The following is a 112,414-nucleotide window of genomic DNA, read 5'->3' on the forward strand; positions in this document are numbered from 1 at the left end:
TGGAGATACGGAAGGAGGCGGACTCGATGAGGATGCGGGCGCCGGCACGCAGCTCGATGCCGGAGGCGGTGATCACGGTAATACTCCAGGGCGGTTGGACGGCTTACGGGACGAGGGCGGAGATGTCTCGACGCCGCTAATGCACAAGGAGAATTGCCATGGGGCCATTCTACTGGCGGTGTGCAACTGCTTTTCCGCGTGCTTCCCGGCAGCCACCCGGGGTGGCCGCCGCACGGCCGGAAGGCGGCGCGGCGTGACCTGTCCGATACTCGGCGGAGGCGGGACCAGAGCGCGGAGCGGAAGGCGGGACCATGCAGTTCGACGACGATGCCGGTCTGGACACGTCCGAGGTCCAGGACGCGCGCGGCAGCCGGATCCCGGGCGGCAGGGCCACGGTGGGCGGCGGCGTCGTCGGGCTCGTCGCGCTGCTGCTGGGGCTGTTCTTCGGCGTCGGCCCCGAGGAGCTCGGGCTCTCGTCGGGCGGGCCGACCACGGCGCCGACCTCGTCCACCGCCGCCCAGGTGGAGCGGGACTGCCGGACCGGGCGGGACGCGAACACCCGGGAGGACTGCCGGACCGTGGCGGTGGTCAACAGCGTGCAGGACTACTGGAAGCAGGAGTTCCGGCAGCGCGGGGCCACGTACACGCCGTCCCGGACGGTCCTGTTCAGTGACCGGATCAACACCGCGTGCGGCGCCGCGAGCTCGGCGGTCGGGCCGTTCTACTGCCCCGGTGACCGGCAGGTCTATCTGGACCTGGGCTTCTTCGACGAGCTGCGGACGAAGTTCGGCTCCAGCGGCGGCCCCTTCGCCCAGGCCTATGTCGTCGCCCACGAGTACGGCCACCACGTGCAGGACCTGATGGGGACGCTCGGGCGGGCGCAGGACGGCCGGACCGGCGCGAACAGCAACGCGGTCCGGGTGGAGCTCCAGGCGGACTGCTACGCCGGGATCTGGGCCCACCACGCGACGACCACGCCCGACGGGGCGACCGGGCGACCGCTGCTCACCTCGCTGACCACGGCGGACGTCCGGGACGGGCTCGACGCGGCGGCCGCGGTCGGTGACGACCGGATCCAGGAGAAGTTCCAGGGCCGGGTCACCCCGGAGTCCTGGACGCACGGTTCGGCCGCCCAGCGCCGGCAGTGGTTCACCACCGGCTACCGCGACGGGGACCTCGCCTCCTGCGACACCTTCCGCTGAGCGCCGCCGGGCCACTGTCGGTGCCCGGTGGAAGACTGGGCGGCGGATCACTGTGAGGACGTGGCGCAGGAGAGGTGAGTGCGGTGGCGAACGCGGCGGCCGGAGTTCCGACCATCTACCCGACGATTCTGTACGAGGACGCGCAGGCGGCGATCAGGACGCTGACGGAGGCGTTCGGCTTCGTCCGGGAGGCGGTGTACGAGGGCGAGGACGGCGCGGTGCTCCACGCCGAGCTGTCCTGCGGCAACGGCAGGGTGATGCTGGGCTCCAAGGGGCGCGACGGCGTCTTCTCCCGGGCGATGCGGGACGCGGGCCCCGTCGGCGTCTACGTCGTGGTCGAGGAGATCGACGCGCACCACGCCAGAGCGGTGGAGCACGGGGTGGAGATCCTGATGCCGCCCACCGACCAGGACTACGGCTCACGGGACTACATGGCGCGGGACGCCGAGGGCAACGTCTGGAGCTTCGGTACGTACGCGCCGGGGTCGGCGGGCTGACGGCCGCCGGGCGGGCCCGAGCGCGCTCGGGCCCGCCGCGCGGTCAGGCGCCGCCGGTGTGCACCTGGAACGCGGCCCGGCGCACCGCCTTGGCCAGCGCCGGATCCGGGTGGGCGGCGGCCAGCGCCACCAGTACCTGCACGGTGCGCGGATGGCCGACGGCCCGTACCTCCTCCAGGAGGGCCGGGACCGTGCCCTGGACGGCGGAGTCGAGGTGGCGGACCAGCAGCCCGGTCTCGCCGTGGTCGGCGACGGCCGCAGCGGTGTCGACCCAGAGCCAGGTGGCCTCTTCGCGGCTGAGGACGTCGGGGGCGTCCTCGGGGTCGGTGCCGTCGTACTCGGCCAGCCAGAGCAGCGCGTAGGGGCGCAGCGAGGCGTCGGCGAGCACGGCGCGGACCTCGGGCTCGGCGGGGGCGCCCACGACCCGGAGCGCCTCGAAGGCGAGCCCGCGCAGGAGGGCGTCCTCGCCCCGGGCCACGTCGAGGAGTTCGGCGACGGCGCTGCCGACCGGGCGGGCGGCCAGCCAGGCCCGGTACTCGTCGCGGGCCGGGCCCGGGGTGAGCCTCGCGCAGCCGAGCAGCATGTCGGCGGCGGACTGCTCGATGTTCCCGGCCGGGCTCTGGGCGGCGACGCAGATCTGCTCCAGCTTGACCCAGACCGCCCAGTTGCCGAGCGGGGTGAGGGTGGCGTGTCCGGTGCCGAGGGTGAGCGCGCCGACGGCGGCCAGTCCGTCGAGGGCCCAGTCGAGCAGGGCGGCCGGGTCGGCGGGCGGGGCGGGCTCGGCCGGTCCGGGCAGCGGCTGCGGCCCGTACGGCACCTCGCAGCGCTCCTCGCGGAGTTCGGCGACGCGCTGGGCGAGCAGGTCCAGCAGGGCGGGGACGGTGACCGGGCCCGCCGAGAGCTGGAGGAGGGAGAGGACCTGGGGCACCGCCTCGACGGCCTCGGCGGCGGCCGTGGACTCCAGGCCCGCGGGCGCCGGGTGGACGAGCGACCAGGCGTCGAAGAGCGCCACCCAGCCGCGGAGCACGGCGGAGTCGTCGCGGTCCCAGGCACGCAGCCGCCAGCCGGGGCGTGCGGTGTCGCCGTGCAGTTCGACCAGGCCGGCGAGCCTGGCCCGGTCCCAGCCGGAGCGCACCTGTGCCGGGGACAGTTCGAGGGCGGCCGCGGCGCGTTGGAGCGCCTGGGCGGCCAGCGGTGGCGCGCCGGGGGTCGCGCCGTCGGCGGCCCACCGGGCGATCCGTACGGCGTCGGCGAGGGCGGCCCTGGCCTGGCGGGCCAGTTCCGACCGGGGTGGGGTGCCCTCGGGCGGGCGGGGGGCCGGCCTGGTGCGCCGGGTGGTCACGGCCTTGCGGGCGGTGGCAAGGGGTCGCGGGCGGACAAGTCGCAGCCTGGAGTCGCGCGGGTTACGGGACGTCACGGGTAGCAGTCTTGCCCCTGACGGCCCGAAAGCCCAAACGGAACCCGGATTCCCGGGACGGCGATCCCGGTCCGGGCCTGGGACAATGAGGCGTTTACCCTCTCCCATCCGGTCACATCGCGGGGATCCGGGGGCGCCTCACGGATCTTGCGCCGGGCGGACCGGAAGCCCCGGTCCGGGGCCGGTTCGCGGGGAGGACGGGCCGCCCTCCCCGGCCGGGTCACATCAGGGGGACCAGGAAGCGGCGCAGGGTCTCCTCGTAGCGGGCCGGGTCGGCGTTCCACATCGCCGCGTGCGGTGCCTGCGGGACGGTGTGCAGGGCGATCAGGTCGGGGCGGCGGGCGGCGAGGTCGCGGGTCGGCTGCCAGGGGGCGAGCTGGTCGTCCGGGCCGTGGAAGACCAGGGTGGGGGTGCGCAGGGAGCGGGCGACGGATTCGTCCAGCAGCCGGCCGCCGTGCACCCCGGTCTGGCCCTCGGCGGCGCGCTGCGCGAGCGGCAGCAGGAAGGCCGGGACGCCGCGGGCGACGGCCAGGGCGCGCAGGGTGGCGTTCCAGTCCAGGACCGGGGAGTCCAGGACGAGTCCGGAGATCCGGTCGCGCAGGGCGGAGCCGACGGCCGCGTGCAGCGCCATCGAGGCGCCGGTGGACCAGCCGTGCAGGACGACGTCGCGGGCGCCGTGGCGCACGGCGAAGCGGATCGCCGCGTCCAGGTCGCGCCATTCGGACTCGCCGAGGTGGACGAGGCCGTCGGGCGAGCGCGGGGCCCCGGCGTCGCCGCGGTGGGCGAGGTCGAGCACGGGCAGCCGCAGCCCGTTCAGGAAGCCCATGAGGTTCATGGGGTGTTCCCGGGTGGTGCCGAGGCCGTGCACGGTGATGACCCAGGTGTCGCGGGCGCCGGGCACGAACCAGGCGGGCAGGGCGCCGAGTTCGCCGGGGATCTCGACCTCCTCGTGGGCGAGGCCGAGGGCGCGGGAGGGGTCGCCGCTGAACAGCTGCGGGGTCACCCGGACCTTGTCGCCGGGCTCCAGGGTGCCCCGGTCCACGCGTTCCAGTCGGCGGACGACGGTGTCGGGGGCGGCGTGGGCGTTCTCGATCACCGGGCCGACCACGGCGTGGACGTCGTCGCCGACCAGTCCGTACGTGCCGGGACGCAGGGCGGTGAAGGAGCGGGTGAGGGTGACCTGGCCGGCCGCCGTGGCGTGGACGGTGAGTCGGCGGTCGGCGGGGAGCGGGCGCCCCGCGGGGGCCCGCAGGGCGACGTCGCTGGCGTACCGGCCGGCCGCGACCGCCGCCGCGCCGACGCCGAGGACCGTGGTGACGGCTGCTGCCGTGATCGTTGCCGGGCGCACGGCCCCAGTCTCGTGGCGGCGGGGGCGCGCTGCCAGCGGACGGGGCCGTGTGCTGGGCCGGTCGGGTCAGCCCGGCTGTCCGTATCCCTTGAGCGCCTCGCCCACCTCGTCCAGCTGGTCCGGGGTGAGCAGGCTCGGGGTGTGTCCGGGGACGGAGCTCGCGGCGAGCCAGAGGCGGCAGAGCCATTCGAGCTGGGCGGTCCGGTCGTACGCCTGGTCCAGGGTGGCCCCGTAGGTGACGGTGCCGTGGTTGCGGAGCAGGCAGCCGGTGCGGTCCCGGAGGGCGGTAAGCATGTACTCGGCCAGTTCGGGGGTGCCGTAGCGGGCGTAGGCGGCGACGCGGACGGGGCCGCCGAGCATGGCGGCTGCGTAGTGGACCGGGGGGATCTCGGCGACCAGGGTGGAGACGGCCGTGGCGTGCACCGCGTGGGTGTGGACGACGGCGGCGGCGTCCGTGTTCCGGTAGACGGCGAGGTGGAGCGGGAGTTCGCTGGTCGGGACCAGGTCGCCGAAGAGGCGGTTGCCGTCCGGATCGACGCCCACGGCGTCCTCGGGGCGCAGCCGGTCGTAGGGCACTCCGCTGGGGGTGACGAGGATGGTGGAGCCGACCCGGGCCGACACGTTTCCCGACGTCCCGACGACGAGCCCCTCGGCCGCCGTCCGCCGCGCGGTGGCGACGACCCCGTCCCACGCCCGTCCGATCGCGTCACATTGCTGATCGCTCATGCGCCGAAGCTGATCGCTCATGGACCGATCCTGTCAGCCCTGGGGAGCGATGGGTACAGGGCCGGGCGGACCACCGCGTTCCGCCTTCCGGGGAACACACCTCGAACAGAAACGGAACGCCGTGACTCCGGTTGGAGTCACCACAGTGCCCTCCCCAGTTCATCTTCCGTTTACCCAGGTTGCCTACGGTCCACATGCCAATGACGTCGAACGATTGCCTGGGTAAATGGAACACATCACGCTGCTCCTCGCGATTGTGATCGTGACAGCTCTAGTGTTCGATTTCACGAACGGTTTCCACGACACCGCGAACGCGATGGCGACCACCATCTCGACCGGTGCACTCAGACCGAAGACCGCGGTGGCCATGTCCGCCGTTCTCAATCTCGTCGGCGCGTTCCTGTCGGTGGAGGTCGCCAAGACGATCTCCGGCGGGATCGTCAACGAGGACGGGTTGCGCACAGAAGTGATCTTCGCGGCACTCGTCGGCGCCATCCTCTGGAATCTGCTGACCTGGCTGGTCGGGCTGCCCTCCAGCTCGTCGCACGCCCTGTTCGGCGGTCTGATCGGCGCGGCCGTGATGTCGGCGGGCTGGTCGTCCGTCAACGGCGGCACCGTCGTCACCAAGGTGCTGCTCCCCGCGGTCGCCGCCCCGATCGTCGCCGGTGTCGCCGCGCTGCTGGCCACCCGGCTGACGTACCGGATCGGCGGGAAGATCCGCGACGAGGCCCAGGAGAAGGCCACCGCCAAGGGCTACCGGGCCGGCCAGATCGCCTCGGCCGGGCTGGTCTCCCTCGCCCACGGCACCAATGACGCGCAGAAGACCATGGGCATCATCACGCTGGCCCTGGTCACCGGCGGGGTCCTGCACCCCGGGGCCAACCCGCCGGTCTGGGTGATCGTCTCCGCCGGTCTCGCCATCGCGCTCGGCACCTACCTGGGCGGCTGGCGCATCATCCGCACCATGGGCAGCGGCCTCACCGACCTCAAGCCGCCGCAGGGCTTCGCCGCCCAGACCAGCGCGGCCACGGTCATCCTGGCCTCCTCGCACCTCGGCTTCTCGCTCTCCACCACGCAGTCGTGCTCCGGCGCCGTGATGGGCGCGGGCCTCGGCCGCCAGGGCGGTGTGGTCCGCTGGTCCACCGCCACCCGGATGTTCGTCGCCTGGGGCCTGACCCTGCCGGCCGCCGGTCTGGTCGGCGCGGGCGCGGAGCTGCTCACCAAGCAGGGCACCTGGGGCGTCGTCGTGGTCGCGGCCCTGCTGGTCCTGGGCTCCGGCTCGATCTGGCTGCTCTCCCGCCGCAAGCCGGTCGGCCACGACGACGTCGCCCCGGGGTCCGGGGCCCCGGCGCCGGTCCCCGCCGAGCCCGCCGGTGTCGTCACCACGGCCATCGCCGCCGTCAGCCCGCCGCCCACCACCGCGGCCCAGGCCGCCACCACCCCCGCCGCCGCCCCGGCCGCGGCCGTCGTGACCGCCCTCCCGGTCACGCCCAAGGCCCCTCAGGACCCGGCGCAGCCCGCCGCCGTCTGACCGGTCCCGCACCGACCGTCTAAGGAATCAGCATGAAAATCGACTGGGCGGCCCTCGGCTCCGTCTTCGGTGTCTCCCTCGTGGTCACCGTCGCGCTGGTGGGTCTCTTCACCCTGGGCATCGTCGGCCTCTCCAAGCAGCCCGAACCGGCTGCGCAGGGCGGCTCCGGCGGCTCGCCGCTGCTGGCCCGCGCCGGCGCGTACGCCTGCTTCGCGCTCTGCGCGGCGGCCGTCGGGTACGGCATCTTCCTGATCGTCGCCTGACCCGCCCCGCGCACGCCCGCATCGGGCCGGACACCCCCGGGTGCCCGGCCCGATGTGCGTCTCGGCACACTGCCCCGCCGCAGGTCAACGGCAGGTTGACGGGCCTTCGCGGGGCATGGTGGACTGCCGGAGCCAATTACGGCGACAGCAGAGGAAGCCGGTGCGAATCCGGCGCGGTCCCGCCACTGTCACCGGGGAGCGGTCCCCCACACCGGACGTCACGGCGCGCGCGAGCGGGCTGGAAGGCCGGGGGCCCCGCGGATCCGGGAGCCAGGAGACTCTCGTCGCCGGTCACGTCGAACCAGGGCGCGGACCCTGAGTGAGGACATATCGCCATGCCCGGCCGCCATGCGCCCGCCGTCCCAGGCCCCGATGCCTTCCGTACGAGAGTCCGCCGCGGCGCGACGGCCGGCTGAGCCGTGCGAGCCGACCGCATCTTCGCGTACGGCGCCACCGCCGGTCTCCTCGGCGACCTGCTGCTCGGTGACCCCCGCAGGGGCCACCCGGTCGCCGCCTTCGGGCGGGCCGCGGCGGGCGTCGAGCGCCGCCTGTGGCACGACCACCGCGGCTGGGGCGCGCTGCACACCCTGATCTGCGCCGGAGCCGCCGTGGGCGGTGGTGCGGTGGCCGCCCGCGCGGTGCGCCGCAGCCCCGCCGCCTCCGTGGCGCTGACCGCCGCCGCCACCTGGTCCGTCGTCGGCGGCACCTCCCTGGGCCGGGAGGCGCGGGCCATCGGCGGCGCGCTGGAGGCCGGTGACATCGCCCTGGCCCGGGAGCGGCTGCCGCATCTGTGCGGGCGCGACCCGCAGTCCCTGGACGGCCCGCAGATCGCCCGTGCCGTGGTGGAGTCCGTGGCGGAGAACACCTCGGACGCCGTGGTCGGCGCCCTGGTGTGGGGCGCGGTGGCCGGGGTTCCCGGGCTGGCCGGGTTCCGGGCCGTCAACACCCTCGACGCCATGGTCGGCCACAGGTCGCCACGGCTGCGCCGGTACGGCTGGGCCTCGGCCCGCCTCGACGACCTCGCGGGCTGGCCCGGCGCCCGGCTCACCGCCCTGCTCGCGGTGGCGGCCGGGGGCCGCCCCCGGGACGCGCTGCACGCCTGGCGGGCCGATGCCGCCAGACATCCCAGCCCGAACGCGGGTCCGGTGGAGGCCGCGTTCGCCGGGGCGCTCGGCGTACGGCTGGGCGGGACCCTCGCGTACGGCGGCCGGGTCGAACACCGCCCGGTGCTCAACGGGGAGCGCGGCAGGGCCGTGGAGGGCGCGGACATCGAACGCGCGGTGCGGCTGTCGCGGCGGGTCGGCGCGCTGGCCCTCGGCGTGTGCGTGGCGGGGCGGCTCGGTGCCGGCCTCGCCGCACGACGGATCGCCGCGCGGCGGACCGGTACCGGACGGAGGAGCGCATGAGCGGCGGACTGCTGGTCGCCGGAACCACCTCGGACGCGGGCAAGAGCGTCGTCACCGCGGGCATCTGCCGCTGGCTGGTGCGCCGGGGCGTGAAGGTGGCGCCCTTCAAGGCGCAGAACATGTCGTTGAACTCGTTCGTCACCCGCGAGGGCGCCGAGATCGGGCGCGCCCAGGCCATGCAGGCGCAGGCCGCCCGCGTCGAGCCGGCCGCGCTGATGAACCCGGTCCTGCTGAAGCCCGGCGGCGACCGCTCCAGCCAGGTCGTCCTGATGGGGAGGCCGGTCGGCGAGATGAGCGCGCGCGGCTACCACGGCGGCCGGCAGGAGGCCCTGTTCGGCACGGTCACCGACTGCCTGGAGCAGCTGCGGGCCACGTACGACGCGGTGATCTGCGAGGGGGCGGGCAGCCCGGCCGAGATCAACCTGCGGCGCACCGACATCGTGAACATGGGCATCGCGCGGGCGGCGGACTTCCCGGTGGTGGTGGTCGGCGACATCGACCGGGGCGGCGTCTTCGCGTCGTTCTTCGGTACGACCGCGCTGCTGGCCCCCGAGGACCAGGCGCTGGTCGCGGGCTATCTGGTGAACAAGTTCCGCGGTGACGTGTCGTTGCTGGAGCCCGGTCTGGACATGCTGCGCGGGCTGACCGGGCGGCCGACGTACGGGGTGCTGCCCTTCGCCCACGGGCTCGGCATCGACGAGGAGGACGGGCTGCGGGTCTCGCTGCGCGGGGCGGTGCGCGAGTCGGCCGTCGCACCGCCGCACGGCGAGGACGTGCTGCGGGTCGCGGTGTGCGCGGTGCCGCTGATGTCGAACTTCACGGATGTGGACGCGCTGGCCGCCGAACCCGGGGTCGTCGTCCGGTTCGTGGACCGGGCCGAGGAGCTGTCCGACGCCGACCTGGTCGTGGTGCCGGGCACCCGGGGCACGGTCAAGGCGCTGGCCTGGCTCCGGGAGCGCGGACTCGCCGACGCGCTGGCGCGGCGCGCGGCCGCGGGCCGGCCGGTCCTCGGCATCTGCGGCGGCTTCCAGCTGCTGGGCGAGCACATCGAGGACGAGGTGGAGTCCCGGGCCGGCCGCGTCGAGGGCCTCGGTCTGCTGCCCGTGCGCGTCCGCTTCGACCGGGAGAAGACCCTGGCCCGGCCGGTCGGCGAGGCGCTCGGCGCCCCCGTGGAGGGGTACGAGATCCACCACGGGGTGGCGGACGTCCTCGGCGGCGAGCCGTTCCTGGACGGCTGCCGGGTGGGGGCGGTGTGGGGCACCCACTGGCACGGCTCGCTGGAGAGCGACGCGTTCCGCCGCCGCTTCCTGGCCGAGGTGGCGCGGGCCGCCGGCCGGCGTTTCGTCCCCGCCCCCGACACCTCCTTCGGCGCGCTGCGCGAGGAGCAGCTGGACCGGCTCGGCGACCTGATCGAGGAGCACGCCGACACCGACGCGCTGCTCCGGCTCATCGAGTCGGGCGCGCCGCCGGGGCTCCCGTTCGTCCCGCCCGGGGCGCCCGGCGGCGCCCTGCCTCATCCCCGTACATCCGCGAAAGACGCAGGAGGGACCGCCCAGTGAGTACGCATTTCCCGTTCACCGCCGTCGTCGGGCAGCAGGACCTGCAGCTCGCCCTGTTGCTCAACTCCGTCTCGCCGGCCATCGGCGGGGTGCTGGTGCGGGGCGAGAAGGGCACCGCGAAGAGCACCGCCGTACGCGCGCTGTCGGCGCTGCTGCCGCCGGTGGCCGTCATGCCGAGGTGCCGGTTCTCCTGCGATCCGGCGGCGGCCGACCCGGCGTGTCCGGACGGCCCGCACGAGCCGGGGGCCGGTGTGTCGCGGGACGCCCGGATGGTGGAGCTGCCGGTCGGCGCGTCGGAGGACCGGCTCGTGGGGGCGCTCGACATCGAGCGGGCGCTCGCCGAGGGCGTGAAAGCGTTCGAGCCGGGGCTGCTGGCCGACGCGCACCGGGGCATCCTCTACGTCGACGAGGTCAACCTGCTCCACGACCACCTGGTGGACCTGCTGCTGGACGCGGCCGCCATGGGCGCGTCGTACGTGGAGCGGGAGGGCGTCTCGGTCCGGCACGCGGCGCGTTTCCTGCTGGTCGGGACGATGAACCCGGAGGAGGGCGAGCTGCGGCCGCAGCTGCTGGACCGGTTCGGGCTGACCGTCGAGGTCGCCGCGTCCCGGGAGACCGACCAGCGGGTCGAGGTGGTGCGGCGGCGGCTGGCGTACGACGACGACCCGGCGGGGTTCGCGGCCGGCTGGGCCGGGGAGGAGGAGGCGCTGCGGGCGAGGATCGCCGCCGCGCGGGCGCTGCTGCCCGCGGTGGTCCTCGGCGACGCGCCGCTGCGGCAGATCGCCGCGACCTGCGCCGCCTTCGAGGTCGACGGGATGCGCGCGGACATCGTGATGGCGCGGACGGCCACGGCGCTGGCCGCCTGGGCGGGGCGTACGGAGGTGCTCGCCGAGGACGTGCGGCAGGCGGCGCTGCTCGCCCTCCCGCACCGGCGGCGGCGCAACCCCTTCGACGCGCCGGGGCTCGACGAGGAGAAGCTGGACGACACGCTGGAGCGGAACGGCGGGGACGACGATCCGGACCCGGACGGCCCGGACGGCGGCGGCCGGCCGCCGCGGGACGACGGCCCGGGCACGCCGCAGGACCCCGGGCAGGGCGCCGACGACACGCCCGGCCCCTCCGTACCGGAGCAGGGCCAGGGCCAGGAGCGGGGCCAGGAGCAGGGCCGGCCGTCCGGGGGCGGCGAGCAGCGCCCGGTGGGCGCCACCGAGCCGTTCCGTACGAAGACGCTGAGCGTCCCCGGCCTGGGCGAGGGCGCGGCGGGGCGGCGCTCCCGGGCCCGTACCGAGCACGGGCGCACCACCGGCGCGCGACGCCCGGAGGGCGCCCTGACCAAGTTGCACCTGGCCGCGACGGTCCGGGCCGCCGCCCCGCACCAGCGGGCGCGCGGCCGGTCGGGGCGCGGGCTGGTGGTCCGGCGGGACGATCTGCGGCAGGCGACGCGGGAGGGGCGCGAGGGGAACCTGGTGCTCTTCGTGGTGGACGCCTCCGGGTCGATGGCGGCCCGGCAGCGGATGGCGGCCGTGAAGGGCGCGGTGCTGTCGCTGCTGCTCGACGCGTACCAGCGGCGGGACAAGGTCGGGCTGGTCACCTTCCGGGGCCGGGACGCCGAGGTGGTGCTGCCGCCGACGTCGTCGGTGGACGCGGCGGCGGCCCGGCTGGAGCTGCTGCCGACCGGTGGGCGCACCCCGGTCGCGGCCGGGCTGCTGAAGGCCCATGAGGTGCTGCGGGTGGAGCGGCTGCGCGATCCCTCGCGCCGTCCGCTGCTGGTCGTGGTGACCGACGGGCGGGCGACCGGCGGCCCCGGGCCGGTGGCGCTGGCGTCCCGGGCGGCGCGGCTGCACGCCGCGGAGGGCGTCGCCTCGGTCGTCGTGGACTGCGAGTCGGGGCCGGTGCGGCTCGGGCTCGCGGCCGAGCTGGCCCGGGATCTCGGCGGCACCGCCGTGACCCTGGACGAGCTGCGGGCCGATGCGATCACCGGACTCGTCAAGGGCGTCCGGGAAGCGGGCAAGAGGGACATCACCAGGAGGGCCGCGTAATGCCGCAGGGACAGCCGACCACCGTGCCGGACGACGGGCTCACCACCCGTCAGCGCCGCAACCGGCCGCTGCTGATGGTGCACACCGGCATCGGCAAGGGGAAGTCGACGGCGGCCTTCGGGATGGCGCTGCGCGCCTGGAACCAGGGCTGGCCCGTCGGGGTCTTCCAGTTCGTCAAGTCGGCGAAGTGGAAGGTCGGCGAGGAGAACGCGCTGAAGGTCCTCGGCGCGAGCGGCGAGGGCGGCTCCGTCGCCTGGCACAAGATGGGCGAGGGCTGGTCGTGGGTCCAGCGCGACGGCCAGCAGGACAACGAGGAGGCGGCGCGCGAGGGCTGGGAGCAGATCAAGCGCGACCTGGCCGCCGAGACGTACCGGCTGTACGTCCTCGACGAGTTCGCCTACCCGCTGCACTGGGGGTGGGTCGACACCGCCGAGGTGGTCGAGGTGCTGCGCGCCCGTCCCGGCACCCAGCACGTGGTGATCACCGGCCGCAACGCGCCGCGGGAGCTGCTGGACGCGGCGGATCTGGTGACCGAGATGTCCAAGGTCAAGCACCCGATGGACGCCGGTCAGAAGGGTCAGCGGGGCATCGAATGGTGAGCTCCGCCCCGGGGGTCCCCCGGTGAACGTGCCACGTCTGGTGATCGCCGCGCCCTCCTCGGGCAGCGGCAAGACCACCGTCGCGACGGGGCTGATGGCGGCCTTCGCGGGGCGCGGCCTGGCCGTCTCCCCGCACAAGGTCGGGCCCGACTACATCGACCCCGGCTACCACACGCTGGCCACCGGGCGGCCGGGGCGCAATCTCGACGCCTACATGTGCGGCCCCGGCCTGGTCGCCCCGCTGTTCGCGCACGGGGCGGCCGGGTGCGACCTGGCGGTGGTCGAGGGCGTGATGGGGCTGTACGACGGGGCGTCGGGCCAGGGCGAACTGGCGTCGACGGCCCAGGTGTCGAAGCTGCTGCGGGCGCCCGTGGTGCTGGTCGTCGACGCGTCCTCGCAGTCCCGGTCGGTGGCGGCGCTGGTGCACGGCTTCGCGTCGTGGGACCCGCGGGTGCGGATCGGCGGGGTGATCCTCAACAAGGTCGGTTCGCAGCGCCACGAGGAGCTGCTGCGGGACGCGCTGGACGAGTCGGGGCTGCCGGTGCTGGGGGTGCTGCGGCGGGCCGAGCGGGTGGCGGTGCCCTCGCGCCATCTGGGGCTGGTGCCGGTGGCCGAGCGGCGCGGCGACGCGGTGGGCGCGGTCGGGGCGATGCGCGAACAGGTGGAGGCGGGGTGCGACCTGGAGGCGCTGATGACGCTGGCCCGGTCCGCGCCCCCGCTGCCGGACGGCGGATGGGACGCGGCGGAGGCGGTCGGCGGCCGCGGCGGTCCGGTCGTCGGGCGGGGCGGGGCGGCCCCGGTGGTCGCGGTGGCCTCCGGTGCCGCGTTCACCTTCTCGTACGCCGAGAACACCGAGCTGCTGGCGGCCGCCGGGGCCGAGGTCGTGCCGTTCGACCCGCTGCGCGACGAGAAGCTGCCCGAGGGGACCCGGGGGCTGGTCGTCGGCGGGGGCTTCCCCGAGGTGTACGCGGCCGAGCTGTCGGCCAACACGGCGCTGCGGGAGGCCGTCGCGGGGCTCGCCGGGTCCGGGGCGCCGGTGGCGGCCGAGTGCGCGGGGCTGCTGTACCTGGCGCGTTCGCTGGACGGGCTGCCGATGTGCGGGGTCCTGGACGCGGAGGCCCGGATGACGAAGCGGCTGACGCTGGGCTACCGGGAGGCGGTGGCGGTCTCGGACAGCGTGCTGGCGGCGCCCGGCACCCGGGTGCGCGGCCACGAGTTCCACCGCACGGTGCTGGAGCCGGGCGCCGGTCCCGAACCGGCCTGGGGCATGCACCTGCCGGAGCGGCGCGTCGAGGGCTTCGTACGGGGCGGGGTGCACGCCAGCTATCTGCACACGCACTGGGCCCCCGAGCCGGGGATGGCCCGCCGGTTCGTCGAGCGGTGCGCGCGGTGACGGGCGGACGCTCAGTCCGCGATCCCCACCACCAGCCAGATGAAGCCGACCCCGGCCACCGTGCACAGCAGGGTGGAGCGGGCCGGGTGCTCGTGGTGCGCCTCGGGAAGGATCTCGGCGGCGGCGAGATAGAGCAGGGCGCCGCCGAAGAAGCCGAGATAGCAGCCGAGGAGTTCCGCCGGGAGGGTGAACAGCAGGGTCGTCGCGGCGCCGGCCATCGGGGCCAGGGCGTCCGCGAACAGCATGAGCAGGGCCTTGCGGCGGGCGTTCCCGTACAGGCTGGTGATCGTGTACGTGTTGAAGCCGTCGGCGAAGTCGTGGGTGATGACGGCGAGCGCCACGGTGGCGCCCATGCCGGCGCCCACCTGGAAGGCGGCGCCGAGGGCGACGCCGTCCATCAGGCTGTGGCCGACCATCGCGGCCGCCGCCGTGAGCCCGACCTGCGGCACCCGTCCCTCGCCCGCGCCGTGCGCCGCCCGGCGCACCGCGAGCAGCCGCTCGACGAGATGGGCGACGAGGAAGCCTCCGACGAAGAGCAGCAGGGCGGCCGGCACCCCGAAGACGGGCCCGCCCGCCGCCTCGACCGCCTCCGGCAGCAGGTCCAGGCCGACCACGCCGAGCATCAGCCCCCCGGCGAAACCGAGCACCAGATGACGGCGGTCGGTGACGCGCTGGGCCACCCAGCCGCCCAGCAGGGTCATCAGGAACGCGCCGAACGCGACGAACACCGCCATGGGCCCTTGCTAGCCGATCACCCCCGGTACGCGCATCCCAGCGCCGCCCGATCCCCGCTTCCGGATCTCCCGCCCTTTCGAGAGGAACCGTTCCATGTCCGAAGCCGTCGGCGCCGCCGCGGTGTTGCCGTCCGCGCCGCTCACCGTCGGGGTCGGCGCCTCCCGGGGCGCGCCCGCCGAGGAGATCCTCGGACTGGTCCGGGACGCCCTGCGGGAGGCCGGGCTCTCCCCGCGGGGCGTCGCGGAGCTGGCGACCGTGGACAGCAAGGCCGAGGAGCCGGGCATCGTCGCCGCGGCGCTGGCGCTCGGGGTGCCGTTGCGCACGTATCCGGCCGAGGAGCTGGCCCGGGTCGCGGTGGGCGGCCGGTCCGGTGCGGCGCTGGCCGCCGTGGGGACGGCCTCGGTGGCGGAGGCCGCCGCGCTCGTGGCGGGGGGCGAGCTGGTGGTGCCGAAGCGGAAGTCGGCGCCCCGGGGGCGGGTGCCGATGGCGACCTGCGCGGTGGCCCGCCGCGCCCCGGACGCCGCCGCCCCGTCCGGCACCGCGCCGGACCCGCACGATCTGCGTCACCACGGCGACGCGGAGGTACGGGGCGGGGAGCTGACCGATCTCGCCGTCAACGTACGGGCCGGTACTCCCCCGGTCTGGCTGCGGGAGCGGATCGCCGCGTCGCTGGCCTCGCTGGCCGCGTACCCGGACGGCCGGGCGGCGCGGGCGGCGGTGGCGGCCCGGCACGGGCTGCCGGTGGAGCGGACGCTGCTGACCTCGGGGGCGGCGGAGGCGTTCGTGCTGCTGGCGCGGGCGCTGCCGGTGCGCCGCCCGGTGGTGGTCCACCCGCAGTTCACCGAGCCGGAGGCGGCGCTGCGCGCGGCCGGGCACCGGGTGGAGCGGGTGCTGCTGCGGGCCGGGGACGGCTTCCGGCTGGACCCCTCGGCGGTGCCCGAGGAGGCGGATCTGGTGGTGGTCGGCAATCCGACCAACCCCACCTCGGTGCTGCATCCGGCGGCGCTGCTGGAGCGGCTGGCCCGGCCAGGCCGGTTCCTGGTGGTCGACGAGGCGTTCATGGACGCGGTGCCGGGCGAGAGGGAAGCGCTCGCGGGGCGCACGGACATCCCGGGGCTGGTGGTGCTGCGGAGCCTCACCAAGACCTGGGGGCTCGCGGGGCTGCGGATCGGTTACGTACTGGCGGAGCCGGGGACCGTACGGGTACTGGCGCGGGCGCAGCCGCTGTGGCCGGTGTCGGCCCCGGCGCTGACGGCCGCCGAGGCGTGCGTGGAGCCGTGGGCCCTGGCGGAGGCGGCGGAGGCGGCGGAGCGGATCGCGGTGGACCGGGACCATCTGGTGGCGGGGCTGCGGGGGGTCGACGGGGTGCGGGTGGTGGAGCCGGCCGAGGGGCCGTTCGTCCTGCTGCGGCTGGAGGGGGCGGCCGAGGTACGGGAGCGGCTGCGGGAGCTGGGCTTCGCGGCGCGGCGCGGCGACACGTTCCCCGGGCTCGGCCCCGAGTGGCTGCGGCTGGCGGTGCGCGACCGGGCCACCACCGACCGTTTTCTCGCGGCGTTCGGCCGGGCGGTGCGGGGGCCGGGCGCGGCGGCGGGCTGAGGGGCCGCCGCGCCCGGTGTTCCGGTGCGGGTGCGGGGTGCGGGGTCAGCCGCGGGCGCGGGCCCGGCGCCTGGTGAGCATCACCGCCCCGCCGCCGGCGGCCAGCAGCACGGCGGCGCCGCCCGCGATGTAGGGGGTGGAGGAGGAGCTGCCGGTCTCCGCGAGGCTGGTGTCGCCGGCCGGGGCGTGGCCGGTGCCGGTCTGCGGCTTCACCCCGTCGCCGCCGGTGCCGCTGTCGCCGGAGCCGCCGGTGCCGTGGTGGCCGCCGGTCGACCCGGCCGTGGCGCCGCCGCTGGTGGGGCCGCCGCTGGAACTCCCGTTGCTGGAGCCGCTGTTGTCGCCGCCCCCGGTCGTCGTCCCGCCGTTGCCGCCGGAGCCTCCGGTGCCGCCCGAACCCCCGGTGCTGGAACCTCCGTTGCTCGTTCCCCCGTTGCTCGTGCCGCCGTTGCTCGTGCCACCGGTGTTGCCGCCGCCGCCCGGCTTCGGCGTCTCGCAGGTGGCCTCCACCAGTGAGACCTCGCCCTGGACCTCGGCGACGTTCAGGTTGAGCGGGTTGACGGAGACCTTGAGGCGCAGTGCGGTCGCGGCGGCGGTGCGTGAGGTGGTGTCCGTCTTCGAGAGGTCGAGGGTCACCTCGCCGACGCCCGGCACGGCGACCCGGGTGGTGCCGCCGGCGCCGAGCTCGATCCGCTTGCCGAGGACCGTGACGTGCCCCAGGACGTTCGACTCGGCGACCGGCTTGCGGCCCGCCTCGCAGACCGCCCTGGACGTGACCTTCTCCACCTCGATCAACGGGAGCGCCCGCAGCCCGGGGACGTGGACCCGGGCCTTGACCACATTGCTGTAGCCCTCGGCGCGGTGCCGGTCGGCGGTGGCCTTCGCGGTGGCCACGTCGGCGGCGAGGAGGCTGACCGGCCGGTTGCCGTCCACCCCGTCGACCCGGACGCGCAGCGCGGTGCTGTCCGCGTCGGCGGGCGCCTGCACCGCGTTGAGCGAGGTCCTGAGCGGTACGTCGACCGTCTTGTTCAGGAGCGAGACGTCGAGCGAGGCACGGAGCACGGCCGCGCTCGCCTTCCCGCCGCCGGTGGCCGTGGTGGTCGCGGGCTCGGCCTGGGCCGGAACGGCGGCCAGCAGGGCGACGGGAGCGACGGCGACGGCCAGGGCGGCGAGTCGGAAGGTGTTGCTGTTCAAGGTGGTGGAACCCCCACATGAGACATGGAGCCACCGGCGCCCTCCCATGGGGGACATGGAGGGTTCCGGCGGCCTCGACCCCGAAAGCTTTACGCACGGAGGGTGAACTCGCGGACACCTGACGTGAGTTCACTCCAAAGGGGGGTTTCCGCGCCTGTATTCGAATATCTCGGTACGTGCGTTCCTCCGGTTCACCCGAACCGCCGAGCGCGGACGGCGCGGCCGTCGAACACGCCGGTGCACATGCGGGGCACGCACGGACACGCACGGAAGTGCCTCAACGACGACAGCCGCATTCCGGACACGGCCCGTCAACCCGGCGATCCCGGCGGCGGACCGCCGGCCGGCCGCCCCTCAGCCGATCACCCGCCCGTTCAGCACCACCCGGCGCGGCCCGGCGAGGACCCGTACGTCCGCCCGCGGGTCCTCGTCGTACACCACCAGGTCCGCCGGAGCCCCCTCCTCCAGGCCCGGCCGCCCCAGCCACCGCCGGGCGCCCCAGGTCGTCGCGGAGAGCGCGTCCAGCGGCGGGATGCCCGCCTTCACCAGCTCGGCGACCTCGTCCGCCACCAGTCCGTGGGCAAGCACCCCGCCCGCGTCGGTGCCGGTGAAGACCGGGATCCCGGCGTCGTACGCGGCGCGGACCGTGTCGTAGCGCCGCTCGTGCAGCCGCCGCATATGGGCCGACCAGCGGGGGAACTTGGCCTCGCCGCCGTTCGCGAGCGCCGGGAAGGTGGCGATGTTGACCAGGGTGGGAACGATCGCGACGCCGCGCTCGGCGAAGAGCGGAATGGTGTCCTCGGTGAGGCCGGTGGCGTGCTCCACGCAGTCGATCCCGGCCTCCACCAGATCGCGCAGCGAGTCCTCGGCGAAGCAGTGCGCGGTGACCCGGGCACCGAGCCGGTGCGCCTCGGCGATGGCCGCCTCGACCGCCCCGCGCGGCCAGCAGGCGGTCAGGTCGCCCACGCCCCGGTCGATCCAGTCGCCGACCAGCTTCACCCAGCCGTCGCCGCGCCGCGCCTCCTGCCCGACGTACGCCACCAGCTCGTCCGGCTCGATCTCGTGGGCGTAGTTCCGGGTGTACCGCCGGGGCCGGGCGATGTGCCGGCCCGCCCGGATGATCTTCGGCAGGTCCTCGCGGTCGTCGATCCACCGGGTGTCGGCCGGGGAGCCCGCGTCCCGCAGCAGCAGCGCGCCCGCCTCCCGGTCGGCCAGCGCCTGCCGCTCGCTGGTGGCCGCGTCCACGGCGCCGTGGAGGTCGAGCCCGACATGGCAGTGCGCGTCCACCAGCCCCGGCAGCGCCCAGCCGGTGACGGTCACCGCCCCGTCGGCCCCGGCCGGCCTCTCGTACGTGATCCGGCCGCCCTCCACCCAGAGTTCGTCCCGGACGTCCTCGGGGCCGACGAGCACCCGCCCCTTCACGTGCAGCACCTGCGAAGCCTTGTGATCACTCATGGGCAGCACTGTACGAGGCGGCCTCAAAGGCCCTCGGTACGCTTCGACGAGAGAACCGTCCGCACGCGCCACCGCGCGCCGAACCGATCCGAGCCGAAGAGAGCACCGCCGTGACCCACCCCTTCCTCGACCTCGCCCCGCTCACCGCCGCGCGCTTCGCGGCCATCGAGCAGCGGGTCGCCGGCCTCCTCGCCACCGAGCAGGACGTCGTCATCATGCAGGGCGAGGCGCTGCTCCCGCTCGAAGGCTGCATCCGGGGCGGCGCCCGGCCCGGCACGACCGCGCTGAACGTGGTGACCGGCCCGTACGGGCAGACCTTCGGGAACTGGCTGCGGGACTGCGGTGCCGAGGTGATCGACCTGGCGGTGCCCTTCCACACGGCGGTCACCGCCGACCAGGTCGCGCGGGCGCTGGCCGAGCACCCGGAGATCGACTTCGTCTCGCTGGTCCACGCGGAGGCGGCGACCGGCAACACCAACCCGGTCGCCGAGATCGGTGAGGTGGTCCGCGCGCACGGGGCGCTGTTCATGCTGGACGCGGTCGCCTCGGTGGGCGCCGAGCCGCTGCTGCCGGACGCCTGGGGCGTCGACCTCTGCGTGATCGGCGCGCAGAAGGCGATGGGCGGCCCGGCCGGGGTGTCGGCGGTGTCGGTGAGCGCGCGCGCCTGGGAGCGGATCGCCGCCAACCCGCAGGCACCGCGCCACTCCTACCTCTCGCTGCTGGACTGGAAGGAGCGGTGGATCGACGACGGCCGCAAGGCCCTGCTGCACGCCCCCGCCCAACTGGAGATGCTGGCCCTGGAGGCGTGCGTGGAGCGGATCGAGGCCGAGGGGCTGGACGCGGTGATGGCCCGGCACGCCTCGGCGGCCGCGGCGACCCGGGCGGGCGCGGTGGCGCTCGGCGGCGGCCTCTCCCCGTACGTGCACCTGGCCGGGGAGGCGGCGCCGGTCGCCACGACGCTGCGCGCCCCCGAGGGCGTGGACGCCGCCGGACTGGTCGCCCGCGGGCTGGCCGCCGACCCGTCGCTGCCGCTGATCGCGGGCGGCGGCGCGCTGTCCAAGGAGATGATCCGGGTCAACCACTACGGCGTGGACGCGACGCGGGGCGCCGTGCTCTCCTCGCTCGCCGCCCTGGGCTCGGCGCTGGCCGACACGGGCCGCCGGGTCGACCTCGAGGCGGCCGGCAAGGCCGTCGCGGAGGCGTGGCCGAACGCGTGACCTCGCGGTCTCTCCCGTGAAGTGCCAGCTCCGGACGGGTCGTTGACCCCTCGCTCCCTGGCGGGCGCCGAGCACCGGTGCGTACTATGTGGGGCCTGATCATGAGCCCCGGCATCCCGGAACCGGGGGCCGGGGCGGTGATCGGCCAGGTACACACGGACCCACGGGAGATGCGCCTATGCGTTGTGGAGTAGAACTGACCGCCTATCTCGTCAACGAGTCGCGCGCCAGGATGCCCGAACTCGCCGAGGACCCACTGGCAGCCGCCTGGATCCCGGAGAGCGACCGGCCGGCGGTGCGCGAGCTGTGGGCCGAGTTCGCCGGCACCGTCTACCCCCACGACGACCTGGTCGTCTCCCTGCGCGGGAGATTCATCGCGGACACCCTGGCCCGCGCGCTGGAGAAGGACCCGGACACGGTGCTCGTGGTCTGCGGGGCCGGATTCTCCTCGTACCCCTGGCTGCTGCCGTTCCGGACGGCCATCGAGGTGGACCTGCCGGACATGATCGCCGCCAAGCAGGCCCGTACGGCGGAGCTGGTGGCGTCCGGGGCGCTGCCGGAGCGGGACGTCCACCACCACGCCGCCGACCTCGCCGGGGCCGCCTCCCGCGAGGAGCTGGCCGCCCTGGTCCGCAAGGCGGCCGACGGGCGCCCGGTCGCCTACGTGGCCGAGGGGCTGGTCTTCTACCTGCCGCCGGACGAGGCGCGCGCGGTCGTGGGCCTGGGGGCCGAGTTCGGCCCGTGCGCGGTCACGGCGGTCAGCTACTGGCCCGCCGCGGCCGCCGGGAGCCAGGTCCTCGCCGACCAGCGCACGTGGTTCCGCAGCCGCTCGGTGCCCGAGGACGCCTCGTACCTGACCCACCACGGCCTGACCGAACTGCTCGGCGACGGGATCGAGGACTGCGGCCCGGAGGACCTCCAGCGGCGCTACCTCGGCCGGATCGACGTGCCCGAGTCCGAACTGATCCCCGAGTACGTGGCGGTGTCCTGGCACAACTCCGCGCGCGGCGTCCCCGGACAGGGCGTTCCGGGACGAGCCACCGGAGCGACGCGTTGAGACAGGTGCTCCACCTGCAGAGCAGGGCGTACCCCGTGCACCACAACTCCCCGCCCCTGGAGATCGACTCCTTCCAGGTGCCGGGCCACGGCACGTTACGCCCGGTCGCCGGCGAGCTCGGGTCGCTCGGGTACAACCCGGACCACACCATCGAGCTGGACCTGAAGGAGATCATCACCCAGGTGATCACCCTGCCCGGCACGGAGATCGTCGGCTGCCACGCCCGGATCCTCAGCGCCGGCAGCATCCTGGTGACGTACGCGCTGCGCCACGAGACCGATCTGCGGCTGCTGCCGCTCGCCGAGCTCGACACGCTGGACGCCCACGTGAACACCCTGCTCCGCGACGCGGACGGTCCGATCCTCAGCGCGGTGCTGACGGCCGCGGCGGCCTGCGGGATGGTGCAGGGGCTGGCGCTGCGGCCGGACCTGGCGGGCACCGGCGTGGCCGCGCCGGTGGACCGCCAGTCCGCCCGGTACAACTGCCACTTCGTCACCGAGGACCCGCCGTGGTCGTCCGATCCGCGGCTGCCGGAGTTCAGCCCGGGGCCGCACTGCCGGATCCTGCTGCCGTACACGTACGCCTGGGACCGCGACCCGGAGACCCCGCTGCCCGAGCTGCGGACGATGACGGAGCCGACGGACATCGCGACGGCGCAGCAGTCCCTGCTGGTGGGCGCCCTGCTGGGCGGGAAGCGGATCCTGGTCGACCTCGCGAGGGCCGGGGCCCCCACGACCGATGTGCACGCGTTCCGGCGCTTCCTGGACGGGGTCTGGTCCGACTACCACCACCTCGACGGCTACCGCATAGAGTCCGCCCAGGGCCCGCGGGCCACCTATCTGGCGGCCCGTGAGTCCATCGGCCTGGACAACACCCAGGAGCGGACCGACAAGCTGCTCGGCTACGTCGGCAACTCGCTGCTGGCCGCGGCCTCGCAGCGGACCGAGGCGCTCGACACCCGGCTCAACCGGGTCGCCGCCACGCTCGCCATGGTCGCGGCGGCCTCGTTCAGCCTGGACGCCGCGGTGTTCCTGCTGCCCGAGTCGGCGTCGCTGGCTCCCCGGGTGGGGATCCTCAGCGGGCTGATCGGGCTGACCGGGATCGGCATCCTCGCCCTGTTCCTCCCCGGACGCCGTCACCGCCGGATCGCGGCACCGCAGGTGCTGCCGCGTCAGCGCAGGTCCACGCCCACGCCCACGCCCACACCCACGCCCGTACCCGTCCCCGTTCCCGTGCCCGAGGGGCGGCCCATCGATCCGTCCCCGCGGGCGTAATCCGCTGTACCCCCGAGGTCCGGGCGGAGAGAGTGGGCCCATGACCTCATTCGTGCGCCACATCACCATCGACTGCGCCGACGCCTACACCCTGGCCGGATTCTGGGCCGGGGTGCTCGGCGCCCCGGTCGGTGCCGACGACTCGCCCGGTGACCCGGAGGTGGCCGTCGAATCGCCCGACGGAGCACTGCTGTTCATCACGGTCCCGGAGGACAAGCGGGTCAAGAACCGGGTCCACCTGGACATCCAGCCGAAGGACCGGACCCGGGACGAGGAGGTCGAGCGGCTGCTCGCGCTGGGCGCCACGCTCGTGGCCGACCACCGCAGGCCGGACGGCCGGGGCTGGGCGACCCTCGCCGACCCGGAGGGCAACGAGTTCTGTGTCGAGCTCGGCCCGGCGGAGCGCGCCGCCCTGACCGGGGCCAGGTTGCCGGTCACGGCGGACGACGTGACCGAGGTGGTACGGCTGGCGGCCGAGGCGCTCCGGGGTGCCCCCGCGGACCGCTGGGACGAGCCGGCCGGGCCCCTGGAGTGGACCTGCTGGGAGACCGTGGAGCACCTGAGCGACGACCTCTTCTCGTACGCGGCCCAGCTGGGCCCGCAGCGGCCGCCGCTGGACGACTACGTCCCGTACCGCTGGGGCGCTGACCGCGAGGGCGGTCCGCAGAACGCGGTCTTCGCGGACCGGGCGGCCGGGCCGGACGGGCTGCTGTGGACGCTGGAGGCGAACGGCGCGATGCTCGCCGCGATGGTGCGTACGGCCCCGGCGGAGCGGCGCGCGTTCCACTCGTACGGGATCTCCGACCCGGAGGGCTTCGGCGCGATGGGGGTGGTGGAGACCCTGGTGCACATGGACGATCTCGCCGCCGGTCTGGACGTGGCGTGGAACCCGCCGGCCGCGCTGTGCGACCGGGTGCTGGCCCGGCTGTTCCCGGACGCCCCGGCGGACGCGGACCGGTGGGCCGTGCTGCGCTGGGCCACCGGCCGCGCCGAGCTGCCCGGCCACCCGCGCCTCACGGCGTGGAAGTGGCGGAGCGCACCGCTGGACGGAACCGCGTAGGGGTTTCAGCCCGCGAGCACGTCCAGGACCCGGTCCACGTCGGCCTCCGTGTTGTACACGTGGAACGAGGCGCGCAGGTTCCCGGCCCGGTTCGACACCACGATCCCGGCGCGTTCGAGGTCCGCGCCCCGGTCGCCGAGGCCGGGCACGGCCACGATGGGCGACCGGCCGGGCACCGGCTCGTGGCCGAGCCGGACCAGCCCGGCCCGCATCCGCGCCGCGAGCCCGGTGGCGTGGGTGTGAACGGCATCCACCCCGATCTCCGCCAGCAGCGCGAGGGACCGCTCGGCGCCGTGGTACGCGAGGAAGGCGGGCGGGGCGTCGAAGCGGCGCGCGGTCCGGGAGAGCCGTTCGACCGGGCCGTAGACGCTGTCCCAGGGGTCCTCCGCGGCGCTCATGGCGGCGTGGAGCGGCGGCAGTCCGGGCTGCGCCTCTTCGGTGACGGTGAGGTAGGAGGTGCCGCGCGCACCGAGCAGGAACTTGAAGCCGCCGGTGACGGTGTAGTCGTACTCGCCCGCCTCCAGCGGCAGCCAGCCGGCCGACTGGGTGGCGTCGATCAGGGTCCGGGCGCCGTGGTCGGCGGCGGCCGCGCGTATCGCCTTCAGGTCGGCGGTGCGGCCGTCGGCCGACTGTACGGAGGAGAGGGCGACCAGCGCGGTGTCCGGCCCCACCGACTCGGCCATCCGCTCCAGCGGCACGTAGCGTGTCCGGAGGTCGCCGCGGATCGCGAACGGGCCGACGACGGAGCTGAACTCTCCCTCCGGGGCGAGTACTTCGGCCCCCGGCGGCAGCGAGGCGGCGATCATTCCGACGTGCACGGATACGGAGCCGCCGACCGCGACCCGGTCGGCGTCGACCCCGGCGAGACGGGCGAAGCGCTCCCGGGCGGCCTCCACCACCGCGAAGTCGCCGGAGCCGTCGGTACGCCCCGAGGAGAGCGTCCCGGCCAGCTCCGTCACGGCGGCCAGGGACCGCCGGGGCAGCAGCCCGCAGGAGGCGGTGTTGAGGTAGGTCTTCGTCGGCGCGAACTCGTCGTCCACGAGGGTGCTCAGCGAGGCATCATCCATGCGCCCAGCCTGGGGTCCCCCCGGCCCCCGGTCAATCACGGACGGCCGGGGGCAGGGAGGGGGGACGCTCGTCACCGCTTCCGGGCGGGCCCTCAGGGGCGCGGGACCTCGCAGCTTCCGTCGGCGTCGCAGGCCGCCGCGTCCCCGCCGAGCGCGGTGAGCGGGCGGTCCTTCCACGCCTGCTCCAGCGCCTGGGCGAAGACCTCGGCGGGCTGACCGCCGGAGATGCCGTAGCGCCGGTCGAGCACGAAGAACGGCACCGCGTTGGCGCCCAGCTCGGACGCCTCGCGCTCGTCGGCCCGCACCTCGGCCGCGTACGCCTCCGGGTCGGCGAGCACGGCCCGCGCCTCGGCCCCGTCGAGCCCGGCCTCGACGGCCAGCTCGACCAGCACCTCGTCGTCGTAGACGGACCGCTCCTCGGCGAAGTTCGCCCGGTAGGCGAGGTCCAGCAGCGCGTCCTGTCGGCCGCGGGCCTTGGCGAGGTGGAGCAGCCGGTGGATGTCGAAGGTGTTGCCGTGGTCGCGGCCCTCGGTGAGGTAGCCGAGCCCCTCGGCCCGGGCGTTGGCCGCGACGTTCTCCTCCATGCCCCGCGCCTCCTCGGGGGTGCGGCCGTACTTCTGCGCCAGCATGTCGATCACCTGCGCGGTGTCGCCCTTGGCCCGCCCGGGGTCGAGCTCGAAGGACCGGTGCACGACCTCGACCTGGTCCCGGTGGGCGAACCCGGCCAGCCCCTTCTCGAAGCGGGCCTTCCCGATGTAGCACCAGGGGCAGGCGATGTCGCTCCAGATCTCGACGCGCATGTCTCTTCTTCTCTCGTTTTCCTCGTACCACTGCCCGAGCAGCGCGGAGCCACCCTCCGCCCCCGTCCACAACACGGGACCGGAGGTCCTCATTCCCGTGCCGGGGAACGTCCCTCAAGCCAGGGCGCCGCTACAGGGCTCTCCGCTTTCGCACTACCGGTGAATCGCGCGGCTCCACAGCTCTTCGGCATGCTCCGCGAACCGGTCGAACATGCCGCCTTCGCCGTGTCGGCGCAGATGCAGCAGCGGTGAGTCATGCCCCACCAGTCGCGCCAGGTGGGGGGTCACCAGGGCTTCGTCGTCGAAACGGAAAACCGACAGGCTCACATGGTTGATGGCGTCGAGCGGGGCGGAGAAGCGCGCTTCGACGTTCTCCAGGGCGCCGAGCCGGTCAAGGTGCTCCAACGTGATACGGACACGCGTCGAAACCGAGAGCGCCACGTCCTCGATCTCCTCACGCTGCCGGGTCACCTCCCCGTCCGGGTCGCCCACGAGGAATCGCACCCGGCATCCCGATTCGGCCTTGCGCCGGACGGTCTCGGCGAAATGGGGAACCTGCGTCCAGAAGAAGTAGTTCGTATAACCGGCCAGGAACAGTTCGTCACCGGCGGATTCGACCAACTCCGTCCAGGTGGTGGAAGGGCACGCCGATCGGTAGGGGTAGCTGTGGACCAACTCCCGGTCGTTCCCGGTCTTGAACCTTTCCTGCACCGCTTTCGGCCACACCATGTCTTCGTCAACTCCCAGCGCCCGGCAGGCGTCCGCTCGGTTCCTCGCGTGGGGTGTCAGCTCCTGATTGCTGAGCCATCGCTCCACCTGCTTGGACGATACCCCCACCCGGTATGCGAGTTGACGCGAGGTGAGTCCGGCATCGTCCATGGCGGACCTGAGCGCGGTATTCAATATGTCAACCCCCTTGCGCCGCCCTTTTGGGCCTTCTCCGAGACTAGCGGCCCACGTCCCAACTGTCGCCGTCGCGCTCAGGGAAACGTCCGCGAGGGTGAGTAACCATCAGCGCATGACTGAACCAAGGCGGTACCCCGACACTCCAGCCCTTCAACTCCCCCTGTTTCCTGAGCTGGCGGAGCCCGAACCGGTCGAGGGATGCGCGGGTTGCGCCGAGCTGGCCAGGGTCCGTGGCTGGGCCCGCGCGGGGCTCGACCGGACGACCGTGACGGACTGCAACGTCCTGATGCGACGGCATCCGGACGGTCACTGATGAGTATCCGCGCCACGTTCCGATACGTACCCAACACGTTCGTGCAGGCACCGGAGAGTGGTGTGACGGCAGAGTTGTTCTGCACCTTCATCGGGTGTGGCACGTCGTCCGGACCGCAGACCCGCCCCGAAGCCGCCCAGGAGTGGGCCCTGGGCCACACCGGCCTGCATCCCGGTCACGGCTTCTACCGGCGCGAGTACACCGACAATTGATGATGGCAGTTGACGCACTCGACCCCGGACCGGGTGGGGAATACCCGCACTTTCCCCGCGATGCGGACGGGCGGCCCGCTTGGGCCGACACAGCAAGGGGAGCCGATACCGTGATACCGAGAGGGATTCAGCGAGTTCGGCACGCCGACCGGCTCACGGATATCGATCGCCCCACCACCCGAACGGAACGCCGGTTACTCCCCCGACTATCGCTCCGAACGGCACGTACAGGGCATGAGCCTCGGTCCCTTGCCTGACGCCATATGGCGACAGGGCTCCAGGCAAGGGCCTCCGGGCACCGAACCCGCGCTTTGGCTTGCGCCTTTACCGTGAAGTGAGCCACGCTGCGAGTCCGCTTCCTATGGCCGTTGTGAGTACTGCCGCCAGCCATGCGGGGAAACGTCGGATTGTCACATGCAGTCCACCACATCGGAGTTCAAAGGAAGGGGAGCGGTTCTCATCGGTCGTCATGGACGCATCCCATCAAGATGTACAGGGTCGCGGCACGGGGATGGGGCGTGAACTTCCGTGAACTGCGGGGCCAGAACGTGAAATTGCGTGAAACCCATACTGCCGCGACTTCGACGGTTTATGCCCTAGCTAATTTGGGCCACAGCCAATAGTCGGATCGGGCGAAACCGGGCAAATTGCTTAGAAATTTGCTTGCTGCGAAAATTACGCCTCGGGTAGGAGGTGTCCCCATGCTGCGCAGACCCCGCCCCCGGGTGCCCCGAACTGACTGCTCCAGCAGTCGGCGGGGCCGCGGTCAGCGGGACGCGAACCACGCTGCAAGTGCGCTGCCAGCGACCGTGGTCGCCGTCGTGACGAGCCATCGGGGTATGCGCTGAACGGTCATGTGCAGTCCGCCGACGCGCAGTTCGAGGAATGGTCGAGGGGGGTGGGGCGGCATGACTGTGCCTTTGGGCATGATGGTGCCCCTCTCTGGATGGGTGGGGTGCAGGAACGGCACTTGCGAGACTCCGCAGATACGCGGTTCGTCGTTCCTGACGGTAAGCCACCCAGCCCTTCAACTGACTGCGAAACAGGAAAAGTTCAGCTATGTAGGCGAACAAATGATGGTGCCGTGAGCATTAAATAGCTACGATGTGGGTAAACTCGCCTTCACTTTCTGAGTCACTAACGGCACGTTGAATCTGGGGATGTGCCGAGGAGGCGATTCCCTCCATGCCCCGACTCCCCCGTGCTCTGTCCTCGGATGCCCCGAGCTGCCCCCGGCCACGTTCGCGGAGTACGGCGTGAAGCTGGCTACGTCGTACTACTCGGACACCGCCGAGGAACACGACCAGGTGACGCAACTGCGCGGATCGCACAGGAAAACTCGCGCCAATGTCCAGAAGGCGCTGGAACTCGGCATCCCGTTGCGTGGCGGAGTCGTCGCCGTGCAGGCCGGCCAGCGGGTACAGGAAGCCGCACGGGACCTTACGGCGCTCGGTGTCGGAACGGTTGGCGGTGACCGGACGCGTGCGTTCGGCCGTGCGAGCAACGGCGCAGCACCGACTATCGCTGATCTGTGCGGGCACTGCGCTCACGAGAAGTGTGCCATCGGCCCGACCGGCGACGTGTGGCCCTGCGTCCTTGGTCGATTCCTGACCCTCGGCAATGTGCTGGAAAAGCCGATCTCCGATATCTGGGGCGGCGCGCAGATGACCGAGGTCGCGGCCGAAATCGCAGCGGTTCACGGGGACGGTGTCCAGTCGTGCACTCCTCCGCAGTTCCTACCCATGTGCGGCCCCTGTGGTCCGTGCGTTCCTTCGGTCGGACACTGCGACCCCAAGGAAGCGGGCCCGCCGCTACGATCGCCGCACCGGCCTAGCCCGCTGAATGCAAGGGAGTGCACAGATGGACGATCACGGGGACGACTTCGGTCCATGGGGGTGGGAGGAGGACGGCAACGCCATTCAGCGGACTGAGGGTGAATGGCTCACCATCGCTCGATACGTCCGACACGCAGCCAACAAGCTCGGGCCGGAACTCCCGCTCTGCCTCCCTGGTGAACCGCAGGAATGCGGGCGGACGGCCCAACAGCACGTGATCGCTTGGGCCGCTCACCTCAAGGCCGTGTCCCATCACCTCATCGAGCAAGCCACCCCGAGCGAGGCCAGAGGCGCGCACGCCATCGGCCCGATGTATCAGCGCCGCCTGTCGGACCTGCGCGCGACCACCTTCGCGCCGCACTGACCGACCGGATAGCTCAACCAGCCCCGTCCATACGTCTCCCCCGGCGTATGGACGGGGCTTCCTGCTGCCCAACTTCCGTTGCATAGACGCTGGTCAGAGCCTCGCGGTAACCTATGGTTACGTTGGTTCACGCGCAGGCGATGTCGCTCCGGATCTCGACGCGCATGTCTCTTCTTCTCTCGTTTTCCTCGTACCACTGCCCGAGCTCTCGGGCCGAGGTGCGACACGGGGCTCTCCGAGGACGGACGCCGCCGCTCCGCGGCTCAGGCGCCGTCGGGCGGGACGGGGGTGGCCTGGTGGTAGTACATCCGCCACACCGTGGACGTACCCCGCCTGCGCCAGAGTGAGGTCCGCAGTGCGCGGTCCCCGCCGAGCGTGGTCTCGTAGGTGAGGTGCACCAGCCCGGGTGCCAGCAGGGCACCGGAGAAATTCGAGGGCTCGTAGTGCGGACCGCTCTGCGTCGAGCAGTCCATCTCGGGCAGCGCGGCGAGCATCTCGTCGTACGTCCACCGCCGCCCCGAGGCGCCGACCTCGAAGAACTCGGGGTCCAGCAGCTCCTGGGCGAGCGAGCGTGACATCCGTACGGCGGGGTCCATCAGACGCAGCTCGCCCGCGATCGCCTCGCGTATCTCATCCGTCTCCTGGTTCATCCCGGCATGCTCCCCGGGACAGCTCGGCGCCCACAACCGGGTTTCCCCGTACGGTCCGCGGCCGAGGGTGTCCCGCCGGCCCCGGTTCAGCCCTCGCCCTCGTCCTCGTCCTCGTCGAGTTCCGTGATCGGCCGGTCGGAGACCACGGCCACGAGGATCATCGGGGCGTCGCCGTCGCTCTGGTTGAGGGAGACCGCGATCCACCGTCCGCCGACCGGGCCCCACACCACCAGGTCGCCCAGGCAGTCCGTGTCGCAGAGCGCCTGGTAGAGCGGCGGGAGGGGTTCGCCCGCCGCGTTCCGGAAGATCGGGACCCGCATGCCCGCCGTGCGGTGCGGGCCCCATCGGCGGTCCAGCTCGGCGGCGAGCCCGGCGAGCCGGTCCGAGGCGGCGGCCTCGGCAGCCGCCCAGTCGGTCCCGTACACGCCCACCAGGTCGTCGCTCTGCCAGAGGGGCTCGATGCGGAAGCCCTCACCGGTCGTCGCGCTCCACTCGCCGGTCTCCGGCTCCCCCTCGTCGGACGTCGGCCCGGCGGCCGGGAGCGGCGCGGCGAGGAGGGCTTCGATGCGGGAGACCGGACCGGTGGGCCAGGCGGGTGTCACGACTCCCTGCGGCCGTCGACCCGGCGGGGCAGGCCCAGCGGGTTGTCCTCGTGGAGCTCGGGCGGGAGCAGGGCCTCGGGGGTGGTCTGGTACGTGATCGGGCGCAGCCAGCGTTCGATGGCGGTGGCGCCGACCGAGGTGGAGGTGGAGGTGGACGACGGGTAGGGGCCGCCGTGGTTCTGCGCGGGGGCGACGGCGACGCCGGTGGGCCAGCCGTTGACGAGGACCCGGCCGGCCAGCGGGGTGAGGGCCGCGAGGAGCGCGGGGGCGTCCGGGTCGGCACCGGTGGCGGTCTGGAGGGTGGCGGTGAGGTTGCCGGGGAGGCGGGAGAGCACGGCGGTGATCTCGTCCTCGGAGGCGTAGCGGGCGACGACGGTGACCGGGCCGAAGCACTCCTCCAGCAGCTCGTCGTGCGGGCCCTCGGCGACCAGGAGTCCGGCCGGTACGGTGAGGAAGCCGGCCGCGACGGTGTGCTCCCCGCCCGCGCCGGGGGTGACCGGGGCCTCGACGCCGGGGAGTTCGGCCCGGGTCCGGACGCCCGCGAGGAAGGCGTCGCGCATCCGGTGGTCGAGGAGGACCGCGGCCTCGGTGTCGCTGACCGCGTCGGTCAGGGACTTCAGGAACCGGTCGCCGCTCTCGTCCGCCGGGGCCAGGACGAAGCCGGGCTTGGTGCAGAACTGGCCCGCGCCCAGGGTCATCGAACCCGCAAGCCCGGCGCCGATCTCCTCGGCGCGCTCGGTCGCGGCCGCCCCGGTGACGACGACGGGGTTGAGGGAGCCCAGTTCGCCGTGGAAGGGGATGGGGCGGGGGCGGGCCGCCGCCGCGTCGAACAGGGCCCGGCCGCCGCGTACCGAGCCGGTGAACCCGGCGGCGGCGACGAGCGGGTGGCGGATGAGCTCGACGCCGGCCTCGAAGCCGTGCACCAGGATCAGCACGTCCTCGGGCAGGCCGACGCGGGCGGCCGCCCGGCGCAGCACGGAGGCGCACAGTTCGGAGGTGGCGGGGTGGTCCGGGTGGGCCTTGACGACGACCGGGCAGCCGGCCGCCAGCGCGCTCGCGGTGTCGCCGCCGGGGACGGAGAAGGCCAGCGGGAAGTTGCTGGCCGCGTAGACGGCGACGACGCCCAGCGGGATCTTGTAGCGGCGCAGGTCGGGCCAGGGCGGGGTGCGGTCGGCGTCCGCGTGGTCGATGTGGACGTCGAGGAAGGCGCCCTCCTCGACGACCTCCGCGAAGGACCTCAACTGGGCTGCGGTGCGGGCGAGTTCGCCGGTGAGCCGGGCCGGGCCGAGTGCGGTCTCCGCGTCGGCGGCCTCGATGACGTGCTCGCCGGCCTCGGTGAGCAGTTCGGCGGCGGTGCGCAGGAACGCGGCGCGCCGGGTGCGGTCGGCGAGGGACTCCCGTACCGCGTGGGCGGCCCGGACCGCGCGGTCGATCTCCTGCGCGGTAGCCTCCACCGCTACCTGCTCACGCGGGTTCCCCGTGCGGGGGTCGACGCTCCAGACTGGTGCTGCTGCCACCGTGGTTCCTTCCGCTCACTGCCGCACATCGGAGATTGTTCGGTATTCTGAACAGAGTTCTGAATCGTGAATATGACGTGACTCTATTTCCGGGCGCTCGATGTTGGCAAGGAGCCCCGGTCCAAGGGGTCCGGGGGTTCCGGCGACGGGTCGGGGCCAGTGGCTGGAAGGGTGCAGGGCGATGTCGGTCGGTGAATCCGGCGGGGCACAGGTCAAGTCCGCCGTACGGACGGTGGAGCTGCTCGAATACTTCGCGGGGCGGCCCGGCATGCATTCGCTCGCCGCCGTGCAGGAGGCCGTCGGCTACCCGAAGTCGAGCCTCTACATGCTGCTGCGCACCCTGGTGGAGCTGGGCTGGGTGGAGACGGACGCGACGGGCACGCGGTACGGGATCGGCGTGCGGGCCCTGCTGGTCGGCACCTCGTACATCGACGGCGACGAGGTCGTCGCGGCCGCCCGGCCGACGCTGGACCGGCTCTCCGACGACACGGCGGAGACCATCCACCTGGCCCGGCTCGACGGGACGAACGTGGTGTACCTCGCGACCCGGCAGTCCCAGCACTACCTGCGTCCGTTCACCCGCGTCGGCCGCCGGCTGCCCGCGCACTCGACCTCGCTCGGCAAGGCGCTGCTGGCCACCCACAGCGACGAGCAGGTGCGCAAGCTGCTCCCCGAGACGCTGCCCGCGCTGACCGAGCACACCATCACCGACCGCGAGAAGCTCATCGAGGAGCTGCGTCTGGTCCGCGAGCAGGGGTACGCGGTGGACCGCGAGGAGAACACCCTCGGTCTGCGCTGCTTCGGCGTCGCCGTCCCGTACCGGACCCCCGCGCGGGACGCGATCAGCTGCTCGGTGCCGGTCGCCCGGCTCACCCCCGCGCACGAGCAGCTGGTGAAGGACGCGCTGTTCGACGCCCGGGACCGGCTGGCCCTCGCCACCCGGCGGCTCTGAGCCGTACCGGCCGCCGTACCGGACGCATCCGTCGGGGAAGCCGCCGCGCCCGGACGTCCCATGAGAAAGCGGTGAGAACCGCCCCGGTCGGGAACGGTGCGTGAGGTCCGGCTCGTCCCTCCGATGGGATGAACAGAACCATCAGGCGAACCTCGGTCTTCTGCCTGCTCCTGGTCCTCGCCCTGCTGGTGCGGGCGACCTGGGTGCAGGCATATCAGGCGAAGGCGCTCGCGGACGACGACCGCAACCGGCGGAACACCATCGCGCAGTACGCGCAGCCGCTCGGTGACATCATCGTGGCCGGAAGCCCGGTCACCGGATCGAAGAGGACGGTGGGCAGCGACCTCGCGTACAAACGCACCTACAAGCAGGGCGAGCTCTACGCGGCCGTCACCGGCTACGGCTCGCAGGCGTACCGGTCCACCCAGCTGGAGGGGATCTACAGCGATGTGCTGGACGGCACCGACGACCGGCTGAAGAACCCGCTGGGCGCGCTGACCCGCAAGCAGGAGGAACCGGGCGACGTCCTGACGACGATCGACCCGGACGTGCAGAAGGCGGCGTACGAGGCGCTCGGCGACGACAAGGGCGCGGCGGTCGCGATCGACCCGGCGACCGGCCGGATCCTGGCCATGGTCTCCACGCCCTCCTACGACCCGTCGACGATCAGCGGGACGACGGACGGCACGGCCTGGAAGAAGCTCCAGGACGACCCGGACATGCCGTTGGTCAACCGGGCGATGCGGCAGCCGCTGGCCCCGGGCTCCACGTTCAAGCTGGTGGTGGCCGCGGCCGCGCTGGAGAACGGGCTGTACGGGTCGGTCGACACGCCCACCGACAGCCCCAACCCGTACACGTTGCCCGACTCCAGCACGGTGCTGCGCAACGAGAGCGCGACGGCCCCCTGCGAGAACGCGACACTGCGCGTCGCGCTCCAGTACTCCTGCAACAACGTCTTCGCGAAGGCGGCCGTCGATCTCGGCCAGGGCAAGGTGCGGGCGATGGCCGAGAAGTTCGGTTTCAACGCGGAGAAGCTGGACGTGCCGGTGCGGGCGTCGAAGAGCGTCTACCCGACCGGCATGGACCGGCCGCAGACCGCGCTCACCGGCATCGGCCAGTTCGAGGTGACCGCGACGCCGCTGCAGATGGCCATGGTCTCGGCCGCCCTCGCCAACGGGGGCGAGCTGGCCGCGCCGCACATGGTGTCCTCGGTGACCGACGGCGACGGCGACCCGCTCCAGGAGTACCCGGACGGCGACACCCGCAGGATCGTCTCGGCGTCCACCGCCGAGCAGTTGCGCGGCGCCATGGTGACCGTCGTCGAGGAGGGCACCGGCAGCAACGCGAGGATCGCGGGGGTCGAGGTCGGGGGCAAGACCGGCACCGCGCAGAACGGTGTGGGCAACAGCAGCACCCCGTACGCCTGGTTCACCTCCTACGCGAAGGACCGGTCCGGCGGCAAGGGGGTCGCGGTCGCCGTGGTCGTCGAGGACTCGGGCGCGGCGCGCTCGGAGGTCAGCGGCAACGGCCTGGCGGCGCCGATCGCGCAGAAGATGATGAAGGCGGCGCTGGCGGGCTGAGCGGGGACGGACGGTGGACCGGGCCGGCGGGGGTGGCTGACGGACGCCCCCGCCGGCCCGGCGTCCTCATCCGCGGGAGCGGAGACCGGCCAGGGCCGCGGCGACGGCCGCGAGGTCCGGGTCGGAGGCCAGCCCGGCGTGGTAGAGGCGGAGCTGGTTCGCCCCCAGCGAGGCGGCGTGCGCGGCGTCCCGCTCCAGGGCGGCGGGGCTGCCGCCCATCCCGGTGACCACGGAGAAGTTGGCCGCGAGCACCCCGCCGCGGCCGGTGAACGGGCCGAGCACCGCCTCGCGCGCCGCGTCGTCGCCGGTGCAGGGCAGCACCACGCCGTCCGCCACCGAGAGGATGTGCGCCGGGTCCACGCCGGTGTTCGCGCCGGTGCGGTGGGGTTCGGGATCGGCGTGCAGCAGCACCTGGAAGCCGGGTTCCGCCGCCGCCCGTACGGCCGCGACGACATCCTCCTGGAGCGTACGGGCCACCTCGCCGCGCCACCGGAGGGTGGTGGCGGCGAGATCGGCGCCGAGGAGGTGCCCGATGCCCGCGCGGCCGGCCGCCCCGGAGCCGGAACCGGCCCAGACCGGTTCCAGCGCGGTGCGCACGGCCGCGGCCAGGGCGTCGGCGTCCAGGCCCTGTCCGGCGTAACCGGCGCGGCAGGCGGAGCAGAAGCAGAGCGACATCAGGTACTGCGCCGCGTCGCCGAGCCCGACGCCCGCGATCTTGTCGTGGGCGTGCAGATGGGCGAGGCCGTACCAGCCGCAGGACTCCAGCTCGGTGCCGCGCGCGCCGGCGCGGGTCGCGGCCTCGGCGGCGAGGTCGGTCAGATAGGCGCGCACCTCGGGCCGGGCCACGCACGGCGCCCAGGGGTAGCGGTCGCCGTAGGCGTTGACCACGGAGGTGTCCGGGTGCTCGGCGCCCAGCCGGGAGTTGTGCGCCAGCACCACCCAGCTGTGCACCTCCAGGCCGACGCCGGTGAGGGCCTCGGCGGCCTCGGCGAACGCGTCGGCCGAGGCCGTCCAGGACTGCGTCCGGGGACGGAGCGCGCGCCCCGCCCAGCGGTCGGCGTCCGGCGGGTAGAGCACCGCGGCGTACTCGGCGGTGACGACGCGGTGGGACGGGTGGCGCGGGGTGAGCGCCCGGGTGGAGTGGTAGGCGGCGGCGAGCGTCACCTGCTGGACGCCGAGGTCGGCGAGGCGGCGGGCGGCGTCCGGGTCGCCGACGACGTCCCAGGGGTAGAGGAAGGCCGAGGTCCTCACCCGCGCGTCCCCGGTCCGGGCTCCGGCTGCTCGTCCCCGCCCTGTCCCAGGTGCTCCGATCCGTACCGCTCCAGCACGGCCCGGCCGCGCGCGATGATCGCGGTCAGCTCCTCCACATGGGCGGCGGTCGGCTCGGTGAGCGGGGTGCGGACCGGGCCGACGTCCAGCCCGCCGAGCCGCACCCCGGCCTTGACCAGCGCGACGGCGTAGCCACGGCCCTTGGCGCGCAGCTCAACCAGCGGCCGGTAGAAGTGGTCGAGGAGTTCGCCCGCCAGGGCGTCGTCGCCGGAGTCCAGGGCCCGGTAGAAGGCGAGGGCGATGTCGGGCGCGAAGGCGAAGACGGCGGAGGAGTAGAGCGTGACGCCGATGCCCCGGTAGGCGGGGCCGGTGAGTTCGGCCGTCGGCAGCCCGTTGAAGTACAGGAAGTCCGTGCCGGGCCGTCCGGTGCGGACGGCGCTCACCGTGCGCTGCATCAGGTCGAGGTCGCCGTAGCCGTCCTTGAGGCCGATGATGCCGGGCGTGCCGGCGAGGGCGACGACGGTCTCCGGGGTGAAGACGGCGTTGTCGCGCTGGTAGACGATCGTCTCCAGGGAGGTGGCGGCGGCCAGTGCGGTGTAGTGGCCGAGCAGCCCCGCCTGGTCGGCGACGACGAGGTACGGGGGCATGGCGAGGAGCCCGTCCGCGCCCGCTTCCTCGGCGATCCTCGCGTACTGGATCGCGAGGGCCGTGCCGTAACCGGCCCCGGCGACGACCGGCACCTCCCCGGCGGTCTCCTCGACGGCCGCGGCGACGACCCGGCGGAACTCCTCGGGCGTGAGCGCGTGGAACTCACCGGTGCCGCAGCAGGCGAAGACCGCCGCCGCGCCGGCGTCGACACCGGCGCGGACATGGGCGCGGAAGGCGTCGAGATCGACACCGCCGTCCGGGCCGTACGCGGTGACGGGGAAGAAGAGCGGCCCGGCGACACGGGTGAGGCGGGCGGCAAGAGGTGCTGAGGTCACTGGCGCTCCCTGAGCGTGCAGTCGTGCACAATTCTGACTGGTGTCCACATTCATGAACGACTGCACGCTAAGCCAGCCTCCGGGCGCGGGTCAAGGAGGAGAACGACGCACCATCGTCGAAGCGGGTGGCAAACCCACCCACCCGGGACGCCCTGCCGCCCGCACACTTGACCCGACACATCGACACTTCCTAGCGTGTCCACGGATATGAATGCTGTCCGTGCTGACGTCCACCCCGACGACGTCCAGGCCGAGGAGATCCGCGCATGCCCGCTCCCCGCACCGTCCTGCTGACCGGCGCCGCCGGCGGTCTCGGCACCCTGATGCGCGGGCTGCTGCCCGGGTACGGGTACACGCTCCGGCTCTTCGACGCCGTCCCCGTCGAGGGCGAACCGGACGCCGTCACCGCCGACCTCGGCGACCGGGAGGCGGTGCGCGAGGCGGTCCGGGGGGTCGACGCGATCATCCATCTCGCGGGCATCTCCCTGGAGTCCTCGTTCGACAGGATCCTCCGGGCCAACATCGAGGGCACGTACCACCTCTACGAGGCGGCGCGGGAGGAGGGCGTGCGGCGGGTGGTGTTCGCCTCCTCCAACCACGTCGTCGGCTACACGCCCCGGCCCCTGCCCGGCGATCCGTCGGTGCGCACCGACGCCCCGCGCCGCCCCGACACCTTCTACGGCCTGTCCAAGTCCTTCGGCGAGGACCTCGCCCAGCTGTACTGGGACCGGCACGGTCTGGAGACCGTCTCGGTACGGATCGGCTCCTGCTATCCCCAGCCGACCTCGGTGCGGATGCTGTCGCTCTGGCTGAGCCCGGCGGACGGCGCCCGACTCTTCCACGCCGCGCTCACCGCGAAGGACGTACGACACACCGTCGTGTACGGCTCCTCCGCGAACACCCGGCTGTGGTGGGACCTGGCATCGGCCCGCGCGCTGGGGTACGAGCCGCGGGACGACTCCGAGCCGTACGCGGCCCGGCTCGTCGCCGAACAGGGCGAACCGGACCCGGACGACCCCGACCACGCCCACCTCGGCGGCCACTTCTGCACCCGACCGCCCCTCTGGCCGCACTGACCACGAAGCGCCGCGCCCCGGGCCGAAGCACCCCCCTCACCCCGCAAGTGCAGCACCCTCGCCCGAAATCCGCGCGACAGGACATCCGCGCGGCGGGCAGGATACGGCCCCATGCCGAGACCTTCCGGATTCCTGTACGAGCAGCACGGCGACGCGAGCGTCACCCTCACCCATCACGGCCGCCACGCGGGCACCCTGCGCGGCGCCCGGGCGGCGAAGTTCCTGACGGAGGTGGAGTCGGGGGACGCGCAGTTGGTGATGGCCCGCTGGACGGGGGCGTACAAGCACGGCAACGAACGCACCGCCCGCAACCATCCCCGCAACCGCTGAGCGGCGGGGCAGCCGGGCAGTGGTGGGGGCGGCGGGGGCGATACCGGCGGAAAGTCCGGGAAGTTCAGGAAGTCCGGGTCGTCTCCGAAGGTAAGGGAACGGCAAAGGGACATCGTTCGTTACCCGGAGCATGACCGCTATGACCCCCGGCTCGAACATCCCTCTCTCCGCGGCCCGCGTGGCCGTGGACGTCGCCGCTCCGGTGCGGCTCGACGTCTCGGGCCTGCTCCTCACCGTCAACGGCAAGGTCCGCTCCGACGACGACTTCATCTTCTACAACCAGCCCAACGGCCCCGGTGTGGCCTACCGCTCCGGCGGCGGCACCGCACCGGACGCGATCGTGGTGGACACCGCCGCGGTCCCGGCCGGCATCGAGAAGATCGTCGTCACGGCCAGCCCGGACGCGGCGGGCCAGACCTTCCAGGGCATCGAGCCCACCGCGACGGTGCGCGACGCCGACGACGGCAGCGTGCTCGCCACCTTCACCCCGCCGCGGCTGGGCGCCGAGACCGCGCTCGTGGTCATCGAGGTCTACCGCCGCAACGGCGTCTGGAAGGCCCGCGCGGTCGGCCAGGGGTACGCGAACGGCCTGGCCGGGATCGCCACGGACTTCGGCGTGACGGTCGAGGAGGAGCCCGCCGCCGCGCCGCCGCCCCCGATGCCCTCCGCTCCCCCGGCCCCCGCCGCGGCTCCCGTGGATCCCCGCGTCGCCGCTCCGCCGGCCCCGGCCGCTCCCCCGCCGCCGCCCGCCGCCCCGCCCGCGCCCGGCAGCGGAAAGATCAACCTCGACAAGGGCCGCGTCAGCCTCCAGAAGAACCAGACGGTCTCCCTGGTCAAGGGCGGCCGCCCGCTGCTCTCCCAGGTCAAGATGGGCCTCGGCTGGGAGCCCGCGTTCCGGGGCAAGAACATCGACCTCGACGCCTCCGTGATCGCCTACGGCCCCAACCGCAACCATCTGGACAGCTGCTACTTCGGCAAGCTCTCCATCCTGAACGGCGCGGTCAAGCACTCCGGCGACAACCTCACCGGTGAGGGCGCGGGCGACGACGAGGTGATCGTCGTGGACCTGGGGCGGCTCCCCGCCGAGGCGACCGGCCTGGTCTTCACGGTCAACTCGTTCACCGGGCAGAAGTTCACCGAGGTCGCCAAGGCCTACTGCCGGCTGGTCGACGCGGCCACCGGCGAGGAACTGGTCCGCTTCGACCTGACGGGTGCCGAGCCGCAGACCGGCGTGATGATGGCCAAGCTGATCAGGCAGTTCTCCGGCGAATGGGAGATGACGGCCATGGGCGACTTCGTGAAGTCGCGCACCGTCCGGGGCATGGTGAAGCCCGCCGCCCAGGCGCTGTAGCCGAGGGCGCCGGGCCAGGTCCGGCACACCCCTGTACGGGGCTCGGCCCGCCACTGGGCGGCGGAGCCCCGTACGGAGCGGCGGACACTACTTCTGCGGCTGGCGCTTCCACGGGCCGGTGATGGCGACCATGATGCCCGGCGTCTGGATGTTGGCGTACAGCGTCCGCCCGTCGGGCGAGAAGGTGACGCCGGTGAACTCGCTGTACTCCGGCTCCTCCTCGCTGCCGATGTTCAGCTCGTTGCGGGCGATCGGGTAGGTGCGGCCGCTCCCGGTCGCGCCGAAGAGGTGCTGGAGGCCGTCGCCGTCCTCGGCGATGACCAGACCGCCGTACGGCGAGACGGTGATGTTGTCCGGGCCGTCGAAGGCACCGTCCTTCGACGGGTCGGGGTTGACCCCGAGCAGCACCTTCAGGGTCAGGGTGCGGCGCTTCGGGTCGTAGAACCAGACCTGGCCGTCGTGCTGGACGGGGCTCTCGGCGCGGGCGAACGAGGAGACGACGTAGGCGCCGCCGTCGCCCCACCACATGCCTTCGAGCTTGCGGGCGCGGGTGATCTCGCCGTCGGCGAACTGCTTGCGCACCGAGACGGTCCTGGCGTCGCGGTCGGGCACGTCGGCCCAGTCCACCCCGTAGACCGTGCCGATCTTCGTGGCGCGGGACAGGTCGTCGACGAACGCGCCGTTCTTGTCGAAGCACTTGGCGGCCTGGAGGACCCCGGCGTCGTCGGCCAGCGTGCGCAGCTTGCCCCGGCCGTGCTTGAAGCCCTGCGGCGGGACCCAGCGGTAGAGCAGCCCGTTGGGCTTGGAGGCGTCCTCGGTCAGGTAGGCGTGGCCGAGCTTGGGGTCGATGACGACGGCCTCGTGGGCGTACCGGCCGAAGGCCTTGATCGGGCGCGGGTCGCGGTTGGCCCGGCGGTCGTAGGGGTCGACCTCGAAGACGTAGCCGTGGTCCTTGAGCAGGCCGTTCTTGCCCGCCTTGTCCTCGGTCTCCTCGCAGGTCAGCCAGGTGCCCCACGGGGTGGCGCCGCCCGCGCAGTTGGTGGACGTGCCGGCGATGCCGACCCACTCGGCGGTGCGGCCGTCGCGACGGGTCTCCACGACGGTGCAGCCGCCGGCCGCGACCGGGTCGTAGACGAGGCCCTCGGTGAGCGGGACCGGGTGCTCCCAACCGGCCCGTACGCCGCTGAGCTCGTGGTTGTTGACGAGGAGGGTGACGCCGCGCGGACCCTCGAAGGCGGCCGTGCCGTCGTGGTTGGAGGGGGTGTACTCGCCGGTCTCCAGCCGGGTGACCCCGCAGTGGGTGACGACCTGGTACGAGAAGCCCTTGGGGAGGGCGAGGAGGCCCTTGGGGTCGGGGAGCAGCGGGCCGTAGCCGGGCTCACGGCCGTGACCGTGGCCGTTGCCCCGGTCGTTGTCGTTCTCGCCCTGGTCGTTCCGGCCGCGCTCCGGCTCGTCCGCCGCCAGGGCGCCCGGCGCGGTGGCCAGCGCCGCGACGGTGCCGGTCAGTGCGATACCGGCACCGGTGAGGGCGGACTGCTTGGTGAATTCCCTGCGCGTGAAGGGCATCACGTAACTCCTGGGGACGACGTGGGCGGGCTGTTGCCGCACCCACGTTCGCGCCCCCACGCCAACATCAGTTGAACTGCGGACGACGTCCGGGGGCACCCTTTCTGTGCAGTTGGCCGGAACCTGTGTCCAATTCCCGCCCCACGGTCCGCGCCCCCGGTCGACGGGCGGTCAGGAGCCGGTGCGCGAGCGGGCCTTGAACGCCGCCTTGCGGGCTTCCTTCGCCTTCTTCTTGTCGCTGTGCAGGCGCCCCATCGCGTCGAGGACGTCGGCGGTCGCCGGGTGGTCCACCCGCCAGACCTCGTCGAAGAAACCGTTGTGCCGGCCGGCCAGCCCCTCGACCAGGCCCTGGAGCTCGTCGAGGTCGCCGTCGGCCGCCAGCTGGGCCGCGATGGTGTCGACGGCCAGCCAGAAGATCATCGACTCCGAGGGCGCGGGCACCGCGTCCGCGCCGAGCTCCACGAGCCAGACCCGGGCCAGGCCGCCCAGCTCGGGATCGTCCAGCACCGCGCGTACCGCGGGCTCCGCCTCCGCGCCGACCAGGGCGAGCGCCTGCTGGCAGTGGAGCCGGCGCAGCGGCGCTCCCGGGTCCGTGCCGCGCGCCGCGGCCAGCAGTTCGGCCGCCGCCCCGGCCGCGTCGCCGCGCCGGGCCAGCCACAGCTCGACCTCGCTGCCCGCCGCCGCCTCGGGGTAGTGCGCGACACCGGCGAGCAGGGCGTCGGCGCCCTTGTCCGCGAGGTCGCCGAGCGCCGGGGCGTCCACCCCGGCCTCCCGCATCCGGGCGCGCAGCCCGTACAGCCCGAGCGGGGTGAGCCGGACCATGCCGTACCGGGTGACGTCTTCGTCGTCCGCCGCCGGAACGGCCTCCTCGCCGGCCTCCACCAGCAGCGACTCGTCCACCGGGCGGTAGTCGACGAGGCCGATCGGCTCCAGTACCCGGAACTGGTCGTCCAGACGCATCATCGCCTCGGAGACCTGCTCCAGCACGTCGTCGGTCGGCTCGCCCATGTCGTCGGGGACGATCACCGAAGCGGCGAGCGCGGGCAGCGGCACCGGCTCCGGGTCCGTGCCGCCCCGGCCGTCGCCGACGGTGAGCAGGTAGAGGTTGGCCAGGGCCCCGTCCAGGAAGTCCGCCTCGGCCTCCGGGTCCCAGTCCAGCGCGTCGAAGTCGACCGAACCGTCCTCGCCGACCAGTTCGGCCAGGTCGTCGAAGACCGGCGCGGTGGCGTCGGCGTACGCGGCCTCCAGGCCGTCGAGCCAGATCGCCAGCACGTCCTGCGGCGAACCGCCGGTGACCAGCGGCAGGTTCTCCCCGGGGGCGGCCGTTCCCACCGCGTCCGGGCCGTCCTCCTCGACCGGGTCCGTCACGTCGATCAGCCCCGTGTCGACCGCGAGCCGCCATGCCTCGCTCGCCTCCGCCGCACCGTTCTCGTCGGCCGTGAGGCCCAGGTGCTCGGCAGCCGCGGGCAGCTTCTCGTCGACGAGCTCGCCGCCCGCGCCGACACCGGTCTCCGGCCCCGCCCAGCGGGCGAGCCGGACGGCACGGGCGAGCAGCGGCGCGGCCAGCGCGTCCCGTGCCAGCTCGGCCTCGGTGCGCAGCCGGACGGGCGGCAGGGTGGGGGGCTCTGCGGACATCAGGGGGGTCTCCTCGGGACATACGGTTCGTACGGGATCGGGCGGGCCCCAGCGTAGACGCAATTCGCCCCATGCCGCCCGGCTCATGGGGCGGACCGGGGCGGCCCGTCCGGCGGGCCTTGACAACCGCCCCGCCCACACGAGGGATTGACGCACGTGGCGCCCGCGGCCCGCGGGCGCTCCGCCTCGGCCCGCAGGCCCTGTCCCGCCCCCCGGGGTTTCACCCGCCCGTGCCCGGCGCGAGGGAGAGCGCGGGCGTGTACCGGTGGACCCCGCCGCCGGCGGTCACCCCGGGGTAGGACCGCACCCGCTCCCACTGCGGGGTGTCCGAGCCGATCCCCACGCCCTTCCCGGCCAGCGCGTCCATGTGGGTGCGGGCGCTCTCCCACTCGGCGTAGTTCACCACCCGCGTCCCGTCGGTGCTCACATGGAAGTGGCCGGAGATGCCGCCGGGGGCCCGTGATCCGTCGGTCGCCAGCGCCTCGAACACGGTGTCCACCCAGTCCCGTTGGCGCGCCGGGTCGGGGCCCTCGAACGCGACGTCGACGATCACCACGCAGCCCGGCTCCCGCGCGTCGTCCTCCCCCGGCAGCAGCGAGCGGTAGAGCTCCAGGGTGTGCAGCCCGAGCCGGCGGATGCCCGGTACGGCGGCGTCGATCTCCGCGTTGCGCTCGTCCCGGCCGTCACGGAAGAAGTCCTGGTAGGCCTCCTCGCCACTCCACTGGCTGTAGTGGAGGAGTGTCCGCCCGTCCTCGCCGGTGTGGACGGTGTACGAAAGAAGTCCGGGGTGCGGCCAGTCGCGGCCGCCCCACGCCGCACGGATCGCCTCGACGGTCGCCCGCATGCGCTCCGGCGTGCCGGTGTCCCAGGTGCTCATCTTGACGAGGCCCACGTCGTTGCGGGCAGGATCGGGACGGGATGTGAAACGCACGCTCATGGCGGATCCTCCTGACCGGGGCACCGGGGTGGTGCGCCCTCACCGGCCACCCTCGTACGTCAACCGGAGTTGAGGTCAACACACCACGTCCGGCCGCCCCACCGCGTTCACCGAGAGCACGACGAACGGAGTACCGCATGGCACCGCTTCTCAGGACGATCAGCCGCGAGGAGCATCTGGCGTTCGTCGCGGGCCGCCCGTCCGTGAGCCATATGCAGGTCCCGTCGTGGGGCGACGTGAAGCCCGACTGGCGTGCGGAGAGCATCGGCTGGGTCGACCGGGACGGCGCGGGCCGGGAGCGGATCGTCGGCGCGGGGCTCGTGCTGTACCGGCCGATCCCCCGGCTGAAGCGGTACCTGGCCTATCTGCCGGAGGGCCCGGCCGTCGACTGGTTCGGCGCGGAGCCCCGGGAGTGGCTCGATCCGATGGTGGCGCATCTGAAGACGCGGGGCGCGTTCGCGGTGCGGATGGGGCCGCCGGTGGTGGCGCGGCGTTGGGACGCCCGCACCGTCAAGGAGGCCATCGCCGACCCGGCGGCCGGGCGGCTGCGCGACGTGCCGGCGGACGAGGAGGACCCGAGGGCCGCCCGGCTCGCGGCGGAGCTGACCCGGCTGGGCTGGCGGCGCGGCGAGGAGGAGAGCGAGGACGGGTTCAGCGCGGGGCAGCCCCGGTACGTCTTCCAGGTGCCGTTCGCCGGGCGCACCCTGGAGGAGGTCCGCGGCGGCCTGAACCAGCAGTGGCGGCGGAACGTCAAGAAGGCGGAGAAGGCGGGCGTCAAGGTCGTCGAGGGCGGCTTCGAGGACCTTCCGGCCTTCTACGGGCTGTACCGCGAGACGGCGGAGCGCGACCGCTTCATCCCCCGCCCGCTCGCCTACTTCGAGCGCATGTGGACCTCGCTGCGGGCCGAGGACCCCGGGCGGATGCGGCTCTACCTCGCCGAGCACGAGGGGGAGACGCTCTCCGCGGCGACGATGCTGACCGTCGGCGACCATGTCTGGTACTCCTACGGCGCCTCGACCGCCCACCGGCGCGAGGTCCAGCCGAGCAACGCCGTCCAGTGGCGGATGATGAGCGACGCGCACGAGCGGGGCGCGGCCGTCTACGATCTGCGCGGCATCACCGACACCCTGGACGAGAGCAACCACCTGCTGGGCCTGCTGCGGTTCAAGGTCGGGACGGGCGGCCGGGCGGCGGAGTACATCGGCGAGTGGGACTACCCGGTCAACAAGGTGCTCCACAAGGCGTTCGCCCTGTACATGGCGCGCCGCTGAGCCTCAGCGCGTGGTCCGCCAGGCCGTCATGTTCAGCTCGTCGAGCAGGCGTACGTCGCTGCCTTCGAGCGGGAAGACGCGGGGCTCCAGGCCGGGGGCCGGGGCGATCTCCAGGGCGTCGCCCTCGATGAGGTCGCCCCCGGTCGGGGTGGAGACCCAGGCCAGCAGCGCGTACATCTTGCGGCCCGGCTCCAGCACGACCTGCTGCGGGCCCCGGTCGGTGCCCATGTAGGAGGAGCCGGGGTTGACCTTGACCGGCAGCGGGTCGCCCGCCTCGTCCAGCGCCCGGACGGAGGGGTAGCCGTGGACCGGGTACGGCTTGGAGCCGCAGTTGGTGAGGGTGAGCCCGACGGCCCGGTGGCCGAGCGCCGGCTCCACCTCGCCCATGTCGACGACGACGCCGGAGGACGGGCAGTCGGCCGGGCCGGTGGGCGTGGGCGCGGGGGTCGTCGGCCGTTCGGCGGGCGGGCGTCCGGCAGTCGTGACGGGGGCGCTGGGGAACGGGGAGGGCAGCCTGTCGGCGTGGACCCGGTACGGGTCGGTGGGCGTCGGCCCCGGCTCGCCCTCGCCCGCCGGTACGAGGAAGCCCGAGCAGCCGGAGAGCGTGAGCCCCAGCGCCCCGGCCAGGAGCGCGGCCGCCAGCGGGCCGCGTCCCCGGTGGACCGTTCTGTGCTCTGTACCCGTCCGTCCCCGCATGCTCGCGCCCCCGCCCGGTCGACCGTCCGCCGTATAGACGTTCGATCATGCCAGAGCGCGGCGGACCGGCATCCATCGTTCAGCGTTGCTTGCCGGTCATCCGGAGCAGATCTAAGTGGACCTTCACGGTCCACTCGGCCGAGACTTCGGGGATGACCTTCCCCGCCACCCCTTTCGGCCGGGCGCTCTGCGCCATGATCACGCCCTTCACCGACGCCGGTGGGCTGGACCCGGACGCCGCCGCCCGGCACGCCGCCCGGCTGGTCGCGGACGGCTGCGACGGCCTGGTGCTGAACGGCACCACCGGCGAGTCCCCGACCACGACCGACGCCGAGAAGACCGCCCTGCTGCGGGCGGTCCGGGAAGCGGTCGGCGACCGGGTGCCGCTCGTCGCCGGGGTCGGCAGCGCGGACACCCGGCACACCGTGGAGCTGGCCCGGCAGGCCGAACGGGCGGGCGCGGACGGCCTGCTGGTGGTGACGCCCTACTACAGTCGGCCGCCGCAGGCCGCCGTCGAGGCGCACTTCCGCCGCGTCGCCGACGCGACCGGCCTCCCGCTGATGCTGTACGACATCCCCGGCCGCACCGGGACCCGCATCGAGCCGGAGACCCTGCTGCGGCTGGCCGGACACCCCCGCGTCGTGGCCGTGAAGGACTGCGCGTACGACCTGCTGGGCTCCACGAAGGTGATCGGCGCGACCTCGCTGGCGTACTACTCGGGCTGCGAGGAGCTGAACCTTCCGCTGTACGCGGTGGGCGCGGCCGGCTTCGTCAGCACGGTCGCCAACGTGGTGCCCGGTCCGCTGCGGGCGGTCCTGGACGCCTTCGACGCCGGGGACACCGTCGGGGCCGCCCGGCTCAATCTGCTGACCGCCCCGCTGGGCGAGGCCATGATGGCCTCGGGGCTGCCCGGGGCGGTCACCGCGAAGGCGCTGCTCGACGCCGGACCGGTCCGGGAACCGTTGCAGCCCGCCGGGCGCGGGGCGGCCGACGGGCTGCGGGAGGTGTACGCGGAACTGCTCAGCGCGCTCGATCAGTTGTGACTGTGCAGGACGTCGTTGAGACCGTCCCAGACCGCGTTGTTCGGGCGGGCCTCGACCGCGCCGGAGACCGAGTTGCGGCGGAAGAGGATGTTCGAGGCGCCGGAGAGCTCCCGGGCCTTGACGATCTGCCCGTCGGGCAACGTGATCCGGGTGCCGGCGGTGACGTAGAGCCCGGCCTCGACGACGCACTCGTCGCCGAGCGCGATCCCGACCCCGGCCTCGGCGCCGATCAGGCAGCGCTCGCCGATGACGATGCGCTCCTTGCCGCCGCCGGAGAGGGTGCCCATGGTGGAGGCGCCGCCGCCGATGTCGGAGCCGTCGCCGACGACGACGCCCGCGGAGATGCGGCCCTCGACCATCGAGGTGCCGAGGGTGCCCGCGTTGAAGTTGACGAAGCCCTCGTGCATGACGGTCGTACCGGCGGCGAGGTGGGCGCCGAGCCGGACGCGGTCGGCGTCGGCGATGCGGACGCCCTTCGGGGCCACGTAGTCCGTCATCCGGGGGAACTTGTCGACCGAGGTGACCTGGAGGTGCAGCCCCTCGGCGCGGGCGTTCAGCCGGACCTTCTCCAGGTCGTCCACGGCGACCGGGCCCAGCGAGGTCCAGGCGACGTTGGCGAGGAGGCCGAAGAGGCCGTCCAGGTTCTGGCCGTGCGGGCGGACGAGGCGGTGCGAGAGCAGGTGCAGGCGCAGGTACGCGTCGTGCGCGTCCAGCGGCTTGTCGTCGAGCGAGGCGATGACCGTACGGACGGCGACGACCTCGACCCCGCGGCGGGCGTCCACACCGACGGCCTTGGCGGCGCCCTGGCCCAGCAGGGTGACGGCCTCGGCCGGGGAGAGCCGTTCGGTTCCGGCCGGGCCGGGTTCGGCGATGAGCTCGGGGGCGGGGAACCAGGTGTCGAGAACGGTGCCGTCGCCGGCGATGGTGGCGAGGCCGGCGGCGACGGCGCCGGTGGTGCGAGCAGGAGTCGTGTCGGTCATGACACGAAACCTAACCGGCCGGACGCCGCGGGAGCCAACCGGTCTCGCCCGATGGTCGTGGCGCCGCCCGCACCGGGCGCCACCTCGGAGAGTTCCTTCAGGGAACCCACTATGGCATCATGCGGTCCGGTGGAAGGCGGACGTCGCCGGACGCGGCGGACCCACGGAGGAACCCATGCCCCAGCGCACCAGCCTGGCCGACGCCGACTGCGCGATCGCCCAGGCGCTCGACGTGGTGGGCGACTGGTGGACCCTGCTGATCGTGCGGGACACGGCGCGCGGGGTGCACCGCTTCGACGCGCTCCAGGAGGAGCTGGGCGTGTCCCGCAAGGTGCTGACCGAGCGGCTGCGGCTGCTGGTGGACGCGGGGGTGCTCGCCCGGGAGCCGTACCAGGACCGCCCGCCCCGGTACGAGTACCGGCTCACCCCGCGGGGCCGCGCCCTGCTGCCCGTACTGATCGCCCTCCAGGACTGGGGCGACACCTGGCTGCTCGGGGAAGGGGAGACGATGGCGACCGCCGAGGAGAGCTCGAAGGAGGCGGCCCGGGTGCACGCCCTGGTGGGTACGCGCCTGCCGGAGCTGCGCCTGCCGGACCACGAGGGCGCCCCGCGCGACCCGGTCGCCGGCACCGCGAGCACCGTCCTGTACTTCTTCCCCGGCGCCTACGCGCGCAAGGACGCCTATCCGCCGGGCTGGGCCGCCATCCCCGGAGCGCGGGGCTGCACCCTCGAATCCTGCACGTACCGCGACCAGTTGGCCGAGTTCACCGCGGCGGGTGCGACGGTGCACGGCGTCTCCACCCAACGCCCGGACGAGCAGCGGGACTTCAGCCGGGCGGAGGGGCTGCGGTTCCCGCTGCTGTCCGACGCGGGGCTGGAGCTGACGGCGGCCCTGCGGCTGCCGACCTTCCGCGCCGGGGGCGTCAGCAGGCTGAAGCGGCTGACCCTGGTGGTGGACCGCGACCGGACGGTGCGCGAGGCGCTGTACCCGGTGACGGACATCGAGGAGAGCGTACGGGCGGCGCTCGCGGCGGCCCGGTCCATCGGGCCGTCCGGGGACCGAGCGCCCACAGGGGCCGTCCGGGGCGGGCACCTCAGCCGGTGATCCGCCCCAGCATCTCGCGCGCGTACGCCTCGTCGTACGTGCCGCCGGTGAGCAGTACCTGGAGGCAGATCCCGTCCATGAGCGCGACCAGCGCGCGGGCCGTGGCCGGGTCGGTCCGCCGGGCGAGCAGCGCGGCGGCGCCGTCGGCCCACTCGGCGGCGACCGGCCGCAGCGCGGGTCTGCGCAGCGCGGCGAGGTACAGCTCGTACTCCAGTTCGGCCCTGCCGTGCCCGCCGGAGAGGTACCGCCCCAGCAGCCGGGCCAGCTCACCGGCCAGGTCGGACTCCGGGTCGGCCAGGGCCCCGCTGTCCCGCATGACCCCGGCGAAGTTCTCGTTCGACCGGCGCAGCGCGGCCGTCAGCAGCTCGTCCAGCGAGGCGAAGTGATACGTCGTCGAGCCGAGCGGCACATCGGCCTCGGCGGCGACGGAGCGGTGGCTCAGCTCCGCGATGCCCCGGGCGCCGACCACCCGGATCGCGGCGTCGATGATGCGGTCGCGCCGGCCGGGGTCGTAGCGACGGGCCATCAGTGGGCCCCGCCCAGGTTCAGCACCACCACTCCGGCGATGATCAGCACGATTCCGGCCAGCTTGACCGCGTTGCCGGACTCGCCCATGAAGAGGATGCCGATGGCGGCGATGGCCGCGGTGCCGACCCCGGCCCAGATCGCGTAGGCGGTGCCCATCGAGAGCGTCTTCAGCGTCCGAGCGAGCAGCCCGAAGGCCAGGAGGTAGCCCGCGACGGTGATCAGCGAGGGCCAGAGCCGGGTGAACCCCTCGCTGTACTTCATGGCCGTCGTGCCGGCCACCTCCGCCGCTATGGCCGCGGCCAGCAGTCCGTAACCCATGTGTACGAGTGTACGCATCGCTGTCGCACGGAGAAGGCGGGAGCTTACGGGCGGCCGAAACGTTACGGTGTCCCGACCGACAGCACACCAGTACGACGAGAGACGACGGAGCGACAGTGGCGCAGGACGCAGGGTGGGGCGGAGCACCGTACGGAGGACCCCAGGGGCCCCCGGGGTGGGGAGGCTGGGCGCCGCCACCGCCGAAACCAGGGGTGATACCGCTGGTCCCGCTCAGACTCGGTGACATACTCGGCGGCGCCTTCAGCACGCTGGGGCGCTACTGGAAGCAGTTGTTCGGCATGGGCGCGGCCGTCTACGGCGGGGGGCTGGTGGTCATGGCCGTCGCGGTCGTGACCGCGTACTCCGCGGTCGGCGACCATCTGCGCACCCTTCTCGCGCTCGACTCCGAGGCGGACCCGAGCTCCTCGGACCTGACTCCGGTCCTGATCGGTTTCGGCGTCGTCTTCCTGGTCGCGGCGGTCGTCGGCGTGCTCTCGACGGCCTTGATGTACGCGGCCGTTCCCGCGGTGCTCCAGGAAGCGGTGCTGGGCCGGCCGACCACCTTCTCCGCCGTCTGGCGCCGGGCCTGGTCCCGCGTCCGGGCGGTGATCGCGGCGGTGTTCCTCACCTATCTGATCGCGATGATCCCGATGGTGCTCGTGATGGTCGCGTTCTTCGCCCTCGTCGTCGGAGCGGTCGCGGTGGCGCACGACACCGGTGCCACTCCGTGGGTCGTGCTCGGTCTCGTGGGCGCCTTCGCCACCGGCCCGCTGGCGATCTGGCTCTTCGTGAAGTTCTCCCTGGCGCCCTCGGTCGCGGTCTTCGAGGGGCAGTCCGCGGTGGCCTCCATGCGCCGCTCGTCCCGGCTGGTGCACGGCGACTGGTGGCGCGTCCTCGGCATCAGCCTGCTGGGCGCCCTGCTGGCCATGGTGACGAGCTACATCATCCAGATGCCGTTCTCGTTCCTGGGCATGTTCTCCGGCGTCATCGGCGGTTCGGCCCTGGGCGAGGACCCCAGCCCCACCGCGATCCTCTTCGCCATGAGCGGCTACCTGGTGGTCATGGTCCTGGGCGGCCTGGTCAGCCAGTTCATCACGGCGGTCTTCCCGCCGCTGGTGACGGGACTGATCTACGTGGACCGGCGCATGCGCACCGAGAACCTGGGCCCGACCCTCGCCGAGGCGGCCGGCGTACCGGCGCAGTACGACACCCCGTACGGGCCCACGTACCACGGTCCGCGGTAGGGACTTCCGCCGGGATCGGGCGGGTCATGGGCGTCGATGACAATGCCCCGCATGCGAACGGCCGTGCCCGCCAGTCTGCCTGGCGGGCACGGCCGTTCGCGTGCGGGGCGTACGGTCCGTCAGCGGCCGACGGTGAACCAGACGGCCCGCGACTTCTTCCACTCGGCCCGGTCGAGGTCCTTGGCCTCCGTGCCGTCCCCGTACAGATCGGCCGAGCCGGAGTCCGTGATCAGCTGCGCCCGTGCTCCAGGCACCGTCAGGTCGGGGACGTCCACGACAGCCTCCCAGCCGCCCGGGTCCGTGGTCGGCAGGTCGATCCGCTTGACCGGGGCGTGGGCCGGGACGCCGTCCCAGGTGTAGAGGGCGTACGGGGCGGAGTTGTCGTCGGCCGCCCAGGAACCCGCCACGATGAGGTACTGGTCGGCGGCGTTCTTGCGGATGTCCCGGATGCTGAGCCCGCCGAGGTCCAGCTCGACCGGCGCGCCCATGACCGCCTTCGCCCCGCTGCCGGCCACCTTGTCGAAGTTGGTGACGGGCACGATCAGGGCCTTGCCGCCCGTCTTCGGCGGCACCAGCGGTGCCCGGAAGCCGAGGTACGCGGTGGTCGTTGAGCCCGGGGCGAACTCCAGGCCCTCGAGGTTGAACCCGTCGATCTGCTTGGGCGCCTGGCCGTCCTCCGTACCCGCGGCGAAGCCGAGCCGGTTGCCGTTCGCCCTGTCCCAGGCGACCAGGTCGTCACGGAGCTTCTTGTACGAGCCGCCGACCTTCAACTGGGTGCCGGCACCCGAACCGGTCACCTTCGTGGTGAAGACGGTATTGCGGGGCGCCTTGTAGACGCCGTCCTTGTTGTTGCCGAGCGAGCCGGTCCAGTAGATCGTGTCGCCGACCCGGGTGGCCGCCTCGATGTCGACCTCCTTCGACAGCCCGAGCTGCGCGCCGACGTCCCAGCTGCGCACCGGGCCGCCGGAGGCGGAACGGTCGTACAGGCGCAGCGTGTTGGACTCGTCGTCGCCGACGACGATGTACCCGCCGCCGACGTCGACGGCGGCCGAGGAGTCGGCGGAGCCGGTGAGATAGCGGGTGTCGGCGGCGTTTCGCACGGCGGCGGACGCGGCGTAGTGGAGGGTCTCGGTGGCGGTCTTGCCGCCGAGTCCGGTGACCTTGATGGTGAGGTCGGTGTAGCCGCGGCCGCGTGCGGCGACCGCGAGGGTCCGGGTCGCGCCGGTGCCCGTCACGGTCACGTCGCCCGCCTGCGCGACGGACGGCCTGGAGCTGGCGGACACCGCGACGCCGAGCTCGCTCGCGTCGGCCCCGCTCTGGGCGACGGTGACGGTGACCACCGGGTCACCGCTCGCGCCGACGGCACCGGAGAGGTGGGAGACCGGGAGCCCGATCGTCGGGGTCCCGTAACTCGCGGCCTGCGCGGGGGCGTCGACCCCCAGGGCGGCCAGCAGGAGAACTCCGCCCGCGGCGGTGGCCGCTCCGCGGCCGGGGAGCGAAATACGATGCAGCACGGCATGCCTCTCGTCGGCGTGGTGACGCGGTTACGTTCCGCTGACCATGCCAACGACGGGCGCACCCCAGGGGTACGGCGGGCGACACCGAAACGAAGAACGGCCCCCGGATCGGGGGCCGTTCCACCGCGGCGTGCGGACGCGCACCGGTCAGACGTTGAAGCCGAGCGCGCGCAGCTGCTCGCGGCCGTCGTCCGTGATCTTGTCCGGACCCCACGGCGGCATCCAGACCCAGTTGATCCGCAGCTCGTTGACGATGCCGTCGGTGGCCGACTTCGCCTGGTCCTCGATGACGTCGGTCAGCGGGCAGGCCGCGGACGTCAGCGTCATGTCGAGGGTGGCGATGTTGGCGTCGTCGATGTGGATGCCGTAGATCAGGCCCAGGTTGACGACGTCGATGCCCAGCTCGGGGTCGACGACGTCGTACAGGGCCTCACGGACCTCCTCCTCGGAGGCCGGCTTGATCGTCGGGGTCTCGTCGGTCGTCACCGTGTTGTCGCTCATGCCGTCTTCCCTTCGGACAGCGCTTTGGCCGTCGCGTCCTTCCACGCCATCCAGCTCAGCAGCGCGCATTTCACCCGGGCCGGGTACTTGGAGACACCGGCGAACGCGACCGCGTCCTCCAGCACCTCCTCCATCGCGTCGTCCGGCTCCAGCTGGCCCTTCGACTGCATCAGCTCCAGGAAGGTCTCCTGGATCTTCTGCGCCTGGCCCAGCTCCTTGCCGACCAGCAGGTCGTTGAGGACGGAGGCGCTGGCCTGGCTGATGGAGCAGCCCTGACCCTCGTACGACACGTCGGCGATGGTCTCGCCGTCGTACTTCACCCGGAGCGTGATCTCGTCGCCGCACGTCGGATTGACGTGGTGCACCTCGGCGTCGCCGTCCCGCAGGCCGCGCCCGTGGGGGTGCTTGTAGTGGTCCAGGATCACTTCCTGGTACATGGAGTCAAGCTTCACCAGTCAACCCTCAGCCGCTCGTCCATCATGCGAAAAAGTTCCGTACGTGCTCCAGACCGTCCACCAGGGCGTCGACCTCGGCGGGCGTGGAGTACAGATAGAACGACGCTCGCGTCGTCGCAGGAATTCCGTACCGGAGGCAGACCGGCCGCGCGCAGTGGTGTCCGACCCGGACGGCGATGCCCTGCTCGTCGAGGACCTGGCCGACATCGTGCGGGTGGATGTCACCGAGCGTGAAGGAGATCGTGGCGCCCCGGTCCTCGGCCGTCGCCGGGCCGATGATCCTGAGATCCGGGACCTCCAGCAGCCGCTTCACCGCGTACTCGGTGATCGCGTGCTCGTGCCGGGCGATCCTGTCCATGCCGATCGCCGAGAGGTAGTCCACGGCCGCGCCGAGGCCGACGGCCTGGGCGATCGGGGGCGTACCGGCCTCGAACTTGTGCGGCGCGGGGGCGTACGTCGACGAGTGCATCGACACGGTCTCGATCATCTCGCCGCCGCCGAGGAACGGCGGCAGGTCCTCCAGGAGCTCCTGCCGGCCCCAGAGCACGCCGATGCCGGTCGGGCCGACCATCTTGTGGCCGGTGAAGGCCACGAAGTCGGCCTGGAGCGCCTGCACGTCGAGCACCATGTGCGGCGCGGCCTGCGAGGCGTCGATGCAGACCAGGGCGCCGACCTGCTGGGCCCGGCGGACGATCTGCTCGACCGGGTTGATCGTGCCCATGATGTTGGAGACCAGCGTGAAGGAGACGATCTTCGTCTTCTCCGTGATGATCTCCTCGATGTTGGACAGGTCGAGGCGGCCGTCGTCGGTGATGCCGAACCACTTCAGCTTCGCGCCGGTGCGCTGCGAGAGCAGCTGCCACGGCACGATGTTGGAGTGGTGCTCCATCTCGGTGGTGACGATCTCGGTGTCGTGGTCCACCCGGTAGGGCTCGTCGGCCCAGCCGAGCATGTTGGCCACGAGGTTGAGCGACTCGGAGGCGTTCTTGGTGAAGATCACCTCGTCGCGGCTGGGCGCGTTGATGAACGCCGCGACCTTGTCACGGGCGCCCTCGTAGAGCGCCGTGGCCTCCTCGGCGATGGTGTACACACCGCGGTGCACGTTGGCGTTGTGCCGCTCGTAGTACTGGTTGAGGGCGTCGAGCACCTGGCGCGGCTTCTGCGAGGTCGCCGCGCTGTCCAGGTAGACGACCTTCTTCCCGTCGTGGACCGTCCGATCCAGCAGGGGGAAGTCCTTGCGGATCGCCTCGGTGTCGAGGAGGCCCGGCAGCTGTGTCACGCGGACGCGCCACCCTTCACGTATGCCTCGTAGCCCTCGTTCTCCAGCTTGTCGGCGAGCTCGGCGCCGCCGGACTCGGCGATGCGGCCGTTGGCGAAGACGTGCACGAAGTCGGGCTTGATGTAACGGAGGATCCGCGTGTAGTGCGTGATCAGCAGGGTGCCGACCTCGCCGGTCTCGCGGACCCGGTTGACTCCTTCGGAGACGATGCGCAGGGCGTCGACGTCCAGGCCGGAGTCGGTCTCGTCGAGGACCGCGATCTTCGGCTTGAGGAGCTCCAGCTGAAGGATCTCGTGGCGCTTCTTCTCACCGCCGGAGAAGCCCTCGTTGACGTTGCGCTCGGCGAACGCCGGGTCCATCTGGAGCCGGCCCATCGTCTCCTTGACCTCCTTGACCCAGGTGCGCAGCTTGGGCGCCTCGCCGCGAACGGCGGTGGCGGAGGTGCGGAGGAAGTTGGAGACCGAGACACCGGGGATCTCGACCGGGTACTGCATCGCGAGGAACACGCCGGCGCGGGCGCGCTCGTCGACGCTCATCTCCAGGACGTCCTCGCCGTCCAGGGTCACCGAACCGCTGGTGACCGTGTACTTGGGGTGTCCCGCGAGGGAGTACGCGAGGGTCGACTTGCCGGACCCGTTGGGGCCCATGATGGCGTGGGTCTCGCCCTGCTTCACGGTCAGGTCGACGCCCTTGAGGATCTCCTTCGTGGCGTTGTCGGCCTCGACGGAGACGTGCAGGTCGCGGATTTCAAGCGTTGCCATGGGTGACTCAGGGCTCCTGGGTGACGGAGACGAGCACATCGTCCCCTTCGATCTTGACGGGGTATACGGGGACGGGGCGCGTCGCGGGAAGGCCGGACGGCTTGCCGGTGCGGAGGTCGAAGCTGGAGCCGTGCAGCCAGCACTCGATCATGCAGTCCTCGACCTCTCCCTCCGACAGGGAGACGTTCGCGTGCGAGCAGATGTCGTTGATCGCGTACACCTCGCCCCCGGTACGGACGAGGGACACCGGGACGCCGTCGAGCTCCACCCGCTTCGGGGTGTCGTCCTCCAGCTCGCTCAGCGCGCAGACTTTGACGAAGGCCATCAGACGGACGCCCTCAGCTCGGCCTCGATCTTGTCGAGCAGCCGCGCCTCGACGTCCGGCAGGCCGATCTGCTGGACGAGCTCGGCGAAGAAGCCGCGCACCACGAGTCGGCGGGCCTCGTCGGCGGGGATGCCGCGGGCCATCAGGTAGAACAGCTGCTCGTCGTCGAAGCGGCCGGTCGCCGAGGCGTGGCCGGCGCCGGCGATCTCGCCGGTCTCGATCTCCAGGTTCGGCACGGAGTCGACCCGGGCGCCGTCGGTGAGGACGAGGTTGCGGTTCATCTCGTAGGTGTCGGTGCCCTCGGCCGCGGCCCGGATGAGGACGTCACCGATCCACACGGCGTGCGCGTCGTCGCCCTGGAGCGCGCCCTTGTAGGCGGCGTTGGACGAGCAGTGCGGGGTGTTGTGGTCGACCAGGAGGCGGTGCTCCTGGTGCTGGCCCTTGTCGGTGAAGTACAGGCCGAAGAGCTCGGCGCTGCCTCCGGTGCCGGCGTAGGCGACCCGGGGGTGGAGACGGACCAGGTCGCCGCCGAAGGTGACGACGATCGACTTGAACGAGGCGTCCCGGCCGACCAGCGCGTTGTGCTGGCCGACGTGGACCGCGTTCTCGTCCCAGTCCTGGACGGAGACCACGGTGAGCTTGGCGCCGTCGCCGAGGACGTAGTCGACGTTGGCGGCGAGCACCGCGTCGCCCGTGTGGTCGATGACCACGACGGCCTCGGCGAAGGCGCCGAGCTCGACGACCTGGTGGCCGAAGGCGGTGCCGCCCTCTCCGTGCACCGCGATCCGGATCGGCTCGGTGAGCACGGCCTCCTTGGGGACCGTGACGACGGACGCCCGGTCGAAGGAGGAGTACGCCTGGGCGGCGACCCGGTCGACCGGCGTGCCGGCCTTCCCGAGCCGGGCGTCGTCGCGGCCGACGGTCTCGACGGTGACGCCCTCGGGGGCCTCGATCGCCACCTTCACGGCGCCGTCGGTCGCGGTGGCCGTGCCGTCGTGCAGTCCGCGCAGCCGGTCCAGCGGCGTGAACCGCCACTCCTCCTCGCGGCCGTGCGGGACCGGGAAGTCCGCCACGTCGAAGGAGGGCGGCGCGCTCATGCGCGTGGCTACGGTGGATTCTGCGGCCACCGCGATGGAACCGGCGGTGGTGGAACCCGTCGGAAGATTCTGAGCCTCAGCCATGGCTGTCGTCGTGCTCGCTTTCTCTGTCAAAAGTAGGGGGTTCGTGTGCGGGGCGGGGCCTGCTGGGCAGGTCCTAGCCGACCGAACCCTCCATCTGCAGCTCGATCAGCCGGTTGAGTTCGAGGGCGTACTCCATCGGCAGCTCCTTGGCGATCGGCTCGACGAAGCCGCGCACGATCATCGCCATCGCCTCGAACTCCGTCAGACCGCGGCTCATCAGGTAGAAGAGCTGGTCCTCGGAGACCTTGGAGACGGTCGCCTCGTGGCCCATGGAGACGTCGTCCTCGCGGACGTCGACGTACGGGTAGGTGTCGGAGCGCGAGATCGTGTCGACCAGCAGCGCGTCGCAGAGCACGTTGGACTTGGCGCCCGGGGCGCCCTCGCCGATCTCGATCAGACCGCGGTAGGAGGTGCGGCCGCCGCCCCGCGCCACCGACTTGGAGACGATGTTGGAGGAGGTGTTGGGCGCCATGTGGACCATCTTGGCGCCGGCGTCCTGGTGCTGGCCCTCGCCCGCGAAGGCGATCGACAGGGTCTCGCCCTTGGCGTGCTCGCCCATCAGGTAGACGGCCGGGTACTTCATGGTGACCTTGGAGCCGATGTTGCCGTCGACCCACTCCATGGTCGCGCCCTCGTAGGCCACGGCACGCTTGGTGACCAGGTTGTAGACGTTGTTCGACCAGTTCTGGATCGTCGTGTAGCGGCAGCGGCCGCCCTTCTTCACGATGATCTCGACGACCGCGGAGTGCAGCGAGTCGGAGGAGTAGATCGGGGCGGTGCAGCCCTCGACGTAGTGGACGTAGGCGTCCTCGTCGACGATGATCAGCGTCCGCTCGAACTGGCCCATGTTCTCCGTGTTGATACGGAAGTACGCCTGGAGCGGGATGTCGACGTGGACACCCTTGGGCACGTAGATGAACGAGCCGCCGGACCACACGGCCGTGTTCAGCGAGGCGAACTTGTTGTCGCCGACCGGGATGACGGTGCCGAAGTGCTCCTTGAAGAGCTCCGGGTGCTCCTTCAGCGCCGTGTCGGTGTCGAGGAAGATGACGCCCTGCTCCTCCAGGTCCTCACGGATCTGGTGGTAGACGACCTCCGACTCGTACTGCGCGGCGACACCGGCGACCAGGCGCTGCTTCTCCGCCTCCGGGATGCCGAGCTTGTCGTAGGTGTTCTTGATGTCCTCGGGCAGGTCCTCCCAGGACTCCGCCTGCTTCTCCGTGGAACGCACGAAGTACTTGATGTTGTCGAAGTCGATGCCCGAGAGGTCGGAGCCCCAGTTCGGCATGGGCTTCTTGTCGAAGAGCTTCAGGCCCTTGAGACGCAGCTTCAGCATCCACTCGGGCTCGTTCTTCTTCGCCGAGATGTCGCGGACGACCTCCTCGGAGAGCCCGCGCTTGGCGGCGGCGCCTGCCGCGTCGGAGTCGGCCCAGCCGAATTCGTACGTACCCAGGCCCTCGAGTTCGGGGTGGGCAGTCTCCGTGGGGAGCGTCATGCGGGGTTCCTCCCGGCCTTGCTTGCGGATGCTGATGGGGTGGTCTGTGGTGCGGGGTGGCCGCTGCGCGGGATGTACGTCGTACACACGCCGTCGCCGTGGGCGATGGTGGCCAGACGCTGCACATGCGTCCCGAGAAGGCTGGAGAAGAACTCCGTCTCCGCCTCGCACAACTGGGGGTACTGCTCGGCGACGTGGGCGACCGGGCAGTGGTGCTGGCACAGCTGCTCGCCCTGTTGCGGACCGGGCGCGCTACGCGCCGTAGCAGCGTACCCGTCGGCGGACAGCGCCCTGGCCAGGGCTTCGGTGCGCTCCTCGGGGCTCGCCGCCTCGACCGCCTCACGGTACGCCCCGGCCTGGGCCGCGATCCTCGCGCGGGCGAAGGCGCCGACCGCCTCCTCGCCGGAGGTCTCGGCGATCCAGCGCAGGGCGTCCGCCGCGAGAGCGTCGTAGGACTGGTCGAACGCGTCCCGGCCGCAGTCGGTGAGGGCGAACACCTTGGCCGGGCGGCCCCGGGTCCGCGCCCCGTAGACCCGCTGCTCGCGGGGTTCGACGATGCGGTCGGAGACCAGCGCGTCGAGATGGCGGCGGACCGCGGCCTGGGTGAGACCGAGGCGCTCGGCCAGCTCGGCGACGGTGGACGGGCCGTGGTCCAGGATCGACCGCGCGACCCGGTTGCGCGTGGGGCGCTCACCGGTCGCGGGTTCCTCCCGCGGAGCCTCGCCGACGTATTTCACAACGCCATTGTTGCGTAATTCATCGGCGCCTGACAACCACGGTCCGAAACGATCTATGGTGCCATTCATCACTTAGGGTCACCTAATCAGGGCCCGGAGGCCTTGCGGGGAGAGGGAGACGGGGGCCCGGCTCACCCTCGGGGGCCCGCGGGGCAGCGCTTAGACTTACCGGCCATGAAGAGCGAGTCCGTCGTGGAGCTCCGCGGCCTGGTGAAGCGCTACGGCTCCAAGACCGCGGTGGACGGCCTCGACCTGTGCGTGCGCACCGGCACCGTCACCGCCGTCCTCGGCCCCAACGGCGCCGGCAAGACCACCACCATCGAAACCTGCGAGGGCTACCGGCGCCCCGACGCCGGGACCGTGCGGGTCCTCGGTCTCGACCCGGTCGCCGACGCCGCGCGGCTGCGCCCCCGGATCGGTGTGATGCTCCAGTCGGGTGGCGTCTACTCCGGGGCGCGCGCCGACGAGATGCTCCGCCACACTGCGAAACTGCACGCCCACCCGCTGGACGTCGACGCCCTGATCGAGCGCCTCGGCCTCGGCGGCTGCGGCCGCACCACCTACCGGCGACTCTCCGGCGGCCAGCAGCAGCGGCTCGCCCTGGCGATGGCCGTCGTCGGCCGCCCCGAGCTGGTCTTCCTCGACGAGCCGACCGCCGGGCTCGACCCCCAGGCCCGCCGCTCCACCTGGGAGCTGGTGCGCGAACTGCGCGCCGACGGGGTGTCCACCGTGCTCACCACGCACTTCATGGACGAGGCGGAGGAACTGGCCGACGACGTCGCGATCATCGACGCGGGCCGGGTCATCGCCCAGGGCAGCCCCGAGACGCTCTGCCGCGGCGGCGCCGAGAACACCCTGCGCTTCACCGGCCGCCCCGGCCTCGACCTCGGCTCGCTCCAGAAGGCGCTGCCCGACGGCACCGAGACCGCCGAGCTCGTCCCGGGCACGTACCGCATCAGCGGGGACGTCGGCCCGGAGCTGCTCGCCACCGTCACCTCCTGGTGCGCCCAGCACGGGGTGATGCCCTCGGGCATCTCCGTGGAACGGCACACCCTGGAGGACGTCTTCCTGGAACTGACCGGCAAGGAGCTGCGCGCATGAGCGCCGGTACGTACACCCCGCGGCCGGGCGCCGCTCCGCTCGGCCGCATGATCACGGCGCAGACCGCGCTGGAGACCCGGATGCTGCTGCGCAACGGCGAGCAGCTGCTCCTGACGGTGGTCATCCCGACGCTGCTGCTGGTGCTGTTCAGCGCGGTCGACATCGTGGACACCGGCGCGGGCGAGGCGGTCGACTTCCTGGCCCCCGGCATCCTCGCCCTCGCCGTGATGTCCACGGCCTTCACCGGCCAGGCCATCGCCACCGGGTTCGAGCGCCGGTACGGGGTGCTGAAGCGGCTGGGCGCCTCGCCGCTGCCCCGCTGGGCGCTGATGACGGCGAAGACCCTCGCGGTGCTGGTCACCGAGGTGCTCCAGGTGGTGCTCCTCACCGTGATCGCGTTCGCGCTGGGCTGGTCGCCGCAGGGCAACCCCCTCGCCGTCCTCCTGCTGCTGGTGCTGGGCACGGCGGCCTTCTCCGGGCTGGGGCTGCTGATGGCCGGGACGCTCCGGGCGGAGGCGACGCTCGCCGCGGCCAATCTGGTCTTCCTGCTGCTGCTGGTGGGCGGCGGGGTCATCGTGCCGCTGGACAAGTTCCCGGACGCGGTGCGGTCGGTGCTCGACCTGCTGCCGATCACGGCCCTCTCGGACGGGCTGCGCGAGGTGCTCCAGCACGGGGCGTCGATGCCCTGGGGCGACCTCGGCGTGCTGGCGGTGTGGGCGGTGCTGGGGCTGGGCGCGGCGGCGCGGTTCTTCCGCTGGGAGTGAGGGCCCGACCGCGCCGTGTCGACGGTTTCAGGCAACTCGTCCCCCTCGTGAAAGCTTGCACAAGCCTCCGCCTACGATGGTGCGCGTGCCCAAGCTGACCCGAGCCGAAGTCGCTCAAGCCGTGCGGAATCCCCTCCAGTACATCGCCGAGCGGTGGACGCCGTCCCCCCGTACGGTCCGGCGTGCGGCCATGTCGGCCGTCGTCATGGCCGTGATCATCGTCGTGACCGGAGGCGCGGTGCGGCTGACCGGTTCCGGCCTCGGTTGCCCCACCTGGCCCAAGTGCACCGACGAGAGCCTGACGGCCACGAGCGAGATGGGCTTCCACGGCGTCATCGAGTTCGGCAACCGGATGCTGACCTACGTGCTGTGCGCGGCCGTCGGGTGGGCGATCATCGCCGCCCGTTCGGCCAAGCCCTGGCGCCGCTCCCTGACCCGGCTCGGCTGGCTCCAGTTCTGGGTGGTCATGGGCAACGCGGTGCTCGGCGGCATCGTGGTGCTGGTCGGGCTGAACCCGTACACCGTCGCCGCGCACTTCCTGCTCTCCACGGCGCTGATCACCGTCGCGATGGTGACCTGGCAGCGGGTCGGCGAGGGCGACGAGGCTCCCCGACCGCTGGTCGGCAAGGCGGTCTCCCAGCTGGCCTGGCTGCTCGCGGGCGTCTCGGGGCTGCTGGTCGCGGTCGGTACGGTCGTGACGGGCGCGGGGCGCCACGCGGGCGACTCCAGCGACGTGCACCGCATCCCGATCGACTGGAAGATGATCGCCCAGCTCCACGCCGACCTGGCCTGGGCCGTGGTGGCGCTGACCGTGGCGCTCTGGTTCGTCCTGAAGGCCGTCGACGCGCCCGTCGGGCCCCGGCACCGGGCCCGCGACCTCTTCCTCGTCCTGATGGCGCAGGGCGTGATCGGCTACGTGCAGTACTTCACCGACACGCCGGAGATCCTGGTCGGCCTGCACATGCTGGGCTCGTGCCTGGTGTGGATCGCCGTCGTACGGGTGCTCCTGTCGCTGCGCGAGCGTCCCTCGGCCCCCGTGGCGGTGCCCGGACCGGCGGCCGATCAGCCGGAGCCCGCGGCGGCCGGCTGACCCGTACGGCCCCCTTCACGACGAGAAGAGCCGGACGGTTTCCCCTCTCGGGAACCGTCCGGCTCTTCTCGTCGCGCGGGGCGGGTGTCAGGCGGGGTTGGCGGGGCCGCCGACCTGGATGCCGGCCATCCGCGTCCACTCGTACGGGCCGGTGCGGACCTTCGCCGCGAAGTCCCCGTCGAAGGACTCGTGCATCGTGATCCCGGCCTTGCGGGTGGCGCTCTCGGCGATCGCGTACGAGGGGGCGACCAGATCGCCCCAGCCGCCGTCCTCGCCCACCAGCACGATGCGGGCGCCCATCTGCCCGAGGTAGGCGAGCTGCCCCTCCGCTCCGCCGTGCGCCTCGGCGAAGGCACCGATCTCCTTGGCGAGCTTCGCCGCCCTGCGCTCCGCGCGGGCCGCCTGCTTGCCGCTCTCCACCTGGGTGTCACCCGTCTCAGCCATGGTCAGGATGCTACCGACGGGTAGGGGAACGCGCGATGGGCGGGGTACGTGGGCTGGGCCACGTACCCCGCCCATCGACGGGGACCAGGAGCGGGACTACCTGAGGAAGGGGTCGACCGCCACGGCGACGAAGAGCAGCGAGACATAGGTGATCGACCAGTGGAACAGCCGCATCTCCTTGAGCTTGGCCCCGGTCACCCCGGCCTTGGCGCGGTTCTGCAGGCCGTGCGCCTCCCAGAGCCAGAAGCCGCCGGTGGCCAGCGCCACCGCGGTGTAGAACCAGCCCGTGTAGCCCAGCGGGGTGAGCAGCAGGGAGACGGCCACCATCACCCAGCTGTAGATGACGATCTGGCGGGCCACCACCCTGTTGGAGGCGATCACCGGCAGCATCGGGACGCCGACCCGGGCGTAGTCCTCCTTCACCTTCATGGAGAGCGGCCAGTAGTGCGGCGGCGTCCAGAAGAAGATGACGGCGAAGAGGATCACCGCGGCCCAGGACATCGAGTTGGTCACGGCGGACCAGCCGATGAGGACCGGCATGCAGCCCGCGATCCCGCCCCAGACGATGTTCTGCGCGGTCCGGCGCTTCAGCAGCATCGTGTAGACCACGACGTAGAAGAGGAGCGCGCCGAGCGAGAGCCAGGCGGACAGCCAGTTGACCAGCACGCCGAACCAGACCGTCGAGATCACCGCGAGGGAGATGCCGAAGGCCAGGCACTCGCGCGGGCTGACCATTCCGGTGACCAGCGGACGCTGCGCGGTGCGGTCCATCAGCGCGTCGATGTCGCGGTCGATGTACATGTTCAGCGCGTTGGCGCCGCCCGCCGAGAGGTACCCGCCGACGGTGGTGGCGAGGACGAGCCAGAGGTTCGGCACGCCCTGGGCGGCGAGGAACATCACCGGAACGGTGGTGATCAGCAGCAGCTCGATGATCCGCGGCTTGGTCAGCGCCACGAACGCCTTGACACGGGCCCCGAACGGGCGATGGCCCCCTGGGCTGGGAGTCAAGGCGACCCCTGCGGGTCGGGACTCGACGGCCGTCACGCACACCCCTGACAGAGAAATCCCAGCAAGCTCCGGGCGTGAGGGCCCGGTAAAGACTTGCGCGAACCAGACCACTGTAGACGTTGGGGACACGCCGTTCTTCGCGGGGGTGGCTCGTGTTGGGGCGGCGCCCCCGCGCGGGTGGCGGGACCTGCCCGGACAGCTCGGAAGTGACCCCCCGTGCTCATCCGGGAGGCGAACTCCCCGGGCCGCCCGCACCCTGGAAAGCAGCGGAAAGGGCGCGTTCCGGCGAGGGTAGGCTCGACAACGCCCGGTGCGGTCTCAGTCACCGGTTTACGACAGTGGAGAGGAGCCCTGACTCAGGGTGAGCACCAAGCCGATCACCACAGATCTCCAGTGGACCGAATTGGACCAGCGGGCCGTGGACACCGTGCGTGTCCTCGCCGCGGACGCCGTACAGAAGGTCGGGAACGGACACCCCGGTACGGCCATGAGCCTGGCTCCCGCCGCGTACACCCTCTTCCAGAAGGTGATGCGGCACGACCCCGCCGACGCCGACTGGACCGGGCGCGACCGGTTCGTGCTCTCGGCGGGGCACAGCAGCCTGACCCTGTACATCCAGCTCTACCTGGCCGGGTACGGCCTGGAGCTGGACGACCTCAAGGCATTCCGCACCTGGGGCTCGAAGACCCCGGGCCACCCCGAGTACGGCCACACCACGGGCGTCGAGACCACCACCGGCCCGCTGGGCCAGGGTGTCGCCAACGCCGTGGGCATGGCGATGGCCGCCCGCTACGAGCGCGGCCTCTTCGACCCGGACGCGGCCCCCGGCACCTCCCCCTTCGACCACATGATCTGGGTCGTCGCCGGTGACGGCTGCCTCCAGGAGGGCATCTCCGCGGAGGCGTCCTCGCTGGCCGGCCACCAGAAGCTCGGCAATCTGGTGCTGCTCTGGGACGACAACCACATCTCCATCGAGGGCGACACGGAGACCGCGGTCTCCGAGGACACCCTGAAGCGGTACGAGGCGTACGGCTGGCACGTCCAGCGCGTCGAGCAGCTGCCCAGCGGCGACCTGGACCCGGCGGGTCTGTACGCCGCGCTCCAGGCGGCCAAGGCCGAGACGGAGCGCCCGTCGTTCATCGCGGCCCGTTCGATCATCGCCTGGCCGGCGCCGGGCGCCCAGAACACCGAGGCCGCGCACGGCTCGGCGCTGGGCGACGAGGAGGTCGCCGCCACCAAGCGGGTCCTCGGCTTCGACCCGGAGAAGACCTTCGAGGTCGCCGACGAGGTCATCGCGCACACCCGTCAGGCGCTGGACCGCGGCCGCGAGGTGCGGGCCGAATGGGAGAAGGGCTTCGCCGCCTGGCGCACCGCCAACCCGGAGCGCGCCGCCGCGTTCGACCGGATCTCGGCCGGCGAGCTGCCCGCGGGCTGGGAGGACGCGCTCCCGGTCTTCGAGCCGGGCAAGGGTGTCGCGACCCGGGCCGCCTCGGGCAAGGTGCTCCAGGCGCTCGGTGCGATCGTCCCCGAGCTGTGGGGCGGCTCCGCCGACCTCGCGGGCTCGAACAACACCACGATCGACAAGACGTCGTCGTTCCTCCCGGCGGACAACCCGCTGCCGGGCGCGGACCCGTACGGGCGCACGATCCACTTCGGCATCCGCGAGCACGCCATGGCCGCGGCCATGAACGGCATCGCGCTGCACGGCAACACCCGCATCTACGGCGGCACCTTCCTGGTGTTCTCCGACTACATGCGCAACGCGGTGCGGCTGTCCGCGCTGATGCACCTGCCGGTGACGTACGTGTGGACGCACGACTCGGTCGGTCTCGGCGAGGACGGCCCGACCCACCAGCCGGTGGAGCACCTGGCCTCGCTGCGCGCCATCCCGGGGCTGAACATCGTCCGCCCGGCCGACGCCAACGAGACCTCCGTCGCCTGGCGGGAGATCCTGCGCCGCTACACCAAGGTGTTCGGCAAGGGCGCCCCGCACGGTCTGGCGCTGACCCGCCAGGGCGTACCGACGTACCCGGTCAACGAGGACGCGGCCAAGGGCGGTTACGTGCTCTTCGAGGCCGAAGGGGCCGACGGGCGGAGCACGGCTCCGCAGGTCCTGCTGATCGGTACGGGCTCCGAGGTGCAGCTCGCCGTGGAGGCGCGCGAGGAGCTCCAGGCGGCCGGCATCCCGACCCGGGTGGTCTCGATGCCGTCGGTCGAGTGGTTCGAGGAGCAGGACCAGGCGTACAAGGACAGCGTGCTGCCGCCGTCCGTGAAGGCGCGCGTGGCGGTGGAGGCCGGGATCGCCCTGACCTGGTACCGCTACGTGGGCGACGCGGGCCGGATCGTCTCGCTGGAGCACTTCGGCGCCTCGGCCGACGCCAAGGTCCTCTTCCGCGAGTTCGGCTTCACCGGCGGGCACGTCGCCGCCGCGGCGCGGGAATCTCTCGCGGCAGCCACGCGCTGACGCCGTTATACGACTAGTAGGAGATGCATTTCTCATGACAGACGCACTCAAGCGCCTCTCCGACGAGGGCGTGGCGATCTGGCTCGATGACCTGTCGCGCAAGCGGATCACCTCCGGCAACCTCGCCGAGCTGATCGACCAGCAGCACGTCGTGGGCGTCACCACGAACCCGTCGATCTTCCAGAAGGCGATCTCTTCCGGCGACGGGTACGAGCAGCAGCTCACCGACCTCGCCACCCGCAAGGTCACCGTCGACGAGGCGATCCGCATGATCACCACGTCGGACGTACGGGACGCGGCCGACATCCTGCACCCGGTCTTCGAGGCCACGGAGGGCCAGGACGGCCGGGTCTCCATCGAGGTCGACCCCCGGCTGGCCCACCACACCGCCGCCACCGTCGCCGAGGCCAAGCAGCTGGCCTGGCTGGTGGACCGGCCCAACACGCTCATCAAGATCCCGGCGACGAAGGCCGGTCTCCCGGCGATCACCGAGGTCATCGGCAAGGGCATCAGCGTCAACGTCACGCTGATCTTCTCGCTGGAGCGCTACCGCGAGGTCATGGACGCCTACCTGGCGGGCCTGGAGAAGGCGAAGGCCGCGGGCCTGGACCTGTCCCGGATCCACTCGGTGGCCTCCTTCTTCGTGTCCCGGGTGGACACCGAGATCGACAAGCGGCTCGACGCCGTCGGCACCGACGAGGCCAAGGCCCTCAAGGGCAAGGCGGCCCTCGCCAACGCCCGGCTCGCCTACCAGGCGTACGAGGAGGTCTTCTCCTCGGACCGCTGGGCCGCCCTCGACAAGGCGCACGCCAACAAGCAGCGCCCGCTGTGGGCCTCGACCGGTGTCAAGGACCCCGCGTACAAGGACACCCTGTACGTGGTCGACCTGGTCGCCCCCGGCACCGTCAACACCATGCCCGAGGCCACCCTGGAGGCCACGGCCGACCACGGCCGGGTCACCGGCGACACCATCACCGGCAGCTACGAGCAGTCCCGCGCCGAGCTGGACGCCGTGGCGAAGCTCGGCATCTCGTACGACGACGTCGTCCAGCTCCTGGAGGACGAGGGCGTCGAGAAGTTCGAAGCGGCCTGGATCGACCTGCTCAACTCGACCGAGGCGGAGCTCAAGCGCCTCGCCCCTTCGGAGGGCTGACCACCTTGTCCGGTGTTCTCGGAGCCAATCCGCTTCGTGACCCCCAGGACCGACGGCTCCCGCGCATCGCGGGGCCGTCGGGTCTGGTGATCTTCGGCGTCACGGGCGACCTGTCCCGCAAGAAACTGATGCCGGCCGTGTACGACCTGGCCAACCGCGGTCTGCTGCCGCCGGGCTTCTCCCTGATCGGGTTCGCCCGCCGCGAGTGGCAGGACGAGGACTTCGCGCAGGAGGTCCACGACGCCGTCAAGCAGCACGCCCGTACGCCGTTCCGTGAGGAGGTCTGGCAGCAGCTCATCCAGGGGATGCGCTTCGTCCAGGGCAACTTCGACGACGACGAGGCGTTCGAGCAGCTGAAGACCACGATCCAGGAGCTGGACAAGGCGCAGGGCACGGGAGGCAACTTCGCCTTCTACCTGTCCGTGCCGCCGAAGTTCTTCCCCAAGGTCGTCCAGCAGCTCAAGAAGCACGGACTCGCCGACCAGAAGGAGGGCTCCTGGCGGCGTGCCGTCATCGAGAAGCCCTTCGGCCACGACCTGAAGAGCGCGCAGGAGCTCAACCGGATCGTGCACGACGTGTTCCCGCCCAACGAGGTCTTCCGCATCGACCACTACCTGGGCAAGGAGACGGTCCAGAACATCCTGGCGCTGCGGTTCGCCAACACGATGTTCGAGCCGATCTGGAACAGGTCGTACGTCGACCACGTCCAGATCACGATGGCCGAGGACATCGGCATCGGCGGCCGGGCCGGCTACTACGACGGGATCGGCGCCGCCCGTGACGTCATCCAGAACCACCTGCTCCAGCTGCTGGCGCTGACCGCGATGGAGGAGCCCGGCTCCTTCCACCCGAAGGCCCTGGTCGCCGAGAAGCTGAAGGTGCTCACGGCCGTCGAGCTGCCGGAGGACCTGGGCAAGCACACGGTGCGCGCGCAGTACGCGCACGCCTGGCAGGGCGGCGAGGAGGTCCTCGGCTATCTGGAGGAGGACGGGATCGACCCCAGGTCGAAGACCGACACCTACGCCGCGATCAAGCTGACGATCAACAACCGCCGCTGGGCGGACGTGCCGTTCTACCTCCGTACCGGAAAGCGGCTCGGCCGCCGGGTCACGGAGATCGCGGTCGTCTTCAAGCGGGCCCCGTACCTGCCCTTCGAGTCCGGTGCCACCGAGGAGCTGGGCGGCAACGCGCTGGTCATCCGGGTCCAGCCGGACGAGGGCGTGACCGTGCGGTTCGGCTCCAAGGTGCCCGGCACCTCGATGGAGGTCCGGGACGTCACGATGGACTTCGCGTACGGCGAGTCCTTCACGGAGTCCAGCCCGGAGGCGTACGAGCGGCTCATCCTCGACGTGCTGCTCGGCGACGCCAACCTCTTCCCCCGGCACCAGGAGGTCGAACTCTCCTGGAACATCCTCGACCCGATCGAGGAGTACTGGGACAAGCACGGCAAGCCCGCCCAGTACCCGGCGGGCACCTGGGGTCCGGCCGAGGCCGACGAGATGCTCGCACGAGACGGACGGAGCTGGCGCCGGCCATGAAGATCGATCTCACGGAGACCACTTCCAGCAAGATCAACCAGGCGCTGGTCGCGGCGCGCCGGGCCATCGGCACCCCGGCCATCGGCATGGTGCTCACCCTGGTCATCGTCACCGACGAGGAGAACGCGTACGACGCGCTCAAGTCGGCCGGTGACGCCTCGCGCGAGCACCCCTCCCGGATCATCGCGGTGATCAAGCGGGTCAGCCGGTCGGCGCGCAGCCGGCGGGACGCCCGGCTCGACGCCGAGGTGCGGGTCGGTTCCGACGCGGGCACCGGCGAGACGGTCGTCCTGCGCCTCCACGGCGAGCTGGTCGACCACGCCCAGTCGGTGGTCCTGCCACTGCTGCTGCCGGACGCCCCGGTCGTGGTCTGGTGGCCCCAGGACGCGCCCGCCGATGCGGCCAAGGACCCGCTGGGCGCGCTCGCCCAGCGCCGCATCACCGACGCGTACGCCGCGGAGCACCCGGGCAGCGAGCTGGCGGTCCGCGCCGACGCGTACAGCCCGGGCGACACCGACCTGGCCTGGACCCGCATCACGCCGTGGCGTTCGATGCTGGCGGCCGCGCTCGACCAGCAGCAGGTCCAGGTCGTCTCGGCGACCGTCGAGGGCGAGTCGGAGAACCCGAGCTGCGAGCTGCTCGCCATGTGGCTCGCCGACCGGCTCCAGGTGCCGGTGGAGCGCACCGTCTCCGCCGGTCCCGGTCTGACGGCCGTACGGATGGAGACCAAGAACGGCGTCATCGTCCTGGACCGCCCCGACGGCTCGCTGGCCACGCTCTCCATGCAGGGCCAGCCGGACCGCGCGGTGGCGCTCAAGCGGCGGGAGACATCGGAGCTGCTCGCCGAGGAGCTGCGCCGGCTCGACCCGGACAACACCTACGCGGCCACGGTCAAGTTCGGTGTGGACAAGCTCGGCGGGCGGCCGGAGCCGGAGCCGAAGCCGACCGAGGCCGAGGCCGCCGCCCCGGCCCCCGCGAAGAAGAGCGCGGCCAAGAAGGCGGCGGCCAAGTGAACACCCCGCAGCTCGTCGTGCACCGCGACAAGGAGCTGATGGCCCAGGCGGCCGCGGCCCGGCTGATCACCCGGATCGTGGACGCCCAGGCCGCCCGCGGCCGTGCCTCGGTGGTCCTCACCGGCGGGCGCAACGGCAACGGCCTGCTGGCCGCGCTCGCCGCCGCGCCCGCCCGGGACGCGGTCGACTGGTCGCGGCTGGACCTGTGGTGGGGCGACGAGCGCTTCCTGCCGGAGGGCGATCCGGAGCGCAATGTCACGCAGGCCCGCGAGGCCCTGCTGGACGCGGTGGCGCTGGACCCGTCCCGGGTGCACGCGATGCCCGCCTCGAACGGCCCGTGGGGCAACGACGCCGACGCGGCGGCGGCCGCGTACGCCGAGGAGCTGGCCGCCGCGGCCGGTCCCGAGGACCACGGCCCGGTGCCGACGTTCGACGTGCTGATGCTGGGCGTCGGCCCGGACACCCATGTCGCGTCGCTCTTCCCGGAGCTGCCCGCGGTGCGGGAGACCGAGCGCACCGTCGTCGGTGTGCACGGCGCCCCCAAGCCGCCGCCCACCCGTATCTCGCTCACGCTGCCCGCGATCCGGGCGGCGCGCGAGGTGTGGCTGCTGGCCGCGGGCGAGGACAAGGCGGAGGCCGCGGAGATCGCGCTCTCGGGTGCCGGGGAGATCCAGGCCCCGGCGGCCGGTGCGTACGGGCGCAGCCGCACTCTGTGGCTGCTGGACGCGGCGGCGGCCTCCCGGCTGCCGCGCGCGCTCTACCCGCCCGCCTCGCCCTGACATACCGTCACCCCGCTTGGCACCAGGCCCGGTCCGCTCCTCGGAGCGGGCCGGGCCCGCGGCGTCACGGGGTGGGCGGGACGCGCTCCAGGAAGGGCTCCAGCAGGCCGGGGACGGCGCGGGCGGCGAAGTCGAGGCCCTCGCCCGCGTCCGTGTCGTACGCCGTGTACGCGCCCGATCCGGCGGCCGTGGTCGCGGTGACGCTCAGCACTCCGGCCCGGCGCTGGAAGTAGGTCCGGCGGACCGTCCAGCCGATGATCCCGGCCCGCTCCAGCGCGGCGGTCGAGCGCCGCACCGTGCCCGAGCGCACCACCAGGTGGTCGCCGCTGAGGGTGTGCCCCAGGCTCCGGTACGCGTCCCGGGCGAGCAGCAGCCCGACGGGGAGCGCGACGGTGATCCAGCCGAGCGCGGTCCAGAGCAGCACCGGCGTCAGCACCGCGCCCAGCACGGCCTGGAGGGCCGCCGGGACGGCGACGGCCCACAGCGCCCGGCGGAGCCTGCGGCCGAGGGCCGCCCGGGGGTGTGCGGTCAGCGGGGCCCCGGTCGGGGAGTCCGTCCGGCGGAGCACGTCGGCGGCGACCGCGTCGGCGACCCGGCGGGGCGCGGCGGGGAGCAGGGTGTTCCGGTCGGCGTGCCGCTCCTCCTCGTCCTTGGCGAGGCCGGTGGTGATCGCGTCGACGCGGGCGGCGCCCAGGGCCCGGACGCCGAGCGGTTCCACCACGTCGACGCCGCGCAGCCGCCGCTCCTCGATGGAGACGGACCGGGAGGTCAGCAGCCCCCGCCGGACGCGCAGCGTGCCGCCGGGCTCCCGCTCCAGCCGGTAGTTCCACCACATCTCGACCCAGAGGCCGAGCGCGCCGACCACCCCGGCGGCCACCGCGGCCAGGACGAGGACGAGGATCATGACGGGGACCGAGGTGTCCCGGAACCGGTCGCCGACCCAGGCGATCACCTGTCGCTGGGCGCCGAACCAGTCGCTGACCTGCATCACGCTCCCGGCCGCCGCACCGCCGAGCGCGGGGGCGACGAAGGAGACGGGCGCGTAGCGGATCCAGCGCGGGTCCAGGGTGGCGAGGCGGCCCTCGCGGGGGGAGCCGGGGGCGGTTCCGGCCGTACGCTCCAGCAGTGCGCGGCGGAGCCGTTCGCCCTCGGGGCGGGCGACCGGGTCCAGCTCCAGGGTGGAGTCGTGGCCGGCCTGCTCGCCGGTGCCGATGCGGACGGTGACCAGACCGAGCACCCGTTGCAGCGGATGGGCGGTGAGGTCGACGCTGCGGATCCGCTCGCGGGCCAGGGAGCGCTTCTTGACCAGGAAGAGGCCGGTGTGGAGCTCGACCCGTTCGGCACCGATCCGGTAGCGGGTGCGGCGCCAGCGCACGTACTCGCCGGCCGCCACGGAGCCGATGAGCAGGACGGCCCCGGCGACGACCCAGGCGACGGCGGCGGGGGTTCCCAGCCGCCCGGCCAGGCCGAGCGTGGTGGGCACGGCCGCGCCGGCCACCACCCCGGCCATGACCAGCGCGCCGACCAGGACGGCGCGCGGGTCCAGCGGACACCAGCCGGTGGCGGGGAGGTCGGTGGTACCGGTCTCCGCCGTCTCGGAGGTCATGTGGCGTCCCCGGGGGTGGACCGGGTGATCCTGGTCAGCCGCTCGGCCAGCTCGGCCGCCGTGGTGTGGTCGAGGCCCCCGACGCGGATCGCGCCCCTGGCCGACGCGGTGGTCACGGTGACCGTCGCGAGCCGGAAGAGCTGTTCGAGCGGTCCGCGCACGGTGTCCACGGTCTGGATCCGGGACATCGGGGCGATCCGCCACTCCTGCCTCAGGAGGCCGGTCCGGACGTACACCGCCTCCTCCGTGACCTCCCAGCGGTGGGTCCGGTACCACCAGAAGGGGAGGAGGACGGTGCCGCAGGCGCCGAGCACGACGAGGATCGCGGCGGGCAGCAGCAGCCAGAACCGGGCCGGCCCGATGAGCAGGCCCAGTACGGCCAGCACCGCCACCGGGGCCGCCGTCAGCAGCAGACACCGGGTCCGCCACCACCACACGGCCCTCGGGTCCAGCATGTTGCGCGGCGGCCGCAGCCGCACCGTCCCCTCCCCCGTGGTCATCGGCTCAGCGCCCCCGGCGGGCCCGGTAGGCGCGGACCAGCGCGGCGGTCGAGCTGTCCAGCCGCTCGCCCTCCTCGGCGCCGGTGAGCACCGGCTCGATCTTCTTGGCGAGGACCTTGCCGAGCTCGACGCCCCACTGATCGAAGGAGTCGATGTTCCAGACGGCGCCCTGGACGAAGACCTTGTGCTCGTAGAGCGCGATCAGCTGGCCGAGGACGGACGGGGTCAGCCGGTCGGCGAGGATCGTCGTCGTCGGGTGGTTGCCCCGGAAGGTCTTGTGCGGCACCAGCTCCTCGGCGACGCCCTCGGCGCGCACCTCCTCCGGCGTCTTGCCGAAGGCCAGCGCCTGGGTCTGGGCGAAGAAGTTGGCCATCAGCAGATCGTGCTGGGCGACCAGGCCGGGCAGCAGGTCGGCGACCGGCTCGGCGAAGCCGATGAAGTCGGCCGGGATGACCTTGGTGCCCTGGTGGATCAGCTGGTAGTAGGCGTGCTGGCCGTTGGTGCCGGGGGTGCCCCAGACCACCGGGCCGGTCTGCCAGTCGACCGGGTTGCCGTCCCGGTCGACGGACTTGCCGTTGGACTCCATGTCGAGCTGCTGGAGGTACGCGGTGAACTTCGACAGGTAGTGGCTGTACGGCAGCACGGCGTGCGACTGGGCGTCGAAGAACGCCCCGTACCAGACGCCCAGCAGCCCCATCAGCAGCGGGACGTTCTCCTCGGGCGGCGCGGTGCGGAAGTGCTCGTCGACGAGGTGGAAGCCGTCGAGCATCTCGCGGAAGCGGTCCGGGCCGATGGCGATCATCAGGGAGAGCCCGATCGCCGAGTCGTAGGAGTAGCGGCCGCCGACCCAGTCCCAGAACTCGAACATGTGGGAGGTGTCGATGCCGAACCCGGCGACCTTCTCCGCGTTGGTGGAGAGCGCCACGAAGTGCTTGGCGACCGCGTCCTGGCCGGCCCGCAGGCCGGTGAGCAGCCAGTCGCGGGCGGAGGTGGCGTTGGTGATCGTCTCGATCGTGGTGAAGGTCTTCGAGGCGATGACGAAGAGCGTCTCGGCCGGGTCGAGGTCGCGCACCGCCTCGTGGAGGTCGGCACCGTCGACGTTCGACACGAAGCGGAAGGTCAGCTCCCGGTCCGTGAAGGAGCGCAGCACCTCGTACGCCATGGCGGGGCCGAGGTCGGAGCCGCCGATGCCGATGTTGACGATGTTGCGGATGGGCCTGCCGGTGTGGCCGGTCCACTCCCCCGACCTGATCCGGTCGGAGAAGTCGGCCATCCGGTCGAGCACGGCGTGCACACCGGGCACCACGTTCTCGCCGTCGACCTCGATCACCGCGTCGCGCGGGGCGCGGAGCGCGGTGTGCAGGACCGCGCGGTCCTCGGTGGTGTTGATCTTCTCGCCGCGGAACATGGCGTCCCGCAGCCCCGCCACGTCGGTGGCCGCGGCGAGCGCGCGCAGCAGCCGCAGCGTCTCGTCGGTGACCAGGTGCTTGGAGTAGTCGACGTACAGATCGCCGACGCGGAGGGTGTATCCGGTGCCGCGCTCCGGATCGGCCGCGAAGAGCTCCCGCAGGTGGGTGGTGCCGAGCTGTTCGCGGTGCTTGCCCAGTGCGGTCCACTCGGGCGTCTGGTCGAGCCTGGTTCGGCTAGGTGTGTTCATCCCGGAAATCAGCCCACTTCTTCTCGTGCCTGCAGTTGCCCCGCTGCGCCTCCCAACCTAATTGATCGGGGGCACCGGCGAGGCGCGGGCGGCGCGCGGCACGGCGGAAGCAGCCCGGCCGGGCACCCTGGGGGTGCCCGGCCGGTGAACTTCTAGATCTCGCCCCGGAGTTTCGCCAGGGCCTCGGCGAGGATCGCCTCGCCGTCGGCGTCGCTACGCCGCTCCCGTACGTACGCGAGGTGCGTCTTGTACGGCTCGGTGCGCGGCGGTGCCGGGGGGCTGTCCCGGTCCTGACCGGCCGGGAAGCCGCAGCGCGGGCAGTCCCAGGTCTCCGGTACCTGCGCGTCACTGGCGAAGCTCGGCTGGGTCTCGTGCCCGTTCGAGCACCAGAAGGAGATGCGGAGGCGCGGCGCGGACTCACCGCGCTCGGCCTCCCCCATCGGCCCCGCTCCGACCCGGCTTCCCCGGATCGCGTTGCCACTTGCCACGGTCGTAACTCCCTGCGTGATGGTGCTCGAAGGTGCACCAGTCTACGTAAGGCCCAACGCGCGTCCAGTGAAAGGAGTTACACCATCACCGGGATTCGCGTACGACGGGTCAGCTGTCCAACTTGATCAGCAGACCAAGCGCCACAATGCACGCGAACCAGGCCAGTCCGACAACCACGGTGATGCGGTCGAGGTTCCGCTCGGCGACCGAGGAGCCGCCGACGGACGACTGCATGCCGCCGCCGAACATGTCGGAGAGGCCGCCGCCCTTGCCCTTGTGCATCAGCACCAGCAGCATCAGCAGCAGGCTGAAGACGATCAGGGCGATCTCGAACGCCAAAATCACGGCTGGTCCCTACTTTCCGGAATTCCTCTGGACTGCATGTGCGAACGGCGGGGGCCGGAAGGCTGCTCCCTCCACGGCCCCCGCAAGAGTACGACGGATCGGCGCTACCGCATACTCACTGGTCGCGGAAGCGGACGATCTTGACGAACTCGTCGGCGTCCAGCGCGGCACCGCCGACCAGAGCGCCGTCGACATCGGGCTGCGCCATGATCGCGGCGACGTTGCCGGACTTCACCGAGCCGCCGTACTGGATGCGGACACCGTCGGCCAGCTCCTGGGAGTACAGCTCGGCCAGCCGGCCGCGGATCGCACCGCAGACCTCCTGGGCGTCCTCCGGGGTGGCGACCTCGCCGGTGCCGATGGCCCAGACCGGCTCGTACGCGATCACGACGGACGCGGCCTGTTCGGCCGGTACGTCCTTCAGGCCCCCGTCGAGCTGCGCGAGGGTGTAGGAGACCTGGTCACCGGCCTTGCGGACGTCCAGGCCCTCGCCGACGCAGAGGATCGGGGTCAGGCCGTGCTTGAAGGCGGCCTTCACCTTGGCGTTGCAGAGCTCGTCGGTCTCACCGTGGTACTGGCGGCGCTCGCTGTGGCCGACCGCGACATAGGCGCAGCGGAGCTTGGCGAGCATCGGGCCGGAGACCTCACCGGTGTACGCGCCGGAGTCGTGCGCCGAGATGTCCTGGGCGCCGAACTTGATCTTCAGCTTGTCGCCCTCGACCAGGGTCTGCACGGACCGCAGGTCGGTGAAGGGCACCAGGACGGCGACCTCGACGGCGTCGTAGTCCTTGTCGGTCAGTGCGAAGCCGAGCTTCTGGGTGTGGGCGATGGCCTCCAGGTGGTTGAGGTTCATCTTCCAGTTGCCCGCCATCAGCGGGGTCCGGCCATGGGCAGTAGCAGTCATGAAAGGTCAGTCCTCCAGTGCGGCGAGGCCGGGGAGCGTCTTGCCCTCGAGGTATTCGAGGCTGGCACCGCCACCGGTCGAGATGTGTCCGAACGCGTTCTCGTCGAAGCCCAGGGTGCGGACGGCGGCGGCGGAGTCGCCACCGCCGACCACGCTGAAGCCCGGGGAGTCGACGAGGGCCTGGGCGACGGCCCGGGTGCCCTGCGCGTAGTCGGGGTGCTCGAAGACGCCCATGGGGCCGTTCCAGAAGACGGTGGCGGCGTCGGCGAGCTTCGAGGCGTACAGCTTGTTGGTCTCGGGGCCGTTGTCCAGGCCGATGAAACCGGCCGGCATGGCGTCGGCGGGCACCGTGCGGTGCTCGGTCGGGGCCTTGGCCTTCAGGTCCGGGAACTGCTCGGAGACCACGACGTCGACGGGGAGGACGAACTCCACGCCCCGGTCCTCGGCGCGCTTGAGGTACTCCAGCACCGCCGGGATCTGGTCCTCCTGGAGGAGCGAGCTGCCGACCTCGTGGCCCTGGGCCTTGAGGAAGGTGTACGCCATGCCGCCGCCGATCAGGATGCGGTCGGCGCGCTCCAGCAGGTGGTCGATGACGCCGAGCTTGTCGGAGACCTTGGAGCCGCCGAGCACCACGGCGTACGGGCGCTCGACGTTCTCGGTGAGCTTCTTCAGGACGCCGACCTCGGTGGCGATCAGATCGCCGGCGGCGTGCGGGAGGCGGGCCGGGAGGTCGAAGACCGAGGCGTGCTTGCGGTGCACGGCACCGAAGCCGTCGCCCACGTACAGGTCGGCGAGTTCGGCGAGCCGGTCGGCGAACGCGCCGCGCTCGGCGTCGTCCTTGGACGTCTCGCCCGGGTTGAAGCGCAGGTTCTCCAGGACGGCGACCTGACCGTCGCCCAGTGCGGCGACCGTGGCGCGGGCCGACTCGCCGACCGTGTCGGTCGCGAACGCGACGTCGGTCCCGATGAGTTCACCGAGCCGAGCGGCGGCGGGCGCCAGCGAGAAGGCCGGGTCCGGGGCGCCCTTGGGACGGCCCAGGTGCGAGGCGACGACGACCCGCGCGCCGGCCGCGACCAGCTTCTTCACGGTCGGTGCGACGGCGCGGATACGGCCGTCGTCGGTAATGGTGGTGCCGCTCAGCGGCACGTTGAGGTCGGCACGCACGAACACGCGTTTGCCGGTGACCCCTTCGGCGATCAGTTCATCGATCGTCTTCATCTTGCTGGACTCCTTGGAGAGCGGGAGAGCATGCCACGGGGCCCGAACGGCGCGACGTTGCGCTGTTCGAGCCCCGTGCTCACATCGAGGTACCTGCCGGTTCGACGGTCAGAGCCGGGCGCCGACGAAGACGGTCAGGTCGACGAGACGGTTGGAGTAGCCCCACTCGTTGTCGTACCAACCGAGGACCTTCACCGACGTCCCGTCCTGAACCATGGTCAGCGACGAGTCGAAGGTGCAGGACGCCGGGTCGCCGACGATGTCGGACGACACGATCGGGTCCTCGGTGTGGAAGAGGATGCCCTTGAGGTCACCGTCCTCCGAGGCCTTCTTGAACGCGGCGTTGACCTCGTCCCTGGTGACCTCGCGCTGGAGCTCGACGACCAGGTCGGTGGCCGAACCGGTCGGGACCGGGACGCGCATGGCGATGCCGTCCAGCTTGCCCTTCAGCTGCGGGAGCACCAGGGCGGTGGCCTTGGCGGCACCGGTGGTGGTGGGGATGATGTTGGCCGCGGCGGCACGCGCGCGGCGCAGGTCGGAGTGGGGGAAGTCCAGGATCCGCTGGTCGTTCGTGTACGCGTGGACCGTTGTCATCAGGCCCTTGACGATGCCGAAGTTCTCGTCGAGGACCTTGGCCATCGGCGCGACGCAGTTGGTCGTGCAGGAGGCGTTGGAGATGACGTGGTGGTTGGCCGCGTCGTACTGGTCCTGGTTGACGCCCATCACGATGGTGATGTCCTCACCCTTGGCCGGGGCCGAGATGAGGACCTTCTTGGCGCCGCCGGCGAGGTGCTTCTCGGCGTCGGCCTTCTTCGTGAAGATGCCGGTCGACTCGATGACGATGTCGACGCCCAGCTCGCCCCAGGGGAGGTCGGCCGGGTTGCGCTCGGAGAGCACCTTGATCGTGTGACCATCGACGGTGATGGTGTCGGCGGTGTGGCTGACCTCTGCCTTGAGGCGGCCGAGGATCGTGTCGTACTTCAGCAGGTGGGCCGTGGTCGCGGTGTCACCCAGGTCGTTGACAGCCACGATCTCGATGTCCGCACCCTGCTCCAGCAACGCGCGGAAGTAGTTGCGGCCGATGCGACCGAAGCCGTTGATGCCTACGCGGATCGTCACGAACCGATCTCCTCGTTGAATACGCGGGATTCTCACCCCGGCGAGTTGTATGAGATGTCCCCGACCGCCTCCGACCCTACCTCTCCGAGGCCCCCGGGGTGACATCGAACGGGGCCGTCGGAACGGCGAAGGTCCGTACTCCTCGGTAGGAGTACGGACCTTCGCCATCCATCCGCGCACGCAGCGGTGATTACGCAACGTCAGCTTCTGCGGGGCGCCCGTGCGACCGGCGCGGGGCCGGTCGGGACCCCCTTCCGGATCAGCTCACCAGGCCGTCCGCGAGCTCCTCGCTGAGGGTGGATTCGGTGCCCGGGATGCCCAGGTCCTGGGCCCGCTTGTCGGCCATCGCCAGCAGGCGGCGGATCCGTCCGGCGACCGCGTCCTTGGTCAGCGGCGGGTCGGCGAGCGCGCCCAGCTCCTCCAGGGACGCCTGCTTGTGCTCCATGCGCAGCCGGCCCGCCGCCGCGAGGTGCTCGGGCACCTCCTCGCCGAGGATCTCCAGGGCTCGGCCGACCCGGGCGCCGGCGGCGACCGCGGCCCGCGCGGAGCGGCGCAGGTTGGCGTCGTCGAAGTTGGCCAGGCGGTTGGCGGTGGCGCGGACCTCGCGGCGCATCCGCCGCTCCTCCCAGGCCAGCACCGAGTCATGGGCGCCGAGCCGGGTGAGCAGGGCGCCGATCGCGTCCCCGTCCCGGACCACCACGCGGTCCACCCCGCGTACCTCGCGGGCCTTGGCCGCGATGGAGAGCCGCCGGGCGGCGCCGACCAGGGCGAGTGCCGCCTCCGGGCCGGGGCAGGTCACCTCCAGGGAGGAGGAACGGCCCGGCTCGGTGAGCGAGCCGTGGGCGAGGAAGGCCCCGCGCCAGGCGGCCTCGGCGTCGCAGGTCGCCCCCGAGACCACCTGCGGGGGCAGCCCGCGGATGGGGCGGCCCCGGCCGTCCACCAGCCCGGTCTGCCGGGCCAGCTGGTCGCCGCCCGCCACGACGCGCACGACGTAGCGGGAGCTGCGGCGCAGCCCGCCGGGGGCCATCACGATCAGCTCCGAGCTGTGCCCGAAGATCTCCAGGATGTCCCGTTTGAGCCGCCGCGCCGCCATCGAGGTGTCCAGCTCCGCCTCGATCACGATCCGACCGCTCACCAGGTGCAGCCCGCCCGCGAACCGAAGAATCGCCGAGACCTCTGCCTTCCTGCAGCACGTCCGGGTGACAGGAAGCCGAGAGATTTCGCTCTTCACCGCCTGCGTCATCGCCATGGGCCGATCCTTCCATGCATCCGAAAAATACGGTCGTACGCGGCGGCCAACAGCTCCGGATCATGAATCGGAACGCCGTCGGGTGAGGCCACCGGCGCCAGCTCGACCGCGGCGCCGAGCCGCTTGGCGGCATCGGCGAGGGACTCACGGTCGGGCACGGCGGCTTCGTCGGCCAGCACCACGTCCAGGGCGAGTTTAGGGGCGTGTCGTCCCAAAACCTCCAAATGACGCTGCGGGGAGAAGCCATCAGTTTCACCCGGTTGCGGAGCGAGGTTGAGCGAGAGCACCCTGCGGGCCTTGGTCTCGACGAGCGCGTCGAGCAGTTCGGGGACGAGCAGGTGCGGGATGACCGAGGAGAACCAGGACCCCGGGCCGAGCACCACCCAGTCGGCGTCGAGGACCGCCTCGACCGCCTCGGGGACGGCGGGCGGGGCGTGCGGGACGACCTGGACGGACTGCACCTCGCCGGGGGTGAGCGCCACGGTGGCCTGGCCGCGCACGGTGTCCACGTCGTCGGGGCGGGCCGGGTCGTGCCCGCGGACCAGCGCCTGGAGCTCCAGCGGCACGGCGGACATCGGCAGCACCCGGCCGTGCGCGCCGAGCAGCCTGCCGACCAGGTCGAGTGCCTGGACGGGGTCGCCGAGCTGCTCCCACAGGGCGACGATCAGCAGGTTGCCGACGGCGTGCTCGTGCAGGTCGCCCCGGGACTGGAAGCGGTGCTGGATGACCCGGGACCAGGTCTGGCCCCAGTCGTCGTCGCCGCAGAGGGCGGCCAGCGCCTTGCGCAGGTCGCCCGGGGGCAGGACGCCCAGCTCCTCGCGGAGGCGGCCGCTGGAGCCGCCGTCGTCGGCGACGGTCACCACCGCGGTGAGGTCGCCGGTGATCCGCCGGAGCGCGGCGAGGGAGGCGGACAGCCCGTGGCCGCCGCCGAGGGCGACGACCTTGGGCTGGGCGCCGCGCTTGCGGCCGGACAGCGCGGAGGTGGCTCTGCGCAGCCGCCGCAGGCGCAGATTGCGGCTGGTCACTCGCGCCCCATGTCCCGGTGGACGAGGACGGTCTCGATGCCTTCGGTGGCGAGCCGGGCCGCCAGCTTCTCGGACATGGCGACCGAGCGGTGCTTGCCGCCCGTGCAGCCGACCGCGATGGTCACGTAGCGCTTGCCCTCGCGGCGGTATCCGGCGGCGATGAGCTGGAGCAGCTCGGTGTACTGGTTGAGGAACTCCTTGGCGCCCGGCTGGTCGAAGACGTAGGCGGAGACCTCCTCGTTGAGCCCGGTGAAGGGGCGCAGCTCGGGGACCCAGTGCGGGTTGGGCAGGAAGCGGCAGTCGACCACCAGGTCGGCGTCGACCGGCAGCCCGTACTTGAAGCCGAAGGACATCACCGTGGCGCGCAGCTCCGGCTCCTCGTCGCCGGCGAACTGGGCGTCCATCTTGGCGCGCAGCTCGTGGACGTTGAGGCTGGAGGTGTCGATCACCAGGTCGGCGTCGCCGCGCAGCTCGCGCAGCAGGTCGCGCTCGGCGGCGATGCCGTCGACGATCCGGCCGTCGCCCTGGAGGGGGTGCGGGCGGCGGACCGATTCGAAGCGGCGGACCAGGGCGTCGTCGGAGGACTCCAGGAAGACGATGCGCCGGGTGACGTGCTTGGTGTCCAGGTCGGCGAGGGACTCGCGGAGGTTGTCGAAGAAGCGGCGGCCGCGGACGTCGACGACGACGGCGATCCGGGCCACATTGCCCTGCGAGCGGGCGCCGAGCTCGACCATGGTGGGGATCAGGGCGGGCGGCAGGTTGTCGACGACGAACCAGCCGAGGTCCTCCAGGCATTTGGCCGCGGTGCTGCGGCCGGCGCCCGACATCCCCGAGATGATCACCAGCTCGGGAATGGCCGCGTTCCCGTCGCCGGTCTCGATCGTGGTGCCCGTACTCACGTGTGGTGCTCCGTCTGTTCGGTCGGTGCCGTCGTGCTCGACTGCTTGCTCGTGTGCGGTGTCGCGCTCACGCTCGGTCATGGCGTGCTGCCCCCGTCGTCCTCTTCAATGATCTCTCCTGTCGCCGTGTTCACGGCGGGCGTGGCCGGGGCGGTCGAGGCGAGGGCGACGGCCACTGATTCCGCCGTCCTGCGGCCTATCCCCGGAACCTCGCAGATCTCGTCGATTGTCGCCTGCTTCAGCTTCTTCACGGAGCCGAAATGCTTGATCAACGCCTGTTTCCGGGTTTCGCCGAGGCCGGAGATCGCGTCCAGGGGGCTGGAACGGATCCGTTTGGCCCGTTTGGCGCGCTGATACGTGATCGCGAAGCGGTGGGCCTCGTCACGGACGCGCTGGAGGAGGTAGAGGCCCTCGCTGGAGCGGGGCAGGACGACGGGGTCGTCGTCATCGGGCAGCCAGACCTCTTCGAGGCGCTTGGCGAGGCCGCAGACGGCGATGTCGTCGATGCCGAGCTCGTCGAGGGCGCGCCGGGCCGCGGCGACCTGGGGCTGCCCCCCGTCGACCACGACGAGCTGGGGCGGGTAGGCGAAGCGCTTGGGCCGCCCGTCGTCCTCACGCGGCTCGGTGCCGGCCGGGGCGGAATCCGGCGGTACGGGGGTGGACTCGGGGGCCTGCTCCCACTCGCCGTCGCGCTCCTTGTCCTGGAGGTACCTGCGGAAGCGGCGGCCGATCACCTCGTGCATCGACCGGACGTCGTCCTGGCCCTCGAAGCCCTTGATCTGGAAGCGGCGGTACTCGCTCTTGCGGGCGAGGCCGTCCTCGAAGACGACCATGGAGGCGACCACGTCGTCGCCCTGGAGGTGGGAGATGTCGTAGCACTCGATGCGCAGCGGGGCGGTGTCGAGGCCGAGCGCCTCGGCGATCTCCTCCAGGGCGCGCGAGCGGGTGGTGAGGTCGGAGGCGCGCCTGGTCTTGTGCAGCACCAGGGCCTGCTGGGCGTTGCGCTGGACCGTCGCCATGAGGTCCTTCTTGTCGCCGCGCTGCGGGACGCGCAGGCTGACCTGGGAGCCGCGGCGGTCCGCGAGCCACTGGGAGACCGCGTCCGGGTCCTCCGGGAGGGCCGGGACGAGGACCTCCTTGGGCACGGCGTCGCCGGTCTCCTCCCCGTAGAGCTGCTGCAGGGCGTGCTCGACCAGGCCCTGGGTGCCGACGTTCTCGACCCGGTCGGTGACCCAGCCACGCTGGCCGCGGACCCGGCCGCCGCGCACGTGGAAGATCTGGACGGCGGCTTCGAGCTCGTCCTCGGCGAGTGCGATCAGGTCGGCGTCGGTGGCGTCGGCGAGGACGACGGCGCTCTTCTCCATGGCACGCCTGAGCGCCTCCACGTCGTCGCGGAGCCGGGCCGCCCGCTCGTACTCCATCTCCTCGGCGGCCGCCATCATCTCCTTCTCCAGGCGGCGGATGTACGAGCCGGTGCGGCCGGCCATGAAGTCGCAGAACTCCTCGGCCAGGGCGCGGTGTTCCTCGGGGGAGACGCGGCCGACGCAGGGGGCCGAGCACTTGCCGATGTAGCCGAGGAGGCAGGGGCGGCCGGTCCGGGCGGCGTTCTTGAAGACGCCGGCGGAGCAGGTGCGGACCGGGAAGACCCGCAGCATCAGGTCGACCGTCTCGCGGATCGCCCAGGCGTGTCCGTACGGGCCGAAGTAGCGGACGCCCTTCTTCTTGGCCCCGCGCATGACCTGGACGCGCGGGAACTCCTCGTTGAGCGTGACCGCGAGGTAGGGGTAGCTCTTGTCGTCGCGGTACTTGACGTTGAACCGGGGGTCGTACTCCTTGATCCAGGAGTACTCCAGCTGGAGGGCCTCGACCTCGGTGGAGACGACCGTCCACTCCACCGAGGCGGCCGTGGTCACCATGGTGCGCGTGCGCGGGTGGAGCGAGGCCAGGTCCTGGAAGTAGTTGGCGAGGCGCTGACGGAGGTTCTTGGCCTTGCCGACGTAGATCACCCGGCGGTGCTCGTCGCGGAATCTGTAGACCCCCGGGGAGTCGGGGATCTGACCCGGCTTGGGGCGGTAGCTGGAGGGGTCTGCCATGCCTCCCACCCTACTGGCGGGCACCGACAGCACGGCCGACCGGAAGCGGTGCCGGGCCCCGGGGCGCGGAACGTGGGAGCGCGCCCCGGGGCCTGGGGTCAGCCGCCCGCCGGGCCGGTCCGCCGCCGTCCGCGCAGGACGGCCCGGCCGGTGAGGGCGAGGGCGAGCAGGGCACCGGCTCCGGCGGCGGCCGAGGCGACGCTCACCGCCGGGCCGGAGACCGCGCCCGTGGCCGCCGTCCGCCGACCGGCGTCCGTGCCGGTGCCGGGTGCGGGGGCGGTGGACGGGGCGTAGCCGCCCGCCCTGCCCGACCGGGCGTATCCGGAGCCGGGGAGCTTGTCCCCGTAGGCGGCGTGCACCCGGGCGCGGTAGGCGGCGAGCGTGGTGCCCCGGGGGCCGACCGCCCGGACGGCGTCCTGGTCCAGCGGGAGCACCCGCGTGCCCTTCTGGACGTACCAGGCGTCCACCTGGGGCTCGTGGAAGACCGTCCCGCCGGGCAGTTTCCGGGCGCCGGCGGCGGTGTAGCGGGCCTCGTCGTCGCCGGTGGCGATGTTCACCACCTGCCAGATGCCGTCCGTCCCCTCCTTCGGAAGGGACCACAGGGACGCCTTCTGGCCGTCCGAGGAGACGGCGGTGGTGGCGAGGTAGTCGAGCCGGGCGACCGGCGCCCCCGGCTTCCCAGCCACGAAGTCCGGGTCGAGGGTGCGCACCGGGACGGTGGCGCCCTCGATCCGGGGTGCCGCGGCCGACCTGCTGACCGCGCCCTCCCGGGCGAAGAACCGGGCCAGGGTGTCCAGGGTGGCGGGCTCGGCGGCCGCCTCCCGGGCGGCGGCCAGGGCGGCCGGTCCGGCGGTCGGGCCGGTGGCGGCGGCCGCTCCGGGGGCCGCGACGGTGAGCAGCGCGCAGCCCGCCAGCGCCCCGGTGGCGGCCAGGGCGGCGACGGCGGACCGGGTGGTGCGCGAGGGGCGTGCGGGCCGGGCGGGGTGCGCGGCGCGGGTGGCCTCGTGCTTCATCGCGTCACGCTCCGATCCGGTAGAGGGAGTGGGTCCAGGAGAACTCGCCGTTGTTCACGTACCAGGCGTGCGAGGCCCAGTTGTAACGGTTGCTGGAGGGCCAGGGGTCGCCCCAGTAGACCCAGCTGCCCGAGTCGTCGTACCCGTACAGGACGTGCATGTGGCCGCCGCCGGACGACCACTGGATGCGGGTCTCCACGGGGCGCCCGGCGGCGATCTCGGCCTGGACGGTGGGGTAGCGGAGCCAGCCGGTGACGTAGGAGCCGGGGCTGACCCCGGCCCAGGACAGGCCGTCCTGGACGTTGCCGAGCGTGGCCTGGGAGTTGGGGCACTCGTAGCCCTGGGCCCGGCCGAAGGCGGCGTTGCAGAACTGGTTCTGCGAGTAGTTCCGGCCGAACCAGGTGGCGATGGTGTTGCCGGACGCCGCCCAGCACCAGTTGCTCTTCTGCTGGGCCTGCATGGTGATGTTCAACCGCTGGGTGGCGGCGAGCGGGCTCGCCTGGGTGGGGGCGGCGGGCGCCGGGGCGGCGGTGGCGGTCGTCGTCGGTACGGCGAGGAGTGCGGCGGCCAGGGCGGTCGCCGCCAGGAACCGTCCCCTGCGGACTCGTATTCGGTTGCGCATGGCGTTCCTCCCGAGGCGGGGGTGTGGGATCGAAAGGAGCGCGTCCGGACGCTGTGCGAGGAGCATCGACCGTTGTCGGAGGCGGGTCAACACGCTTCAATGCGGGGGAACATCGCGGTGTGAACGGCGTGGCGGGTACGTGAACGGCCCTCCCCCGGCCACCTGCGGCACCACCCTTCCGGCGCGGTCCCCCGGGCACCGCGCCGTGAACGTTCACCTGGAGGTCCCCATGCAGCACACCGAGGCCGAGCTGGCGCAGGTGCTGCACACCGGCCCGTTCCATCTGGCGCTGCGCACCGCGCTGTCGGTGCGCGGGCTGCCGCTCCAGCGGGTCCAGCACCATCTCGCGCACCGCGGGGTCAAGGTCGGTGTGACCAGCCTGAGTTACTGGCAGCAGGGGGCCCGGCGGCCGCAGCGCGCCGAGTCGCTGAGGGCCGTGAAGGCGCTGGAGGAGGTGCTGCAACTGCCGGAGAACTCGCTGCTCCGGTTGCTGGGCACCGGGGATTCCCGGCCGGACGCCGACCGCCCCGCGGCGCGTTCCTACCGTTCCCTGCTGGAGTCGTCCGGCGCGGTGGAGCGGCTGCTCGGCCATCTGGGTTCACCGGTGGACGGCGGGCTGCACACGGTGGGGCACCACGAGCGGGTGCGGATCGGTCCGGGCCGGGAGCTGCGGCAGCGCGAGTCGCAGCACGTGGTGCGGGCCCACCGGGACGACATCGACCGCTATCTCGCCGTCCACCGGGGCGATCCGGGCTGCGATCCGGCACGGGTGCGGGTGACGGCCCGGGAGAACTGCCGGACCGGACGGGTCCGCTGGGACCGCGCGACGGGGGTGCTCGTCGCCGAGCTGCTCTTCGACGTCCGGCTGCGGGCGGGCGACACCCATCTCTTCGGCTACGGCTTCCACGACGGCACGGGAGGCCCCTCCCGCGAGTACGTGCGGGGGTTCAGCTTCGGCGGCGGGCAGTACGTGCTCCAGGTGGCCTTCGACGAGGCCGCGCTGCCCGTACGCTGCCGACGCTTCGCCCAGGTCTCGGCGGGGGCCCCGCGCGGCGGGCGTACGGATCTCACGCTGGCCGGCCGGCACCGGACCGTCCACCTGGTCGAACAGGGGGTACGGCCCGGTCTGGTCGGCATCGACTGGGACTGGGAGTGATCTTCCGGGCCCGGGAGCGGCGCGCTTCGGCCCTGGTCTTCCGCGGGCCCGGTCCGCCGCAGGTTCGGGCCCGGTCTGCCTCGGGTCCGGGAACGGTCGGGTCCGGGAGCGGTCAGGCCTCGGGGCCCGCTACCAGCTTTCCGCCCTCGACCCTGACCGGGACGGCGGGCAGCGGCGCGGTCGCCGGGCCGCGCATGGCCTTGCCGGTCGTGGTGTCGAAGTGGCTGCCGTGGCAGGGGCACGTCCCCACGTTGTCCTCGACCTTGTCGAGCAGGCAGCCCGCGTGGGTGCACTGGGCGCTGAACGCCTTGTACTGGCCCTTGGCCGGGCAGCTCACGATGACCCGCTCGTTGCGGTAGAGCTTGGACTCGCCGACCGCGATCGCGTCCGGCGGGCCGAGCTCGACGGGGGCGGTGGGCGTCGGCGTCTCGGCGTGGCCGAGCTTCGACTCGGTCGAGCAGGCGGCCACTCCCAGCCCGGCGGCGCCGGCGAGAGCGGCACCCTTCAGCACGGTTCGGCGGGCGGCGGGCTGGCCGGGCATGCGGTCTCCAGTGGTCAGGAGGGGCGGATGGGCGCCGGACGCGGCCGCGCCGCGCGGGTACGCAGGAGTACCGCGGACGGCTCGGGCCATCGGTGCCATCGGTGACGGAACCGACGATACCGGCGGAGACCGACTCCCCTGCGGCCGGGCCGCTCCCCACCCGATCGCCCCTGGTCAGGGCGCGGTGGTGGCCCCGGACGAGGGGGACCACCACCGCGCTTAAACCGGTCACGCCTTCCGCGCGCGGCTCGTCTTCCTCGCCGCGGCCTTCTTGGCGGTGGCGGGCTTCGCCGCCGTCTTCCTGGCCGTCTTCCGCGCGGCCTTGCGGGCCGTGGGCACGGCGGCCTCGCTCACCCGGTCCGGGTCCAGGATGTCCTGGAGGAACTTCCCGGTGTGGCTGGCCGGAACCCCGGCGACCTGCTCCGGCGAGCCCTCGGCGACGACCATGCCGCCGCCGCTGCCGCCTTCGGGTCCCATGTCGATGACCCAGTCCGCGGTCTTGATGACATCGAGGTTGTGCTCGATGACGATCACCGAGTTGCCCTTGTCGACCAGGCCGGAGAGCACCTTGATGAGCTTGCTGATGTCCTCGAAGTGCAGACCGGTGGTCGGCTCGTCCAGGACGTAGACGGTGCGGCCCGTGGAGCGCTTCTGCAGCTCGCTGGCGAGCTTCACGCGCTGCGCCTCACCGCCGGAGAGCGTCGGCGCGGACTGGCCGAGCCGTACGTAACCGAGCCCCACCTCGTTGAGCGTGCGCAGGTGGCGGGCGATCGTGGGGACGGCCTCGAAGAACTCCAGGCCCTCCTCGATCGGCATGTCCAGCACCTCGGCGATGGACTTGCCCTTGTAGTGGACCTCCAGGGTCTCCCGGTTGTAGCGCGCCCCGTGGCAGACCTCGCACGGGACGTACACGTCCGGCAGGAAGTTCATCTCGATCTTGATCGTGCCGTCGCCGGAGCAGTTCTCGCAGCGGCCGCCCTTGACGTTGAAGGAGAAGCGGCCCGGCAGATAGCCGCGCACCTTCGCCTCCATCGTCTCCGCGAAGAGCTTGCGGACGTGGTCGAAGACACCGGTGTACGTGGCCGGGTTGGACCGGGGCGTGCGGCCGATGGGCGACTGGTCGACGTGGACCACCTTGTCGACCAGGTCGTCGCCGTCGACCCGGGTGTGCCGGCCGGGGACCGACTTGGCGCCGTTCAGCTCCCGGGCGAGGTGGGTGTACAGGATGTCGTTGACCAGCGTCGACTTCCCGGAGCCCGAGACGCCGGTGACGGCGGTGAGCACGCCGAGCGGGAAGGAGACGTCGATGTCCCGGAGGTTGTTCTCCCGGGCGCCGTGCACCGTGAGCAGGCGCTCCGGGTCCACCGGGCGGCGGATGTCGGGCGTCGGGATGGACCTCGTGCCGTTCAGGTACTGGCCGGTGATCGAGTCGTCGTTGGCCAGCAGCTCCTTGAGCGATCCGGAGTGGACCACCTTGCCGCCGTGCTCACCGGCGCCGGGGCCGATGTCGACGACCCAGTCGGCGACCTTGATCGTGTCCTCGTCGTGCTCCACGACGATGAGCGTGTTGCCCATGTCGCGGAGCCGGACCAGGGTCTCGATCAGCCGGTGGTTGTCCCGCTGGTGCAGACCGATGGACGGCTCGTCCAGCACGTACAGCACACCGACCAGACCGGAGCCGATCTGGGTGGCCAGCCGGATGCGCTGGGCCTCGCCGCCGGAGAGGGTGCCGGCGGCGCGGTTGAGCGAGAGGTAGTCCAGACCGACGTCGACCAGGAACCTCAGCCGCTCGTTGACCTCCTTCAGCACCCGCTCGGCGATCTTCTTGTCGCGGGCGTTGAGCTTCATCCGCCCGAGGAAGTCGGCGCACTCGCTGATCGACATCGCGGAGACCTCGGCGATGGACTTCTCCATCACCGTCACCGCCAGGACGATCGGCTTGAGCCGGGTGCCCTCACAGGTCGGGCAGGGCACCTCGCGCATGTACCCCTCGAAGCGCTCCCGGCTGGAGTCGCTCTCCGCGTCGGAGTGGCGCCGCTTGACGAACTGCACCGCTCCCTCGAAGGCCGGGGTGGTGTACGCGCGCTCCCGCCCGTACCGGTTGCGGTAGCGGACCTCGGTCTGGATCTTGTGACCGTGGAGCAGCGCCTTCTTCGCCCGCTGCGGCAGTCCGGCCCAGGGGATGTCGGTACGGAACCCGAGGGCGTCGGCGAGCGCGCCGATCTGGCGGCCGAAGTACTCCTTGGTGTGGCCGTGCGACCAGGGGTGGATGGCGCCCTCGTCGAGCGACTTCTCCGGGTCGGGGACGATCAGCTCCGGGTCGACCTCCATCCGCGTGCCGATGCCCGTGCAGTCGGGGCAGGCGCCGAAGGGCGAGTTGAAGGAGAAGGAGCGCGGTTCGAGCTCCTCGAAGGAGAGGTCGTCGTACGGGCAGTAGAGGTGCTCCGAGTACATCCGCTCGCGCTCGGGGTCGTCCTCGGGGAGGTCGACGAAGTCGAGCACGACCATGCCGCCGGAGAGTCCGAGCGCGGTCTCGACCGAGTCGGTCAGCCGCCGCTTGGCGCTCTCCTTCACCGTGAGGCGGTCGATGACCACCTCGATGGTGTGCTTCTCCTGCTTCTTCAGCTTGGGCGGCTCGGAGAGCTGCACGGTCGCGCCGTCGACCCGGGCGCGGCTGTATCCCTTGGTCTGGAGGTCGGCGAAGAGATCGACGAACTCGCCCTTGCGCTCGCGCACCAGCGGCGAGAGCACCTGGAAGCGGCTGCCCTCGGGCAGCGCGAGCACCTTGTCGACGATGGCCTGCGGCGACTGGCGCGAGATCGGACGGCGGCACTCCGGGCAGTGCGGCTTGCCGATCCGGGCGAAGAGCAGCCGGAGGTAGTCGTAGACCTCGGTGATGGTGCCGACCGTCGAGCGCGGGTTGCGCGAGGTCGACTTCTGGTCGATGGAGACGGCGGGCGAGAGACCCTCGATGAAGTCGACGTCCGGCTTGTCCATCTGGCCGAGGAACTGGCGGGCGTACGAGGAGAGGGACTCCACGTAGCGCCGCTGGCCCTCGGCGAAGATCGTGTCGAACGCAAGGGACGACTTGCCCGAACCCGAGAGCCCGGTGAAGACGATCAGCGAGTCACGGGGAAGGTCGAGCGAGACGTTCTTGAGGTTGTGCTCGCGCGCGCCACGGACGATGAGACGGTCGGCCACGCCGGTCCGCACCTTTCTGGAGAGAAATGGGGGAACTGAGCCCCTGTCCCAGGGTATGGGGGGCGCCACAGCGATGTACGAAGCTTTCAACCCCGAGCGTATAGCACGCACATTCGATTTACGGACGGCTCCGGCCTCCTTCACCCGAACGAGTGGTCGGACTAGGCTCGGCCGCATGATTGATCATGCGCACGACCTGGTCTCCGTACGTGAAGCCACTGATCGGCTGCTCAGCGCCACCGCGGAACTGGATGCCGCGGCACTCGCCGCGCCGTCCCGACTGCCCGGCTGGAGCAGGGGGCATGTCCTCGCACACCTCTCCCGTAACGCCGACGCGCTCGTAAATGTTCTCCAGGGCCGACCCATGTACGCGGACGGCGAAACCCGCGACCGCGACATCGAGCGCGACGCGCCCCGGCCGCCGGCCGAGCAGCGGGCCGACCTGTCCGGGAGCGCCGCCCGTTTCGACTCCGCCGCCGCGGCCCCGGCCGACTGGTCGCGCACGGTCACCCTGCGCAACGGAGTGACCGACTCGGCCTCCCGGCTCCCCTTCCGCCGCCTCGTCGAGGTGGAGCTGCACCATGTCGACCTCGGGATCGGCTACGAGCTGGAGGACCTGCCGGAGGAGTTCGTCGCGCGGGAGATCGAGTTCCTCGCCGAGCGGTTCGACGGGCACCCGGATGTCGTCGCCACGCGCCTTGCCGACGACCGGGGCCCGGTCCGGACCACCGGCGGCGGTGCGGAGGGCGGCCCGGTCACGGTCCGCGGCACCGCTCCCGAGCTTCTCGGCTGGCTCAGCGGCCGCCGCGACGGGGCCGCCCTGAAGGTCGAGGGAGGCCCCCTCCCGGCACTTCCCCCGCTATAGGCTGAGGCCATGACGTACAGCGGAGCGGTCAAGGTCGGCGGGCGCGCGGATGTGCACGAGCTGACGGATCTGATGATCTCCAAGGTCGCCGTCGGCCCGATGAACAACAACGCGTACCTGCTGCGCTGCCGGGCCACCGGCGAGCAGCTGCTGATCGACGCGGCGGCCGAGGCCGGGACGCTGCTCCGGCTGATCGGTGACGACGGCATCGCGTCCGTCGTCACCACCCACCGGCACGGCGACCACTGGCAGGCGCTCGCCGAGGTCGTCGCGGCCACCGGGGCACGCACCGTCGCCGGGCGTCACGACGCGGAGGGGATCCCCGTCCCGACCGATGTGCTCGTGGACGACCTGGACACCGTCCGGGTGGGCCGGGTCGCCCTGACCGTGCGCCATCTCGTCGGCCACACCCCGGGCTCCATCGCCCTGGTCTACGACGACCCGCACGGCGCCCCGCACGTGTTCACCGGCGACTGCCTCTTCCCCGGCGGGGTCGGCAACACGCACAAGGACCCCGAGGCCTTCGCGAGCCTGCTCCACGACGTGGAGACCAAGCTCTTCGACCAGTTGCCCGACGAGACCTGGGTCTACCCCGGTCACGGCCACGACACCACGCTCGGCGACGAGCGCCCGCAGCTGTCCGAGTGGCGCGCCCGGGGCTGGTGACACCGACGGCGCCGGGCCCGCCCACCTCTTCGGTGGAGCGGGCCCGGCGCCGTCGCGCGGCGGTCAGGCGCCCACACCCGTGCCCTTGTCGGCGGTGTCCTCCGCGGCGGCTTCCGCGCGGGCCTGCTTCCGGCCGGCGAGGAGACTGGTGACCGTGGTGATGACCAGCACGCCGCAGATGACGCCGAGCGACACCGGGATGGATATCTCGGGGACGTCGACCCCGGACTCGTGCAGGGCGTGCAGCACCAGCTTCACCCCGATGAAGCCGAGGATCACCGACAGCCCGTAGCTCAGGTGGACCAGCTTCTTCAGCAGCCCGCCGATCAGGAAGTACAGCTGCCGCAGCCCCATCAGCGCGAAGGCGTTGGCGGTGAAGACGATGTACGGGTCCTGGGTCAGGCCGAAGATGGCGGGGATGGAGTCCAGGGCGAACAGCACGTCGGTGGTGCCGATGGCGAGCATGACGACCATCAGCGGGGTCAGGACGCGCTTGCCGTTGTTCCGGATGAAGAGCTTGGTGCCGTGGTAGCGGTCGGCCACCCCGAAGCGCCGCTCGATGCTCTTGAGCAGGCGGTTCTCCTCGAACTCCTCCTCTTCCTCACCGGCCCGCGCCTCCTGGACGAGCTTCCAGGCGGTGTACACCAGGAACGCGCCGAAGATGTAGAAGACCCAGGAGAAGTTGGCGATCACGGCGGCACCGGCCGCGATGAAGATCGCTCTCAGTACCAGCGCGATCAGCACACCGACCAGCAGCACCCGCTGCTGGAGGTGCGAGGGCACCGAGAACTTCGCCATGATCAGGACGAAGACGAAGAGGTTGTCGACACTGAGCGACTTCTCGGTGATGAAGCCCGCGAAGAACTCGCCCGACGCCTGGCTCTCGCCGAGGAGCAGCAGACCGAGCCCGAAGAGGGCGGCCAGCGCGATCCAGACGACGGTCCAGATTCCGGCTTCCTTGGTCGTCACGTCATGAGGCTTGCGCCCGATGAAGAAGTCGACGGCGATCAGGGCGGACAGACCAAGAATGGTCAGCACCCAGACGGTCCATGAAACGTCCACTGCGCCTCCGGCAGTTCGCTACGGCTACTGATTCAGCGTCGTCGCTGCCGGAGGTCTCCTCCACCCGGGTGCACGGGCTGCGCACCACGGGCCGACGCCCCGGGACCGGTCACGGTCCGTACTGACGGGAACGTCGCGTACGGGAGTACTCCCCTCCGTTCAAGGAACAGTACAGGAATAACCAAGAAAAGGTAAAGAGAAAGGCAATGCCCCATCAAAAGCGCAGGTCAGAAGGGATGGAGAAGACGCGATACGCGGTCGCCCCCGGCCCGCAGCGGGCCGGGGGCGACCGCTCAGCGCCGGGTGTGCCGGGCCGCGGCGACCTGGGCGAGCACCTGTTCCAGGACCCGGCTGCCCGGCGGGACGCGCGGCGGCTCGTACGTCCAGGCGTGCCCCACCCAGGGGTCGGCCAGATGGTCGTCGGGGACCGGCGTGATCCGCAGCAGCGAACGCCACAACGGGTCGAGCACCGGCCCGTACCCGGCGGCGTCCTCCCGGTCGGCGACCATCATCAGGTGGACGCCGACCGAGGGGCCCTCGTCGGCGAGGTAGCGCAACTGGGTGACGGCCCGGTCGTCGAAACCGTGCGGGAAGTCGTTGACGATCAGCAGCTGCTCGGCCGGGTCCACGTCCGGCGGCAGCGAGTCGGCTGCCCGGGCCCGGAGCGCCATCTGCACCAGGTCGACGCGGCGGGTGAGGTGGGCCAGGACCGAGGACACGCCTCCGGCCCCCGGGGCGGGCGGTGTCGCGAGCGCCCCGGACCGGACCAGCGGCGCGAGCGCCCCGGCCGCCGTACCCGCCGGGTCGATGACATGGACGGAGAACTCGTCGGCCGGGTAGACGGCCAGCAGCCGGGCCGCGAGGAGGACGGCGCTCTCCATCGCGAGGCCGCGCAGCCGGTCGCCGTCGAGCAGGGCGGCGGCCTCGGACGACGTACGGCCGCTGTCGATCCAGAGCCCGCGCTCCAGCGGCAGCCGGACCAGCAGTGGAATGGTCAGGTCGGGCTTCTCGGGGAGGTGGAGGTCGCCGAGGCGCAGCGCCATGGGGATCTCCATCGGGACCCGGTAGGCGTGCCAGACCGGGTTGTCCCAGCGGGCGAACGCGGCGGGCAGGGCGGGTTCCACCACATCGGACTCGGCGGTGAGCTGGGCGAGGTCGCGGTCGAGGGCCTCGCGGGCGCGGGCGGTCAGCTCGTCGTGCTTGGCGCGGGCCTCGGCCCGGGCCCGGTCGCCCGCGCCGCCGATCCGGCTGCGCGGGTCGGACAGGGCGCTGTCCAGCTCCTTCTCCATGCGGGACTCGGCGAAGTCGACGGCGCTGCGGTACGCGGCGGTGGTGCGGGCCAGATCCTCGAACATGCCCCAGATCTGGTTGTAGAGGCGCTCATCCATGGACCAGCCGGTCGCGTCACCGGCGACGGGCCGGGCGGGGCGGCCCGGTTCCGCGGGCGGCGCGGCGGGGGGCGGCGGCGGGGGCGCGGAGGTCTGGCGGCGCGGATGCGCGTAGTTGATGGTGGCGCCGGGCGGGGCGGCGGGCTCCGTGAGCGGCTCGGCCGGCCGGGGGCCGCCCTGGGCCGGTACGGGGCCGGTGCGGCCGGTGTCCGGGGTGCGCGGCGGGGGCGGGGCGACCGAGCGGGCCATCGCCCGGCCGACCGCCTCCTGGATGGAGCGGGCCAGCACGGCGGCGCCGGGCAGGCCCTGGTCGGCGAGCATGGCTTCGAGGCCGCCGGCGTAGCCCTGGCCGACGGCGCGCACCTTCCAGGCTCCCTGGCGGCGGTAGAGCTCCAGGGCGGCCACCGCGGACTCGCTGTCCAGGCCGGTGAGGGTGAAGGTGGCGATCTCGGCGCCGTCGAGACCTGTGACGGCGACGAAGGGGGCGGCGACGGCACCGAATCGCAGCGGGCCACCGCCCCCGGTCGGCAGGGCCAGCAGCACGGTGACCCGGTGCACCGTGGCGGGCAGGGCGTCGAGGTCCACGGCGAGCCGGTGGTCGGCGGCGGCCTGCTTGGAGACTTCGAGCCCGGGGAGCTGGGGCGATCCCGGGTGCGCGATCCATTCGGTGCCGCGTACGGTGCCGTTCTCGTCGCCGAGCGTGGCGCCGGCCACCACCGGCGTGCCGGCCGCTACCCGGATCTCCAGTCGGGTCTGGGGCAGTGCGTGGTTCTGCCCCCGGACCAGCTCGGCCGTCATTGCCCTGTCCCCTCGACGATGCGCTGCTCTGCGGCGCGCCCCGCCGCGGGGCGCGCGATGTGCCGCAGCTCCCGGCGGCCGATGCCTCCGGGAGCTGCGGGTACTGATGTGTACCGGCTCGGGCCGGGCCCTGGCTACAGGTGCGGCAGGATCGCCGGCATCAGGTCCTGGAAGGTGCGGCCGTTGGCCGGGTTGCCGAGGGCGGTCATCTGCCAGCCGTTGCCCGCGCGGTGCACCTTGGCCATGATCTGGGCGGTGTACTGCCCGCCGCCGTCCAGGGTGTAGCGGGCGAGCTCCTGGCCGTTCGTCTCGTCGACGATGCGGCAGAAGGCGTTCTGCACCTCCTGGAACGTCTGGCCGGTGAAGGAGTTAACCGTGAAGACGATCTGGTCGATGTGGACCGGCACCCGCTGGAGGTCGACCAGGATCGCCTCGTCGTCGCCGCCGGAGCCGGCGCCGCCGACCAGGTTGTCCCCGGTGTGGGTGACCGAGCCGTCGTCACTGACCAGGTGGCGGAAGAAGACCACGTCGACCGGCTGCTTGTCGGCGAAGAGCACCGCCGACGCGTCGAGGTCGATCTCCCGGGTTCGCGAGCCGAACAGGCCCCGGCGCGGCGCCGCCTGCCAGCCGAGCCCCATCCGTACCGCGGTCAGGGTTCCCCCGTCGCTCTTCTGCAGACTGATGGCCTGCCCCTTGGTCATATTGACCGTCACGCGCTGTCCCCTCTCCGCATTTCCCCGCAACCGTCCGTGCGCGGTTTCTCAGAAACCCTACGCAGTCGCGCCGGTGGCACGCTCGCGTCGGGCCGTATTGTGTCGGTCCTGCAACACACCGGGGCTTTCCCGGCGGGGCGGGCTCAGGCGAGGCCCGCCTCACGCATCTGGCGCAGCTCCTTCTTCAGCTCCCCGACCTCGTCGCGCAGCCGTGCCGCCACCTCGAACTGGAGGTCCGCGGCGGCCGCGCGCATCCGGTCCGTCATCTCCTCGATGATCCCGGCGAGTTCGGTGGCGGGCCGGTCCGTGATCGCCGCTTCGCCCTTGGCCCGCCCGGCTCCGGCCCGCTTGGCGCCCAGCGACGGAACCGGGGCCTTGGTCCCCTTGGCGTCCTTGGTGCGGCGGTAGCCGCTGTCGAGCAGCTGCTCCGTGTCGACCTCCTCGCGGGCGATGGTCGCGACGATGTCGTTGATCTTCTTCCGCAGCGGCTGCGGGTCGATACCGCGCTCGGTGTTGTAGGCGATCTGCTTCTCGCGGCGGCGGTTGGTCTCGTCGATGGCCTGCGCCATCGCCGGGGTGATGGTGTCGGCGTACATGTGGACCTGCCCGGAGACGTTGCGGGCGGCGCGGCCGATGGTCTGGATCAGGGACGTACCCGAACGCAGGAAGCCCTGCTTGTCCGCGTCGAGGATGGCGACGAGCGACACCTCGGGCAGGTCGAGGCCCTCACGCAGGAGGTTGATGCCGACCAGTACGTCGTACTCGCCGGAGCGCAGCTCGCGCAGCAGCTCGATGCGGCGCAGCGTGTCGACGTCGCTGTGCAGGTAGCGGACCTGGATGCCGAGTTCCTGGAAGTAGTCGGTGAGGTCCTCGGCCATCTTCTTGGTGAGGGTGGTGACCAGGACGCGCTCGTCCTTCTCGGCGCGGGTGCGGATCTCGTGCACCAGGTCGTCGATCTGGCCCTCGGTGGGCTTGACGACCACTTCGGGGTCGACGAGGCCGGTGGGGCGGATGATCTGCTCCACGAAGCCGTCGCCCCGGGACAGCTCGTACGTCCCCGGGGTGGCGGAGAGATAGACCGTCTGGTCGATCCGGGTCAGGAACTCCTCCCACTTCAGCGGGCGGTTGTCCAGCGCGGAGGGGAGCCGGAAGCCGTGGTCGACGAGGGTGCGCTTGCGGGAGGCGTCACCCTCGTACATGGCGCCGATCTGCGGCACGGTGACGTGCGACTCGTCGAGGACGAGCAGGAAGTCCTCGGGGAAGTAGTCGAGGAGGGTGTGGGGGGCGGTGCCGGGCGAGCGGCCGTCGAAGTGCATCGAGTAGTTCTCGACGCCGGAGCAGGTGCCGATCTGGCGGAGCATCTCGATGTCGTACGTGGTGCGCATCCGCAGCCGCTGGGCCTCCAGCATCTTGCCCTGCTTCTCCAGCTCGGCGAGGCGCTGCTCCAGCTCCTGCTCGATGCCGTTGACCGCCTTCTCCATGCGCTCGGGACCGGCGACGTAGTGGCTGGCGGGGAAGACGTGGAGGGACCGGTCCTCGCTGATCACCTCGCCGGTGAGCGGATGGAGGGTGGAGAGCGCCTCGATCTCGTCGCCGAACATCTCGATGCGGACGGCGAGCTCCTCGTAGACCGGGAAGATCTCGATGGTGTCGCCGCGGACCCGGAAGGTGCCCCGGGTGAACGCGAGATCGTTGCGGGTGTACTGGATCTCGACGAAGCGGCGGAGCAGCTGGTCGCGGTCGATCTCGTCGCCGACCTTGAGCTGGACCATGCGGTCCACGTACTCCTGGGGCGTGCCGAGGCCGTAGATGCAGGAGACGGAGGCGACCACGACGACGTCGCGCCGGGTGAGCAGCGAATTCGTCGCGGAGTGGCGCAGCCGCTCGACCTCCTCGTTGATCGAGGAGTCCTTCTCGATGTAGGTGTCCGACTGGGGGACGTAAGCCTCGGGCTGGTAGTAGTCGTAGTACGAGACGAAGTACTCGACGGCGTTGTTGGGGAGCAGCTCGCGGAACTCGTTGGCGAGCTGGGCGGCGAGCGTCTTGTTCGGCGCCATCACGAGCGTGGGGCGCTGCAGCTTCTCGATCATCCACGCGGTGGTCGCGGACTTGCCGGTGCCGGTCGCGCCGAGCAGTACGACGTCCTTCTCACCCGCGCGGATGCGCCGCTCCAGCTCGGCGATGGCCGCGGGCTGGTCACCGCTGGGCTGGTAGGGACTGACGACCTCGAAAGGCGCCATCGAACGTTCGATCTTCGAAACGGGCCGCATGTGACCACCGTACGACCCGCCACTGACAACCGGGCCGGACCGGCCGAAGGAGCGGGCCCGGTTTCACCACTCCCCGGGGGGTGCGGGGTCGCTCCGCCGGGAGTGGAAGGAGGCCGGATCGGCGTACGTGCCGAAGCTCGGGGCCCGTCGCTGGGCCGGGATCCCGGCGATCCGCCGGGCACCGTCGGCGGCCGCGGGGTCGTTCCAGTCCGGGGTGCCCATCACCATCAGCGGGTCGAACATGACGACGACCGCGGCCAGGACGAGGAAGCAGCCGGGCCCGATCAGCAACGGCACCAGCGGGGCGTTCACCGTTCCGGCCACTCCGGCCTCGGGGATCGCGCCGGGGTGCAGGTGGACGCTGAGCGCGGCCATGCCGGTGTAGTGCATGCCGCTCACCGCGACGCCCATGACCACGCTGGCGCCGAGGCTGGGCAGGAAACCGTTGACGGATACGGCGGCCCAGAGCGCGGTGGTGGCGGCCACCACCGCGATCACGACGGAGAGCACCACGGTGAGCGTGTCGTACTCCAGCTGTCCGTCGAGGCGTATTCCGGCCATGCCCAGGTAGTGCATGGTGGCGATGCCGAGTCCGGTGATGGTGCCGCCCGTCACCAGGGCCATCGTGGTGGCGCCCCGGTAGCCGACCACGAAGATGCCGACGCCGACCATGCCGATGGCGACCGCGAGGCTGGCGAAGGTGACCGCCTTGTCGTAGCCGATGGTCACGCCCTCGACGGAGAAGCCCGTCATCGCGATGAAGTGCATGGTCCAGATGCCGGAGCCGATGGACGTGGCGCCGAGCGCCAGCCAGCCGGCCTTGAAGGAGCGTTCGGTGCGCAGTGAGCGGTTGGTGCAGCGCAGGCCGAGGGCCGCGCCGAGGCAGGCCATGAGGAAAGCCGCCACGGGCGTCACCGCTCCGTAGCTGAATCCGTCGATCGTGCCCTGCATGCTCGTACGCCCTTCGCGGAAGCCCGGGGTTCGGGGTGACCCTAAGGCGCGAGTCCCGGCAAACAAACAGAAGAGCTGCATTTTAGCTAGTGCGCTTCCGGTCCGTTACCCGGTGTCGGCGACTGCGTTCACGCTGTGGCCATCCTTCGCCTGTTCCCCGTTGGTACACGGGTGCCACTCTCGGCCCGTTGGCACCTTTCGACGCAAGGAGTACACGTGTACGCACGTACCGCAACCGCCGCTCTCGTCGCCGCCGCCGTGGTCGGCAGCGGCGCCGTCCTGATGTCCGGCACCGAGGCCCTGGCCGCGAGCGGTCCTGCGGACGCGAAGCGGTCCTCGCCCGTCGTCATCGCCCACCGGGGTGCCTCGGCGTACGCGCCGGAGAACACGCTGCCCGCGATCGACAAGGCCCGTGCCCTCGGCTTCGACTGGGTGGAGAACGACGTCCAGTTCACCAAGGACGGTGTGCTGGTGGTCATGCACGACACCGACCTGAGGCGGACCACCGACGTCGAGGAGGTCTTCCCGGGCCGCGCGTCGTGGGGGGTCAAGGACTTCACGGCGAAGGAGATCGCGAAGCTGGACGCGGGCAGCTGGTTCGGCCCGCAGTTCGCCGGGACCAGGGTGCCCACGCTCAAGCAGTACCTGAAGCGGGTCGAGCGCAACCGGCAGAAGCTCCTCCTGGAGATCAAGAGCCCCGAGCTCTACCCGGGCATCGAGAAGGAGACCTTGCGGGTCCTGCGCCAGAACGGGTGGCTCGACCGCGCCCACGTGAAGAACCGGCTCGTCGTCCAGAGCTTCGGCGCGGACAGTGTGAAGAAGGTGCACCAGCTGCGTCCGGACGTGACGACGGGCTTCCTCGGCACCCCCGCGGTGGCCGACCTGCCGTCGTACGCGGCGTTCACCGACCAGATCAACCCCTCCCACCCCTCGGTCTCGGCCGACTACGTGGCGGCGGTGCACGCGCTGAAGGGCGCGCACGGCAAGAAGCTCCAGGTCAACACCTGGACGGTCAACGACGCCGCGACCGCCACGAAACTGGCCGGCCTGGGCGTGGACGGGATCATCACCAACAACCCCGACGTGGTGCGTGACGCCACGCGCTGACCGGCGGGCGGGGATGGCGGGGCAGCCTCCGGGAGCGTCCGTACGGGGAGCGTCTCCCGGGCCCCGCTCCCGTTGTCAGTGGGCGGCCGTACGGTGGTGCCATGAACAGCAACGGGGTCGTCGAGTGGGCCGTCGTTGGGAGCGACATCGGCCCGCTGCTGCTCGCCGCGACGGGGACGGGGCTGGTGAGCGTGGTCTTCCACGCCCGCCCCGAGGTGCGGGAGGCGGCGGTGGGCCGGCTGCGGGACCGGTTCGGCGCGGAGCCGGTGGAGCGGCCCGGCTCCGCCCGGCTCGCGGAGCCGATACGCCAGCTCGCGGCGTACTTCGCCGGTGCGCCGCGGGAGTTCTCGCTCGCCCTGGACTGGTCGCTGACCTCGGGTTTCAACCGTCAGGTGCTCCGCGAGCTGGCGACGGGGGTGCCGTACGGGACGGTCGTCGGGTACGGGGAGCTCGCCCGGCGGGTGGGGCAGCCGGGGGCTGCGCAGGCGGTCGGAGTGGCGATGGCGTCCAATCCGCTGCCGGTGGTGGTGCCGTGCCACCGGGTGGTGGAGAGCGACGGCGGACTCGGCGGCTTCGGCGGCGGGCTGGAGACCAAGCGGCAGTTGCTGGCGCTGGAGGGCGTGCTGCCGCGGCCGCTGTTCTGACCCGGCCGCCGGGGGCAGCCGGCCGTCCCCGGACGCGAGCTGGGCATACGCCCGCTTCCGCGCGTCCGCACGGGCTGGCACACTGCGCCGGTGACCAACATGTTCGACGCATCCGACGCCCCCGCCAGGTCCGGCTCCCCGGCCGCTCCACCCGCTCCGGTCCCGGCGGCCGAACTGCCCGCCCTGCGGCGCAGGACGTCGACGGTGCTCATAGCCAGCCAGATACTCGGCGGCCTCGGCGTGCCCATAGGCATCGCCCTGGCCCCGGTGCTGGCCACGGAGGTGGGCGGTTCGGAGGAGCTGTCCGGGCTGGGTCCGACGGCTTCGGTGGCCGGGACGGCGCTGCTCTCGCTGCCGCTGGCCGCGCTGATGACCGCCCGCGGGCGGCGCCCCGGGCTCGTCCTGGCCTATCTCATCGGTGCCCTGGGCGCGGGGCTCGTGGTGCTGTCGACGCTCGTGGAGAGTTTCCCGCTGCTGCTGCTCGGTATGGCCGCGTTCGGCGCGGGTTCCTCCGCCAACCTCCAGGCCCGGTTCGCCGCGGCGGACCTGGCCGAGCCGGAGCGGCGCGGCCGGGCGATCTCCACGGTCATCTGGGCCACCACGATCGGCTCCGTCCTCGGGCCGAACATCGCCGCCCCGGTGGGCCGGTTCTTCCGCGGCGGCCCGGTGTCCGAGCAGGCCGGCCCGTTCGTCTTCGCGGCCGGGATCTTCCTGGTGTCCGCCATGGTCGTCGGGGCGCTGCTGCGACCGGACCCGCTGCTCACGGCACGGGCGCTGGCGCCGCAGGACGAGGCGTCCGCGGCCGGACGTTCGCTGCGCGCCGGGATCGCGGCGGTCCGCGCCTCGCCGATGGCGCGACTGGCGCTGACGACGGTGGCCGTCTCGCACACCGCGATGGTCTCGATCATGGTGATGACCCCGGTCGAACTGGGCCACCACGGCGCCGGGCTCCAGCTGATCGGCCTGGTCATCAGCGGTCACATCCTGGGGATGTACGCGTTCTCCCCGGTCATGGGCTGGTTGTCGGACCGTTTGGGACGGCTCGCCGTGATCGGCCTGGCGGCCGCGCTGCTGGCCTGCGCCACGCTGCTGGCCGGTACCGCGAGCGGCAGCCACGGGCAGACGGCGGCCGGTCTCTTCACGCTCGGCCTCGGCTGGTCGGCGGGGCTGGTCGGCGGTTCGGCGCTGCTCACCGACTCCGTACCGCAGGCCGCGCGCGCCGCCGTGCAGGGTCTGTCGGACCTGACCATGAACACGGCGGCGGGGGTCGGCGGAGCCGTCGCCGGGGTCGTCGTCGCCCGGGCGGGTTACGGCTGGCTGAACGCGATCGGGGCGTGCCTGCTGCTGCCCATGGCGGCACTGGCACTGCGCCGGGCACTCGCCCCCTCGGCACCGCCCCGGGACTGAAACCGCCCTCACGGAAGGAGCGGTTCCAGATCTGGCGTCCCGGGTTCGCCGGTTCCGGGGCAACGCCCCGGATCCAGCGGTTCCGGCCCAGCGTTTCCGCTTCATCAGCGGCCGGAGCGGCTTCGAGGCAGGGACGCCTCCTGCGGCCGGAGTGGCTTCAGAGGCTGATGTGATAGGCCTTGCGGAGCGTCTCGTGCACCGTCCAGGTCGTGCGGTCGCCCTCGCGCAGCACGCAGGCGTCGCCCGGACCGATCTCCAGCGTCGCGCCGCCCTCGACGGCCACGGTCGCCCGACCACTGACGACCACGAAGAGCTCGTTGGCCTCGGTGTCGGTGACCACGCCGGGGGTGATCTGCCAGATACCGCGCAGCTGCTTGCCGTCGGGCGACTCCCAGAGCACCTTGCCGGTCACCACGGGCTCACCGGAGACGATCTGGGCGGGGTCGAGCGGTTCCGGTTCGAGTGCGGCATCCGGGATATGCACGACGAAAGAGGCGGGAGAGTGATCAGAAGTGCTCATGGCCGGTCACCTTAGCGACCGCCTTCGCGGCGCGCCGCAGCAGGCCATGCCCAGGTGGCGGGCGGTCTCCGAGCCGCTGTGCGCCGCCCCGCCCTCCCGGCCGCACGTTTGAGGCGGGCGCGCTCGCGACAGGGATGTGGACATGTCATTCAATGCGTCGCGCAGCGCGCCCTCCGGCGTCCCCGTCCTCTCCGCCGAGGTACGGGACGCCCTCGCCACGCACCATCCCGTCGTGGCCCTGGAGTCGACGATCATCGCCCACGGTCTGCCGCGCCCCCGCAACCTGCGGGTCGCCGCGGAGCTGGAGGATCTCGTACGGTCCGCGGGCGCGGTGCCCGCGACGATCGCCGTGCTCGATGGAAAGCCCCGGATCGGCCTGGACAAGGCCCAGCTGGACCGGGTGGCCATGGACCCGGCGATGCGGAAGCTGGGCCACCGGGACCTCGCCCCGGCCCTGGCGACGGGCGCGAGCGGCTCGACCACCGTGTCCGCCACGGCCTTCCTGGCCGCACGCGCCGGACTGCGCTTCTTCGCGACCGGCGGACTCGGCGGCGTGCACCGGGAGTGGGTCCGGACCCAGGACGAGTCCGCCGACCTCCGGCTCCTCGCCCGGACCGGCATCACCCTGGTGTGCGCGGGCGTGAAGTCGGTCCTGGACGTCCCCGCGACGCTCCAGCGCCTGGAGACGCTGGGCGTCACGGTGCTGGGCTACGGCACCGACCGGTTCCCCGGCTTCTACCTGACCAGTTCGGGCGAGCCGGTCGACTGGACGGTGCGCACGCCCCAGGAGGTCGCCGCCGTGATGCGGGCCCAGGACGCGCTCGGCGGCCCCGGGTCCGCCCTGGTCGTCGCCAACCCCGTGTCCGTGGCCGACCAGTTGGATCCGGAGCTTCACGACCATGTGCTGGCCGAGGCCCTGGCGGAGTGCCAGGAGCGGGGCATCACGGGGCAGGCGATCACCCCCTTCCTCCTGGAGCGGCTGGCGCGGGGCACCGAAGGCGCCTCGCTGGAGGCCAATCTGGCGGCCGTACGCGGGAACGTGTCGCTGGCCGCGCGGATCGCCGTCGCGTGGACCGCCGACAACCCCCGGAGCCCCGCGTCCGATGACCACGCGGGCCGCGACACGCGGCAGGAACCGGCGGCCGGGGCATGACCGGCGGCGGCCTGCTCGTCGTCGGGGACGTGGTCACGGACGTCGTCGCCCGGCACTGCTCACCCCTGGCGCGCGGCACGGACACCAGCGCCCGCATCCGTACGCTGCCCGGCGGCGCGGGGGCCAACGTGGCCTGCTGGGCCGCCCGTTCGGGCCGCCCGGACGTGCGGCTGCTCGCCCGGGTCGGCGCCGACAGCGCGGAGTGGCACCGGGACGCGCTGCGGCGGGCGGGGGTCCGCCCCCTGCTGGTCGTGGACGGGCGGGAGCCGACCGCCACCGTCGTCGCGCTCGTCGACTCCGCCGCCGAACGCACCTTCCTCACCGACAGCGGTGCGATCCTGCACCTCTCCCCCGACGACTGGTCGCCGTCGATGCTGGACGGTGTCGCCCACCTCCATCTCTCCGGGTATCTCCTGTTCGCCGCGGTAAGCCGGGCGACGGCGCTGCTCGCCCTGCGGGAGGCGCGGCGACGGCGGATCACGGTGAGCGTCGATCCCGCCTCGGCCGGCTTCCTCGCCGAGCTGGGGACCGGACGTTTCCTGGCCGCCGTGGCGGGCGCCGATCTTTTGCTGCCCAACGCGGACGAGGCCCGGCTGCTGACCGGACTGCCCGAACCGGCCGAGGCGGCAGCCAAGTTGAGCCATCAGGTGGGCCGGGTGGTGGTCACGCTCGGCGAGGGCGGAGCGCTGCTCGCGGCCGGGGGCGCGGTGGTCGGGCACGTCCCCGCCGTCCGGATCACCGGGGCGGTGGACTCGACCGGGGCGGGCGACGCGTTCACCGGCGGCTTCCTCGCGGCGCGGCTGGCCGGGGCGGACGACATGGCGGCCGCGGCGGCGGGGTGCCGGGCGGGGGCGGAGGCGGTCACCACCGTGGGCGGCCGCCCCGGCCCCGGCACCCCGTGACGGTTCCCCGCCGGGACCGGCCCTCGCCATGGGCCCGCCGTGGCCGGGCCCCCCTCCGCGTCAGCCCGTCGTCCCGGCCCATCCCGTCCAGGCCGGGTGCGCGGGGTCGTCGGCGCGCACGACCGCGTCCGCGTGCTCGCCGGGCGCGGTCTCCGTCTCGTACCGGGCGAAGGCCGGCAGCGTCCAGCGCGCGCTCTCCTCGGTGCGCCGCCGCAGCGCGCCCGGCGACAACCGCAGATGGACGCTCAGGTCGAACGGGAACCAGTGGCCGAGCAGCAGCGGGCCGTGCACCACCAGCACCCCGCCCTCGGGCAGCGGCCGGTACGGGCTGCGGGTGGCCCGGTCCGTCACCGGGTCCCAGAGGTCCGGCAGCACCCGCCCGCTGCCGCCGGGCTCCAGCGGCCCGAAGACCTCGCGCCACAGCGCCCCGGTGTCGAACCAGCCGTCGAAGTACGTGTCGGGGTCCTCCTTGCCGTACTCGTACCGGAGGCTCGCCGGGCGCAGGAAGCCCTCGGTGGACACCACCAGCACGGCACGACCCCGGATCCGCAGCGCCTGTGCGACCCGCTCGGCCAGCTCCCCGGTGCGGGCGGCCGGGGCTCCGTCCACGGCGAGTTTCGGCCAGGGGCTTCCGTCGGCGGCTTCGAGGGCGTCGGCGCGTGCGGCGAGGACGTCGGCCAGCCGCTCCCAGGTGATCGCTTCGAATCGCACCCCACCATCATCACCGTCCGACGACCCGGGTCAGGCACCGGTCCCCGGGGGCCTGCCGGGCGAGCCGTCCGGACCTGGAGCGTCGGGGCCGCCGCCGAGGACCGCCCGGTGGCTCTCGGCGAGGGCGCGCACCCGGTCGGCGAGCGGTCCCAGTCCTGGCTCACGCTCGGCCGCGATGCCCGCGAGGCGCAGGATGTCGGCGAACCACTGCCCGGACGGCCCCTCCGGTGCGTCGATCCGGCCGAGGCCGCGTTCCAGCAGGCCCCGGGCGTCCTCCGGCCGGCCGCGCAGCACGGCCTTCGTGGCGGCGACCGCGTTGGCCAGCGCGCTCGCCGGCCTCGACCAGTCGTCATCGGCGGGCGGTACGGGACCGCCCGCGCCTCCCCCCCGCCGCCACGACCTCCAGGTCCACCCGCCAGAACAGCGGCAGCCCGCGGAAGGCGGCGAAGAGCAGCCTCCGTCCACCGGACTCCCGTGTGTCGGGGTCGGTGCGCAGCGAGTCGAGCGGCCGCACCGCGCCGAGTACGCCCCGCGCGGCGGCGAGGCAGTCGGCGAACCGGTCGCCGGGCACGGTCCAGGCCAGGTCGATGTCGCTGTACGCGTCCGCCGTTCCCCGGGCGAGCGAGCCGCGCGGCTCCGCCCGGGAACCCGGGCAGTAGGCGGCGAGCGCCCGGATCAGCTCCTCGGCGAACGCGTCCCGCCACTCCGGATCGAGCCCCTCCGCACACTCCCGGCCCCGGTCCCGGGGTGCCCGTTCGTCCATGGCCGTGGCCTCCCGTCGCCCGTCGTACCCCATGCCTGCCCGTACCCGATGCCCGCCGTGTCCTGTGCGGCGTGTCCTCTGCGGCATGCCCGGTGCCCGTCGTGTCCTGTGCCCGGCGTCGCGGTGGGCGTCGCATCCGCCACCGCCCGAGCGCTTCGGTGGCCCCGCCTTCTACGATCCCCCCATGGATCTCGCATTCGCCCGCGCGTTCGCCGCCGAATGGCTGGACGGCTGGAACTCCCACGACCTCGACCGCATCCTGACGCACTATCACGACGACGTGACCTTCAGCTCTCCCGTGATCCGGCAGATGACCGGTGACGCCTCCGGCACGGTGCACGGCAAGGAGGCGCTGCGCGCCTACTGGGCGATCGGCCTGGAGCGCATCCCCGAGCTGCGGTTCGAGCTGGTGGACGTGCGGGTGGGCGTGGACGCGCTGGTGATCGACTACCGCAACCAGATCGGCGGCCGGGTCAGCGAGGTGCTGACCTTCCGGGACGGCCTGGTGGTATCCGGCTTCGGCGCGTACGGAGAGACGCTCGCCAACTGACGCCCCGGCCCGGGGCCCCGCGCGGCGGCAGGGAACCCCGGCCGCCCGTCATCCGCCGCGCAGTTCGGTGGCGAGCGGCCCCTCGCCCGACACCTCGACCCGCCCGTCGTCGACCGCCTCGGCGAGGCTCAGCCCGCCGTGCGCGAGCTCCAGGCAGACCTCGACGTCGAGCGCTATGCAGACGTCGGCACGGGGAGCCGGGCCGTCCCCGTAGACCGGAGCGCCGTCCTCCGTACCGCCGGTGCGGACGTGGAACCGGCCCTCGTCCAGCCGCACTTCGACGGTTCCGGCCCCGCCGATCCCGTCCAGCGCGCGCAGCAGCGGCAGGGCGAACCAGTGGGCCCGCACCGCGTCGGTGGGCCGCCGCTCGGCGAGCGCGGGCGCCCCCCACTCCGCGAGCGCGGTCAGCACCGGCATCAGCCCCCGGCCGCGCTCGGTCAGCTCGTAGACGGAGGCGGCGGCCGGCGGCGGAAGTCTGCGCCGGACGGCCAGGCCGTTCTGCTCCATGTCCCGCAGCCGGGAGGCGAGCACATCCGTACTGACACCCGGCAGGTCGGCGTGGAGGTCGGTGTACCGGCGGGGGCCCGCCAGCAGTTCACGGACGATCAGCAGCGTCCACCGGTCGCCCACGGCGTCGAGGGCGCGGGCGGTGGCACAGAACTGGTCGTAGCTCCGGCGGCGGACCGGGCGTGCGGCGGACGGTTGCTGACGTGGCATGGGACTCAGTCTAGACATGTTGTTGGACTTTCCAAGGTCGAACTTGGTAAAACCAAGTATCGCAATCGGGTCGGGGAGGCACGCATGGAGTTCCGGCAGTCCAGCAAGCTCAACGAGGTCTGCTACGAGATCCGGGGCCCGGTCATCGAGCACGCCAACGCCCTGGAGGAGGCGGGCCACAGCGTGCTCCGGCTCAACACGGGCAACCCCGCGCTCTTCGGCTTCGAGGCGCCGGAGGAGATCGTCCAGGACATGATCCGGATGCTGCCGCGCGCCCACGGCTACACCGACTCGCGCGGCATCCTGTCCGCCCGCCGCGCGGTGGCGCAGCGCTACCAGGACATGGGGATGACGGAGGTCGGGGTCGACGACGTCTTCCTCGGCAACGGCGTCTCCGAGCTGATCTCGATGGCCGTCCAGGCACTGCTGGAGGACGGTGACGAGGTCCTCGTCCCGTCCCCCGACTACCCGCTGTGGACCGCGGTGGTCACCCTCGCGGGCGGCCGTCCGGTGCACTACGTCTGTGACGAGGAAGCGGACTGGAACCCCGATCTGGCCGACCTCGCCTCGAAGATCACCGACCGCACCAAGGCCGTCGTGATCATCAACCCGAACAACCCGACCGGTGCCGTCTATCCGCGCGAGGTCCTCGAAGGCATCCTCGACCTGGCGCGCAGGCACGGCCTGATGGTCTTCGCCGACGAGATCTACGACCAGATCCTCTACGACGGCGCGGAGCACCACAGCGCGGCGATCCTCGCCCCCGACCTGGTCTGCCTCACTTTCAGCGGGCTGTCGAAGACGTACCGCGTGGCGGGATTCCGCTCCGGCTGGCTGGTGGTGTCCGGTCCGCAGCAGCACGCCCGCGGCTACCTGGAGGGGCTCACGATGCTCGCCTCCATGCGTCTGTGCCCCAACGCGCCGGCGCAGTACGCCATTCAGGCCGCGCTCGGCGGCCGTCAGTCGATCCGGGAGCTGGTCGCGCCCGGCGGTCGACTGCACGAGCAGCGCGACCGGGCCTGGGAGAAGCTGAACGAGATCCCCGGGGTCTCCTGCGTGAAGCCGAAGGGCGCGCTCTACGCGTTCCCGCGCCTGGATCCGAAGGTGCACCGCATCGTCGACGACGAGAAGTTCGTGCTGGACCTGCTGCTGCGGGAGAAGATCCAGGTCGTCCAGGGCACCGGTTTCAACTGGCCCCGCCCCGACCACTTCCGTATTCTCACCCTCCCGCACGCCGACGACCTCGACGCCGCGATCAGCCGCATCGGCCGCTTCCTCACCGGATACCGCCAGTGACCGGAGGCAACCGGTAAGCGGACGTCACCCGTCATCGGACGCCCCCCGTGCCCGGACGCCACCAGTGATCGGACCTCGCCAGTGACCTGCTCCGCCTGCCGTTTCCCCGTCCGGACCCAGTTCGCCTCGCCGTCCCTCGTCGGACCGATCGTGGAGGAGGGGCTCGATCCGGCCACCGACCCGGCCTGGGCGGAATCGGGAGCGGCCTCCCCGGCGGAGTACGCCCGCTGGTCGGGCCATCTGTGCGGGATGACCTGTCTGCGCATGGCGCTCGGCGCCGATGCCCCCTCGCTGTTCGCGCTGCGCGACGGCGCGCTGCGTTACGGCGCCTACACCGAGGACGCGCGGGGCGGGATCCGGGGCCTGATCTACGCCCCCTTCGCCGAGTACGCCCGCGCGGCGCACGGGATCGACGCCACGGTCCACCGCGAGCTGGCACCGGAAGAGCTGCCCGGCCTGCTGGACGCCGGGCGTGTGGTGATGGCCTCGGTGCACTACGCCATCAGGTATCCGGAGCGGCCGGCTCCGGGCCGGGGCGGGCATCTGGTGCTGCTGACCTCGCGGACGGCCGACGGCCGGGGCGTCCACTTCCACAATCCGTCGGGCACGACGGCCGGGACGCGGGCGGCGGAACTGCCCCTCTCCGACTTCGCGCGGTTCTTCGCGGGGCGCGGCGTGTCCATGAGGATGAGCGGTGCCCGGCCGGAAGGGGGACCGGGCCCGGGAACGGGAGCGGGCCCGGGAACGGGAGCGGGCCCGGGAACGGGAGCGGGCCCGGGAACGGGAGCGGGCCCGGGAACGGGAGCGGGCCCGGGGGCGTAGCCGGCCCCCAGGCCCTGGTGTGCCACCCATACGGCACGCCGACACGTTTAAGGACCGGTGTCAGGTTGATGTCGCCGCGTCCTGCCTTTAGACGACCGCAGATCGGAGCTCTGCGAGCCGGAGTCGAACCGGCATCTCGACGCCCGTGGGCACTGGTCCGTTCGATTCGGCGATGGATGGCCCATGCTGAGTCTGGAGCAATAGTCTGAGATTGATCGCGGCCTGCCTCTGCCAGTTGGGCCACCCCGGCCCGCTCCCGTACGGTGTCGTACGGAGTGCCGGGGGGAGGACTCGAACCTCCACCGGAGCCGCGTCGTCACGACAAGCCTCAGTTTCAGCTTGCGCTCCTCGCGCACCCCGGCCGCAATGAGTCGGCCGGGGAGTCAATGGTCGGTCACCCGAAGAGGTAACCGAATACCGCATCACCCACCCGCTGGTCCGTGACCTCCACGCCGTTGGCCTCCTCGCGGGCGTACTTCACGGCCTGCTGGAGCTTCTCCACCCGGTCCAGCAGCTCGTTGACACGGCGCGCGGGCAGGGCGCCGGAGAACTTCACCGTCGTCCAGTAGCCGATCGGGATGTCCTCGTAGTAGACCTCGACCTGGGCCGGGTGCTTGTCGGTGGCCTCCGCCTTCACATGGTTGCGGGGCACCTTCTTCGTACGGAGGGTCCGCACCGGCTCCGTCTTCCAGGAGTCCGTCGACGGGTCCTGGACCCATGCCTCGGCCGCGTCGAGCACCGGCAGCTTGCGGACGAAGGTGTTGAGGTCCGTCAGCTGCTTCTCCAGGAAGAGCAGGTACGAGACCGGCACGTCGCTCACGAGCACCCGCCCGTCGACCTTCACGTCCGCGCGGGCCGTGCAGTTGGCCCAGTCCTTCGTGGCGGTCACATCGAAGAGCCGGGTCAGGGTCGCCGCGGTCTCCCGCAGCACGTCCTCGGCCTTGATCTGCACCAGCGTCGACTCGGGCGGCAGCTGCTCGCCCTCCTCGTCCTTCGGCTGGTACGTACGCGAGAGCCCGGCCAGCAGGCCCGCCTTCTGGAGGCCGTGATGAGCCGCCGTCAGGTCCTGGTGTGCCTTGGACTTGACGCCCTTCTCCACTGCGATGATCTGATTGAGTTTCGCCACACCGGGAACCTAGCAATCCAGCAACGAGCCCAACAAACGTATTTTCATATGGTCGTTCACGGCGGGGAGACGAGCCGGGCCGGGCCGTACGGGTGGATTCCGCGCGAGGCCGCCGTGGACACCCATGTCCCGCCCTCAGCCCCCGGGCGCGGCTTGCCACAGTGGCCGCGCGGACGTGCGCACCGCCGCACCCGCCCCTCCCCCTCTTCCCGGATCCCGCAGAGAGGCCCTGCCGTGCCCGTTCCTCCTCGCCCCACCGGCTCCTCCGGCCCCTCCGGCCCTTCCCGTCCAAAGCGGCGCACCGCGCTTCCCGGACGGGCTGACCGTCCAGGACGGCCGGGGGCAGTGGCGGGACTCCCACGGCGTCATCGAGCGGGAACGCAGCTATGAGCTGACCCTGCTCTACCCCGCGTCCGAGGCCCGTGTGCGCGACGCCCGGATCGAGCGGATCCGCGACGCCTACGAGAGGACCTACGCCCAGGACTCGGTCGCCCGCGTCGATGAGCGCACCACCGCCGACTTCTGACCCGCGGCTTCTTCGCCGGCCGGTTCCTCCCGCGAGCAGCCGGACTCGGCCCGGGTTGCCCGTGGACGCCCCGCCGTCCCGCCGACCGCGCCGGGACCAGGACCGTCCGGCCGGGGTACTGTGCCGCGGCCGGGTACCGGACCCGCCATGCGTACGGAACGGGGCACGATCCACATGGGCACACCAGTACGACATTTGACGGCCACGGCGGCGGACGGCCGGGAGTACACCGTCCGGATCGAACGGGACTTCCGGTACGAGCCGTACCGCGACTTCGTCGTCTGCGCGCACTGCGACTGGTCGCCGTCGCTGCTGACCACGCGGCGGATCGACGACATGGCCGCCGAGCACCTGGCGTCGGCGCACGGCGCCGAGGGGGCCCTGTCCCAGCGGGAGGACGAGGGGTTCCGCAAGGCGCGGCTGATCGTGCTGCCGATCGTCGCCGTGCTGCTGATCGCGCTCTTCGCCTGGCTCGAAAACTCCTGAGAGCCTGCCAACCCCCGCCAGTCCGGCGGCTCCTGACGGGCCGACAGCTCCTGGCGTTCCGACGGCTCCCGGGCCGGGCAGCGGCGCGACGGGCTCCCGCCACGCCGGTCAGTCGCCGCTCAGCTCCATGAGCGCGTCCACCGGGTCGGTACGGGGGGTCGCGCGGGGCCACCAGTCGTCCTCCTCCGGCTCGGACTCGTAGCCGTACCAGCGGCCGTCGTGGCCGAAGCGGAGCTGGAGCGTGCCGCCGGGGTGGGTGAGGTGGTTGCGCCGGGGGTGGAACCGGGGGAAGCCGGCCGCCGAGAGCGCCGGTCGGGCCCGGTCGAACGGGCCCGCCGGAGGGTCCCAGACGGTTTCGAGGACGGCGAGCCCTTCGGCACCGCCCTGGCGCCAGGCCGCGACCGCCCGGGCCAGGTCGGTGGTGGTGCGGCCGGTGGCGTGGGCCAGCTCGCGGTAGAGCGCGCGGGTGGTGGCGGTGAGTCCGGCGGTGGGGCCGGAGGCGGCCAGCCGCACCGCGTCCTGCCAGGTGGTGAGCCCGGCGACCGGGTCGGCCCCGGTGGTGAGGAGCGCGTGCGCGCGGGAGGCCGCGTCCGTGGCGAGGTGGTCGAGGGCGAGCGGGTCGCGCGCCCCGGGCAGGCTCGGGTACGAGGGGGGCTGCGCGGGGTGCGGCGGCACCGGCAGCGGGGCGGGCGGCTGCGGGAGATAGCGGGCGGCGAGGGCCTCGGCGGCCGGGACGGACGGGATCTCGGGGGTCGCGGGGCGTTCCCGGGCAGAGTGGGCGGCGTTGCGGCGGCCGAGCTCCTCCAGCAGCTCCCGCTCGCCCCGGCCGCGCAGCAGCAGGAGGACGAACGGGTCGGCGTCCAGCAGCCGCGCCGTCTGGTAGCAGAGCGCGGCCACGTGCTTGCAGGGGCGGCCGTGGTCCGGGCAGGTGCAGTCGGGGTCGAGGTCCCCCGGGGCGGGCAGCAGCCCGATGCCGGACGCGGCCGCCATGTCGGCCAGCGAGTGCGGCATCTCCTTGGTCAGCAGCGCGGCGA

Annotated in this window: 107 protein-coding genes, 2 pseudogenes and 1 riboswitch (1 of these 110 cut by a window edge); of the genes and pseudogenes, 48 read left to right on the top strand and 61 right to left on the bottom strand. The window is 72.5% G+C overall.

Features of this window, described 5'->3' with window-relative positions; all coding sequences use genetic code 11:
- Positions 1-311 precede the first annotated feature (311 nt).
- Together ypfJ and ACWC97_RS25595 are read left to right on the top strand one after the other, a co-directional pair.
- Complete coding sequence (gene ypfJ / locus ACWC97_RS25590; protein ID WP_352281286.1) at positions 312-1,202, top strand: KPN_02809 family neutral zinc metallopeptidase; 891 nt, start codon at positions 312-314, stop codon at positions 1,200-1,202.
- Between the two features lie 83 nt (positions 1,203-1,285).
- On the top strand, positions 1,286-1,699 hold the full coding sequence (locus ACWC97_RS25595) for a VOC family protein (RefSeq protein ID WP_385211566.1): 414 nt from the start codon (positions 1,286-1,288) through the stop codon (positions 1,697-1,699).
- A 43-nt stretch (positions 1,700-1,742) separates the two neighbouring features.
- Here ACWC97_RS25595 and ACWC97_RS25600 read toward each other — a convergent pair whose 3' ends face one another.
- The 3 genes from ACWC97_RS25600 to ACWC97_RS25610 all read right to left on the bottom strand — a co-directional run bounded on the left by ACWC97_RS25600 (position 1,743) and on the right by ACWC97_RS25610 (position 5,190).
- Positions 1,743-3,041: a hypothetical protein gene (locus ACWC97_RS25600; RefSeq protein ID WP_352275112.1), complete on the bottom strand. Its 1,299-nt coding sequence runs from the start codon at positions 3,039-3,041 to the stop codon at positions 1,743-1,745.
- Positions 3,042-3,336: 295 nt separating this feature from the next.
- Positions 3,337-4,464: an alpha/beta hydrolase gene (locus ACWC97_RS25605; protein WP_352275095.1), complete on the bottom strand. Its 1,128-nt coding sequence runs from the start codon at positions 4,462-4,464 to the stop codon at positions 3,337-3,339.
- Positions 4,465-4,530: 66 nt separating this feature from the next.
- Positions 4,531-5,190 (bottom strand): class II aldolase/adducin family protein, encoded by a 660-nt coding sequence (locus tag ACWC97_RS25610; protein WP_352275111.1) that lies wholly within the window; start codon positions 5,188-5,190, stop codon positions 4,531-4,533.
- A 226-nt stretch (positions 5,191-5,416) separates the two neighbouring features.
- On the opposite strand from ACWC97_RS25610, the gene ACWC97_RS25615 reads away from it, so the two are divergent.
- From ACWC97_RS25615 to ACWC97_RS25645, 7 genes are all read left to right on the top strand, one after another.
- Entirely contained in the window at positions 5,417-6,721 is a 1,305-nt protein-coding gene (locus tag ACWC97_RS25615) for an anion permease (protein ID WP_450651797.1), read from the top strand.
- 32 nt (positions 6,722-6,753) lie between these two features.
- On the top strand, positions 6,754-6,984 hold the full coding sequence (locus tag ACWC97_RS25620) for a hypothetical protein (protein WP_352275093.1): 231 nt from the start codon (positions 6,754-6,756) through the stop codon (positions 6,982-6,984).
- Positions 6,985-7,135: 151 nt separating this feature from the next.
- Positions 7,136-7,264, top strand: a riboswitch (cobalamin riboswitch).
- Positions 7,265-7,403: 139 nt separating this feature from the next.
- On the top strand, positions 7,404-8,390 hold the full coding sequence (locus tag ACWC97_RS25625) for a cobalamin biosynthesis protein (protein WP_352275092.1): 987 nt from the start codon (positions 7,404-7,406) through the stop codon (positions 8,388-8,390).
- Positions 8,387-9,949, top strand: coding sequence for a cobyric acid synthase (locus ACWC97_RS25630; protein WP_450651798.1), 1,563 nt, complete (start codon positions 8,387-8,389; stop codon positions 9,947-9,949). The genes ACWC97_RS25625 and ACWC97_RS25630 overlap by 4 nt, the downstream gene beginning before the upstream one ends.
- Positions 9,946-11,988 carry a putative cobaltochelatase gene (locus tag ACWC97_RS25635; RefSeq protein WP_450651800.1) on the top strand — a complete coding sequence of 681 codons (2,043 nt, stop codon included), beginning with the start codon at positions 9,946-9,948 and terminating at the stop codon, positions 11,986-11,988. The genes ACWC97_RS25630 and ACWC97_RS25635 overlap by 4 nt, the downstream gene beginning before the upstream one ends.
- Complete coding sequence (gene cobO, locus ACWC97_RS25640) at positions 11,988-12,587, top strand: cob(I)yrinic acid a,c-diamide adenosyltransferase (protein WP_352275089.1); 600 nt, start codon at positions 11,988-11,990, stop codon at positions 12,585-12,587. Before ACWC97_RS25635 ends, cobO begins: the two co-directional genes overlap by 1 nt.
- Before the next feature lie 22 nt (positions 12,588-12,609).
- Complete coding sequence (locus ACWC97_RS25645) at positions 12,610-13,980, top strand: cobyrinate a,c-diamide synthase (protein ID WP_450651802.1); 1,371 nt, start codon at positions 12,610-12,612, stop codon at positions 13,978-13,980.
- A gap of 11 nt (positions 13,981-13,991) precedes the next feature.
- On the opposite strand, the gene ACWC97_RS25650 is transcribed toward ACWC97_RS25645, so the two are convergent.
- Positions 13,992-14,714 (bottom strand): ZIP family metal transporter, encoded by a 723-nt coding sequence (locus ACWC97_RS25650; protein WP_352275087.1) that lies wholly within the window; start codon positions 14,712-14,714, stop codon positions 13,992-13,994.
- A gap of 94 nt (positions 14,715-14,808) precedes the next feature.
- Here ACWC97_RS25650 and cobC point away from each other — a divergent pair, with 94 nt between their 5' ends.
- Positions 14,809-16,311, top strand: a complete 1,503-nt coding sequence (cobC, locus tag ACWC97_RS25655; protein ID WP_352275086.1) for an Rv2231c family pyridoxal phosphate-dependent protein CobC — start codon at positions 14,809-14,811, stop codon at positions 16,309-16,311.
- Between the two features lie 45 nt (positions 16,312-16,356).
- On the opposite strand, the gene ACWC97_RS25660 is transcribed toward cobC, so the two are convergent.
- Entirely contained in the window at positions 16,357-17,502 is a 1,146-nt protein-coding gene (locus ACWC97_RS25660) for an SCO1860 family LAETG-anchored protein (protein WP_352275085.1), read from the bottom strand.
- 354 nt (positions 17,503-17,856) lie between these two features.
- Positions 17,857-18,957: an amidohydrolase family protein gene (locus ACWC97_RS25665; RefSeq protein ID WP_450651805.1), complete on the bottom strand. Its 1,101-nt coding sequence runs from the start codon at positions 18,955-18,957 to the stop codon at positions 17,857-17,859.
- 110 nt (positions 18,958-19,067) lie between these two features.
- Here ACWC97_RS25665 and ACWC97_RS25670 point away from each other — a divergent pair, with 110 nt between their 5' ends.
- The 4 genes from ACWC97_RS25670 to ACWC97_RS25685 all read left to right on the top strand — a co-directional run bounded on the left by ACWC97_RS25670 (position 19,068) and on the right by ACWC97_RS25685 (position 23,565).
- A complete protein-coding gene (locus ACWC97_RS25670; RefSeq protein WP_450651807.1) occupies positions 19,068-20,174 on the top strand; it encodes a pyridoxal-phosphate-dependent aminotransferase family protein in 1,107 nt (368 codons plus the stop codon).
- Positions 20,175-20,352: 178 nt separating this feature from the next.
- Positions 20,353-21,231, top strand: a complete 879-nt coding sequence (locus tag ACWC97_RS25675) for a class I SAM-dependent methyltransferase (protein ID WP_385211543.1) — start codon at positions 20,353-20,355, stop codon at positions 21,229-21,231.
- Positions 21,228-22,505: a hypothetical protein gene (locus ACWC97_RS25680; protein WP_450651809.1), complete on the top strand. Its 1,278-nt coding sequence runs from the start codon at positions 21,228-21,230 to the stop codon at positions 22,503-22,505. Before ACWC97_RS25675 ends, ACWC97_RS25680 begins: the two co-directional genes overlap by 4 nt.
- A gap of 40 nt (positions 22,506-22,545) precedes the next feature.
- Positions 22,546-23,565, top strand: a complete 1,020-nt coding sequence (locus ACWC97_RS25685) for a VOC family protein (protein ID WP_450651811.1) — start codon at positions 22,546-22,548, stop codon at positions 23,563-23,565.
- Positions 23,566-23,570: 5 nt separating this feature from the next.
- Here ACWC97_RS25685 and ACWC97_RS25690 read toward each other — a convergent pair whose 3' ends face one another.
- From ACWC97_RS25690 to ACWC97_RS25700, 3 genes are all read right to left on the bottom strand, one after another.
- On the bottom strand, positions 23,571-24,632 hold the full coding sequence (locus ACWC97_RS25690; protein ID WP_352275079.1) for an aminotransferase class V-fold PLP-dependent enzyme: 1,062 nt from the start codon (positions 24,630-24,632) through the stop codon (positions 23,571-23,573).
- Between the two features lie 92 nt (positions 24,633-24,724).
- A complete protein-coding gene (locus ACWC97_RS25695; protein WP_352275078.1) occupies positions 24,725-25,432 on the bottom strand; it encodes a DsbA family oxidoreductase in 708 nt (235 codons plus the stop codon).
- Between the two features lie 153 nt (positions 25,433-25,585).
- Entirely contained in the window at positions 25,586-26,161 is a 576-nt protein-coding gene (locus ACWC97_RS25700) for an XRE family transcriptional regulator (RefSeq protein WP_385211659.1), read from the bottom strand.
- 289 nt (positions 26,162-26,450) lie between these two features.
- Between ACWC97_RS25700 and ACWC97_RS25705 the strand changes: the two genes are divergently transcribed.
- The 4 genes from ACWC97_RS25705 (at position 26,451) to ACWC97_RS25720 (ending at position 29,062) form a co-directional block, all read left to right on the top strand.
- Positions 26,451-26,651 carry a hypothetical protein gene (locus tag ACWC97_RS25705; protein ID WP_450651813.1) on the top strand — a complete coding sequence of 67 codons (201 nt, stop codon included), beginning with the start codon at positions 26,451-26,453 and terminating at the stop codon, positions 26,649-26,651.
- Complete coding sequence (locus ACWC97_RS25710) at positions 26,651-26,863, top strand: DUF7848 domain-containing protein (protein ID WP_450651815.1); 213 nt, start codon at positions 26,651-26,653, stop codon at positions 26,861-26,863. Before ACWC97_RS25705 ends, ACWC97_RS25710 begins: the two co-directional genes overlap by 1 nt.
- 1,160 nt (positions 26,864-28,023) lie before the next feature.
- Complete coding sequence (locus ACWC97_RS25715) at positions 28,024-28,794, top strand: SPASM domain-containing protein (RefSeq protein ID WP_450651946.1); 771 nt, start codon at positions 28,024-28,026, stop codon at positions 28,792-28,794.
- The gene (locus tag ACWC97_RS25720) at positions 28,724-29,062 is read left to right on the top strand and encodes a hypothetical protein (protein ID WP_450651817.1); all 339 of its coding nucleotides are present in this window, start codon (positions 28,724-28,726) and stop codon (positions 29,060-29,062) included. Before ACWC97_RS25715 ends, ACWC97_RS25720 begins: the two co-directional genes overlap by 71 nt.
- A 263-nt stretch (positions 29,063-29,325) precedes the next feature.
- Here the strand turns inward: ACWC97_RS25720 and ACWC97_RS25725 are convergent, their stop codons facing one another.
- From ACWC97_RS25725 to ACWC97_RS25735, 3 genes are all read right to left on the bottom strand, one after another.
- Complete coding sequence (locus ACWC97_RS25725) at positions 29,326-29,712, bottom strand: nuclear transport factor 2 family protein (protein ID WP_450651819.1); 387 nt, start codon at positions 29,710-29,712, stop codon at positions 29,326-29,328.
- 86 nt (positions 29,713-29,798) lie between these two features.
- Positions 29,799-30,314, bottom strand: coding sequence for a hypothetical protein (locus ACWC97_RS25730; RefSeq protein WP_352275075.1), 516 nt, complete (start codon positions 30,312-30,314; stop codon positions 29,799-29,801).
- On the bottom strand, positions 30,311-31,831 hold the full coding sequence (locus ACWC97_RS25735) for an aldehyde dehydrogenase (NADP(+)) (protein WP_450651821.1): 1,521 nt from the start codon (positions 31,829-31,831) through the stop codon (positions 30,311-30,313). Before ACWC97_RS25735 ends, ACWC97_RS25730 begins: the two co-directional genes overlap by 4 nt.
- Positions 31,832-32,012: 181 nt before the next feature.
- On the opposite strand from ACWC97_RS25735, the gene ACWC97_RS25740 reads away from it, so the two are divergent.
- On the top strand, positions 32,013-32,783 hold the full coding sequence (locus ACWC97_RS25740; protein ID WP_352275074.1) for an IclR family transcriptional regulator: 771 nt from the start codon (positions 32,013-32,015) through the stop codon (positions 32,781-32,783).
- A 128-nt stretch (positions 32,784-32,911) separates the two neighbouring features.
- Complete coding sequence (locus tag ACWC97_RS25745) at positions 32,912-34,363, top strand: peptidoglycan D,D-transpeptidase FtsI family protein (protein ID WP_352275073.1); 1,452 nt, start codon at positions 32,912-32,914, stop codon at positions 34,361-34,363.
- 66 nt (positions 34,364-34,429) lie between these two features.
- Here the strand turns inward: ACWC97_RS25745 and ACWC97_RS25750 are convergent, their stop codons facing one another.
- Complete coding sequence (locus ACWC97_RS25750; RefSeq protein WP_450651824.1) at positions 34,430-35,614, bottom strand: hypothetical protein; 1,185 nt, start codon at positions 35,612-35,614, stop codon at positions 34,430-34,432.
- On the bottom strand, positions 35,611-36,615 hold the full coding sequence (locus tag ACWC97_RS25755; RefSeq protein ID WP_450651826.1) for a 5-dehydro-4-deoxyglucarate dehydratase: 1,005 nt from the start codon (positions 36,613-36,615) through the stop codon (positions 35,611-35,613). The genes ACWC97_RS25750 and ACWC97_RS25755 overlap by 4 nt, the downstream gene beginning before the upstream one ends.
- 266 nt (positions 36,616-36,881) lie before the next feature.
- Here ACWC97_RS25755 and ACWC97_RS25760 point away from each other — a divergent pair, with 266 nt between their 5' ends.
- The 3 genes from ACWC97_RS25760 to ACWC97_RS25770 all read left to right on the top strand — a co-directional run bounded on the left by ACWC97_RS25760 (position 36,882) and on the right by ACWC97_RS25770 (position 39,372).
- Complete coding sequence (locus tag ACWC97_RS25760; protein ID WP_352275070.1) at positions 36,882-37,691, top strand: NAD-dependent epimerase/dehydratase family protein; 810 nt, start codon at positions 36,882-36,884, stop codon at positions 37,689-37,691.
- Positions 37,692-37,802: 111 nt separating this feature from the next.
- On the top strand, positions 37,803-38,021 hold the full coding sequence (locus ACWC97_RS25765; RefSeq protein ID WP_352275069.1) for a hypothetical protein: 219 nt from the start codon (positions 37,803-37,805) through the stop codon (positions 38,019-38,021).
- Positions 38,022-38,151: 130 nt separating this feature from the next.
- Positions 38,152-39,372, top strand: a complete 1,221-nt coding sequence (locus ACWC97_RS25770; protein ID WP_450651829.1) for a TerD family protein — start codon at positions 38,152-38,154, stop codon at positions 39,370-39,372.
- Between the two features lie 87 nt (positions 39,373-39,459).
- Here ACWC97_RS25770 and ACWC97_RS25775 read toward each other — a convergent pair whose 3' ends face one another.
- The 3 genes from ACWC97_RS25775 to ACWC97_RS25785 form a co-directional block, all read right to left on the bottom strand.
- Complete coding sequence (locus tag ACWC97_RS25775) at positions 39,460-40,938, bottom strand: alkaline phosphatase PhoX (protein WP_352275067.1); 1,479 nt, start codon at positions 40,936-40,938, stop codon at positions 39,460-39,462.
- Between the two features lie 171 nt (positions 40,939-41,109).
- Positions 41,110-42,573 carry a hypothetical protein gene (locus ACWC97_RS25780; protein WP_352275066.1) on the bottom strand — a complete coding sequence of 488 codons (1,464 nt, stop codon included), beginning with the start codon at positions 42,571-42,573 and terminating at the stop codon, positions 41,110-41,112.
- A gap of 220 nt (positions 42,574-42,793) precedes the next feature.
- Positions 42,794-43,510, bottom strand: coding sequence for an antibiotic biosynthesis monooxygenase (locus tag ACWC97_RS25785; protein ID WP_352275065.1), 717 nt, complete (start codon positions 43,508-43,510; stop codon positions 42,794-42,796).
- A gap of 137 nt (positions 43,511-43,647) precedes the next feature.
- On the opposite strand from ACWC97_RS25785, the gene ACWC97_RS25790 reads away from it, so the two are divergent.
- Complete coding sequence (locus ACWC97_RS25790) at positions 43,648-44,781, top strand: lipid II:glycine glycyltransferase FemX (protein WP_450651832.1); 1,134 nt, start codon at positions 43,648-43,650, stop codon at positions 44,779-44,781.
- Positions 44,782-44,784: 3 nt separating this feature from the next.
- Here ACWC97_RS25790 and ACWC97_RS25795 read toward each other — a convergent pair whose 3' ends face one another.
- Positions 44,785-45,477, bottom strand: a complete 693-nt coding sequence (locus ACWC97_RS25795; RefSeq protein WP_450651834.1) for a DUF4232 domain-containing protein — start codon at positions 45,475-45,477, stop codon at positions 44,785-44,787.
- A gap of 152 nt (positions 45,478-45,629) precedes the next feature.
- Between ACWC97_RS25795 and dapA the strand changes: the two genes are divergently transcribed.
- Positions 45,630-46,520 (top strand): 4-hydroxy-tetrahydrodipicolinate synthase, encoded by an 891-nt coding sequence (gene dapA / locus ACWC97_RS25800; RefSeq protein WP_450651836.1) that lies wholly within the window; start codon positions 45,630-45,632, stop codon positions 46,518-46,520.
- Here the strand turns inward: dapA and dapD are convergent.
- Positions 46,511-47,500 (bottom strand): 2,3,4,5-tetrahydropyridine-2,6-dicarboxylate N-succinyltransferase, encoded by a 990-nt coding sequence (gene dapD, locus ACWC97_RS25805; RefSeq protein ID WP_352275061.1) that lies wholly within the window; start codon positions 47,498-47,500, stop codon positions 46,511-46,513. The two genes, dapA and dapD, sit on opposite strands and share 10 nt — an antisense overlap.
- Positions 47,501-47,675: 175 nt before the next feature.
- Between dapD and ACWC97_RS25810 the strand changes: the two genes are divergently transcribed.
- Positions 47,676-48,605, top strand: coding sequence for a winged helix-turn-helix transcriptional regulator (locus ACWC97_RS25810; protein WP_450651838.1), 930 nt, complete (start codon positions 47,676-47,678; stop codon positions 48,603-48,605).
- On the opposite strand, the gene ACWC97_RS25815 is transcribed toward ACWC97_RS25810, so the two are convergent.
- The gene (locus tag ACWC97_RS25815; protein ID WP_392281619.1) at positions 48,595-49,131 is read right to left on the bottom strand and encodes a TetR/AcrR family transcriptional regulator; all 537 of its coding nucleotides are present in this window, start codon (positions 49,129-49,131) and stop codon (positions 48,595-48,597) included. The two genes, ACWC97_RS25810 and ACWC97_RS25815, sit on opposite strands and share 11 nt — an antisense overlap.
- On the bottom strand, positions 49,131-49,451 hold the full coding sequence (locus tag ACWC97_RS25820) for a DMT family transporter (protein WP_352275058.1): 321 nt from the start codon (positions 49,449-49,451) through the stop codon (positions 49,131-49,133). Before ACWC97_RS25820 ends, ACWC97_RS25815 begins: the two co-directional genes overlap by 1 nt.
- A gap of 212 nt (positions 49,452-49,663) precedes the next feature.
- Between ACWC97_RS25820 and ACWC97_RS25825 the strand changes: the two genes are divergently transcribed.
- Positions 49,664-50,695 carry a hypothetical protein gene (locus tag ACWC97_RS25825; RefSeq protein WP_450651841.1) on the top strand — a complete coding sequence of 344 codons (1,032 nt, stop codon included), beginning with the start codon at positions 49,664-49,666 and terminating at the stop codon, positions 50,693-50,695.
- 119 nt (positions 50,696-50,814) lie between these two features.
- Here ACWC97_RS25825 and ACWC97_RS25830 read toward each other — a convergent pair whose 3' ends face one another.
- The 9 genes from ACWC97_RS25830 to ACWC97_RS25870 all read right to left on the bottom strand — a co-directional run bounded on the left by ACWC97_RS25830 (position 50,815) and on the right by ACWC97_RS25870 (position 58,946).
- Positions 50,815-52,209, bottom strand: coding sequence for a hypothetical protein (locus tag ACWC97_RS25830; protein ID WP_352275056.1), 1,395 nt, complete (start codon positions 52,207-52,209; stop codon positions 50,815-50,817).
- A gap of 150 nt (positions 52,210-52,359) precedes the next feature.
- A complete protein-coding gene (locus ACWC97_RS25835) occupies positions 52,360-52,713 on the bottom strand; it encodes a metal-sulfur cluster assembly factor (protein ID WP_352275055.1) in 354 nt (117 codons plus the stop codon).
- On the bottom strand, positions 52,710-53,165 hold the full coding sequence (gene sufU / locus ACWC97_RS25840; protein WP_072483050.1) for a Fe-S cluster assembly sulfur transfer protein SufU: 456 nt from the start codon (positions 53,163-53,165) through the stop codon (positions 52,710-52,712). The genes ACWC97_RS25835 and sufU overlap by 4 nt, the downstream gene beginning before the upstream one ends.
- A 25-nt stretch (positions 53,166-53,190) precedes the next feature.
- A complete protein-coding gene (locus ACWC97_RS25845) occupies positions 53,191-54,447 on the bottom strand; it encodes a cysteine desulfurase (RefSeq protein WP_352275053.1) in 1,257 nt (418 codons plus the stop codon).
- A complete protein-coding gene (sufC, locus tag ACWC97_RS25850) occupies positions 54,444-55,208 on the bottom strand; it encodes a Fe-S cluster assembly ATPase SufC (RefSeq protein WP_352275052.1) in 765 nt (254 codons plus the stop codon). The genes ACWC97_RS25845 and sufC overlap by 4 nt, the downstream gene beginning before the upstream one ends.
- A 7-nt stretch (positions 55,209-55,215) precedes the next feature.
- Positions 55,216-55,533, bottom strand: coding sequence for a bifunctional 3-phenylpropionate/cinnamic acid dioxygenase ferredoxin subunit (locus tag ACWC97_RS25855; RefSeq protein ID WP_352275051.1), 318 nt, complete (start codon positions 55,531-55,533; stop codon positions 55,216-55,218).
- Positions 55,533-56,714, bottom strand: coding sequence for a Fe-S cluster assembly protein SufD (gene sufD, locus ACWC97_RS25860; protein WP_352275050.1), 1,182 nt, complete (start codon positions 56,712-56,714; stop codon positions 55,533-55,535). Before sufD ends, ACWC97_RS25855 begins: the two co-directional genes overlap by 1 nt.
- Before the next feature lie 73 nt (positions 56,715-56,787).
- Positions 56,788-58,209, bottom strand: a complete 1,422-nt coding sequence (gene sufB / locus ACWC97_RS25865) for a Fe-S cluster assembly protein SufB (protein WP_352275049.1) — start codon at positions 58,207-58,209, stop codon at positions 56,788-56,790.
- Complete coding sequence (locus ACWC97_RS25870; protein WP_352275048.1) at positions 58,206-58,946, bottom strand: helix-turn-helix transcriptional regulator; 741 nt, start codon at positions 58,944-58,946, stop codon at positions 58,206-58,208. Before ACWC97_RS25870 ends, sufB begins: the two co-directional genes overlap by 4 nt.
- A 174-nt stretch (positions 58,947-59,120) precedes the next feature.
- On the opposite strand from ACWC97_RS25870, the gene ACWC97_RS25875 reads away from it, so the two are divergent.
- The 3 genes from ACWC97_RS25875 to ACWC97_RS25885 all read left to right on the top strand — a co-directional run bounded on the left by ACWC97_RS25875 (position 59,121) and on the right by ACWC97_RS25885 (position 61,901).
- Positions 59,121-60,047 (top strand): ABC transporter ATP-binding protein, encoded by a 927-nt coding sequence (locus tag ACWC97_RS25875; RefSeq protein ID WP_352275047.1) that lies wholly within the window; start codon positions 59,121-59,123, stop codon positions 60,045-60,047.
- On the top strand, positions 60,044-60,811 hold the full coding sequence (locus ACWC97_RS25880) for an ABC transporter permease (protein ID WP_352275046.1): 768 nt from the start codon (positions 60,044-60,046) through the stop codon (positions 60,809-60,811). The genes ACWC97_RS25875 and ACWC97_RS25880 overlap by 4 nt, the downstream gene beginning before the upstream one ends.
- A 76-nt stretch (positions 60,812-60,887) precedes the next feature.
- A complete protein-coding gene (locus ACWC97_RS25885; RefSeq protein WP_450651846.1) occupies positions 60,888-61,901 on the top strand; it encodes a COX15/CtaA family protein in 1,014 nt (337 codons plus the stop codon).
- A gap of 87 nt (positions 61,902-61,988) precedes the next feature.
- On the opposite strand, the gene ACWC97_RS25890 is transcribed toward ACWC97_RS25885, so the two are convergent.
- Positions 61,989-62,345: a hypothetical protein gene (locus ACWC97_RS25890; RefSeq protein ID WP_352275044.1), complete on the bottom strand. Its 357-nt coding sequence runs from the start codon at positions 62,343-62,345 to the stop codon at positions 61,989-61,991.
- 96 nt (positions 62,346-62,441) lie between these two features.
- Positions 62,442-63,395 (bottom strand): heme o synthase, encoded by a 954-nt coding sequence (locus ACWC97_RS25895; protein ID WP_352275043.1) that lies wholly within the window; start codon positions 63,393-63,395, stop codon positions 62,442-62,444.
- A gap of 319 nt (positions 63,396-63,714) precedes the next feature.
- Between ACWC97_RS25895 and tkt the strand changes: the two genes are divergently transcribed.
- The 5 genes from tkt to pgl are packed head-to-tail and all read left to right on the top strand — an operon-like array spanning position 63,715 to position 70,300.
- On the top strand, positions 63,715-65,817 hold the full coding sequence (tkt, locus tag ACWC97_RS25900) for a transketolase (RefSeq protein WP_352275042.1): 2,103 nt from the start codon (positions 63,715-63,717) through the stop codon (positions 65,815-65,817).
- Positions 65,818-65,851: 34 nt separating this feature from the next.
- The gene (gene tal, locus ACWC97_RS25905) at positions 65,852-66,970 is read left to right on the top strand and encodes a transaldolase (protein WP_352275041.1); all 1,119 of its coding nucleotides are present in this window, start codon (positions 65,852-65,854) and stop codon (positions 66,968-66,970) included.
- A gap of 5 nt (positions 66,971-66,975) precedes the next feature.
- The gene (gene zwf / locus ACWC97_RS25910) at positions 66,976-68,508 is read left to right on the top strand and encodes a glucose-6-phosphate dehydrogenase (protein ID WP_352275040.1); all 1,533 of its coding nucleotides are present in this window, start codon (positions 66,976-66,978) and stop codon (positions 68,506-68,508) included.
- The gene (gene opcA / locus ACWC97_RS25915; protein ID WP_450651849.1) at positions 68,505-69,521 is read left to right on the top strand and encodes a glucose-6-phosphate dehydrogenase assembly protein OpcA; all 1,017 of its coding nucleotides are present in this window, start codon (positions 68,505-68,507) and stop codon (positions 69,519-69,521) included. Before zwf ends, opcA begins: the two co-directional genes overlap by 4 nt.
- Positions 69,518-70,300, top strand: coding sequence for a 6-phosphogluconolactonase (gene pgl / locus ACWC97_RS25920; protein WP_450651851.1), 783 nt, complete (start codon positions 69,518-69,520; stop codon positions 70,298-70,300). The genes opcA and pgl overlap by 4 nt, the downstream gene beginning before the upstream one ends.
- A gap of 64 nt (positions 70,301-70,364) precedes the next feature.
- Here the strand turns inward: pgl and ACWC97_RS25925 are convergent, their stop codons facing one another.
- From ACWC97_RS25925 to ACWC97_RS25990, 14 genes are all read right to left on the bottom strand, one after another.
- On the bottom strand, positions 70,365-71,906 hold the full coding sequence (locus tag ACWC97_RS25925) for a PH domain-containing protein (RefSeq protein WP_450651853.1): 1,542 nt from the start codon (positions 71,904-71,906) through the stop codon (positions 70,365-70,367).
- Positions 71,903-72,406, bottom strand: coding sequence for a PH domain-containing protein (locus ACWC97_RS25930; RefSeq protein WP_450651855.1), 504 nt, complete (start codon positions 72,404-72,406; stop codon positions 71,903-71,905). The genes ACWC97_RS25925 and ACWC97_RS25930 overlap by 4 nt, the downstream gene beginning before the upstream one ends.
- Positions 72,407-72,410: 4 nt before the next feature.
- Positions 72,411-74,063 carry a glucose-6-phosphate isomerase gene (gene pgi / locus ACWC97_RS25935; RefSeq protein ID WP_352275035.1) on the bottom strand — a complete coding sequence of 551 codons (1,653 nt, stop codon included), beginning with the start codon at positions 74,061-74,063 and terminating at the stop codon, positions 72,411-72,413.
- 152 nt (positions 74,064-74,215) lie between these two features.
- Positions 74,216-74,551 carry an RNA polymerase-binding protein RbpA gene (locus tag ACWC97_RS25940; RefSeq protein ID WP_266720873.1) on the bottom strand — a complete coding sequence of 112 codons (336 nt, stop codon included), beginning with the start codon at positions 74,549-74,551 and terminating at the stop codon, positions 74,216-74,218.
- Between the two features lie 109 nt (positions 74,552-74,660).
- Positions 74,661-74,897 (bottom strand): preprotein translocase subunit SecG, encoded by a 237-nt coding sequence (gene secG, locus ACWC97_RS25945; protein ID WP_352275034.1) that lies wholly within the window; start codon positions 74,895-74,897, stop codon positions 74,661-74,663.
- Between the two features lie 115 nt (positions 74,898-75,012).
- The gene (gene tpiA / locus ACWC97_RS25950; protein ID WP_352275033.1) at positions 75,013-75,801 is read right to left on the bottom strand and encodes a triose-phosphate isomerase; all 789 of its coding nucleotides are present in this window, start codon (positions 75,799-75,801) and stop codon (positions 75,013-75,015) included.
- Positions 75,802-75,807: 6 nt separating this feature from the next.
- Positions 75,808-77,019: a phosphoglycerate kinase gene (locus tag ACWC97_RS25955; RefSeq protein ID WP_352275032.1), complete on the bottom strand. Its 1,212-nt coding sequence runs from the start codon at positions 77,017-77,019 to the stop codon at positions 75,808-75,810.
- A gap of 108 nt (positions 77,020-77,127) precedes the next feature.
- Positions 77,128-78,138, bottom strand: coding sequence for a type I glyceraldehyde-3-phosphate dehydrogenase (gene gap, locus ACWC97_RS25960; protein ID WP_352275031.1), 1,011 nt, complete (start codon positions 78,136-78,138; stop codon positions 77,128-77,130).
- Positions 78,139-78,397: 259 nt separating this feature from the next.
- A complete protein-coding gene (whiA, locus tag ACWC97_RS25965; protein ID WP_352275030.1) occupies positions 78,398-79,387 on the bottom strand; it encodes a DNA-binding protein WhiA in 990 nt (329 codons plus the stop codon).
- The gene (locus tag ACWC97_RS25970; RefSeq protein WP_450651859.1) at positions 79,378-80,412 is read right to left on the bottom strand and encodes a gluconeogenesis factor YvcK family protein; all 1,035 of its coding nucleotides are present in this window, start codon (positions 80,410-80,412) and stop codon (positions 79,378-79,380) included. Before ACWC97_RS25970 ends, whiA begins: the two co-directional genes overlap by 10 nt.
- Complete coding sequence (gene rapZ, locus ACWC97_RS25975; protein WP_352275028.1) at positions 80,409-81,392, bottom strand: RNase adapter RapZ; 984 nt, start codon at positions 81,390-81,392, stop codon at positions 80,409-80,411. The genes ACWC97_RS25970 and rapZ overlap by 4 nt, the downstream gene beginning before the upstream one ends.
- Positions 81,389-83,404 carry an excinuclease ABC subunit UvrC gene (gene uvrC / locus ACWC97_RS25980; protein WP_352275027.1) on the bottom strand — a complete coding sequence of 672 codons (2,016 nt, stop codon included), beginning with the start codon at positions 83,402-83,404 and terminating at the stop codon, positions 81,389-81,391. Before uvrC ends, rapZ begins: the two co-directional genes overlap by 4 nt.
- A 98-nt stretch (positions 83,405-83,502) precedes the next feature.
- The gene (locus tag ACWC97_RS25985) at positions 83,503-84,417 is read right to left on the bottom strand and encodes a hypothetical protein (protein WP_450651861.1); all 915 of its coding nucleotides are present in this window, start codon (positions 84,415-84,417) and stop codon (positions 83,503-83,505) included.
- Between the two features lie 4 nt (positions 84,418-84,421).
- Positions 84,422-85,039 (bottom strand): papain-like cysteine protease family protein, encoded by a 618-nt coding sequence (locus ACWC97_RS25990; RefSeq protein WP_352275025.1) that lies wholly within the window; start codon positions 85,037-85,039, stop codon positions 84,422-84,424.
- A gap of 229 nt (positions 85,040-85,268) precedes the next feature.
- Between ACWC97_RS25990 and ACWC97_RS25995 the strand changes: the two genes are divergently transcribed.
- A complete protein-coding gene (locus ACWC97_RS25995) occupies positions 85,269-86,195 on the top strand; it encodes a hypothetical protein (protein ID WP_352275024.1) in 927 nt (308 codons plus the stop codon).
- A 112-nt stretch (positions 86,196-86,307) separates the two neighbouring features.
- Here ACWC97_RS25995 and ACWC97_RS26000 read toward each other — a convergent pair whose 3' ends face one another.
- Positions 86,308-86,736: a Rieske (2Fe-2S) protein gene (locus ACWC97_RS26000; protein ID WP_352275023.1), complete on the bottom strand. Its 429-nt coding sequence runs from the start codon at positions 86,734-86,736 to the stop codon at positions 86,308-86,310.
- Between the two features lie 228 nt (positions 86,737-86,964).
- Positions 86,965-89,937: an excinuclease ABC subunit UvrA gene (gene uvrA / locus ACWC97_RS26005; protein WP_450651864.1), complete on the bottom strand. Its 2,973-nt coding sequence runs from the start codon at positions 89,935-89,937 to the stop codon at positions 86,965-86,967.
- A 175-nt stretch (positions 89,938-90,112) separates the two neighbouring features.
- On the opposite strand from uvrA, the gene ACWC97_RS26010 reads away from it, so the two are divergent.
- Both ACWC97_RS26010 and ACWC97_RS26015 read left to right on the top strand, forming a co-directional pair.
- Entirely contained in the window at positions 90,113-90,802 is a 690-nt protein-coding gene (locus ACWC97_RS26010) for a maleylpyruvate isomerase family mycothiol-dependent enzyme (RefSeq protein WP_352275021.1), read from the top strand.
- A gap of 9 nt (positions 90,803-90,811) precedes the next feature.
- A complete protein-coding gene (locus tag ACWC97_RS26015) occupies positions 90,812-91,468 on the top strand; it encodes an MBL fold metallo-hydrolase (RefSeq protein ID WP_352275020.1) in 657 nt (218 codons plus the stop codon).
- Between the two features lie 63 nt (positions 91,469-91,531).
- Here the strand turns inward: ACWC97_RS26015 and ACWC97_RS26020 are convergent, their stop codons facing one another.
- The 5 genes from ACWC97_RS26020 to ACWC97_RS26040 all read right to left on the bottom strand — a co-directional run bounded on the left by ACWC97_RS26020 (position 91,532) and on the right by ACWC97_RS26040 (position 98,650).
- Complete coding sequence (locus ACWC97_RS26020) at positions 91,532-92,530, bottom strand: TerC family protein (RefSeq protein ID WP_450651865.1); 999 nt, start codon at positions 92,528-92,530, stop codon at positions 91,532-91,534.
- A 293-nt stretch (positions 92,531-92,823) separates the two neighbouring features.
- A complete protein-coding gene (locus ACWC97_RS26025) occupies positions 92,824-94,716 on the bottom strand; it encodes a TerD family protein (protein WP_450651867.1) in 1,893 nt (630 codons plus the stop codon).
- 134 nt (positions 94,717-94,850) lie between these two features.
- Positions 94,851-95,429: a TerD family protein gene (locus ACWC97_RS26030; RefSeq protein WP_352275017.1), complete on the bottom strand. Its 579-nt coding sequence runs from the start codon at positions 95,427-95,429 to the stop codon at positions 94,851-94,853.
- A 143-nt stretch (positions 95,430-95,572) separates the two neighbouring features.
- A complete protein-coding gene (uvrB, locus tag ACWC97_RS26035) occupies positions 95,573-97,699 on the bottom strand; it encodes an excinuclease ABC subunit UvrB (RefSeq protein ID WP_450651869.1) in 2,127 nt (708 codons plus the stop codon).
- 63 nt (positions 97,700-97,762) lie between these two features.
- A complete protein-coding gene (locus ACWC97_RS26040; RefSeq protein WP_352275015.1) occupies positions 97,763-98,650 on the bottom strand; it encodes an MHYT domain-containing protein in 888 nt (295 codons plus the stop codon).
- 216 nt (positions 98,651-98,866) lie between these two features.
- Between ACWC97_RS26040 and ACWC97_RS26045 the strand changes: the two genes are divergently transcribed.
- The 3 genes from ACWC97_RS26045 to ACWC97_RS26055 all read left to right on the top strand — a co-directional run bounded on the left by ACWC97_RS26045 (position 98,867) and on the right by ACWC97_RS26055 (position 101,808).
- A complete protein-coding gene (locus ACWC97_RS26045; protein WP_352275014.1) occupies positions 98,867-99,757 on the top strand; it encodes a glycerophosphodiester phosphodiesterase in 891 nt (296 codons plus the stop codon).
- A gap of 101 nt (positions 99,758-99,858) precedes the next feature.
- Entirely contained in the window at positions 99,859-100,401 is a 543-nt protein-coding gene (locus ACWC97_RS26050) for a methylated-DNA--[protein]-cysteine S-methyltransferase (protein WP_450651871.1), read from the top strand.
- 99 nt (positions 100,402-100,500) lie between these two features.
- Positions 100,501-101,808 (top strand): MFS transporter, encoded by a 1,308-nt coding sequence (locus ACWC97_RS26055; protein ID WP_450651948.1) that lies wholly within the window; start codon positions 100,501-100,503, stop codon positions 101,806-101,808.
- Between the two features lie 157 nt (positions 101,809-101,965).
- On the opposite strand, the gene ACWC97_RS26060 is transcribed toward ACWC97_RS26055, so the two are convergent.
- A complete protein-coding gene (locus ACWC97_RS26060) occupies positions 101,966-102,328 on the bottom strand; it encodes a cupin domain-containing protein (RefSeq protein ID WP_352275012.1) in 363 nt (120 codons plus the stop codon).
- Between the two features lie 142 nt (positions 102,329-102,470).
- Between ACWC97_RS26060 and ACWC97_RS26065 the strand changes: the two genes are divergently transcribed.
- Positions 102,471-103,481, top strand: coding sequence for a pseudouridine-5'-phosphate glycosidase (locus tag ACWC97_RS26065; protein ID WP_352275011.1), 1,011 nt, complete (start codon positions 102,471-102,473; stop codon positions 103,479-103,481).
- Complete coding sequence (locus ACWC97_RS26070; protein ID WP_450651874.1) at positions 103,478-104,383, top strand: carbohydrate kinase family protein; 906 nt, start codon at positions 103,478-103,480, stop codon at positions 104,381-104,383. The genes ACWC97_RS26065 and ACWC97_RS26070 overlap by 4 nt, the downstream gene beginning before the upstream one ends.
- A gap of 60 nt (positions 104,384-104,443) precedes the next feature.
- Here ACWC97_RS26070 and ACWC97_RS26075 read toward each other — a convergent pair whose 3' ends face one another.
- From ACWC97_RS26075 to ACWC97_RS26085, 3 genes are read right to left on the bottom strand one after another with little or no spacing between them, the layout of a single operon-like run.
- Positions 104,444-105,094: a uridine kinase gene (locus ACWC97_RS26075; RefSeq protein ID WP_450651876.1), complete on the bottom strand. Its 651-nt coding sequence runs from the start codon at positions 105,092-105,094 to the stop codon at positions 104,444-104,446.
- Between the two features lie 30 nt (positions 105,095-105,124).
- Complete coding sequence (locus ACWC97_RS26080; protein ID WP_450651878.1) at positions 105,125-105,388, bottom strand: hypothetical protein; 264 nt, start codon at positions 105,386-105,388, stop codon at positions 105,125-105,127.
- A 55-nt stretch (positions 105,389-105,443) separates the two neighbouring features.
- Positions 105,444-105,857, bottom strand: a complete 414-nt coding sequence (locus ACWC97_RS26085) for a hypothetical protein (RefSeq protein ID WP_450651879.1) — start codon at positions 105,855-105,857, stop codon at positions 105,444-105,446.
- A 184-nt stretch (positions 105,858-106,041) separates the two neighbouring features.
- Between ACWC97_RS26085 and ACWC97_RS26090 the strand changes: the two genes are divergently transcribed.
- Positions 106,042-106,407, top strand: a complete 366-nt coding sequence (locus ACWC97_RS26090; RefSeq protein WP_352275006.1) for a nuclear transport factor 2 family protein — start codon at positions 106,042-106,044, stop codon at positions 106,405-106,407.
- Positions 106,408-106,455: 48 nt separating this feature from the next.
- Here the strand turns inward: ACWC97_RS26090 and ACWC97_RS26095 are convergent, their stop codons facing one another.
- A complete protein-coding gene (locus ACWC97_RS26095; RefSeq protein ID WP_385211432.1) occupies positions 106,456-107,124 on the bottom strand; it encodes a winged helix-turn-helix transcriptional regulator in 669 nt (222 codons plus the stop codon).
- A gap of 84 nt (positions 107,125-107,208) precedes the next feature.
- Here ACWC97_RS26095 and ACWC97_RS26100 point away from each other — a divergent pair, with 84 nt between their 5' ends.
- Together ACWC97_RS26100 and ACWC97_RS26105 are read left to right on the top strand one after the other, a co-directional pair.
- On the top strand, positions 107,209-108,420 hold the full coding sequence (locus ACWC97_RS26100) for a pyridoxal phosphate-dependent aminotransferase (RefSeq protein ID WP_385211430.1): 1,212 nt from the start codon (positions 107,209-107,211) through the stop codon (positions 108,418-108,420).
- Positions 108,421-108,501: 81 nt separating this feature from the next.
- Positions 108,502-109,242, top strand: coding sequence for a peptidase (locus ACWC97_RS26105; RefSeq protein ID WP_450651881.1), 741 nt, complete (start codon positions 108,502-108,504; stop codon positions 109,240-109,242).
- 276 nt (positions 109,243-109,518) lie between these two features.
- Here ACWC97_RS26105 and ACWC97_RS26110 read toward each other — a convergent pair.
- A pseudogene (locus ACWC97_RS26110) lies at positions 109,519-109,604 on the bottom strand.
- Positions 109,605-109,636: 32 nt separating this feature from the next.
- On the bottom strand, positions 109,637-110,368 hold the full coding sequence (locus ACWC97_RS26115; protein WP_385211426.1) for a DUF7873 family protein: 732 nt from the start codon (positions 110,366-110,368) through the stop codon (positions 109,637-109,639).
- A gap of 301 nt (positions 110,369-110,669) precedes the next feature.
- Here ACWC97_RS26115 and ACWC97_RS26120 point away from each other — a divergent pair.
- Positions 110,670-110,894 (top strand): annotated as a pseudogene (locus tag ACWC97_RS26120) (DUF3574 domain-containing protein); the annotation flags it as partial.
- A 147-nt stretch (positions 110,895-111,041) separates the two neighbouring features.
- Entirely contained in the window at positions 111,042-111,380 is a 339-nt protein-coding gene (locus ACWC97_RS26125; protein ID WP_450651883.1) for a hypothetical protein, read from the top strand.
- A 108-nt stretch (positions 111,381-111,488) separates the two neighbouring features.
- Here ACWC97_RS26125 and ACWC97_RS26130 read toward each other — a convergent pair whose 3' ends face one another.
- A protein-coding gene (locus tag ACWC97_RS26130; RefSeq protein ID WP_450651885.1) for an SWIM zinc finger family protein crosses the window boundary here: on the bottom strand, positions 111,489-112,414 show its 3' portion. It continues 382 nt past the right edge of the window; 926 of the gene's 1,308 nt are visible here — the last part of the coding sequence; its start codon lies beyond the right edge, outside the window; it ends in the stop codon at positions 111,489-111,491.

The organism is Streptomyces sp. NPDC001108 (assembly GCF_053598535.1).

Coding starts and splice junctions, on each gene's coding strand:
- ACWC97_RS25650 (WP_352275087.1), bottom strand. CDS start 14,714: ATGGCGGTGTTCGTCGCGTTCGGCGCGTTCCTGATGACCCTGCTGGGC.
- ACWC97_RS25880 (WP_352275046.1), top strand. CDS start 60,044: ATGAGCGCCGGTACGTACACCCCGCGGCCGGGCGCCGCTCCGCTCGGC.
- ACWC97_RS25715 (WP_450651946.1), top strand. CDS start 28,024: ATGTGCCGAGGAGGCGATTCCCTCCATGCCCCGACTCCCCCGTGCTCT.
- uvrC (WP_352275027.1), bottom strand. CDS start 83,404: ATGGCAGACCCCTCCAGCTACCGCCCCAAGCCGGGTCAGATCCCCGAC.
- ACWC97_RS25995 (WP_352275024.1), top strand. CDS start 85,269: ATGCAGCACACCGAGGCCGAGCTGGCGCAGGTGCTGCACACCGGCCCG.
- ACWC97_RS25775 (WP_352275067.1), bottom strand. CDS start 40,938: ATGCCCTTCACGCGCAGGGAATTCACCAAGCAGTCCGCCCTCACCGGT.
- ACWC97_RS26100 (WP_385211430.1), top strand. CDS start 107,209: ATGGAGTTCCGGCAGTCCAGCAAGCTCAACGAGGTCTGCTACGAGATC.
- cobC (WP_352275086.1), top strand. CDS start 14,809: ATGTCCGAAGCCGTCGGCGCCGCCGCGGTGTTGCCGTCCGCGCCGCTC.
- opcA (WP_450651849.1), top strand. CDS start 68,505: ATGAAGATCGATCTCACGGAGACCACTTCCAGCAAGATCAACCAGGCG.
- ACWC97_RS25630 (WP_450651798.1), top strand. CDS start 8,387: ATGAGCGGCGGACTGCTGGTCGCCGGAACCACCTCGGACGCGGGCAAG.
- ACWC97_RS26095 (WP_385211432.1), bottom strand. CDS start 107,124: ATGCCACGTCAGCAACCGTCCGCCGCACGCCCGGTCCGCCGCCGGAGC.
- ypfJ (WP_352281286.1), top strand. CDS start 312: ATGCAGTTCGACGACGATGCCGGTCTGGACACGTCCGAGGTCCAGGAC.
- dapA (WP_450651836.1), top strand. CDS start 45,630: ATGACCTTCCCCGCCACCCCTTTCGGCCGGGCGCTCTGCGCCATGATC.
- ACWC97_RS26070 (WP_450651874.1), top strand. CDS start 103,478: ATGACCGGCGGCGGCCTGCTCGTCGTCGGGGACGTGGTCACGGACGTC.
- ACWC97_RS25785 (WP_352275065.1), bottom strand. CDS start 43,510: ATGAGCGTGCGTTTCACATCCCGTCCCGATCCTGCCCGCAACGACGTG.
- ACWC97_RS25835 (WP_352275055.1), bottom strand. CDS start 52,713: ATGAGCGACAACACGGTGACGACCGACGAGACCCCGACGATCAAGCCG.
- ACWC97_RS25770 (WP_450651829.1), top strand. CDS start 38,152: ATGACCGCTATGACCCCCGGCTCGAACATCCCTCTCTCCGCGGCCCGC.
- ACWC97_RS26050 (WP_450651871.1), top strand. CDS start 99,859: ATGAACAGCAACGGGGTCGTCGAGTGGGCCGTCGTTGGGAGCGACATC.
- ACWC97_RS25930 (WP_450651855.1), bottom strand. CDS start 72,406: ATGACCACGGGGGAGGGGACGGTGCGGCTGCGGCCGCCGCGCAACATG.
- ACWC97_RS25700 (WP_385211659.1), bottom strand. CDS start 26,161: ATGGTGTGGCCGAAAGCGGTGCAGGAAAGGTTCAAGACCGGGAACGAC.
- ACWC97_RS25710 (WP_450651815.1), top strand. CDS start 26,651: ATGAGTATCCGCGCCACGTTCCGATACGTACCCAACACGTTCGTGCAG.
- sufD (WP_352275050.1), bottom strand. CDS start 56,714: ATGGCTGAGGCTCAGAATCTTCCGACGGGTTCCACCACCGCCGGTTCC.
- ACWC97_RS25815 (WP_392281619.1), bottom strand. CDS start 49,131: ATGGCCCGTCGCTACGACCCCGGCCGGCGCGACCGCATCATCGACGCC.
- ACWC97_RS25985 (WP_450651861.1), bottom strand. CDS start 84,417: ATGAAGCACGAGGCCACCCGCGCCGCGCACCCCGCCCGGCCCGCACGC.
- ACWC97_RS25665 (WP_450651805.1), bottom strand. CDS start 18,957: ATGAGTGATCACAAGGCTTCGCAGGTGCTGCACGTGAAGGGGCGGGTG.
- ACWC97_RS26000 (WP_352275023.1), bottom strand. CDS start 86,736: ATGCCCGGCCAGCCCGCCGCCCGCCGAACCGTGCTGAAGGGTGCCGCT.
- ACWC97_RS25705 (WP_450651813.1), top strand. CDS start 26,451: ATGACTGAACCAAGGCGGTACCCCGACACTCCAGCCCTTCAACTCCCC.
- ACWC97_RS25685 (WP_450651811.1), top strand. CDS start 22,546: ATGACCTCATTCGTGCGCCACATCACCATCGACTGCGCCGACGCCTAC.
- whiA (WP_352275030.1), bottom strand. CDS start 79,387: ATGGCGATGACGCAGGCGGTGAAGAGCGAAATCTCTCGGCTTCCTGTC.
- ACWC97_RS25615 (WP_450651797.1), top strand. CDS start 5,417: ATGGAACACATCACGCTGCTCCTCGCGATTGTGATCGTGACAGCTCTA.
- ACWC97_RS25890 (WP_352275044.1), bottom strand. CDS start 62,345: ATGGCTGAGACGGGTGACACCCAGGTGGAGAGCGGCAAGCAGGCGGCC.
- ACWC97_RS25675 (WP_385211543.1), top strand. CDS start 20,353: ATGCGTTGTGGAGTAGAACTGACCGCCTATCTCGTCAACGAGTCGCGC.
- ACWC97_RS25810 (WP_450651838.1), top strand. CDS start 47,676: ATGCCCCAGCGCACCAGCCTGGCCGACGCCGACTGCGCGATCGCCCAG.
- cobO (WP_352275089.1), top strand. CDS start 11,988: ATGCCGCAGGGACAGCCGACCACCGTGCCGGACGACGGGCTCACCACC.
- ACWC97_RS25780 (WP_352275066.1), bottom strand. CDS start 42,573: ATGTCCGCAGAGCCCCCCACCCTGCCGCCCGTCCGGCTGCGCACCGAG.
- ACWC97_RS25745 (WP_352275073.1), top strand. CDS start 32,912: ATGAACAGAACCATCAGGCGAACCTCGGTCTTCTGCCTGCTCCTGGTC.
- ACWC97_RS26085 (WP_450651879.1), bottom strand. CDS start 105,857: ATGGACGAACGGGCACCCCGGGACCGGGGCCGGGAGTGTGCGGAGGGG.
- ACWC97_RS26010 (WP_352275021.1), top strand. CDS start 90,113: ATGATTGATCATGCGCACGACCTGGTCTCCGTACGTGAAGCCACTGAT.
- ACWC97_RS25925 (WP_450651853.1), bottom strand. CDS start 71,906: ATGACCTCCGAGACGGCGGAGACCGGTACCACCGACCTCCCCGCCACC.
- ACWC97_RS25875 (WP_352275047.1), top strand. CDS start 59,121: ATGAAGAGCGAGTCCGTCGTGGAGCTCCGCGGCCTGGTGAAGCGCTAC.
- ACWC97_RS25695 (WP_352275078.1), bottom strand. CDS start 25,432: ATGCGCGTCGAGATCTGGAGCGACATCGCCTGCCCCTGGTGCTACATC.
- ACWC97_RS26065 (WP_352275011.1), top strand. CDS start 102,471: ATGTCATTCAATGCGTCGCGCAGCGCGCCCTCCGGCGTCCCCGTCCTC.
- ACWC97_RS25820 (WP_352275058.1), bottom strand. CDS start 49,451: ATGGGTTACGGACTGCTGGCCGCGGCCATAGCGGCGGAGGTGGCCGGC.
- ACWC97_RS25725 (WP_450651819.1), bottom strand. CDS start 29,712: ATGAACCAGGAGACGGATGAGATACGCGAGGCGATCGCGGGCGAGCTG.
- rapZ (WP_352275028.1), bottom strand. CDS start 81,392: ATGACCGAGCGTGAGCGCGACACCGCACACGAGCAAGCAGTCGAGCAC.
- ACWC97_RS25740 (WP_352275074.1), top strand. CDS start 32,013: ATGTCGGTCGGTGAATCCGGCGGGGCACAGGTCAAGTCCGCCGTACGG.
- sufB (WP_352275049.1), bottom strand. CDS start 58,209: ATGACGCTCCCCACGGAGACTGCCCACCCCGAACTCGAGGGCCTGGGT.
- ACWC97_RS25885 (WP_450651846.1), top strand. CDS start 60,888: ATGGTGCGCGTGCCCAAGCTGACCCGAGCCGAAGTCGCTCAAGCCGTG.
- tal (WP_352275041.1), top strand. CDS start 65,852: ATGACAGACGCACTCAAGCGCCTCTCCGACGAGGGCGTGGCGATCTGG.
- ACWC97_RS26060 (WP_352275012.1), bottom strand. CDS start 102,328: ATGAGCACTTCTGATCACTCTCCCGCCTCTTTCGTCGTGCATATCCCG.
- ACWC97_RS25620 (WP_352275093.1), top strand. CDS start 6,754: ATGAAAATCGACTGGGCGGCCCTCGGCTCCGTCTTCGGTGTCTCCCTC.
- ACWC97_RS26090 (WP_352275006.1), top strand. CDS start 106,042: ATGGATCTCGCATTCGCCCGCGCGTTCGCCGCCGAATGGCTGGACGGC.
- tpiA (WP_352275033.1), bottom strand. CDS start 75,801: ATGACTGCTACTGCCCATGGCCGGACCCCGCTGATGGCGGGCAACTGG.
- ACWC97_RS25955 (WP_352275032.1), bottom strand. CDS start 77,019: ATGAAGACGATCGATGAACTGATCGCCGAAGGGGTCACCGGCAAACGC.
- ACWC97_RS25795 (WP_450651834.1), bottom strand. CDS start 45,477: ATGCGGGGACGGACGGGTACAGAGCACAGAACGGTCCACCGGGGACGC.
- ACWC97_RS25610 (WP_352275111.1), bottom strand. CDS start 5,190: ATGAGCGATCAGCAATGTGACGCGATCGGACGGGCGTGGGACGGGGTC.
- ACWC97_RS26055 (WP_450651948.1), top strand. CDS start 100,501: ATGTTCGACGCATCCGACGCCCCCGCCAGGTCCGGCTCCCCGGCCGCT.
- ACWC97_RS25720 (WP_450651817.1), top strand. CDS start 28,724: ATGGACGATCACGGGGACGACTTCGGTCCATGGGGGTGGGAGGAGGAC.
- sufC (WP_352275052.1), bottom strand. CDS start 55,208: ATGGCAACGCTTGAAATCCGCGACCTGCACGTCTCCGTCGAGGCCGAC.
- uvrB (WP_450651869.1), bottom strand. CDS start 97,699: ATGCGGCCCGTTTCGAAGATCGAACGTTCGATGGCGCCTTTCGAGGTC.
- ACWC97_RS25760 (WP_352275070.1), top strand. CDS start 36,882: ATGCCCGCTCCCCGCACCGTCCTGCTGACCGGCGCCGCCGGCGGTCTC.
- ACWC97_RS25790 (WP_450651832.1), top strand. CDS start 43,648: ATGGCACCGCTTCTCAGGACGATCAGCCGCGAGGAGCATCTGGCGTTC.
- pgi (WP_352275035.1), bottom strand. CDS start 74,063: ATGAACACACCTAGCCGAACCAGGCTCGACCAGACGCCCGAGTGGACC.
- ACWC97_RS25690 (WP_352275079.1), bottom strand. CDS start 24,632: ATGGATGATGCCTCGCTGAGCACCCTCGTGGACGACGAGTTCGCGCCG.
- ACWC97_RS25990 (WP_352275025.1), bottom strand. CDS start 85,039: ATGCGCAACCGAATACGAGTCCGCAGGGGACGGTTCCTGGCGGCGACC.
- ACWC97_RS26125 (WP_450651883.1), top strand. CDS start 111,042: ATGCGTACGGAACGGGGCACGATCCACATGGGCACACCAGTACGACAT.
- ACWC97_RS26025 (WP_450651867.1), bottom strand. CDS start 94,716: ATGACGGCCGAGCTGGTCCGGGGGCAGAACCACGCACTGCCCCAGACC.
- ACWC97_RS26015 (WP_352275020.1), top strand. CDS start 90,812: ATGACGTACAGCGGAGCGGTCAAGGTCGGCGGGCGCGCGGATGTGCAC.
- ACWC97_RS26040 (WP_352275015.1), bottom strand. CDS start 98,650: ATGCAGGGCACGATCGACGGATTCAGCTACGGAGCGGTGACGCCCGTG.
- ACWC97_RS25855 (WP_352275051.1), bottom strand. CDS start 55,533: ATGGCCTTCGTCAAAGTCTGCGCGCTGAGCGAGCTGGAGGACGACACC.
- dapD (WP_352275061.1), bottom strand. CDS start 47,500: ATGACCGACACGACTCCTGCTCGCACCACCGGCGCCGTCGCCGCCGGC.
- ACWC97_RS25765 (WP_352275069.1), top strand. CDS start 37,803: ATGCCGAGACCTTCCGGATTCCTGTACGAGCAGCACGGCGACGCGAGC.